Origin of the sequence: Luteibacter sp. UNC138MFCol5.1 (assembly GCF_900110505.1) — a bacterium.
Taxonomy (GTDB): Bacteria; Pseudomonadota; Gammaproteobacteria; order Xanthomonadales; family Rhodanobacteraceae; genus Luteibacter.
Map to the genome: position 1 here is coordinate 250143 of NZ_FODZ01000004.1, position 115343 is coordinate 365485.

Sequence of the window (115343 nt, forward strand, 5' to 3'; positions counted from 1 at the left end):
GGCCGGGTCCGCTCCCACCTGGCTGGCCAGGCGATGCCGCCGTGGGAGCGCACCTGGGCGCGACAGCCTTTCGCGCCGGTCCCTAATCTGGCGCGCCAGCCTGGGCACTGGGGCGAAAGGCTGTCGCGGCCGGGTCCGCTCCAACAGGTGTGGTGACGGTGTGGACTACCGCCGGCGGGAGAGGGTGGTGGTGCAGAGCGCGACGATGAGCGCCGCGAGGGTCAGGATGCCCACCCAGTAGATCGCGCCGAGCGCGGCGCCTTCGCCAATGATCGCGAGGACGAAGGAGATGGCTAGCGCGAGCCACCCGGCGGCCTTCGCGAGCCACGTCGAACGACGCGATAGCGATTTCCCCACGACATCGCGCTGGTGCCGCGCCATCCCGAGGCAGAGCGCGGCGAAACCCGCGATGGCGACGAGCGCGCACGCGGCGATCACGCGGTCGCATCCCGTGCGGTGCGCGAGGTGCGCGGAAGGGCGATCGGACGTCGATCCGCCTTCCACGCCGCGAAAGCGAACAGCGCCGCCGCGACGAGCATGCAGGCGTCGAATCCCGCGAACACGAGGTCGCCGTCACGAAGGCTGGGAACGAGGCCGCGTTGGGTGGTCACCGCGTCGACGACGGGTACGGCGAGGTAGGCCACCGCGACGAGGCCGAGCGACTCCACCCATGCGCGCCGTGGCGGACGCAGGAAGACGTAGAGGAGGAGCGCGCCCCAGCCGAGGAATAGGGCATCGCACTCCGCCGCGGCGCGCGCGACCATGCCCGACGGAAGAAGCCGGTTGGCGAGGAAGTAGACGGCGATGCCGAACGGCAGGCCCGAGATCGTCGCGATGTTCAGGCGCTCGACGAGGCGGAACCCGAAGTGCGGGCGTAACGGGTCGGGCAGGCGCTGGCGGCGCTTCGCAGTCCACAGCACGAGGCCCGTGGCGACCATCGCGCAACCGCTCAGTCCCGCGAGGAAATAGAGCCAACGAAGCGCGGCAGGCGCGAAGCGGCCCGCATGCAGTCCGACCATCACGCTCTCGGTCTGCGCGGCGGCGCCCCTGGCCGGAGGCGGCACGTGCATTTTCCCGGTCGTGCCATCGAAGGAGAGCGTCTCGCCACGCGTGCCGATCGCGGCACCGGTATCGCGCGTGATCTTCACGACCGAGTGGGCATCGCCCGGAAGCGCGATCGAGATGTACCCGGGCTCGGCGCCATGCCAGCGCTCGCGGGCTTGGCGGATCATGTCGGCGATGGGAGCGACCGGCGCGGGCCGACCCGAGCGCGTCGGTGACGTGTCCGCGCCGAACCGGTCGCGGGCGTAATCGACGGGTCGCTCGTACGCCGCCGCGACGCCCCATGGCATGTACTGGGACATGAGCGTCACGAGCCCCGTGTACGTGATCATGAAATGGAACGGCAACGCGAGCACCGCGCTGAGGTTGTGCGCGTCGAGCCACGAGCGCTGTCCCTTGCCGAAGCGCAGCGTGAAGAAGTCGGCGAAGATCTTCTTGTGCGTGATGACGCCGCTGACGATCGCCACCAGCATGAACATCGCCGCGAGGCCGACGGCCCAGCGGCCCCAGAGCACCGGCACGTAGTGCAGGTCGAAATGCAGGCGATACAGCAGCCACCCTCCCGTGGTGTCGCGCGCATCGATTTTGCGGCCCTGGCCGTCGACCATGAACGCGTGGTCGCGCCACTGACGGAAGGTTTCGCCTTTCTCCTTCCAGTAGGCCATCGCGGCGACGGAGCGATCTCCCGGCAGCTGGATCGTCCACGTTTCCGCGCCCTGCGCATGCGCCTGCAGGTAGGCCATGGCGCCTTCCGCCGAGGCGACCGGATGCCGTTCGCCCCGGATCTCCGGCTGCATCCAGCGCGTGATCTCGTCCTGGAAATACGCCGCGGTGCCCGTGACGAAGACGGCGAAGAGAAGCCAGCCCAACAGCAGGCCCACCCACGTGTGCAGCCAGGCCATCGACTGGCGGAGGCTTTCCTTCATACGGCACCGCCGTGCATCGACAGGTATAACGCGGCGGCGGGCGGAACGCAGAGGGCGGCGAGCCAGAGCCATGCCCGCGTCGCGGTCGAGACGGCGAAGGCCATGATCGCCACGCCCGCGTAGATGGCGAACGAGGCGAGCGTACCGGTCATGACCGCCTCGACACGCGGCATGGGCAGCCAGCGCGCCATCGTGGCGGCGGCGAGCGCGGCGGCGACGTACCCGCCCAGCGAGGCGACGACGGTGCGCGATGCGACGTTTGCCGCGGAGGCGATCCGCGATGGGTGCATGGTCGTCACGACGGACGGCGAAGGCGATGGAAGCGATGCATGGAATCAGCCCGGGGAGTCGACGGCGAGCGCGGCGTCCGCGCGCGAAAGGGCCGACGTGGCTTGCGAGGGGCTGGCTGGTCGAGCGGCGAAAGTCTACACGAGTTGGCGCCACGGCGTGACCGGATCCGCTGCGCATGCCCCGCGTGGTGTACGCTTCGCGCCCGGCATCCGACGCGGATCATCCACGCATGGCTCTCAAATCCACGGTGTTCAAGGTCGAACTGCAGGTCAGCGACATGGACCGCCATTACTACCAGACCCATGCCCTCACCATCGCGCGGCATCCTTCCGAGACCGACGAGCGGATGATGGCCCGGGTGCTCGCGTTCGCGCTGAATGCGGACGATGCGCTGGCGTTCGGCAAAGGCCTCAGCGCCGACGACGAGCCCGATCTGTGGAAGAAGGATCTCACCGGCGAGGTCGACCTCTGGATCGAACTTGGCCAGCCCGACGAGGCGGACATCCGCCGGGCGGCGGGTCGCGCGCGGCGCGTGATCGTCTACACGTACAGCGGCCGCGGCGCCGAGGTCTGGTGGAAGAAGCTCGGCCCGGCCGTGGCGCGGACGCGGAACGTGTCGGTGATCGACATCGACACCGCCACCGTGCAGGCGCTTGCCGCGCTCACGGAACGCACCATGCAGATGCAGTTCATCGTCCAGGATGGACACGCCCAGGCCATCGTCGGTGAATCGATGATTCCGGTGGAACTGAGCGTTCTGGCCGATTAGACGGCCAGTCGCGGTGCGACACCGCGACGAAAGGCGCGCGTTCCTGCAAGACGCTGCGTGTCGCCCGTTCCGATACTCCGCGTTGGCGCCGCCCGGCCAGGGAAGAGCGGGCACCTCGAACCAGGACTCCCGAGTGATCGAGCGACCCTCGCCACCGTGGCAGGGTCACGGAGGGGTTTTGCCATGTCTTCTGCGATGTCGATCTCGTTACGGCGCCCATGGATCACGGCGGTTCTCGCCGCTGCCGTCGCCTTCGTCCCTGGGCCCGCGGCGCATGCCGCCACGTCCACCGGTAGCCCGGCGGCGGATCCAGCCGGGAATTCCGGCGACACGTCGATCCGTCCGTTCCCCAAATACCACGCCAGCGACGAGCAGCTGGCCGACCTGAAGCGGCGCATCGCCGCCACGCGCTGGCCGTCGAAGGAACTGGTCGACGACGCGACGCAGGGCGTGCAGCTGGCGACGATGAAGAAGCTCGCCGATTACTGGCAGCACGACTACGACTGGCGGAAGGTGGAGGCGCGCCTGAACGCGCTGCCGCAGTTCGTGACCACGATCGACGGCGTCGACATCCACTTCATCCACCTGAAGTCGAAGAACAAGAACGCGCTGCCGATCATCATCACGCATGGATGGCCCGGCTCGGTCATCGAGCAGATGAAGATCGCCGAGCCGCTGGCCAATCCGACCGCCCACGGCGGCAAGGCATCCGATGCGTTCGACGTCGTCATCCCGTCGCTGCCCGGCTACGGATTCTCCGGCAAGCCCGAAGCGGTGGGCTGGGATCCGCAGCACATCGCCCGGGCCTGGACCACGCTGATGACGCGGCTGGGCTACAAGAAGTTCGTCGCGGCCGGTGGCGACTGGGGCGACGCCGTGACCGAGCAGATGGCGGTGCAGGCGCCTCCGGGACTGCTGGCGATCAACAGCAACATGTCGGCGACGATTCCCGACGACATCGCCAAGCTGCTCGCCGCGGGGGCGCCCGCGCCCGCGGGGCTCGGTCCGGAAGAGCAGCTCGCCTATGCGCAGCTGGACGACTTCTACAAACACGGCCTGGGCTACGCGCAGGAAATGACGAACCGGCCGCAGACGTTGTACGCGCTCGAGGATTCGCCGATCGGTCTGGCGGCGTGGATGCTCGACCACGACATCCGCAGCTACAAGATGATCGTGCGCGTGTTCGACGGGCAGACGGAGGGCCTGTCGCGCGACGACATCCTCGACAACGTCACGCTCTACTGGCTCACCGAAACCGCCGTATCGTCGGCGCGGTTGTATTGGGAAAACAAGCTCAACTTCTTCGAGCCGAAGCACATCACCATCCCGGTCGCGGTCAGCGTGTTCCCCGACGAGATCTACGCGGCACCCGAGAGCTGGGCGAGGAAAGCCTTCCCCAACCTGATCCACTACAACCGCCTGCCGAAAGGCGGTCATTTCGCCGCGTGGGAGCAGCCGGCGTTCTATGTGACGGAAATCCGCGACTCCTTCCGCGGAGTGCGCAAGTAGCGATCAGCGCGGGATGGGCGGCCGACCGCCACTCATCCCGCGAAACCGCCTTCGTCGAGGAACGTCTGCTCCTCGGGGGTCGTGGCTCGCCCGAGCTGGCGATTGCGGTGCGGAAAGCGGCCGAAGCGGACGATCACGTCGCGGTGCGTCCGCGCGTAGGTCAGGTACGAGCCGCCAAGTGCTTCGAACAATCGCATCGAGGTGTCCTGGTCGGCCAGGTCTTCCGAGTGCTCGAACGGCAGGTAGCAGAACGCGCGCATGTCGTGGTCGAGTTCGCGGTCGAGGCCCTTGTCGAGCATGTGCCTGGCGACGAAGCGGGCGAGGGGATCGGTCGCGTACATGTGCGCGGTGCCGCGGAACGCGTTGCGCGGAAACTGGTCGAGAAGCAGCAGCAGCGCGAGGCAGCCGTCGGCGGTGTCGAGCCACGCGTCGAGTTCCCGGCGTGCGGCCGCCAGGTGCGCGCCCATGAAGTGCTCGCGGAATGAGCGGTCGAATGTCGGATCGCTGGTGAACCAGCTGTCGTAGCCGGCGTCGCGCCAGAAGCGCACGACGCGTTCGGCGGTTTCAGGGACGCGGCGTGTCGCGGCGATGTCGTTCATCCGGGCGGCTCCAGCAAATCCCGGATGATAGCCCGCGCGCTGGTCGCCGGTCAGGCGTGAGCTACCTCAGGCGCTCATGTCCGGTGGCCCGGTCAGGTGCCATCCGGATGCGCGTCGAGCCACGACATGGCGAACACGTCGAGCGTCGTCTTCGGCGGAACGACGAGATCGTTGGCCTCGATGAAGCGCCGGGCGGCGAGTATGAACGCCTGCTTCGCGCGAGCCGATGCCTGCCTCGCCGCGGCTTGCTGTTGGCGAAGACGCACGATCTGCGCCGACGGCTGCCCGGGCTTCGCGAACTTCTGGTAGCGGCGCAGTTCGTCGGCGACGACGGCGGTATCGCGAGCCGCCTGCTCGACGGCTTCCCGGGCGAGACGCAGCGAGGCGAGGAGGGTGGTCGCCGGATCCGTCATGCCTGCGACGCGTCCTTGCCCGTGAGCCGCTTCGACCAGTCTTCGACGCTCTTCGACTCCAGGCGTCGGCGCGCGTGGCGCCGCCAGCTTTCGGCCAGCGTGGGCAGTTCGGCCATCGCGGACAGCGCGTCGTAGTCGAGGCGGTCGATGTAGAAGATCCTCCAGATACGCTCGATGGTCCACGCGGGGGTGACCCGGTCGATCCGCTCGAGGCGATCGCCCGGGGACACATCGCCTTCCTCCAGCACCCGGTAGTACCAGCCGGTGCGCCCCGACTGCTGGAGCCGCAGCGCCATGTCCCGCGTGTCGAAGCGCAGGTTGAGCTTCCAGCAGGGCTGGCGTCCCTGGCTCACCTGCAGCACGGCGGAGCCGAGACGGAAGACGTCGCCCACGGCGACACCCGTCTCGACCAAGCCCTGCGTCGACAGGTTCTCGCCGAACGCGCCCGGTTCGTCGAGCACCGGCCTTGCCGGTAACTCGGCACGCCAGGCGGCATAGTGATCGAACGGGTAGTGGTGAATCGCCTTTTCCGGTCCGCCGTGCACTTTCAGGTCGGCCTGCGCATCGGTGGCAAGGCCTGTGGTGGTGACCCGCACCACGTCGTGCACGGGACGCTTGTGCATAGCGCTGACCGCGCCGGCATCGCCCAGCGCGGCCACCGGCCCGGTCATCACGTACCCGATGGGGTAGGCGTCATTCATGCTGCTTTCCATACCACGCTATTCGTCGACGTCCATTGTGCCTTTCCGACGGTGCCCGGGCGAGGAGCGAAGCGCGTCTCGGATCGCGGCCTGGGAGCGGTTTCGCCAATCGCCTGCTCCTGCCCGCGTTCGCCGCGGCGATGACGGAAGCGCGTACCGCCGCGCCGACAAAAAGCTACCCCCCAAACGACCCATGACGTGAAGCGGCGGGCTGGGTACGGTTCCGGTCTTCCACCTCGATGATGGCCGCCGTTCCATGCAAAAGACCCTGATGCTCGGTGTCAGCCTCGCGCTGACCACCGTGGCCTGCTCGCCGACGCAGCCGCCGGCCCCGCCGCCGCTCACCGACTACACCCGCAACTCGGGAGCGGCGCGCGCACCGGAACAGCTGGCGGTGACCTTCGAGCACGCCGACCTGGGCATCCGTGTCGATCCGGTCCGTCACTGGATCGAGGGCGATGCCAGGCTGACGTTCCTCGCCACGGCGCCGCTGCGACGTGTCGTGCTGGATCTCGACCGGAACCTGCCCATCGATACCGTCGAGGTCGACGGCAAGGCGCTGCCGCGCCGGGCGTTCCGCAATCCGGAGGGCCGCCTGCAGATCGACCTGCCGTCGCCATTGGCCGCGGGAGCTCGCACGACCGTGCGCGTCGTTTACCACGGAAGCCCGCACACCGCGGTCCGTGCGCCGTGGGACGGCGGCTTCGTCTGGTCGAAGGCGCCCGACGGCAAGCCGTGGGTCGCCACGGCCGTCGAGGGCGAAGGCTGCGATCTCTTCTGGCCGTGCATCGACCATCCGATGGGACGTCCGAAGCTGGTCGACGAGCACATCACCGTGCCGGCACCGCTCGTCGCGGTGGGGAACGGCGTGGCGAGGGGCATGGACGAAGTCGACGGGTGGCGCACTTACCACTGGCAGAGCCACGACGTGAGCACCTATGGCGTCGCGCTGAACATCGGGCCTTACCGGGAACTCTCCGGCTCGTACGCGAGCCGGTTCGGCAACACGATTCCGACGCATTACTGGTATGTCGACGACGAGGCGCAGGCCAGGGCGCTCTTCGCGGAATTCCCGCCGATGCTCGATTTCCTCGAAAGGGCGGTCGGACCTTATCCGTTCGCCGGCGAGAAGATGGGTGTCGCGGAAACGCCGTTCAAAGGCATGGAGCACCAGACCATCAACGCGTATGGCAACCAGTACGCGAAGAACCCGTACGGCTACGACGACCTGCTCCAGCATGAACTGGCGCACGAGTGGTTCGGCAACCAGATGACGAACGCGAACTGGGACGACATGTGGTTGCACGAGGCGTTCGCGACCTACATGCAGCCGCTGTACGCGGAATCCATCGGCGGTCGGCAGGCGTACTTCGCCAGCCTCATGCAGTTGCGCAGCCGCGTCGCCAACAAGCACCCCATCGTCTCCGGCCAGCCGCGCCGGGAAGAGGACGTGTACGACGACGAGCGCGGCCCAGGGCAGGACATCTACGACAAGGGCGCGCTGATGCTCCACACGCTGCGTACCGTGATCGGCGACGACGCGTTCTACCGCTCGCTGCGTCTGCTGGTGTACGGAACGGAGCATCCGGAACCGGGCAACTTCTCGCCGCGCTACGGCACCACGGACGAGTTCGTCGGCATCGTCGACCGGACGAGCGGCAGGGACATGCGCTGGTTCTTCGACGTCTACTTGCGCCAGGCCGCGTTGCCCGAGCTGAAGGTCGCGCGCACCGGCCAGACGTTGCACCTGACGTGGTCGGTTCCGGGGAACGGGCCGTTCCCGATGCCGGTCGATGTGCGCGTGGGCGACCGCGTGGTGACGCTGCCGATGAACGACGGCAGCGGCGACGTCACGTTGCCCGAGGGCGCCGGTTACACGATCGACCCGGATTCGAAGCTGCTGCGTCGCGATGCTGGTATTGAAGCGTTCCGCGCGTATATCGAGAAACGGAAGCCCAGGAAAACCTGACCGATCCTGTTGGAGCGGACCCGGCCGCGACGGCTTTTCGCCCCGGTGCGACAGGTCCTGCGGCTCATCGCGAAGAGCTGTCGCGGCCGGGTCCGCTCCCACACCGCAGGCTAAAGCGTCTTCAACGGTTCGTACGTGCCGCGGTAGCTCTTGGGCGTGATGAAGGGCATCAGGATCGTGCGCAGCGCGTGGGGAAGGCGGGCGGCCTTCGACAGCTTGTCGGTCATGGCCTGCACATGAGCCACGCGCGGCTGGCGGGCCTGTTCGAAGCGCGGTCCGATCGCGTCGAGATCGTCGCACTCCGCGACGATCCCCGCGAGAACGAGCGCATCCTCCATCCCGAGAGCGGCACCTTCCGCCCACACGGGCGCGGTGGCGTGGGCGGCATCGCCGATCAGGATCACGCGCCCCTGGCTCCAGCGAGCCGCACGTACCTCTTCGATGGGTGAGTGATAGATGTTCTCGGGATTCGCGAGCGCCCATCCGAGAGCCTTCCGCACGCGCGCCGGGAAGCCGCTGAACGCCGCGGCGAGTCGATCGAGCTGGGGTTCGCCGTTACCGGCGGTGCCGAGGGAGACCCAGCCGTAAACGGTGTGGTCGTCGACGGGAAGCAGCAGGATCAGACCGTGCTTTCCGGTCCACACCGTCCAGCCGTCGACGCCGGGGTTCGGCGCCATGAAGCGCCAGCTCTCCGAGGCGAGTCGCGCGGCGGTCGCCGAAGCCGCGCCGGTGACGGCCTGGCGCACGGTGGAGCGCACGCCGTCCGCGCCCACGAGCAGGGGGGCCGAGACCTCCGAACCGTCCGCCAGCGCGACGTGCACCGTCGACGCGTCCTGGCGGACGCCGGCGATCGCGCCCACGTGGAGGTCCGACGGTTCGAGGCCGCTGGCGAGCATCGCCATGAGGTCGGCGCGGCGAACCGCGCGCGGCCGCATGGACTCGCCCCAGAACGCATCCTCGTCGATGGCGGCGAGCAGGCGGTCGTCGGACGTGCGGTATTCGCGTTTCCTCACCGGGTGGCCAAGACGTTCGATGTCGCCAGCGAGCCCAAGGCGATCGAGCGCGGCGATGGCGTTTCCGGGAAGGTTGATCGCGAGGCCGCCATCGGTGGCGCGCGCACTGCGTTCGACGACGCGCGAGGCGATGCCCCGGCGCTTCAGCGCGCGCGAGGTCGCCAGGCCGGCGATGCCGCCGCCCGCGATGAGAATGGGCTGGGAAGGCTGTGCCATAGGGGGTAGGGCTGGGGAGGGGACCCGCGATGATGCCCCACCTTGCCGACACCCTGATGCCCCGGAAGAGGGTGGACATCGCGTGCCGCGAAACCTGTCACACCTTCATCCAGCCGCCTTCGCGGCCGCGGGGCAGCCCTTGATCGCTGACACCCGCAGCGTTCGCGGCGCCGAGTCCGGCGTGGCCGGAAACTGGACGGCCATCGCCTCGCCCGGCTTGCCGCGGACGACCTCGTGCACGACCGGGTGATCCCCGAAACGCGCGGCGACGTCCACCTGGAGCAGGTCGCCGGCGGCGGGCGTCACGTGGAAGCCGAATTCCCACGCATCGCCTCCGGTTTTCGCCGCGTCGCGAATCGTCGCCGGGGTGTCCGCCTTCAGACAGACGGTCGCGTTCGCCATCGGCGCGCCGTTCCCCTCCCATCGCGTGACCAGCTGATAGATCGGCGGCTCCGGCTTCGCCGTGCCGGGCGAGGCCGCATGCGCGGCACCCGCGATGAAGGCCAGTCCGAGGGGAAGCATGGCGATGGCGAGCGCGAGACGGTGGCGGGACGGAGCGACGGCGTTGAGCATGGCGATGCGTTCCTTGATTGAGTGGCGTGATGGCCAGGTACAGCCGATCGGCATCCCTACGAATGCCTCGCGCCCGAGGGTAGCCCAGATTCGCCGACGCGAAGGTGCCTGCCCATGGGCCAGCCTGACGCTCTAGTAATACGCGAGCATCCGGCCGCAGGCGATGACGGCGACCCAAAGCGCGAGCGACAGCGACGCCTGCATCCTGGCAAGCGATGGAGCGGGGTGCGTCGTCTCCCATGCGGCGACGCTTCGGTACACGCCCACGTGGAACACCAGGGCGTTCACGCCGGCGAGCGCGATCAGGGTCAGCTTCAGCAGGAACAGTGGATTGCCCAGGAAAGCCTGCGGCTGGGTCGAAAACATCATCAGTCCGGCGGGAAGTACCAGCGCGACGCTCCCCGCCGACCACGGCAGCAGGTGCCTGCCAAGGGCCGACACCGGAAGCGCGCGCCCCCAGCCGAGCACCCGCAGATCGAACATCGCGACCGCGCCGACGAGGACGCAGAAGCCGACGATGTGGATTGTCTCCACCGCCGGGTACAGCCACGGGCTGTCACGCATGGCCCGGGCCAACGGTGTGGCCGACAGCCAGCCCGCCGGGTCGACCATCAGCGAAGTTCCGTCGTCTTCTCGCCGATCGTCACGCGCTCGGCGCGCATCTCGTCGGCCTTCGTCCGATGAGGGTAACCGTAGACCGTGGCCTTCTGGCCGGGCGCGAGCATGCTCTTGGCGAGGCCCCGGCTTTCCATGCGCGAAGGCGGCGCGAGCACCACGGTCCACATGGCATCCGCCGTCTTGAGGCGAAGCGTGCCGTGCGGCTGCTCGTAGGTTGAGGATTCGATCGTGCCGGTCAGGTTCAACGGCTTCTGGGCGTCGTACTCGCTCCAGCCGTGGTGCGCGACGGCGGTGGTGGCCGTCAGCGCGGTCAATAGCAGCAAACGTTTCATGACGATCTCCTGTTGGGCAGGGTCCGACGGCCCATCGTAGCCCGACGCACGCTGGCCGGTCAGTCCCGCGAGTGAAACGTGCAAGTCGAATCGATATATAGTTGGGTATATAGCGTATCGGGGGCGAGCGCATCGCCCGATAGACTGGGGATCCGAATGCGTCGTACGCCGTTGTTCGTGGCCATGCTGGCGTGCATGGCCGTCTTCCGTGTCGCCGCTCAGGCGTCGCCTTCGACGGGTCCGTCGGGAGAGAACGCACCGGCCACGACGCTCGGGGAGGTGACCGTGTCGGCCCGCCAGCGCGACGAGAACCTGCAGAAGGTGCCGATCGCGGTGTCGGTCGTCGACGGCGAATGGCTCGACCGCTCGTACACCGTGAACACCCAGCAGCTCAGTCAGCTCGTGCCGTCGCTGTATTACAACTCCGCGAACCCGCGCAACACGGCGTACACGATCCGCGGACTCGGCTCGAACACGCTGTCCGTCAGCGCCGCGAACGATGGCATCGAGCCCGGCGTGGGTTTCTACATCGACGGGGTGTACCACGGCAGGCCCGCGACCGCGGCGTTCGACTTCACCGACATCGAACGGATCGAGGTGCTCAGGGGCCCGCAGGGCACGCTGTTCGGAAAGAACACGACGGCCGGCGCCATCAACATCACGAGCCGCGCGCCAACGTTCCAGCCGGAAGGCAATGGCGAGATCTCGATCGGCGAGAACGGTTTCCTGCAGGCCAGGGGAACCGTATCCGGCCCGCTCAGCGAGACGGTGGCGGGGCGCCTCTCCGCGCAGTTCACGGAACGCGACGGCGTGCTGCACAACGTCCGGACCGGCAAGGACGTCAACGAACTGAACAACTACGCGCTCCGCGGCCAGCTGCTTTTCCGCCCGGACGACGACGTGAACATCCGTCTGATCGGCGACGTCTCGAACCTCGATTCGGACTGCTGCACCCAGAACTACCTGCGCGTCGGCAAGAGCCTGCGTGGCGCGGCCCGCCAGTTCGAAGGGCTCGCGGCGAACCTGCCTGCGCACGGGTTGCCGGCGTACTCGCCGGCGAGCCGCGATGTCTACGACCGCCTGACGGATATCGACGCGCCGTTGCACATCGATACGCAGGACGGCGGCGTGTCGCTCAACGCCGACTGGAACGTGGGGCCGGTGACGCTCACGTCGATCAGCGCGTGGCGCTACTGGAAATGGGATGTGGCCAACGACCGCGACTACACCGGCATTCCGATCCAGACGGTGCAGCGGATCCCCTCGCGCCAGGATCAGTACAGTCAGGAATTCCGGGTCGCGTCGAACGGCGACGGTCCTGTGGATTTCGTCGGCGGTCTGTATTTCTTCACCCAGGAGATCAACGGCAAGCCGATCAGCATCTACGGCCCGGCCGCGACTTACTGGCTGGTCAGTACCACGAGCTTTCCGGGCATGCCGGACAACCTGGCAGATGGCTACGGCCAGTTCGGCGATTCCCATTTCCGCATGAAGAGCTACGCGGCTTTCGGCGAAGTGAACTATCACGTCACCGACCGTCTGGTCGCCACGCTCGGTGCGCGTTACACCTATGAAGACAAGGACGGACGGTACGCGACGACGGTGTCCGGCGGTCTGCCGACCCGCCCGGGCACCGCGCAGGACAACGCGAAGCTTTCGCTTTTCCGTCCGCAGAGCTACCGCGCGTCCGACAGCGGCGGCAATCCCTCGGGACGCGCCAACCTCGGCTACCAGTTCACCGACGACGTGCTGGGATACGTGAGTTACGCCTACGGCTACAAGTCCGGTGGCCTCAACATGTCCGGCCTCCCGCTGGACGCCTCGAACAACCCGGCGCTCGCGACCGCCGTCATCAAGGACGAGACGAACAAGACCTGGGAGACGGGCGTCAAGACGGCCTGGTGGGACGGTCGCGCGACGCTCAACGTCGCCGCGTATCGCACCGTGGTCGACGACTATCAGGCCAACGTCACGTCGAGCACCGAAACGGCGGCGCTGCGCACCTATCCGGCCAACATCCCCGAGGTGCGCGTCAAAGGTGTCGAAGGCGATCTGGCGGCACTGCTCTTCAGGGGCTTCACGCTGCGTGCTTCGTTCGCCTACGCCAACGGGAAGTACACCGATTACCCTGCTGGCCCGTGCCCGCTCGAATGGCAGAACCCCAATGCCGCCGGCGGTTGCCAGCCGTTGAATCCGCCAGCCAGCCTGGCCATCAAGACGTCCAATCCCCGCGGCAACCCGAGGATTCCCGGTGCGTACGTCCTCACCGGTCTGCCGCTGGCCGGACTTTCGCGGTGGGCGGGTTCGCTGGGTTTCGACTACGAACTGCCGGTTGGCCACGGGGCCTTCCTCGCCCACGCCGATGTGAGCGCGCGCAGCGGGTACAACTCCGATACCACCCACTCGGTCTACACGAAGATCGCGGGTTATACGGTCACCAACGCAAGCGTCGGCTACCGTTTCAACGACAACTGGGAGGTCGATGTCTTCGCGCGCAACCTGTTCGACCGCGACTACATCACCGCGCTCACGGTCCAGACCGGAAATTCCGGACTCATCCTCGGGCAGCCAAGCGATCCGCGGATGCTCGGCGTCACGCTTCGCGCGCGGTTCTGACAGCTCGCATACCGAAACGGTTGCCCCGAGTTCTACCACCTAGTAGGTTGCCACGAGTAGGCGTCACTGAACTTCCGACCCACCCGCATGGTGACCATGAAGACGATAGGCATCCTGGGCGGCATGTCCGCCGCCTCGACACAGATCTACTACCGCGAACTTTGCCGCCTCACCGCCGAGCGCCTTGGCGGGCTGCATTCGCCCGAGCTGCTGATCCGCTCGGTGGACTTCGCGGACATCGAAGCACTGCAGGCGGCGGGGGCATGGGACAGGGCAGGGGAGCGACTGAACGAGGAGGCGAAAGCCCTCGAACGTGGCGGCGCCGATGTCCTCGTGCTCGCGACGAACACCATGCACAAGGTGGCCGCGCGGATGATGGACGGCGTGGGCATCCCGTTGCTGCACATCGCCGACGCGACCGCGTCGCGCATCGTGGCGGCGGGGTTCCGGTCGCCAGGGCTGATGGCCACCGCGTTCACGATGGAACAGACCTTCTACACCGATCGCCTCGCCGCGGCCGGCCTGGACGTGATCCTGCCCGGCGCCGACGACCGCGCCGAGACGCATCGCATCATCTATGAAGAGCTCTGCCGGCAGATCGTCAGCGACACGAGCCGCGAGGCCTATGTCGGCATCGCGCGGCGCCTGGTCGACCGTGGCGCGGACTGCCTCATCCTCGGCTGCACGGAGGTGGGCATGCTACTCGATCAGGGCAACGTATCCGTGCCGGTGTTCGACACGACGCTCGTTCACTGCGAAGCGGCGATCGCGCTGGCCCTATCCTGATTTTCGCGGCGGGGCAAGCCTTCCGGTCAGCGTCGGACGTGTTTCACCGACGCCGCATCCCATGCCGACATCGCCTGCGGGATGGCCTGTTCGATGACGGCATGGCGAACGCCGTCGCGTGCGAGGGTCGAGACACCCAGCAGGAAGGCGTCGAACACCGCCGCGAGCGCCCTGGGCTCCGTGTCGGCACGAAGTTCGCCGCTGTCCACGCCACGCTGCACGCATGCCACGAAACCCGCACGCGTCCGCGCGCGGGACTTCGCCAGCGGCTCGGTCACGGCGGCGTGCTCGTCGGAGGGTGCGCTCATCGCGCCTAGGGCGACCATGCATCCGCGCGGATGCCCTCGTTCGTACTGCATCTTCACCGAGCGCCTGAGCGCGGTTTCGATGGCGTCGCGCGGGGGTAGGGAGGTATCCCAGAGGCATTCGGTCACCTGCGCATACGTCGACAGATAACGTTGCGCGCACTCCTGGAACAGCGCTTCCTTCGATCCGAACGCGGCGTAGAAACTGGGTGCGGAGATGCCGTTGCCGATGCCCGCCTTCAGCTGGCTGAGCGATGCCGATTCGTAGCCGTGCTGCCAGAAGATGTGCATGGCTTCTTCCACGGCTTTTTCGCGATCGAATGTCCTCGGGCGTCCCATGGTCGCCATCGCCGGCTCCGGAAGGTGAACGTGACTAAGATACTAAGTGATACATAAGTTCTTGACAATCCCGAGGCCGGGGGCTCTTAATGTATCGGTTGATACATATCTGACCATTCTCTTCAGCTTCGGAGCATCCATGAAAGCGAGCGACACACCGGTCGTGGTCTATGTCACCTACCACGGCACCCCCGACGACCGCTTCGATCGCGACTATTACATCTCCGGGCATCTGCCGCTGGTGATGGAAGCGTGGGGAAAATACGGCCTGCTCAGTCTTCAGGCGTTCTTCCCGGCGGTCGACCGTGTGGGCACCGTCGCCATCTGCGAATGCGTTTTCCGTGACGAAGACGCCGTGGAAACCGCCTTCGGCTCGCCGGAGCTCGCCGGTGTGATGGATGATCTGCCGCGTTTCACGCAGCTCGCGCCATCGCGCGTGCGCGCCGTCCCCGTCTGACACGTCGTCCGCCGATCCACGGCGGACGACGTGGACCGAATCAGCCCTGCTTCGGGGTGAGCCGGTAAAGCCCGCCGGGCATGGCGTCCTCGAGCAGCCAGAGCGAACCATCGGGCGCTTCCTCGACATCGCGGATGCGCTTGCCCAGGTTCCAGCGCTGGACCGCGGTCGCGCCGCCCTTGGCGTCGACCGTCACCCGGATGAGCCCCATGCTGACGAGCCCGCTGATCAGCGCGTTGCCCTTCCATTGCGGGAACATCTTGCCCTTGTAGAACATGATGTTGCCCGGCGCGATGACCGGCACCCAGTAGATGACGGGTTTGACGAGATCCGGTCGCGAGTCGGGACTGGGAATCGCGACGCCGTTGTAGTTGACGCCGTAGGAGACCAGCGGCCACCCGTAGTTCTTGCCGCGCTCGATCAGGTTAAGTTCGTCGCCGCCGCTCGGACCGTGTTCGAGTTCCCAGAGCCGGCCGTCGGGTGCGAAGGCGAGGCCGTAAGGCGTGCGGTGCCCCGTGCTCCACGTCTCGGCGGGCGTCAGGTTCGGGCCGGGGAAGGTATAGGTGCTGACCACGGGCGCGTTCTTCGCGGCCTCGGTGTCCTTCGCCGGATCGATCAGCGGGATGCTGCGCGCGCCTTCCTTGCCGGCCCACGGATTGCCCGGCGCGGGCTTGCCGTCGAGCGTGAGGCGGAGGATCTTGCCGACGGGCTGATCGGGATCCTGGGCCGGCGTGAAGCGCTGACGATCGCCAACGGTCAGGAAGAGGTACTTGCCATCGGGCGAGAACGCGATCTGCGCGCCGGACTGGCCGCCCTTTCCAGTGGGCAGCTGTTGCCAGAGGACCTTGAAGCCCTCGAGCCGCGGCTGTCCGCCTTCGAGCACGAGCCGGCCGCGGCCCATCGCGAGGCCGCCGCCGTAGTCGCCCGGCGCCACGTAAGTGAGATACACGTTGTGGTCGGTGGCGTAGTGCGGCGAGAGAAAGACGCCGAGCATGCCGTTCTGGCCTTCGAACTGACTGGCGGGCACACCCTGGACTTCGGTCTTCGTGCCATCGGGCGTCACCAGCTGGAGGCGGCCGACCTTCTCGGTCACCAGCATGCGTCCATCCGGAAGGAACGCGATGCGCCATGGCAGGTCGAGGCTGGCGACCTTCGTCACGGTGAAGGGCAGGTCGGGGTCGTCTTTCTGGTCACCCGCGTTGGTCTGCGCCTGGGCGGCGTTCGTCAGCAGCGCCGCGAGCAGGATGCCGTTTGCCAGCTTCATCATCGTCAGGTTTCCTCGGACAGGGACGGCCATCTTACCGCCCGGCAGCGAGTGTCCGGCGTCAATGCTGCAGTGGCGGCGCGGGATGCTGCTGCTGTGGCTGCTGCGAAAGGACCGGCTGACGCTCCTGCTCTTCGGACCGGTTCGCGGCGTGGAACGTCGCGCTGCTCTGATCCAGCGGCGTCGTCACGGCCTGGCGTACGTCGACGTCGGCCACGCGCTTGAACGGCGAGTCGAGCTCGCCCTGGACGGCATACGCGCGCGCCCGATCGTCACCCATCACGACATGGTCGATGCGGGTGAGTCCCTGGGCACGTGCGGCGACGGCGAGCGATCCCGCGAAGTTGTCCGTGAGGTGATCCGGCGTGCGGCCGTGCTGCGCGTCGAGCGCGCGAACGCCCTGCAGCGCCTGGTTGTACATCGCATGCCCCGGGCTCGCGGCATCCGTCAGGCTCGGATGGCCAGGCGACGTGCGAGCGGGAGCTGCCGGCTGCGCCGCCTTGTTCAACGCCTCGAGCGTCTTCGGTCCGACGATGCCGTCTTCCTTCATCCCGTGGTCGTGCTGGAATTTCTCCACGGCGGCCTTCGTGCCCGGACCGAACTGCGCGTCGGGCGTCAGCGGACGATCGTGGCCGTCCGTATAACCGAGCTTGATGAGCTTTTCCTGGATCGCCGTGACGCTGGCACCGTGCGCTCCCTGACGCAGCGTCGAACCATGATGGGCGTGGGACCGACCACCCTGGCCGATCGCCTTGAGCGCGTCCTTGATGTCCGCGTCATTCGCCGACTGTTTCGGGTTGAAGTCGGGGCTGCCGACCTTCTCGTGTGCGCGGTCGAGCGCCGCCGCCTTCGCGGGATCCTTGTAGGCGTCCTTGTAGCGTTCCGCGATCTCGGCGGCCTTCGGACCGTCGTAGTACGGATAAGTACGCTTGATCTGTTCGGCCTTGGCCAGGACGTCGTCGTAGTCGCCGCCGTCCTTGAGCACCTTCTCGAACTTGGCGACCTGCGAGGGAATCTGGTTTTCGGTCTTCGCCAGGATGGCGATGGTCTCGAGGCGACGGTCTTCGGGAATGTTCTTGCCGAGCCGGTCGACCGTATCCATCGCGGACTGCGTCGCATTGCGGATCTGCGGGTAGTCGATGTTCTTGTGGATCCACTTCTGGCCTTCTTCCGATCCGGCCCACGCGTTGATGCCGTCGCGGGTATCGGTATCGATGAAGGAGAGGGTTGAGCGCCCGTCCTTTCCGTTGCCGTGGCTGAGCAGGTCCTTGCGCAGCTGCGCGGTGTCGCTGGTGAACTTCAGGCCATGGTCCTTCGCGTACTTCGCCGACTGATCGATGACCGCGTCGACATACGTCGTCTCGCCCGGCTTCAGCGCGGCGCCGTCGGTCGCGCCGAGGGCCCAGGTGCCCCGCTTGCCAAGGTCGACCTGGATGGTGCCGAGCGTGTAACCGCTGTCCGCCACGATCCTGCCCGGGGTGCCCCAGTGGGGATCGGACGTTCCCACCGTGACGCCCGTGATGGACAGGTGGTACGAGGATGGGCCGCCTTCCGTGCCGCGGCCCACCACGAAGTACGTGGCGCCGGCGGCGGAATCGAGATCGTGCGTATCGGGACCAGCCATGACGGGTCACTCCATGTCAGCGGGATCAGAGGTCGTTGGCGACCGCGAGGTACTTGTCGAGGGCGTTCGCACGCTCGCACAGACGGAACACTTCACTCTGCGCGACCTGCAGATCGGCGACGGTCTCGTCCGGGTAGAGCGACGCCTCGAACGTGTTGCTGGCCTTCTGCAGCGCGAGCCACGAGCGCTCCGCGGCGACGAGGTTCTCCTTCGCCTTGCCGCTGAGCTTCGCGGTCAACGCCTTGTAGCTGGCGTTGAGCCGGCCGTCCTGACGCGCCTTTTCGGCGTTGATGCAGTTGCCCAGTGCGCCCTGGTCCGAGCCCGCCTTGTCGATGCAGCCGTAGAACGACTGCGTGATGCCCTGCGGAGCCTGGCTCCGAATGACCTGACTCGTGCTCTCGGAAGCGGCCGCGGAACCGGCGGCGCCGATGAGGGCGAAGGCGAGGGCGAACGTCTTGACCGTGTGCATCCGTCACTCCTGGATTGGGAACCCCTAAACCTACACAGGATAGTGGACGGATTTCCATCGAAATGTGGTGAAGTCCACGCTTCGCGACCGCCCGGGTTCGCCCCTACCGGGCACCGATGCGTCCGGCCATGCGGGCCACCCAGCGATACATGAAGAGGACGACCAGCGCGAACGCGGTGCCGCCGATCCATTGCGCCTTTTCGGCGAAGTCGGGGCCGACCAGGGCCAGCGGCGCCTGCGGATTGCTGAAGCCCAGCTTGTCCGCGAAGGCCACGATCGCGGCGATCAGCACGCCGATGATGCTCTCGCCGACGATCAGGCCCGAGGCGAGCAGCACACCGAGCTGCTTCGTGCTTTCGGGTCGCGCCGTGCGATCGGCGCGACGATCGAAGTACCAGCCGACGACGGAACCGACCACCACCATCAGGGTGCTCACAGTCGGCAGGTAGATGCCCAGGCCGACGGCCAGCGGCGGAATGCGTACATGCCGGGTCGTGCGAGCCAGGACTTCGTCGATGACGATGAGCGCGATGCCGATGCCGACGCCGACCTCGATCAGGCTCCAGTCGATGTTCCCGGTGATCACGCCCTGGGCGAGGGCCGAAATCAGGCCGGCCTGTGGCGCCGGCAGGGCCTGCGGACCCGCGCCCGCCACGCCGACGAAACCGTACGCGGTGTTCACCAGGTCCAGCACCGGCGGAATGACCGCGGCGCCCGCGATCACGCCCACCACGAGCGCGACCTGCTGTCGCCACGGCGTGGCGTCGACCAGCTGACCGGTCTTGAGGTCCTGCAGATTGTTGTTGGCGATCGCGGCGACGGTGAAGACCACGGCCGTGATGAACAGCGCGAACGCCACCAGCGCCTTGCCTTCGGCTTCGCCGACATGCGGCTTGACGAACGCGACCAGCAACAGCGCGGCAGCGATCACCACCAGGATGCCGACGCCCGAGAGCGGGCTGTTGGACGAGCCGATGAGGCCCGCCATGTAGCCGCACACGGTCGACACGAAGAAGCCCATCAGCACGACGAAAGCCACACCGCCAATGGCCAGCACGCCGACCTGACCGCTCAGGCCGGCCGAGTTGCCGAAGTAGCCGAGCAGCCACGCGATCGGCACGAAGCAGGCCAGCGTGACCGCGCCAACGATCCCGATCGGGATGTCGCGCTCGGTCCGCGGCAGCGTGTCGGCCTTGCCGGCCTTGCGCACCCTGGACGCGGCCATCGCCGAGGTGAGGCCGGTGATGACCGGCTTCACCAGCTTGGCGAGCGTCCAGATGGCCGACACGCCGAGCGTGCCCGCGCCCACGTAGCGCACCTTCTGGCTCCAGGTGGCGTTGGCGAGATCGGCCATCGATTGGGACAGGTCGCCCAGCGCGGAGAAGTGCGGCACGCCCCAGACCCAGCCGATGATGGCGCCGATCAGCATGGCGACGCCCACCGTGATGCCCACCAGATGGCCGATCGCGAGCAGGGCGAACGACAGACCGAAATCGAAGCCGGTGACGCCGCCCCGCTCGCTGACGCGGAAGTAGCGGACGAAGTCGCTCGCGAACACCTGGGTCGCCACGATCACGGCGAACACGGCCGAGACGATCGAGCCCCACAGCACGGCCAGGAGCCCGGCGCGGCTTTCTTCCACGCTGGCGGCATCGGCGTCGTCGCCGCTGCCCACCTTGAGCACCTCGGCGCAGGCGATGCCTTCGGGGTAGGGAAGGTCCGAGTTCGTCACCAGCGCGCGGCGCAGCGGGATCGAGTACATCACGCCCAGGACGCCACCCAGCGCGCACACGGCGAACGACGTCCAGAACGGAAAATCGGCCCACCACCCGATCATGATCATGCCCGGCAGCACGAAGATGATGGAAGACAGGGTGCCCGCCGCCGAGGCGATGGTCTGCACCACGTTGTTTTCCTGGATGGTGGAATCCTTGAACCCGCGAAGCAGGGCCATGGAAATCACCGCCGCGGGAATCGAGGTCGCGAACGTGAGGCCGGCCTTGAGGCCGAAGAAGACGTTGGCGGCGGTGAACACCACCGTGATGATCACGCCGAGGACCAGGCCACGGACCGTCAGCTCCTTGCGGTCGCTGGATTGAGTAAGTTTTTCGCCCACGGCGTCGTTCCGTCCTGTGATGGTCCCTGGTTTCCGCCGTTCGACGGCGCGCTGAATCGGGCCGCCTGCGCGGCGGCCGGGCCCTAGGGTTGCCGGATTCGGCGGGAATCGCAATGGGCCCGCCACGCCGATCGCCGCGAAGGAATCAGCTGGCCGGATGGCGCTCGCGCAGGTAATCGATGAAGACCCGGAGCTTGCGCGGCATGTGCATGCGGTTCGGGTAGTACACGTGGAACGGGCTATAGGTCGGCCAGTACGCCTGCAGGACGGGGACCAGCGCGCCGGACGCCAGGTGCGGCGACGCCATGCTTTCGAAGTGGCAGCCGACGCCGACGCCCGAAAGCGCCGCGGCGAGCAGGAGGCCATCGTCGTTGCTGATCATGCTGGCGCGCGTGTCGACTTCGACCAGCCGCCCCTCCTGCATGAATTCCCATCGCATCGGGCTACGGTCGTGGTCCAGGCGCACGCCGACGCAGCGGTGGCGAAGCAGGTCCGCAGGCGTGTCGGGCACGCCATGTGCCCGCGCGTACGCCGGCGACACGAACGTCGCGATCCGCTGCGGGCCTCCGATCGGATGCGCGACCACATCCTTGCCCAGCGATTCGCCGATGCGGAAACCGGCGTCGAACCCTGTCGCCACGAGATCCACGAAACGGTTGTCGCAGTGCAACTCGACGACGACGTCGGGATACCGCGCATGGAAGTCGGGCAGGTGAGGCATCACCAGGATGTCGGCGATGGCGCGCGGCAGATTGATGCGCAGGAGTCCGGCGGGCGCGTCGCGCGTCTCGCTCACCGCGGCCATCGCCGCCGTCAATCCATGGAGCGCCGGCTGCGCCTCGTCCAGAAAGCGCTGGCCGACCTCCGTAAGGCCCACGCGGCGGGTCGAGCGATCGAGCAGCCGGACGCCCAGACGCGCCTCGAGCGTCCGCACGGTCTGCGACAACGCCGAGGTCGACACCCCGAGTTCGGCGGCCGCGCGGGTGAAGCTGGTGTGCCGGGCGACGCAGGCGAAGGCGGCGATGGCGGGGAACTGATCGGGCGTCATGGGCTGGCCGATTGTGAAGTGTGACTTCAAAGCGTATGCGCGCCGCCCCTCTTTTTCCACACGACCGGGCTACCTAGATTCCTCGTAACCCCCACTGGAACCGCCCCCATGAGCAAGCAACTCAACGACTACGTCACGCTCGGCCGCTCCGGCCTGCGCGTCAGCCCGGTATCGATCGGCACCATGACCTTCGGCAAGGACTGGGGCTGGGGCGCCACCGAGGAGGACGCCCGCCGGATGCTCGATGTCTACATGGAGCGCGGCGGCAACTTCATCGACACCGCCAACTTCTACACGGGCGGCACCTCGGAGCGCCTGCTGGGCGAGTTCCTGCGCGGACGCCGCGACCGTGCCGTGCTGGCCACCAAGTACTCGCTCAACGTCGACCCGTCCAACATCAACGCCGGCGGCAACCATCGCCGCAACATGGTGCGCGCGGTGGACGAGAGCCTGAAGCGGCTGGGCACCGACTACATCGACCTGTACTACCTGCATGTGTGGGACGGCACGACGCCGGTGGACGAAGTGATGCGCGCGTTCGACGACCTGGTGCGCGCCGGCAAGATCGTCTACGCCGGCATCTCGGATACACCGGCGTGGCAGGTAGCGCGCATGCATATGCTGGCGGATCTGCGCGGCTGGGCACCGCTGGTCGCGTTGCAGATCGAGCACAGCCTGGTGGAGCGGACGGTCGAGCACGACCTGATTCCCATGGCGCGTGAACTCGGGCTCGGCGTGGTGGCCTGGTCGCCGCTGGCCAATGGCGTCCTGTCCGGCAAGTACACCCGCGCCGACATCGAAGCGCACAAGGGTGCCGACATGTTCACCGGTGGCCGCGCGGCGGTCGCCGCGGGCGTCGGCTCGCTCAGCGAGCGGAATCTGGACATCGCGGACGTCGTCAAGGCCGTCGCGGAAGAGCTAGGGCACAGCCCGGCGCAGGTCGCACTGGGATGGCTGCTGGCCAAGACCGCGCCAGCCGTCATTCCGATCCTCGGTGCGCGTACCGCGAGCCAGTTCGAAGAGAACCTCGACGCGCTCTCGGTCACGTTGTCGCCCGCACAGGTGGCCCGCCTCGACCAGGCCAGCGAGATCGCGACACCGTTCCCGCATCGCTTCCTTCCGCTCGTGCAGGCGCAGGTGCTCGGCGAAGGACGGCTGAACGTCGCCCGCTGAAATGCGGGCGATGCCGAGGCCGCGGCGCGAAGGAAGGGCGGCTTGTTCCGTCGCGGCCTTCCTCCCGGCGTGAATCAGCTGCCCGGCTTGTTGAGGAACGAAACCAGGGCAGAGATGGTCTGCTCGGGCGCTTCTTCCATCAGCCAGTGGCCCGAGCCCTTGATGATGACACCCTCGACCTGCGTGTCGACCAGACGCCCCTGGTCGATCAGGAACTGGCCGCTGGCCTTCTCGCCTGCCAGGACGAGCATGGGAACATGCAGTGGCGTGCGGGCGAACGCGGAGAAATCCTTCGCGTCCTGCTCGAAGTTGCGGAAGTATTCGAAGCCAGCGCGCATGCCGCCGGGTTGGGCATACTGCGCGGCGTAGAACTGCCGGTCCGCCTCGGGAACCGAATGCGTGCGGTCGGCGGCGAAATCGTTCCAGAAATGCTCGAAGTAGATCCGTTCCCGGCCGTCGACCAGCTTGAGCGGCGTCTCACCGTAGAAGTGGAAATGCCACAGGTCGCGCAGCAACCAGACCTTGGTCCAGTCGCCCACGCCAGGCAGGAAGGCGTCCATCAGCACCACGCTCTCCACCTGGTCGGGGTATTGGGCCACGTAGGCGTAGGCGACCATCAGCCCGATGTCGTGACCGACGATCTTGACCTTCGGATAGCCCAGCGAGCGCACCAGCGCGTGGATGTCCTGGGCCATCGTCTTCTTGTCGTAGCCGCCTCGCGGTTTCGACGACGAGCCAGCGCCGCGCAGGTCCGGGGCAATCACGACGTGCTTATCGGCCAGCTGGCTCATCAGCGGGCGCCACATACGGCTCGTCTCCGCATAACCGTGTAGCAGCACGACCGGCGTGCCGCTGCCATGCCCCGCCTGCAGGTAATGAAGCGTGACGCCATTGACGTTGGCCGAGTGGCTTTCGATGCCTTCGCTGGCCGCTTGGCTCGAGAAAACGGCGAATAGGGCCAGCCACGCGATGGCGGCGGGGCGGAAGAAGCGAAACAGCGTTTTCATGAGAGGTCCTCGTCTGATAGGTCATGGAGGACCAGGGCCCTCCTGACGGGTTGGATGCCGTCGCCGGCGGAGAGCTGTGCCGGTCAGGGATCGCTGGTGAAGGGAATGCGCGCCAGGAACTCACGCGTCGTGAGGAGCGCGTGGGCGTACGTCGGCCCATTGACTTCGTGCGCGTAGAACATCGCGTCGTGACTCAGGGCCGCCGTGGCATCGGTCACCAGGGTCACGTGGTAGCCGAGTTCGCTGGCGTGGCGGGCGGTGGTTTCCACACAGACATTCGCCATCAGGCCGATCACCACGACGTGGCTGATGCGCTGCTGCCTGAGCAGCACATCGAGGTCCGTGCCCACGAATCCATTGGTGCCCCAGTGCTCCTTCGCCACCGTATCGCCAGGGGCCGGCACGAAGTCCGGATGCCACTGGCCACCCCAACCGTTCTTCAGGAACGCCTGGGCCTGCGAGGTCACCTGCTGGTAGGGCGTAAGGTACTGCCAGCGATCGAAGTCGTTGGGTCCGGCGCGGTGGTGAGGCACGAAGAACAACGGCCATCGTGCGCAAGCGATCGCTTGCCGGATCCGGCGTAGGTTAGGCACCAGACCCACGGCGATGGCCACGTCGGCGACGCGCGGCCACAGTTTTCCGCCCTCGGACAGGAAGTCGTTGTACGCGTCGACCAGCAGCAGAGCGGTATGGCCTGGTGGATAGACCGGCCCCAGCGAATCCATGGCGATGTCTCCGGACGCGCGCCACCGGCGCGACCACACCAGCATCGCCGGCTCGTCGATCAGCCGCATCGCGGCGATGGGTGAGGTGCCGGTCATCCATTTGGGGGATAGCCGTCGCGGTGCCGGCTTGCGGTACATTCCATGTGACGACGTCGGCGGGCGTAGCGGAGTTGCACATGGCCATCCGGATACTGACCATCGACGATCATCCATTGGTCCGGCACGGCATCGCCGCCATGCTGGAAATCGAGCCCGATCTGGTCGTGGTCGACGAGGCGGGCGACGTCGAAGGCGGCCTGGAGAAATTTCGCCGTCTGCTGCCGGATATCGTGCTCGTGGACCTGCAGATGCCCGGTTGTAACGGCATCGAGTTCATCCGCCTGTTGCGAGGGGAGTATCCCGACGCACGGGTAGCGGTGCTGACGACGTTCGGCGGCGATGGCAACGCCCGCGAGGCGATCGCCGCGGGCGCTTACGGTTACCTGCTGAAAAGTTCGCTGCGTGGCGAGCTCATCGCCGCGTTACGCGACATCGCGCAAGGGAAGCGCTGCGTATCCGTCGAGGTGTCGCAGGAGATTTCCCGGCACATCGGCGAGGAATCCTTGACAGCCCGCGAGCTGACCATCCTCACGGCGCTGGCCCGCGGCTGGGAAAACAAGCGGATCGCCAGCGAAATGGGCATCTCGGCCGAAACCGTCAAATCGCACCTGGCGAGCATTTTCGAGAAGATCGATGCCGGCAACCGGACCGAGGCCTTCCAGATCGCGCTTCGCCGCGGATTGGTCCGGCTGGACGACTGAGTGACAGGGCGTAGGCAGCGGCCCGCTCGCTGGGACATACTCCGCCACGTCCAACCGGCGGGGGAGATCGCCGGCCACTTTCTTCCGAGTGCGTCTCGCCCATGGCTCGTCCGGTCGTCGTTACGCCTCATCGCCGGTCCGGTGGCCCACGCTTCGCCGCGCAGCGCCTCCTGCAGGCATGTCTTGCTGTGCTCCTGCTCGTGTTTGCCACCGCGGCGGCTGCCGTCTCGCCTGATCGCGCCTTGTCGCAGCTGAGGCACGATCGCTGGACCGCCGACGACGGCGCTCCGACTCAGATCATGTCGATCGCGCAGACGCCCGACGGATTTCTCTGGCTCGGATCGCGGCAGGGCCTCTACCGGTTCGACGGGACGCGCTTCGAGCGGATCGGCCGGATCGCGAACCAACCGATCGTCGATGACGACATTCTCAGCGTTTTTGCCGATGATGACGGTAGCGTCTGGATAGGATACGTGAGCGGCGGCATCAGCCGGTGGGGCGGCGCCCACCCCGCGAACTACGCCTATCAACGCGACGACGTTCCTCTGGGGTCCGTGATCGGATTCGGACGGGACGCGGGCGGCCGGTTGTGGGTCGCCACGTCGGTCGCGATCGCCTATCTGGATGTCGCCTCGGATACCTGGCGAAATGGCGCGGACATGGGTTTCGATCCGGCGTGGTCGCCACAACGGCTGTACGTCGATCGCGAGAAGGGCCTCTGGGTTGCATTTTCGGATGGAGGGAAGGCCGGTATCGCGCATCTGGCACCGGGTGCGAAACGGTTCGAGCGATCCACGCAGTCCATCGATCACCCGTTCTTCGACCAGGCGGCCGATGGCACGCTCTGGGCGGCGGACGAGTGGGGCGTTCGTCCCCTTTCGCGGGCGACGCCGGTGCCGGGACACGCCGGCGCGACGGTCAGCTGGCTCGCATCGGACTTCAAGGCCGCAGGGCTTCGCTTCGACCGTGACGGCGCGATGTGGCTCGCAACGGTGGACGGGATCGCCCGCGTGCGCGATCCGGCCAGGCTGCACGCGCCCGACCCCCGGCATCCTGCCCCATCGCCCGAATACTTCGGCACCGCTCAGGGACTTTCCTCCGAGGTCGTGTGGACCCTGTTCGAGGATCGCGAAGGCGATCTGTGGGCCGGCACGGCCAACGGCCTCGATCGCTTTCGCGACAACGCGCTGGCCGCGATCCGCATGCCTCGAAGAGACCAGGCGTTTTCCGTCGAAGCCGACGCGGCGGGCCGTATCTGGGCGGCCAATCCTGACCGCGGGCCGGCCATCGTCACGCCCGATCCCGACCAGGCCGCCGGCGCGCGCGTGCAGGAAATCGACGGGGCGCAGGCGGGCGTCACTGCGATGCATCGCGATGCCACGGGCATCCTCTGGGTGGGAGACGCGGACGGCGGGCTGTGGCGTAGCGACGGCACGCGGCTGCAGCCTGTCGCGTTGCCCCCGGAGGCGGACGGTGGCGGGCGGATCGTGACGTTGGCCAGCGATCGGGAAGGCGCGCTCTGGGTGAGCAAGGTCCATGGCGGCCTGCTGCGTTATCACGCGGGAACGTGGGAGGACCAGAACACCCGCTACGGGCTGGCACAACGGAGCACGCCGCGTGCCCTGACCGAGGACGCGCAGGGCCGGATGTGGTCCGATGCGGGACAGACGATCCGGGTCTTCGACAGGGGCAAGCGTCATGACTTCGATGACGCCGGGCCGGCGGTCGGTCGCATCGCGGTGCTTCGCGCCTGGAACCGCGAGCTGTGGATCGGTGGCGTGAAGGGCGTTTCCGTTCGCGTCGACGAGCGCTTTCGGCATCTCACCGGCCGCGGTGGCGAACCCTTCGAACGCACGGCCGGTATCGTCGTCTTGCCGAGCGGGGAGGCCTGGCTCGTCGGTCGGCCCGGCGTCACTCGAATTCCCGCCGACGAGATGGCACGCTGGCGCGCGCAGCCATCCTACGAGGTCGGGTTCGACCGCTTCGGTGCGCTGGACGGTTTGCGCGGCGCGACCGAGCAGAGTGGAGCGTCGCCGGTCGCGGCGGCCGACGGGGAGGGACGTGTCTGGTTCGCGACCAGCCGCGGCGTCCACTGGATCGATCCGCGGCACCTGATGTCCACCGACGGGCCACCGCCCGCCGACCCCGTCGTGCTGGCCTTGCGCATCGACGGGAAGCCCGCGCCGCTCGCCTCGTCGCTGACCGTGCCGGCGGGTAGCCAGGACCTGCAGATCGACTACACCGCGCCGTTCCTCCGCCAACCGGAGCGCGCCCGGTTTCGCTATCGTCTGGACGGACTCGACGGCGACTGGCAGGACGCGGGCGGACGTCGTGAGGCGCTCTACAGCAGACTTTCTCCGGGCACGTATCGATTCCGGCTGATGGCAAACGACGGGACAGCATCCTGGTCGGGGCGCGAAACCGGCCTGACCCTGGAGGTTACGCCGGCTTTCTGGCAAACCTGGTGGTTCGGGCTGACCGGCCTGCTGGTGGCACTGCTGCTCGTATGGTGGCTGGTGCGTTGGCGCGTGCAGATCGCGCGTGCAGGGCTGCAGCGAACGTATCGCGCTCGTGTCGTGGAGCGCGAGCGTATCGCTCGCGACCTGCACGACACGCTGCTGCAATCCACGCAGGCGCTGCTTTACCTGGTCGACGCCGCGAAGGCGCGACTCGAAAAGGGGGAAGGTCAGGCCGCGACGGACTCGCTTTCCCGAGCGATCAGGGAGGGCAACGCCGGGCTGGCCGAAAGCAGGGACCGCATCCGGGATCTTCGACGGAATCCGGTGGAACCCGAAACGCTGGAAACCGCTCTCCGCGCTTTGCCCATGAAACTGGACATGCCTCCGGCGCTCGTCTACGAGGTCGACGTGCGTGGCGAGCCGGTGACCTGGCATGCGCCGGAGCAGGACGAGGTCTATCGGATCGCGCGCGAGGCGGTCGCCAATGCCGTCCGGCACGCCGGTGCCGGTCGCATCGGCGTTCGGGTCGCTTACGGATGGCTCAGCGTGCGGGTCGACGTCAGGGACGATGGTTGCGGCATCCCCGGCGAGCTCCTTGCGCGTGGCAGTCGCGACGGACATTGGGGACTGACCGGCATGCACGAGCGGGCCAGGGTCCTAGGGGCCGCGCTTTCCGTCACGTCCCGGCCGGGGGAAGGCACCGTCGTACGGCTTCGCCTCTGGCGCTGGCGGGCGGTGAGGCGTGACGATCGGGGAGGGCCATGACCCGCCGCGCGGGTGACGTCGTCCCTGAGTCGTCGAGTACCCCGTCTAGCCGAGCAAGGACCTTCTTTCGCAGCCAGACACCTGGGAAGCTTGCCGGTCCGACCGCGACCTCCTAGCATCCGAGGGTAGCCAGGGGGCGCGTTTATTCGGCCGCCAGTGTCTGGGCAGGGAATGATGCGATGTCGCGAACCCGAGTCATGCAAGCGCTTCTATGGGCTTCGACGCTCGCGTGGGCCGTCGGCCTCGGCGCGAAGCTCTTCGACCTTGTCGTGGTCGCCGGCGCCTGGGGGGCATCCCCGCCCGGTTCCTTCGCGTTGTTGCCCTATGGGTCGAAATACCCCGTGACGCCTGGCGGATTCTTCCAGCCCTTGTCGGCCGTCATGGCGCTCGCGATGCTCGGCGCCCTGGTCGCCGGGTGGCGGCAACCTCGTCCACTCCGCCACTGGCTCATCACGGGTGCGGTCGCGTTCGTGCTGATCTGGGCGATCACGCCAACGGTCTTCTGGCCGATGATCAACGAGCAGTACTCCATCGCGACCGGTAAGGCGTCCGTCAGCGTGCCCGAGGCGGTCCACCTGACCACCCGATGGATAGCGTGGGATTCGTTTCGCATCGCGCTCATCGCCATCGGCTTCATCGCCTCCGTACGATCGCTCACCCTGGCGACACCGGGCCTTCCACCGGATGCGACTATTTCAGGCCCTCGTAAACGATCCGCGTGAAGAAGTCCGGCGTGATGAGGAACTTTCCGTAGACCGCGTCGTAGCGTGCCGTGGGCTTCGCGGCGATGACTTCCTCGAGTGACTTGCCCTGTTTCTTCAGCGCCGCCACGTTGTCACGGATGCCGGCCAGCATGTCGCGAAAATCCCTGAACTGCTTTTTCGTTCCCACGGGGCCGTGGCCCGGCACGAGGATCACGTCGTCGTCGAGCCGCGCGAGGATCGCGTCGTCGGCCTGGATCATCCCGTCGATACCGCCGCCGTGCTCGTTGTCGATGAACGGATAGACGCCGTTCCAGAACAGGTCGCCAAGCGCGGCGACGTTGGCTTCCTTGAAGACGACGTAGAGATCGGTATCCGTATGGGATGGCTGCAACAGTCGCACCTCCACCGTCTGGCCGGCGAAGCGATACGTCTTGTCCGCCGTGAGGATCTCGGTCGGCATCCCGTCCCTGGCGATCGCCTTGAACGTGTAATCCCACATCGTCACGTGCGTGTCGACGGCTAGCCGCTTCGCCGTCTCGCGCGTGGCGACGATCGTCGCGCCTTGTTCCGCGACCCATGGATTGCCGTCGGTATGATCCCAGTGGTAGTGCGTATCGATGACGTATTTCGGCGGCGCGCCGCTGATGGCCGCCAGCGCCTTCTCGACGCGGGGGCGGGACACGGCGATACCGGCGTCGACGAGGAGTTTCCCGTCCGGCCCGTTCAGCACGGTGATGTTGCCGCCAGAGCCGGATAGCATCGTCAGGGGGCCCCTGAGCGGTGTTGCGGTGATCGGCGTGGTCTGCGCGGCTTCGTTGATCGTGACGACCGGGCTGACCTGCCGGACCGCCTGGGCATGGGCGGCCGTGGCCACTGCGATGGCGACGGCGGGCAGGGCAACTGTCAGGATCAGGGCGGGGCGCATTGGCTTGTTCATGAGGACTCCCCAGGGCGGGACGTCGGTGGCCATGGGCATTGGGCACCCCGGAAGTCCGGGCGTCTTGTCGGAACCTCGGGGTTTTCGGAGAAAACGACCCTCCCGGCGCCCTGGCAAGCAACATGGGACAGCCGTCCCGGCAGCAAACGCGGTAAAACGTCGTGGACTTCCGCAACGAGGCCCGCCGTGCCGTGACCGCTCGCCGCCTGGTTCCCATCGTTCTGTGCGCGCTCGCGACCGTCGCGCATGCGGACCAAGAGTACGTCGACCCGGTGTTCTGCTATCGCGTGGTGCTGCCCGATGCCGCGGCACGAACGGTGCGCCACGACGACGGCGCCGTGTCGTTCGACGTCGCCGGCCCTTGCCCGGGCGCCGCGTGCATCCGGCTCGACATCGCGTCCGCCTACCATGGGGCCCCGCTTCCCTCCGGTTCGCTCGCTCGCGCGACCGGCACGTGGCGGGCGGTGTCGCGATCCGTGCGCGATGTCGCCGGCCAACGTTGGGAGCTGACGCGACGGACCCTTGGCGATCGGCGAGCGCAATCGTTCGAATACACCCATGCGCTGGACGGTTCACGTCACGTCGTGACCGTGCTGTACATGGAAGCAGGCAGGGCGCAGGCCCTCGACGCCGCGCATGCCGTGCTCGCGTCGTGGCGCTGGGTCAGTGCGTGCTTGTAGGTGGCACGCGACGTCCCGCTGCGCGCACGCGCGCATGCAGCGTGGGAAGGCGCAGCGGTGCGGCGATCGACACGTCGGTTCCCCTGGGGGAGGACGCGATGTCGAAGTGGGCGCCGATGCGCGCCGCGCGTTCGCGCATCCCCGTGATACCCCAGTGGCCCGCATCTGCCGCGCATCCATCGATCACGGTGGCGGCCATGCCCTGTCCGTCGTCGCGCACATGCGCGACGATGCCGCGCTCGGACGCCGTCAGGGAGGCCTCGATGCGCGACGCCTGAGCGTGCCGCACGGCATTGATCATTGCTTCCCTGACGATGGAGAGCACTTCGTCGGCGACGGCGGGATCCATCGCATGGTCGGCCACATGCGTGGACGTGTCGATCGGAATCGGCGACGCCTGGCGCAGCACGCGCGCGACCTCGCCGATCGCATCCAGCAGTTCACCGGTGGATTCGATCCGCGCCCGCAGTTCCCGCACCCGGTCGCGACCTTCGACGACGAAATCGCTCGCCAGCCGAAGGCTGTCGTCGAGCTGCTTCCTGAGCGGGTCGTCGCCCCGCAGGCTGGCCGCGATGGACTGGAACTTAAGGATGATGCCATAGATCGCCTGCAGGAGGGTGTCGTGCAGGTCGCGCGCGATGCGCTCGCGCTCTTCGTGCCGGACGCTCGCCTGCACACGGATCTCGCGCGCCATGGCGCGCGTCCTCGACACATAGGCGAGCCCGACCAGCGCGAGCAGGAGCAGCGCCACGACGGCACGAAACCACCACGTCTGCCAGAAGTGGGGAGCGATCGACAGCGACACCGTCGCGCCTTGCTCGTTCCAGACATCCTGGTCGTTCGAACCGATCACCTCGAAGCGGTAGGTGCCCGGGCCGAGGTTCGTGTAATACGCCTTGCGCCGCGTGCCCGGATCGATCCACGCCGCATCCTCGCCGACCAGCCGGTAGCGGAAGCGAACGCGCGACGGCGACGTGAGGCTCAGCGCCGTGTAGCCGATTTCGAGCGTGCTCACGCCGGCAGGGAGGTCCACGCTCGCCGAAAGCGGAAACGCCTTTTCGTTCGCGACGATCGAGCGGATGTAGACCGGCGGCCGCAGCCGGTTGCCACCGGGCGCGGCCGGGTCGAGCCAGTAGGCGTTCTCGTTCGTGAGGAACCAGAGGCGTCCGGCATCGTCGAGCGCCATCGTGCCGACCGGCTGCCCCTGGCGCGCGCTCCCCGCGATGCCGTCGCGGAAGTCGAAGACGCGCAACGCGGGCCGGTAAGCCGCATCGTCGAACGCGCGGCCGAGTTCGCCGTCGCCGAAGCGTACGACGCCGCGCCCCGCGTTGACCCAGACCTCGCCATCGCGCGTCTGCGCGATGCCGGTGACGCCGGTGAGCGCGGCGAAGTCGCGGTCGGTCAGCGAGCGGAGCTGGCCGTTGCGCAGGGTCGCCAGCCCCGCGCTACCGCCGAAGATCACGCCGGACCGCGTCGACGCGATCGTGTTGACGGGACCGATCTCGCGACCGGCCTCGAATCGATAGACGCGCTCGGCGCCCGACGGATCGACGTGCAGCAGCGCCCCGTCGCCGAAGCCCAGCCATACCGAGCCGTCGTCGGCGACGGCGCCGGTGGTGGGGCTTGCCTCCACGTCGCCGCTGCGCGGTCGCCACGGCTTCCACGCGCCACCGACCCATCGGTGCACTCCGAGGCCTTCGATCGACGTCCAGACCGCACCGTCCGGCGCCGAGGCGATGAACTTGAGCCGTGACGCGTAGAGGTGGCCGGGCAGGGGCACCTTGATGAGCCGACTGCCGTCGTATCGGTACAGATCGTGGAAGCCGATGATCCAGAGGGTGTCGTCCCGCTGGTGGAAGACACCGAGCACCGTGTCCGGGATGCCGTCGACGATCGTGGCGAAGCGCTCGCCATCGAGGCGATAGACGCGGTCGCTGTCCGAAAGCCAGAGCCGCCCAGCCGCGTCCTTGCCGATGCCCAGGTGCGCCTTCGGCGCGAGGTGGAAGTCGCGAAGGGTTCCGACGGGTCCGCGATGGTAGCTGTCGAGGCCCAGCCCGGTGCCGACCCAGACCGTTCCTTCGCGGTCGACGGCGACGGGGATCGCGGTATTGGCCGTCAACGACAGCGGTGCCTCGAACCTGTCGCCGATCGTCGCATCGACGACGTTCTCGCCGGCGCCAGGCAGCGCCTCCCGCGCGACGCGAAACACCGCGGCGTTGTCCAGCGCCGTCGCCCAGAGGCTGCCGCCATGGTCGAACGTCATGCGGGCGGCGGCGTGCGCGGCGCTGACGGGGAGGCGATCCGGATCCGTGGCCAACGGATGCGACGCCGAGAGGCCGGGCAGGGGGCGCGTGCCATGCAGGCGGTCCGATATCCATAACGTGCCTTCGCCGTTGATGGCCATCGTTGCTCCGGGGGCCAGCGCGACGTTGGTCGACTCGAAGCGCTTCGCACCCCGCGGGAGGTAGACCAGCCGGTTGACGGCGGCGACCCAAAGCGTGCCTTCGCGGTCCACGGCCACCCAGTCCGCGCGGTCCACCGGGTAGTTCCAGTCGCGTCCGATCGTGCGCCAGTGCGTGCCGTCGAAGCGGCCCAGCCCTTGTCCCGACGCCGCCCACACCTCGCCGTCGAGCCCCTCGGCGAAACCGTAGACCCATCCCGGTGGAAAGCCGTCGCGCGTGGTCCACGAGCGGAGGGTGCCGTTCTTCAGATGGGTGGCGCCGCCGTCGTACGAGCCGATCCACAAGCCGCCGTCGCGCATGAAGGCGAGCGCGGTGAGGTTCGTGGCCACGAGGTGCTGTCCCGACGAGGGCTGGTAGCGGCTGAACTCCACGCCGTCGAATCGATACAGACCGCTACCCGTGCCCAGCCATAGGTAACCATCGGGACCCTGTTCGATCGCGCAGATCGCCGGCGGCGCGCCATCCTGGATCGTCCAGGTCTGGTGCACGTACTGCGCCGGCTGGACGATGGCGGGTGGCACGCCGGCCGCGGCGACGGCGACGGGCACCAGCCACCACGCCAGCCATGGAATAACGCTTGGAATGAGGCGTTCGATGCGCACTCGCGGCCTGGCCCATGTGTCGGGGGAGCCGTTATATACCGGAGCCGGGCCGACACGATTGCCCGTTCCCCGCCTGGCGCGTCTACCCCATCGGGTAATTGCGCACGTTCACCCGTGCGTCGCCTAATGGAGTCAGAGAATATGGCGCAGGGAGCGAAGCGTGGGCAACGCGCGACCCATCCGGGTCCTCATCGTCGACGACCACCCGATGATGCGGGACGGGCTGCGTTCGACCATCGGCCCGGAGCCCGACATGCTCGTGGTGGGCGAAGCGGCCGACGGCTCGGACGCCATCGCCATGGTGGACGCGCTGTCGCCCGACGTGACGCTGCTGGACCTGCAGATGCCGAAGGTCGACGGTCTCCAGGCGTTGACGACGATACGCCGGCGGCATCCGTCCACGGGCGTGGTCGTGTTCACCGTGTATCCGGGCGACGCGCGCGTCACCCAGGCGCTGCATCTCGGTGCGACGTCGTACCTGCTGAAGTCCGCCAGCCGGGACGACATCCTCGAGGCCATTCGCGCCTGCGCCGTGGGACGGCAGATCGTCGCTCCCGAGGTCAGCGAGGCGCTGGCGGCACACCGCGGCATGGAATGCCTGACGGTGCGCGAGCTCGCGGTCCTGCGGCTGGTCAAGGAAGGCATGACCAACCGCCTGATCGCCGATTGCCTCTACATCACCGAGGACACGGTGAAGGCGCACATGAAGAGCATCCTCGCGAAGCTCGGTGCGACGGACAGGACGCATGCGGTCACCATCGCGTCGCGACGCGGATTCATCGATTCATGAGGCCCGAGGGCCGGGAGTTCACGATGAAAGCTGTCTACCTCTTCGGACCCTATCGGCTGGATCCGGCAAGGCGGAGCCTTCTGCGCCACGGCGCCGAAGTCGTGCTGGGAAGCCGGGCGTTCGACACCCTGGTCGCCATCGTCGAGGGTCGCGGTGCGATCGTCTCGCCACGCGAGATCATGGCCAAGGCGTGGGGTGGTCTCGTGGTCGGCGATTCCAACGTGCGCGTGCAGATCGCGAACCTCCGCAAGGCACTGGGTTGCGGCAAGGACGGCGGTCGATACATCGCGAGCGTCGCGGGCCGTGGCTACTGCTTCGTCGCCGACATCGAGCAGGTCAGGGAAACGGTGCGCGTCGCGGGCGGCATGGACCTCGTTCGCGTCGCCTGACCGCCGTGGTGATCCGGCGGCGTCAACCGTCGCCGGCGACGTCGAAAGGCACCACGAGATGGGCCTGCCGCTCCGCCAGGCCCCCGACGAGGGACAGATAGTGCGCGAAATGCGCGCTCGCGCGATGGGCCGCGACGGCGTCGGCGTCGACGTAGAGCTCGTCGAGCACGAAGCGCCCCGGCTGCTCCGGATCGCGCCAGATGTCCCAGCGAAGATTGCCCGGCTCGGCGCGCGACGGGGCCACCATGCCGCGCAGGAGCTCACCGAGCGCCCCCTCGCTTCCGGGCCTGGCGGTAAGCACCGCCTGGATCTTTCGCCGCGATGTCGTCAGTGCCGTCTGGTTCATGGGAAACATTCCGGGGCAGGGAGCATGGGTTCGTCCGGTGACAGGGGAAGCGACCGGTCAGTCGACCTTCGCCAGCGCCTCGGCGATCGCCTTGCCGACGAGGGTGCCGGAGGCGGGGTTCTGCCCGGTGATCAGCCGTCCGTCGACGATATGGTACGGCTGCCAGGGCTCGACGCAGCTGTAGTCGGCACCCGTTTCCCGAAGCACACCCTCGAGATCGAAGGCGACGTCGCGCGCGGCGTAACCGTCCTCTTCGGCCTTGGAGAACGACGTCAGCTTATGGCCTTTCACGAAAGGCGTGCCGTCGTCCAGACGTGCGCCCAGGAACGCCACCGGCCCGTGGCACACCGCCGACACGATCTTGCCGCCGCCCCACGCCCGTACGACGGCGCGCTTCACGTAGCGATCCTTCGCGATGTCTTCCATGGGGCCAAGACCGCCGGGGAAGAAGATTGCGTCGTAGTCGAGCACGTCGACTTCCGACAACCTGCGGCTGCTCTGCAGACGCCGATACGCGGCGCTCTCGCGAAACTTCGCCTGCACCGGGTCCTTCGGATCGAACCCGTCTTCCGGGACGATCCCGCCGAGCGGCGAGGCGAACTCCACCGCGACGCCGGCATCTTCGAGCACGTCGAAGGGATGGGCGATCTCGGGGAAGAAGAAGCCGACGGTCCGCTCGAAAGGCCCCAGGACGGCGGTGTTCGTGGCGATGCAGAGAACGTGCTTGACGCGCATGGTGGTGGCTCCGGCGATGTCGTGGGATGGGCGGCTCGGGCGGTCTCGCGGTACGACTCTCGATGTAACACCCCGTCCCCACCGGCGCTCGTAAAGCCTGGCAAAGCGTCGTGTAGAGGCGTAAAGCCAGCGAGCCGCTCGTGCCACGCCTCGCGTCAGCGCGTGCAGCGACCCGCGAGCGGCAGGCGCCGCGCCGCTTCGACCTGGGCGAGCGAGGCTGGCGGTCGATCGTCCTCCGGCGTGAAGACGATGCGCACCTTCTGCGTCTTCCCGTCGTCTCCCCTGACGTTGCTCAGCCCCTCGAAGCCGACCAGTCGCCGGGTGTCCGCCGTATACACGAGGGTGACTTTCGGTGCGATGGCGCCCAGCCAGCCGTCCAGCGCCATGCGGAAGCGGCGCACCCGTGCCGATGGGTCGTCCGCACCGTCGGGGCGGATGTTCAGCCCCAGGTCGTCCCCGTGGCTCGGCACGACGAAGCGCGCGCTCAGCCCCTTCGGCGCGGAGATCGTGTCCCAATGCATGCGCACGAAATCGTCGAAGCCGGCGTCGACGACGGTGTCAGGGTGCACCGCCAGAGTCGCCGTGTCGGTGTTGTCGGAGCGGCCGTCGACGACCGTCGTCGACAGCTGGCGGCCGTCAACCCTGACGCGTTCGCGATAACCGGTTCGCCCGTCTTCGTAGTCGACGTCGGGCAACCACGGTGTGTTCGCATAGCGCAGGTACTTCCGCGCGAAGGGACGCCCGTCCGTGCAGCGGTAGAGGACCAGCCGCTCGCGCGAGGCGCCCTCGTCGACGATCCAGTGTTCCTCGCTGTAGAGGATCGCGCCCGAACCGGGCGCGTAGGCCGTCCCGGTGTAGTGGGACGTGGTCGTCCCCGAGGCTCCCGCCGGAGCGGCCGCCATCAGGAAGGCCACGCCGAGCCAGGACGTGCCCCTCGACCCATGCCTCATGCTCAGACCCCTCACGCGACCACCGTTGGAAGGTCATACGCGGGGCCGGCGGTTTTGGATGCATAGGCATCGGGTTGCGACCACCCGGCACGGCGGGTGCATACTGGGCGCATGCCCCGCGCTTCCCGCAGCACCAACGACTGGTTCCACCTCCGTCGCGACGCCGAGACCGGCATCGAGAGCGTGCAGGCGCACTTCGAGGGCCATGCCTATGATGCGCACGCGCATGACGAGATCCTGATCGGCGTGACGCAGCAAGGCGTGCAGCGCTTCCGTTGCCAGCGCACCACGCTGACGAGCACGCGGGGCAGGGTGATCCTCATCGAGCCCGGCGCCGTGCACGACGGGGATGCGATCGACGAGGGTGGCTTCACCTACGCCATGCTCTACGTGCCCCAGGCGTGGCTACGTACGACGCTGGAGGAGCGCGGGTCGGCCGCCGCGTCGGCGTTCGCCGGCCGCTTCCGCGCGACGCTGTGCGACGACGAGCGCCTGCGCGACGCCATCGTCCGCGCCTTCGCCGCCATCGCCGGAGCGGAAGGCCGCCTGGTGCGCGATCTGAGCCTGCACCGCATGGTGGACCACCTGTCGGGACACTGGGATCATCGAGCGTCGCGATCCGCGCCGGAAGGCGGCGCGGCGTTGCGTGCGCGCGATTACCTGCATGCGCACATGGCCAGTGACGTCGGTCTGGACGAGCTTGCCACCGAGGCCGGCCTGGACCGCTTCCGGCTGCATCGGCAGTTCACGGCCGCCATCGGGCAGTCGCCACACGCGTACCTGGTCAGTCTGCGTCTGCGCGCCGCGCGCGATCGCCTGGCGCGCGGAGAAGCCCCGGCGGACGTCGCTTCGGCCGTGGGATTCGCCGACCAGAGCCATCTCGGCCGCTGGTTCCGCCGCGCCTTCGGCAGCACGCCCGGCGATTACCAGCGGGCCTGCACAAACGTTCTATAGGCCCGTCGCCGACGCACCGATGCTCGGGGACAACGAAGCCGACGAGACCGTTCGATGTTCGATACCAAGGTGGCACTGGTCGTGCGCGACGACCTGATGACATGGCAGAAACTCAACGTGGTGGCGTTCCTCGCGACGGGCGTCGCGGCCGGGGCGCCGGATGCGCTCGGCGACCCGTACGTCGACGCCGCCGGCACGACGTACGGCCGCATGCTGATCCAGCCGATGATGATCTACGCCGCCGATGTCGACGCGCTGCGCAAGGTGCATCGCAAGGCGCTGGAGCGCGAACTGGCGATCGTGCCGTACGTGGCGGCGATGTTCCGTACCGGCCACGACGCGGACAACCGCCGCGCGTTCCGGGAGGAAAACATCGACGCCATGGACTTCGTGGGCCTCGCGGTTCGCGGGCCGAAGAACGCCGTGGACAAGACCGTCAAGGGCCTGTCGCTGCACGCGTGACGCCGTCGGCGGGCGGGACCGGCGATCTCGGATCCGGAGACGCTCATGTCGCCGGACATTCCGGGAAACGCCGCGACCTAGAACACCACCTGGGCGCGCATGGACAGCGTATTGCCGGCGTCCGGGCCCTGGAAGCCGCCCACCTTGTTGTCGGTGTTCCAGTGAACGTAGTTGAGCATGAGCCGCGACCAGTCGTTGAGGTACCAGTTCAGGCCCAGCGTATAGCTCTTGCCCGTGCCGCCGCGTGGCGCGTCGGCGTAATCGTAGTGGTCCACGCGGCCCGCCAGTTCGAAGGCGCCCCATCCACCCGAAGTCACAGGGTCGTTCACCTTGACGGCCTTCCAGCTTCCCGAGCGCTGCGAGAACCCGGGCGCCTCGCCGGTGATCATCCAGCCCGCCGCGAACGACGAGCCGTGGCGACTCACCGAATCGGCGGTCCTGGAATCGATGGTGCGCTTGCCGTACTCGTTCATCATCCAGAAGTTTCGATAGACGCCGCCCAGTTCGAAGCCCTTGCCGTGGTCCTGCGTCGGGTTGGCGATCGAACTGGCCGAGACCGCGAGGTTGTCGTTGTAGTCGGCGGCGATGGCCGGCGTGTTGTTGATGCTGGTGACGCCGTCGCTGATCTTCTCGTAGTAGTACCAGCTACCCACGTGGAGGAAGCCGTCGGCACCCTTGACGGGATTCCAGTGCGCGCGCGTGAGGTACGTGGTGCTGTCGGTGTTCGACCCCGATGTCGAACTGTTCGGCGAATTACCGCTGATGGAGAGGCTGGCATGCCAGCCGTCGCCCCACATGCGCATCTGGGCGCCCAGGCCGAAGTAGCTGACCACCGGCTGGCCCACGGCCGTCGCCGCGTTGCGCAGCATGAAGGGCACGCGCGCGGATTCGGACGAACCTTCGGTGCCGAGGTCCTTCAGGAAATTGCCGAGGTAGAACCGCGTACGCTGACCGAAGACCTGCGTCGTGTAAGTGAGATAGGTCTGCCGTAGCGCCACCTCGTTGTCCGCGAAATCGGCTTCCACGTGGTAGCCGAGTGCACCGATGGTGCCTTCGCCGCCGAGGCGTGCGCTGGTGACCTGCGAACCGGTGATGTTGCGCGATTCGAAGTTCGAGCCCGAGGTGCGGCTCACATCGAACAGCAGGCGGCCGTCGGGCTTGAAGGTGAAGAAGCCATCGTCGCTGCGGAACGTGGGGCCTGCTTCGCCACCGCGGCCCCAACGCACGCCGGAGCCGCCACCCGCCGACCCACCACCGTTGCCCCGCGCCAAGGCCACGGCCATCTCGCTTTCGCGCGTGTCCGCGATGGCGTTGCCGACCTGGGCGTCGCGACGACTCGATTCATCGCCTGCCGCGACAGCGGTGGTCCCGGTGTGCTCCGCCGCGATTGCGCCCTGCGTGTTATGGCCCTCCACCGCGGAGAGCCGCTGCTTCAGCTCCTTGATCTCGGCGGCCTGCGCCTTGATCAGCCTGAGCAGTTCGGCGTTGCTGACTTCCTGCGCGGCCAGGGCAGGCATGGCGGCACCGGCGAACAACACCGCGGCCAGCGCCGGGTAGAGACGGGACGTGATTGTCATGATCGTTTCCCCGCTCAGTTGTTGTCGTCGTCGTTGCCAGCGTCGTCGGGCGACGCGGCAGGCGCGGATCCGATGGGCGTCGACGCGGCGGGATTCGCGAACGGGCTGGCGTCGACGGCGCTGAAGAAGCCGTGGCGGCGCGCCCACGCGGCGAACAGACGCGGCCATGCCGATGGCGCGCTGCCTGGATCGCCCAGACCCCACCCGTGGCCACCCTTGTCGAAGACGTGCAGTTCGGCGTCGACGTCGTTCTTGCGCAAGGCGTCGAACATCACGAGGCTGTTCCCGACATTGGCGATGGGGTCGTCCGCCGCCTGGGCGAGGAACGTCGGCGGCGTGTCGTGGGTGACGTGCAGCTCGACCGAATACGCCTGCACGGCGTCGCCCTGCGTCGACAGCTCGCGGAACGATCGCGTCGTGTCGAAAGGCGTCCGCAGCGAGACGACGGGGTAGATGAGTCCGGCGAAGTCAGGGCGCGCCGAAAGCGTGTCGCTGGCGTCCACCGCGGGGTAGAACGCAGCGGCGAAGCGCGTCTCCGCGATGCCGGCGAGATTGCCGCCCGCGGAGAATCCGAGCACGCCCACGCGCTTCGGATCGATGCCCAGCTCCTGCGCATGCGCCCGGACGAGGCGGATGGCCCGCTGCGCGTCCTGGAACGGCGCGACGGCCGGCCAGCGGTCGGCGGGCAGGCGGTAATAGAGCACGACCGGGGTGACGCCGAGCGCGGCGAGCCAGCGTGCCGTCGGCATCACTTCGTGACCGATGCCGATACGGAAGTACCCACCTCCACCGACGATCACGACGGCGGCGCCATTCGGGCTGGCCGGCTTGTACACCTCGATACGCGGCTTACTCACGTTGGACACCGCGCCCACGCCGGTGCCGGTCTGGCCGACGCGTTCGGGACCGCTTGGGCCACCACCGCCCGGCGGCGGGCCCGGCCACAGGTCGTACGAGACGGGCTTGCCGGGTTGCACGGTGGAATCCGCGACCGCGGTACCGGTGCAGGCGAGGGCGACGACGGCTGCGAGCAGCGCGGCGCGAACGAGGGTCATGGCTGTTTCCCCTGGGTGGCGATGATCGACGGCGTGCCGCTCTCCCCGGCACGATTGGCAAGGGCATCGCCGAGAGCGGCGCGGTCGAGCGCGCCCTCCCAGCGCGCGACCACGATGGTGGCCACGGCATTGCCCACGAAGTTGGTGAGCGAGCGGCACTCGCTCATGAAGCGGTCGACGCCGAGGATCAGCGCCATGCCTGCCACCGGCAGCGACGGCACCACGGAAAGCGTCGCTGCGAGCGTGACGAAGCCGGCGCCGGTCACGCCGGCCGCGCCCTTCGAACTCACCATGGCCACCAGCAGCAGGGCCACCTGTTCACCCAGCGTCAGCGGCGTGTTGGTCGCTTGCGCGATGAACAGCGCGGCGAGCGTCATGTAGATGTTGGTGCCGTCGAGGTTGAACGAATAGCCGGTGGGCACCACGAGGCCCACCACCGACTTCTCGCACCCCGCGCGTTCCATCTTTTCCATCAGGGAGGGAAGGGCGGCCTCCGATGACGACGTGCCGAGCACGAGCAGCAACTCGTCCTTCAGGTAACGCAGCAGCTGGAAGATCGAGAAGCCCGTGGCGCGTGCGACGCCGCCGAGGACGACGAGCACGAACAGGAGCGCGGTCGCGTAGAAGGTGGCGACCAGGTACATCAGGTTAGACAGCGATCCGATGCCGTAGCGGCCGATCGTGAAGGCGATGGCGCCGAACGCACCGATGGGAGCGGCCTTCATCAGCAGGTGCACCAGTTTGAACACCGGCGCCGTCAACGCGTCGAAAAAGACCACCACCGGCCTGGCCCGCTCGCCGGCCAGCGTCAACGAGACGCCGAACAAAACCGCGAACAGGAGCACCTGTAGGATGTTGCCCGACGTGAACGCGCCCACCACCGTGTCGGGGATGATGTCGAGCAGGAAGTGCGTGAGCGTCATGTCGTGCGCTTTCGACGCGTACGCGGCGATCTCGCGGGTGGACAGCGAAGCCGGGTCGATGTTCAGGCCGCGGCCCGGCTGCACCACGTTCGCCACGACCATGCCGACGATGAGCGCCAGCGTCGAGAACACGAGAAAATAGACCATGGCCTTGAGCACCACCCGGCCCACGGCGTTGAGGTGCGGCATGCCCGCGATGCCGGTGACCACGGTGAGGAAGATCACCGGGGCGATCACCATCTTCACCAGCTTGATGAAGGCGTCGCCAAGCGGCTTCAGCTGCTCGGCGACGGCGGGCGCGAAGTGGCCGAGCAGGGCGCCGGCGGCGATCGCCACCAGCACCTGTACATAGGTCTGACGGTAGAAGGGGACCGGCGCGGCCGGGGTGGTGTCCTGCACGTGCATGGCGGGTTCGGCTGGGGGCAAGGGTATGCTTTGTAGCCCGCCACGGCCCCCAACCCCATAGCACATTCCGGCTAGTCGCCCTCCGGCCGTGCGACGATGCCCGTCCACCTATGGCCCAGATCCGCTCATCCCGCGCCCTGCGAATCCTCGTGCTCCTGCTGCTCGTGGCGGGCAGCGCGGCACTGGGCGGGTGGTACGCGTGGCAGCGGACGCTGCTGACCATCGACGCGCAGGCCGGCGACCGCCTCCGCCTCCATGCCCTGGCGGTGCAGCGCCTGATCGACCGGTACCGCGTGCTGCCTCGGGTGCTCGCGCTCGATCCGGAGCTGCGGACGGCCCTCGAAGGGCCGCCCGATGCGGTCGACGGCGCCGCCCTCAATGCGAAGCTCGACCAGGCGAACGGCGCGGTCCGCGCCTCGACGCTGACCCTGCTCGATCGCCACGGCCGCGCCCTGGCCGCGAACAACTGGAACACCCCGGAGAGCAACGTCGGGCTGGACTATGCGTTCCGGCCGTATTTCCGCGACGCGATGCGCGACGGCCATGCCATGTTCTACGCGCTGGGCGTTTCCACCAACGTGCCGGGCTACTTCATCGCGGAGGCGGTAGAGGACGCGACGGGCCACCGCATCGGCGTGGTCGTGCTCAAGATCTCGCTGGATGCCTTGCAGGAGGACTGGGCACGCGGGGACGACGTCGTGTTCCTCTCGGATGCGCACGGTGTCGTCTTCCTCGCGAATCGGCCGGCGTGGGTGTACCGCGCGCTGCATCTCCTCTCGACGGCCGATGCCACCGCCATCGCGGGCACGCGCCAATACGGCATGCGGCCATTGCAACGAGTGGAATGGAAGGTGCTGGAACCATCGGCGCGCGGGATCCTCCGGGTCAGGGTGACCTCGCCCGGGCTCGACGAGGACACGATCTGGCGCTCGCTGACCATGCCGCAGCAAGCGTGGACCCTGCACCTGCTCGCCGACGCCGGCCCCGCGACCGTCGCGGCGCGCCATGCGGTGTTCGCCGTCATCGCGGCGTGGCTGGCCGTGCTGCTGCTGGGCCTGTTCCTGCAGCAGCGCCTGCGGCTGAGCCGCTTGCGGCAGCGCAGCCGCGAAGAACTGGAACGGATGGTCGCGCACCACGCATCCGCGCTTCGCTCCGCCCAGGACAGCATCGTGGCCGCGGCCCATGAGGCCGCGGGAGGCGGTCGCGGCAATCTCGAGCACCTTCCCCAGGGCGTCAGCGTGGTCGACGCGGGGCTGCGCCTCGTCGCGTGGAACTCGCGATATCAGGCGATCTTCGGTTTTCCGGACGAGTACATGCGCGTCGGGCGTCCCATCGAAGACCTTTTCCGTTTCAACGCGCGCCGCGGACTGCTCGGTCCCGGCGACACGGAAGAGGCGATCGAGCGCCGCCTGCAGTATCTGCGTGCCGGCAGCCCGCACATGTACGAGCGCGAGCGTCCGGACGGCACCACGCTCGAGATCCGCGGCAATCCCCTTCCGGACGGCGGCTTCGTGACCAGCTATGCGGATATCACGGCCTACAAGGCCACGGCACGCGAACTGCGCAGCCTGGCCTCGTCGCTGGAGCGCCGCGTCGAGGAGCGCACGCGCGACCTGATCGAAGCCAAGGCCGAGGCCGACAAGGCCAATCGCTCGAGAACGCGCTTCGTGGCGGCGGCGGTGCACGACCTGCTCCAGCCGTTGAACGCCGCGCGCATGTTCATCGGCAGCCTCGCGTCCAGCGGACTCGATACCGAACGCCGCGAACTCGCCGAGCGCGTGCGCAGCGCGCTCGACACGCAGGACGAGCTGCTGGCCAGCCTGCTCGACATGTCGCGACTCGAAGGCGGCGCCGTGGCGCCGCGATTCACCAGCGTGCCGCTGGATGCCCTGCTGCGCGACGTGGCGCGACAATCGGCCGTGCTCGCATCCACACGGGGCCTGTCGCTCGCCTACGTGGGCACGTCGCTCACCGTGCGCAGCGATGCGCTGCTGCTTCGCCGGGTGCTGCAGAACTTCCTCAGCAACGCCATCCATTACACGCCGCGCGGGCGCGTCGTGCTCGGCGTGCGCCGTGCCGCGGGGCAGGCGCGCATCGAGGTATGGGATACGGGTGTCGGCATTCCGGAGCCGAAGACCCGGGCGATCTTCGAGGAGTTCCTCCGCCTGGACAACGGCGTGGATCGCGACCGGCGCAGCGCGGGTCTGGGCCTGTCGATCGTCGACCGCATCGCGAGGCTGCTCGGCGCGACAGTGGCCGTGCGCTCATGGGAGGGGAAGGGCAGTGTGTTCTCGATCACGCTGCCCCTGGCCGATGCCGACGCGTCGTCGCCCGTGCACACGGTGACGAACGATGACGATTCACCCTTCGCGGGCAAGCGCGTCCTCGTCATCGACAACGATCCCCTCACGCGTCGCCAGGCCATGGACCTGCTCGCAGGCTGGGGTTGCGACGTGCAGGGCGTCGACAGCGAGCCCGGCGCCTTGCGCTTCGCAGAGACGGACCACGCGCCGGCACTGATCCTCATGGACGATCCGCTCGACGGTCGCGAAGGCGACGCCTTGCGTGAAGCCATGGCGGCGCGCTGGGGGGCCTTGCCGCCCACCGTGCTGATGGCGGCATCCCCGCGGCAGGCCGACGTCGAGCGCGCATCGGCGCACGGACTGCGCTACCTCGTGAAACCGCTGGCCCCAGCGCGCCTGCGCGCCGTGATGACGCGATTGCTGATGGTAACCGGCTAGCCTGGGTGCGAGCGTTCCACGCCGTCGTCGAGGTCCAGTGACTTCACCAGCACCGCGGCCTGCGTGCGCGAGCGGCATTCGAGCTTCGACAGCACGGCGGTGACATGGATCTTCACCGTGTTCTCCGCCAGCCCCAGCTCCGCGGCGATCTGCTTGTTGAGCAACCCCTCGGCCAGGAGCATGAGCACGCGGAACTGTTGGGGCGTGAGGCTCGCCAGGCGTGCCGCGAGCCTGGCGTCATCCTCGCTGCGTTCCGACCGGGCGCCGATGAAGGCGGTTCCGCCTTGCATCACCGTGAGCACCGCTTCGCGCAGCACATCCGCAGGCGCCGATTTCGACACGAAACCGGCCGCGCCGAATTGCTCCGCGCGGCGCACATTGCGTGGATGATCGTTGGACGACACCACCAGCACGGGAATGTCGGGGTGTTCGCCGCGCAGCCACAGCAGCGACGAGAATCCCATGGCGCCGGGCATGGTCAGGTCCAGCAGCACGAGGTCGACAGGCTCACCCCTCGCGAGCACGGCCTCCATGCCGCTATGGCTGCCGGCCTCCAGCGCCCTGCCATCCGCCAGCAACGTGGCCAGTGCATGGAGCATCGCCCCGCGAAACATCGGATGGTCGTCGGCAATCAGAAGAGTCAGTGGCATGGGCACGTTCTGGGTGTGATGTCGGTGTGACGGATCTCTGAAGCAAATGAACTTTACCTATACGTCGCGGCCCTCATCGTAGCGGTTCACCGAGTGGGGAGCAGCCATGGCAACGAAGAGCAAGAAGGTAACGCCTGCGACGACGACCGACGTTCGCGGCGAAGGTGACGAACTCCATCAGCAGGCCGGTGGCACGCACCCTGCGATGACGACCAACCAGGGTCTGACGGTTGGCGACGATCAGAACTCCCTGAAGATCGGGCCGCGTGGCCCCGTGCTCCTCGAGGATTTCATCCTCCGGGAGAAGATCACGCACTTCGATCACGAACGCATTCCCGAAAGGATCGTGCACGCCCGCGGTTCGGCGGCCCACGGCTTCTTCGAGCTGACGGAGTCGCTCGAGGCGTACACCACCGCGCGCGTGCTGACGGAGGTCGGCGAGCGCACGCCCGTCTTCACCCGCTTCTCGACCGTCGCGGGCGGCGCCGGTTCGGTCGACACACCGCGCGACGTGCGCGGGTTCGCCGTGAAGCTCTACACCAAGGAGGGCAACTGGGATCTGGTCGGCAACAACATCCCCGTGTTCTTCATCCAGGACGCCATCAAGTTTCCCGACCTCATCCACGCCGTGAAGATGGAACCCGACCGCGGATTCCCTCAGGCGGCGAGTGCGCACGACACGTTCTGGGACTTTATCTCGCTGACGCCCGAGGCGTTCCACATGATCATGTGGGCCATGTCGGACCGGGCCATTCCGCGTTCGTTGCGCATGATCGAAGGCTTCGGCGTTCATTCGTTCCGGCTGGTTAACGGCAGCGGCGACAGCACCTTCGTGAAGTTCCACTGGCGGCCGAAGCTGGGGCTGCAGTCCACCGTGTGGGACGAGGCGGTGAAGCTCGCTGGCGCCGATCCGGACTTCCATCGCCGCGACCTGTTCGAGTCGATCCAGGCCGGCAACTTCCCGGAGTGGGAACTGGGCGTCCAACTGTTCACGGAAGAGGAGGCGGCGGCGTTCCCGTTCGACCACCTCGACGCCACCAAGCTCATCCCCGAGGAACTGGTGCCGCTGAAGATCATCGGTCGCATGGTGCTCGATCGCTGGCCGGACAACTTCTTCGCCGAAACCGAGCAGGTGGCGTTCTGTCCCTCGCACCTGGTGCCCGGACTGGATTTCAGCAACGACCCGCTGCTTCACGGCCGCCTGTTCTCGTATCTGGACACGCAGCTGTCGCGACTGGGCTCGCCCAATTTCCACCAGCTACCGATCAATGCGCCGAAATGCCCGTTCGCGAACCACCAGCGCGATGGGCACATGCAACACCAGGTGCCGAAGGGGCGTGTGGCGTACGGGCCGAGTTCCCTTGAACCTGATGCGCCTCGGGAAGATGCGAAGCACGGTTTCCGCTCGTACGACGGCGAGGAGGCTGGCAAGCGGGGCAGGGTGCGTGCGGAGACGTTCGCGGATCACTACAGCCAGGCTCGCCTCTTCTACACGAGTCAGACCGCCTACGAGCAGGCACACATCGCGTCGGCCCTCGTCTTCGAACTGTCCAAGGTGGACACGCAACACGTTCGTGAGCGGGTCGTGGGCCATCTTCGTCACATCGACGACGACCTGGCCAAGCGGGTCGCGGGCGGTCTCGCCATGGACGATCTGCCGCCGGTACCGCCGGCGAAGGTCGCCCCGATCGACATGCCACCGTCGCCAGCGCTACAGATCATCGGCAAGATGAAGAAGACGCTGGAAGGCCGCGTGGTCGGCATCCTGATCAACGATGGCTCGGATGCGAAGGTCGTCTCGGCGCTCACGAAGGCGGTGGAAAGCGCGGGAGCCACGCCCAAGGTTGTGGCCCCCAAAGTCGGTGGCGCGACGCTGTCGGACGGCAAGAAGCTGGCAGCGGACGGACAGCTGGCCGGCACGCCGTCGATCAACTTCGACGCCGTGGCCGTCTTGCTGAGCAAGGAGGGCGCAGATCAGCTCGTCCGTGAGGCGGCCGCGGTGGACTTCGTGCGCGACGCCTTCGGCCACCTGAAGGCCATCGCGCTCGACGAGGGCGGCCGGACGTTGTTCGATGCGTCAGGGCTCGACGCCGACGAAGGCGTGATCCCCGCGACCGACGTCAAGGCCTTCATCGACGGCGCGATGGGCCGCTATTTCGCACGCGAGGCCAAGGTCCGGATGCTGCCCTGAGCGGGAGTGCGAAGAATCAGGTGGTGCGTCGGCAGCCTTCTTCTGGCCACGGCGCACACGCCTGCCGAGTTTGCGTATGGATGATGCCCCGCGCGGAGGAGGGGCATGCTACGGTCCCAAGGCCGCATCCGGCGGCGTATGACCTCAGGAGCGTTCCATGGAAAAGCGCGATCAGGTGATGCACGACGTGAACCCCTTCGGCGTCCAGATGGAAGGGCCGATGCAGCCGACCATGACCGTGGGTAAGTGGGCCCCGAAGATCGACGACGTCGGCGACATCGGCCGCATCGGCTCCACCCATAGCGGCGGCGACTGGGGCTGAGTCTCCCGGACCATCGTCTGCAGGACGCACGTCGAGGCCGCCTTCGGAAGAGGGCGGCTTTCTTTGTGTTTCAGGGAGCCCCGCCATTGATCAAGGCCGAGATCGCGCTGTCCGACCTCTCGTTCGATCCCATGCCCCGTGCCGATGCGATCGTGCTGGGCGGAAGCAGGATCATTCCTTGCCGTCATCCGATGCTCGAGACGTTGTGCATTCGCGCACCGGGGCAATGGTTCCTCGTGACGCGCGAGCGCATGGCTTCCGATGCACCGCATGACGACTCGCGTGCCATCGCCGTCGAGGATGTCGACGAGGCGCGGTTCCATGCGCTGTACCAGGCCAGCCTGCTCTGGCCGCTCGACTACGTGATGATCGAGGTCGCCCAGGCCGGCCATCGCTTGCGCGTCCGCGCAGGCGTCCTCGGCGTGCTACCGATATATGCGCGCGTGCTGGACGACCGTGTCTCGCTGTCGTGGAACTCCGCCGACCTCGCCGCCGGGCCCGCGTTGCTCGATCTCGAGGTCGCAAGCCATCAGCTGGCCCTGCGCACGCTCTACGCGGCGCGTCAGCTCTACACGGGCGTGGTGATGCTCACGGAACGCGCCTCGCTGCACGTGGAACCGGGGAGGGCGCGCTTCCGCTACCCGGAACCCGTGCCGGCGGCGGTGCCTTCGGCCGACGACGGCGAAGACACGCTTCCTGCGTTCGCCGAGGCCCTGCAACGCGCGCTGCATCTTCGCCCATGGAGAGACGGCAGCGCGTCGCTCGAACTCAGCGGCGGCATGGACTCCGCGACCGTCGCGACAGCCTTGACGAGACACCACGCCGGCATCGACAGCAAGGGCATCCTGCTCGACGGGCAAGTGCGCGCTCCGCAGGTGCACCGCCGCCGGATGATTGCCGAGCGGCTTAACCTGTCCGACCGCACCGTCGACATCGCCGACTGGCCGCCGGACGTCGGCCTCGCACAGCCGACGCGGCCCTACGGCTTCTGTCGCGACTTCTACCTCGAAGCGTGCGAAGCCCTGTGGACGTCCGCGCGCGAGCGAGGTCGCGACGTCCTGTTCACCGGTATCGGCGGCGACGAACTCTTTCCCGCGTACCTTGGCGAAGTGTCGACCGGCGCGGTCACGGGTCCCGAGTGGTCGAAAGACGCGCGCGGCCACGCCGAAGCGATCATGACGCCCCGCGCGCGAGCGGCGGCACGCAGCCGCCCGATGTTCGACGCGCCGGATAGCCCGGTCCCCGTGACGTCGCTTCTGGCACAGGCCTGCCGCGCGCCCGACCTGTTCGCGCACGGCCAGTGGCCCGTCAACCCCCTGAGCGATCCTCACCTGGCCGCGTTCTGCCATCGGTTGCCGAGAAGCAGTCGCGAGGGCAGGGAGGTGATGCGCCGCTACCTGGAAAGCCATCTGGGTAACGACGTCTTCCCCAAGGGTTACATGAAGGAGACCTTCGCCGACGTGCTCCCGCCGCTCATCGCACGCCAAGCGGCGTCGCTGGCGACGCAGCTGCGGGAATGCGCACTGGCCGACATGGGGCTCGTAGACCGGGACGCGGTACTCGACCTGCTGGAGACGATCGTACGGACGAGATCGCATCCTGCGACGTCCGCGTTCGCTTCGTTTCTGTGGTTGGAGCGGCTGGCGAGGCAGGGGGCAAACTGCAGCACGAACACCTCGCCCGGACGAGCGCGCCCGACCGCTGACGAGCTTCTGTGACGATGGTCTGGCGATTTTGTCCGGGGACTTCCTCGTCGAGCTAGCAGTTCGAATCCTCGCCGCGCCGAAGGCGCTCTCAGGACGCAACCACATGACATCGCGCGCAACGGCATGCAATCAAGCCTTTGTTGTTCGATACAACATCTTCACGGGGCCGAACCAATTGCGAGCCTCTACGCTCAATCCACTGAGGATGTAACCATGTCTAGCCGATCCATGAGCCTTCTTGTTGCCGGCGCCATCGCAACCGTCGCTGGCAGCTTCGCCTCCGCAAACGCCGCTGCGGAGGACTTCACGCCCGCTCAAAAGCAGATCCAGGCGGAACATACGAAGCTGGTCAAGTCTGGAAAGGTGGAGCCGTGCTTCGGCACTGCACTGAAGGGGCAGAACGACTGTTACGCCGGTGCGGGCACCACCTGCGCCGGCACGAGCACGCAGGACTATCAGGGCAATGCCTTCAAGCTCGTTCCGAAGGGCACCTGCACTGCGGTGAGCACGCCGAACGGTCCGGGAAGTCTCTCCCCGAAGGTCTGATGTTCAAGCTCGTCCGGCGGTCCGCGCCGGGCGGGCCTCCCACGAATTCGAGGCGATCCTGTGTCGACTGTCCGGTCGGTTGCCCCACTTATGCATGCGCCGCCGCGTCCCACGCCAGTCGAGGGCTGGTGCGGGGTGGGGCTGAAGCCTGAGCATTACCGTGCCATCCTCGAGAACGCGCCCGCCATACCGTTCTTCGAAGTGCATGCCGAGAACTACATGGGCGCGGGTGGACCTCCCCACCGGTACCTCACCGCCATTCGCGAACGCTATGCCATCTCGGTGCACGGCGTCGGCCTATCGCTTGGCGGGCAGCTTCCCCTGGATCGCCAGCACCTGGACCGCCTGAAAGCCCTTGTGGATCGATACCAGCCTGCGTTGTTCTCCGAGCACCTCGCCTGGTCCACCCATGCGAGGGGCTTTCTGAATGACCTCCTGCCGTTGCCGTATACGTCGGATACGTTGCGACGTGTCTGCGAACATGTCGACGAACTCCAGAGCCATCTCGGACGCGAGATGTTGCTCGAAAACCCCGCGACTTACGTCCGTTTTGACGAAAGTGCGTACGACGAAACAGATTTCATCAACGAAGTAGCCCGCCGGACGGGATGCGGTATCCTGCTGGACATCAACAATGTCGTCGTGTCCTGTGCGAATCACAAAACGGACCCGTTCGCATATGTCGGCCGGATCAATTCGAGGGTGGTTGGGGAGTTCCATCTCGCCGGCCATCAGCGGGAGCACGAGGGGACCGACGATGCAGTGCTCATCGACACGCATGATCGCAGCGTAGCGCCGTCGGTATGGGCATTGTACGAGGCAGCACTCCAACTCATCGGTGCCCGTCCATCGATGATCGAATGGGATGCGAACGTTCCCCCGCTGGACGTGCTGGTGGCCGAAGCCGTGCATGCAGACGCCATCGCGGCGGTCGCGATGGCGGGCTGGGCTCGTTCGGGCATCCCTGGGGGCAGTCGTGCCTGACCGCCGCGCGTGCCTTTATTTTTCCTGGAGCCGTCCAGTTGAAAAGGACGCGCCCCTGGGGGACATCAACAACCGCTTCCCAGCGCTGTTCGAGGCGCGCCGTATCCACTATCCGCGGTTCGAGCATCTCTCGCCCTCACGTGATATCGATCAGGGCATAAACGGTTTTCTCGATCACATCCAGTTGCCTAACTTCCATGCCTTCCTGCAGCTCGCCACAGATATCTGCCGCCAAGAAGCCTTAATGCTTGAACGGGTCAGCGAAGACTTCGGGACGACCGAACTGACGGATTCGCTCCTGCGCGAAGTCGATACCCTGATAATCATCAGCTTCGACGCCATTCGAACGCTGCAGAGCCCCTCGCAGGCTGAGCTGAACGCTCTCCGCGGCTTCCTACAGACGCCGGGCAACATGCTCTTCGTGTGCCCTCATCACGACATAGGGGACACCACCAGCGTTTCTCCGAATCTGCATGACCGGCGCCAGCAAGCGGAGTTTTACCATCACGGTGATCGCTCGATTCCGCCCCAACAACGCTTCGGCGGCTTCGGGCGAGATGTACTTGCCGGCTTGGGCGTACCGGTTGAGAACCGATTCGGCCTGCGTCCGCGGCTCGATGACCACGGGACAGCCTGGCCGTTCCGCGCCGAGCGGGCATTGGACCGGTGGGGGCTGTTAAAGGATGTCGAGAGCTTCAACACGCATCCGCACCTCCCACATCTCGAGCGCATAGGCGGGGCGAGAGACAGGCTCGATGTGCTCGTCCAGCAGCAGATCGAGCCGACGGCACATCCGAACCCGTTCTGTGACGAAGGCAGGCGTGACTTCGACGCCATGCTCCAGTCGCGGACTGGCGTATTCGATGGGACCTTGCTCGTCTGCGACTCGACTCTATGGAGTTCCACAGCGGGAGGCATCGCACAACTCCAGACATTCTGGTCGAACGTCATGCAACGATCCAAGGCAGCAACCGCCCCTTGGCCACGGACGGATGCGTGGCCATGATTGCCCGCTTGGAGAATAGCTGGCAATCACGTTTCGGCGACGCCGTGCTCGATCCCTCGCTTCCCGTGCCAGCAGGGGTCACCGCTGGTCCACGCGCAAATGCGGCTCGGCGCTTCGGCGTTTATCGGAACAACGCGGTAATGGGGCAGGTGATAACGCTCGAGGACGCATATCCCGTGACAACCAGACTCGTCGGCACCGAGTTCTTCCGCGCCATGGCGGCGGCTTATTGCACCGGTGAGGTTCCTCGTTCACCCATGATGGCCGAGTATGGCGCTTCTTTGCCGGCCTTCGTGGACGACTTCCCACCTGCGAAATCGCTTCCGTACCTCGGCGATGTCGCGCGGCTGGAGCGGGCCTGGGTCGAGGCTTATCACGCGGAAGAGTCAGCGATTCTCGAGCCATTCGTGCTCATGACAGCCATCGCTGGGGACGCGCTCGCGCGCTTTGTAATGCACCCATCCGTAAAGATCGTACGCTCATCTTATCCGGTGGTATCGATCTGGGAGACGAACATCCATTTATCGTCAGCGAGACGAGTGGATCTGGACGAAGGGCCGGAGAGCTGCGTGATCGTGCGGCCGGAATACGATGTCGAGGTCCACCGGCTTCGACGTGGAGGCGCCACGTTTCTCACCGCCTTGATGCGTGGCGAAGACCTGACCAGTGCCGCGGCGCTTGCGGTCGCGGAAGCCGATGACTTCGACCTCGTCTTCCATCTACGCCTGCTGGTCGACGCTCGCATGGTCATCGCGTCACATGCAGGCGTCCGTAACGCGGAGACTCCCGGTGACTGATCAACTCATTCGACGCTCGCGCTTGGGATGGCTGGCACGCGGGAATGCGGCACTTGCTGATATCGGTTCTGCTCTTGCGCCGATCGCCGTGCGAGTCGCACTAGCCTTGCCCTTCCTGCGTTCCGGCTTGACCCGATGGGATGGTTGGTTCAACCTGGCGCCAGCGACCACTTACCTCTTCGAAGAGCAGTTCCGACTCCACTTGTTCGGTGCGCAGGTCGCCATTCCGTGGCCGGATCAGGTCGCCTGGCTGGTCGCCTGTGCAGAGATCGCACTGCCATTGCTGTTGCTTGCCGGACTGGCCACGCGAGTCGCGGCTCTTGGATTGCTCAGCATGACGGTCGTGATCCAGCTTGTCTTCCCGGACGGTTGGGCGAACTTTCATTTGTACTGGGCTGCTCTCGCCTTGGCAGCGATGGCGATCGGTGCCGGCCCCGTGTCGCTTGATCGGCTCCTGTCGACGTGGGAACGCGGTGGCGCGCGATCAGGCGGCGTTTAACGCGAGGAGCGGGGCGGCGTTGCGCTTTTGCTAAGAATGCGCCTGCTCCGCAGGCGCCGCGAAGTTGCCGTCAAGCACGCTCGACATATGCCTTGAGGTGTGCATGTACCCGTTTGATCTCCCTGGAAAAGGCCCAGCCGACGGCGTGACCGGCGAATCGCACGGGGCCACTAGGAACTAGCCGAAGCCTACGGGAGAGCTCGGTGGAATCGTCCAGGTCGGTCAGAGTATCCGTGACCTCGATGTCCAGTCGTCCCAGCCAAGCGGGCTGGAGCGACATCGGCTGATGGTAAGCGATGCACAATGGACGACGCAGTCTTACGATCATGCCTTCACGCGTGCCGAACAGGCTGCGTTCGGTGTACCGCGTTCCTTCCGCTATGGGCCCTTCGGAGATCGCACGCGTGCCCTTGAATACGGCTGAGTGAGGAAGCCAGTTCCCGTAATGACGCAGATCCATCAATACATCGAAGATGGCGTCGGGTCGTGCGCCGATCCTGGTGGTAAACAGATACTCCGGCATATCGACGCTCCTTACCGTAGGTTATCGTTTTCGCGAAAGCAGCGCCTTCAACCGCTCGTTCTCGAGCGCAAGTTCCGCATACATGCGTTTCAGGGCACCTAGCTCTGTCTCCGTATCCCGCAGCCGCCGTACGGTGGAAAGTGCGGCGCCCGCGTAACGGCTTCGCCATGCATCCAATATTTCACGGGTTATCTGCAAGTCAGCGCAAACGACCTCGGGGTCGCGCCCGCTCGCCAGCTCGGCAAGCGCGTCGGCGATCTGCTGCTCGGAGAACCGCTTCGTACGCACGCGCTTCCCTCCCATGGATCCCGTATGGTAGTCGGTGCCCGCGTTTCGGGCTGGGTCGGTCTTGCGCGATATGGCTGCTGGTTGCGCTCAGGATGCCCGCGCCCCACGCGAGCGGCGGGCACCGTACTCGCGTGCGAAGGCTCCCGGCGTCGTCCCGACATGGAAGGTAAAGCGTCGCGTAAAATGGCTCTGGTCGGAGAATCCCACGAGGAGGGCGATATCGGCTAGCGACAACGCGGTCTCGACTACGAGCTGGCGGGCGCGACGGATGCGGCACTCTTCGACGAAGGCAAATGCGGTAACGCCCATCGTCTGCTTGAACAAGCGGCAGAAGTGGAAGCGACTGACGCCGACGATCGCCGCAAGCTCTGCCAGCCCGATCGATCGGTGCAGATTGTCTTCGACGTATTCTGTCAGGCGGCCCACCTCGACTCGGCCTAGTCCACGAGTTCGCTGTCGCTCGACTGGCTGGAAGACGTTATATCGCCGGAGGAGATGCGCTGCCAGTGCGCTCGAGATAGCGTCGACGATGAGACGCTGGCAGGGATGAGGCGCGAGGTCGAGCTCGGCGACAAATGCCTGCGCCAGGCGCGCGATGGTGGGATCGAATGTATCGAACACATTGACCACCTCCATGCGGACCGGTCCTGCGTCGCCGAGCTCGTCGGCCGCGTGCGTCACGAGGGAAGTAGGGACACGAAGTCGCGCCGAGGGCGCAGCATCGCCGTCCCAGGACGACGAATAACCCGCCGGCATGATGAGCGTGTGGCCGGCCCGAACGACCCGGGTGTCGACCGCACCCGCCCGGATCTGGGTCAGTCTTGCCGCGCCCGACGTGCAGAGGTGCACCATGTGGTGGTCGAGCGGGGCGTACGATTCGGTCACCTTCAAATAGCTGCGGTGCACATCCAGGGTCACACCGGACCAGCCCCGGCCCCGGCTCGTAGCGACGGGAAGTTGGGGTCGGGCATGCAGGATCGCGTCGATGGAAAGCGCGGCCGGGGTCTGTGGCGGATTCGGGGTTGGCTGCGACATCGTGCAGTGTCCGGTGGATGGCGTGATTGTGCCTGCGCCTGCAGGGGCACGTTCTTGCGTGGCATTGCTGCAAATGGGAGGACGTTGCTTCTCGCTCCGCCATATGGGGCGCAGTAGAGGGCTCGGCACGCCGCCGGAAACATCATACCATAAGTTTACATAATATACATTATGCGTAGTACATGTAGTGTCGTAGGGGTCGCCGCAAGCCTGTCGCGACCCGCTTAATTCTGTCCTCAGTGACTTAATTTTGACCACCTGCGTTATCGCGTCCCCGCTGGGTGCGTTCAACAGAGGTAGGCCGTATCGGCCGTAGTTCTAGGCCAACTGCGCCTAGTTCCCTATGCCAGTTTTGACCTGCGCCAAAGTTTTTATGCCAGTCATCCTAGAGCGCCCAAATAAGCGAGCCAATCTGCGCGCGTTTGCCCGGCCTGATCATTTGAACGACAACTATGTACACGGTCTGCGTCCAACGCGTCACGACGAAATGGAAATGGGCGCGCGCTTGAGGTAGTACAGGTGATGACTCGAGTAGACGACTTCGCCCGCAGCCACCGCGGCACGAAACGAATTCCCAAGGTGCTCGACGGTCATGAACCCGATTGAGCGCGGATTCTCCGTCAGAAATATCCTCAATCGCCACTCGTCGAAAGCATCGATCTGACCGTTCTCGCCGAAGTCAAAATCGACAGACCGGTCACTCCCTTGGACGTCGCAGCCATAGCCGTGCTTCTGGTAACGAACGCCACCGCCAAGTTCACCTCGTGGGCCTATTGGCGTCGCTGCCCAGTCGTCATTGCTTGTCGGAAGCGAGATGCCCGAGGCTTCTAGTAAAGCTGTTGCATGCGCCACGGCATCAATATAGTTACGTATGAGGGTGAAAAGTTGCCTATCCATCGACGCCGCTCCCTTCGCTGAGGCAGGTGTAAAACGGCGTGGCACAGGTAATCACGGCAAGCCAAGTAGGCTCTTGAACCCGCTCACCGCGACTTCCTTACCCAGCGCGCGGACGACCTTACCAGCGAGGACGAGCGCCTCCGACTGGTCGTCCTCCCATTCCATATAAGCGTACGCCCCGGTCTTGAAGGCGAAATGGTCGCACATCCGCCGGAATTCCCGGCGCCGGGCCTTCTCCGGCATACCAAAGCCGAGCAGGTCCACGTACTGCTTCAGAGCCTCGGTCGCCAGCATGCGCCCTTCCACCATCCAGGTCTCGCTCGAGCCAGGATGGCGCAATTGAATGAGTCCGCGCTCTTCGTCCGCGGCGCTTTCGTCGACGACATCCAGGGTAACGCCCGTCGCCAGTTGACGTGCGCGGCACGCGTCGACCCCGTACTCCATGTCGTATAGCGGCAGCAGGCTGCCAATGAAGCGCACCATGCGTTCGCTTTGACTGCGTTCCATCTGTGGTCCTCAAGATCAGTGGGTAGCGTGTTTGATCGGTTTAATCCACGAGTACTATGGTGTCATAAAGTGCTGAATTAGAGCCATAAATGACGAATATAATGATAGCGAATAATGGCAGTTATTCGCTATTATGTGGTCAGATGATAGATTACAGGGGCAAATGACGCATGCCGAAGCCGACGCACCCTTCCCTACCCATCGTGCAGACGCTTGACGCACTGTCCTCGGTGCCAGGTGTGGCTGCGGCTGTCCGTGAATCCCGCGCTGCCCTTGCCACGTCCGTTGACGAGGTCATCGCACGCCTGGCGAGCTGGTCAGCTGACTTCGCCGCCGGCAGCGCCTCGGCGACGGTGAAGGCCGTCCGCTCGGACTGGACCCAGTACCTGGCCTGGTGCGACACGGCCGGACATTCGCCACTTCCCGCGTCCGTCCTGCAATTGGAAGCCTTTCTGGTCGACGCCATCGACCGCGGCCGTAAACGCGCCACGGTGGATCGCTACCTTTATACCGTGGGCCTGGTCCACATTGCGGCCGGCCTGCCGAGCCCCTCGAAGGACCCTGACTGGGCGGTGAAATGGAAGAAGCTGACCCGCCGCCTGAAGACCACTGGTGGGCATGTACGCAAGCAGGCCGCCGAACTCGACATGGCCGGCGTCACCGCGATCCTTGCGACGCTGGGCGACAGCCCGCGCGACCTGCGTGACGCCGCCCTGCTCTCGATAGCCTCCGATACGCTCTGCCGCGAATCTGAACTGGTGGCGATCGAGATGGCTCACCTGCACCTGAATCGGCGACGCAATACCTGGGCGCTGCACGTACCCTTTTCCAGAACCAACCAGGACGGCGAGTCCCCCGACTACCGCTTCGTGAGCCACGAAACCCTTGCCCGCGTCCGTGCCTGGCAAGGTGTCGCCGGCATCACGGAAGGTCCCCTCTTCCGGCCCATCGGTGGTCGCCCCAAACTGACAGGAGATGCCTTCCCTGCCCTCCTGCCGCAGGAGGTTGCCCGCATTTTTCGACGGCGCGCGCGGGCAGCCGGTCTGGAGGGAGCCGCAGCGATTAGCGGCCATTCGGCGCGCATTGGATCCGCCAACGACCTCGCCGAGCACGGTGCGACGAGCACGCAGATTCAGCAAGCTGGAGGCTGGAAGACCGAGCGAATGGTGTCCTATTACACGCGACGGTCATGCGCTGGCGAAAATGCGATGGCGTATCTCAGGCGTGCAAAAGATCTCAAGCCGACAGACAGATCGCAGAGCGACGTGGAGCCAATTGACCGCTGACGCGATACGTGTAGAAATGCTTCACGATGTCGACGTACAACTGGAGGCTTGGTGCCGGCTCGCGACACTGCCTCAAAACGGAACTGAATTAGATCAATATAGGGAGGAGGCTGCGCATGTGGGTTACTACCGGCTTGAGCAATGAAAGCGACGTTGAGCAGAAATTTATTTACCCCCTCCTCGTTACTCCCTCTCCAGCAGGCATGGGGCTTCCGCCTTCGGTAATTCAGACGAAAGCGAATATTCGTAGGCTTTCCATTGGAAAAGGGGCCGAGAAAAAGCTCTACTATCCCGACTATCTCATTGTGACTTCAGGAATTCCTGTTGTCGTTGTCGAGGCGAAACATCCATCCGAGGACCTTGCTGATGGGTATCGCGAGGCGCGTCTCTACGCTTCCGAGTTGAACGCCCTCTATCCTCATGATGAAAATCCGACACGCTATGTAGTCGCCTCAAACGGTGTCGAACTATGGTTCGGATTCACCGACTCCACGGAGCCTCTCGAAAAATCCGTATGTGCGGAGCTAGGCGTCTACTCGCCAGCGATAGCTCGTCTCACGGAAGAGTTAGGGTGGCACAACATCTCAAAGTATGCCGACAAACTCGCCCGAGCCTCTCGCGCCGCTGCCTACTTCAAGCCGCGGAAGCTTCTCGGAGGCGTCGCGCTTCAGAATGAAGAGGTTGGGCAGAACTCGTTCGGGACCACGGTCACCTCAGCGATCGCGAGTGTCTTCAATCCAGAAAGCCGCGAAGATCGCGCTCACATTGCGAAGCATGGCTACGTTCCATCGCAACGCCGTGAGCGCTATATCGAACCCATCGACAAGGTAATTCGTGCTGCCCGGCCGCCTAGCGAAACACATGCGACGATGTTGGAAGATACGTCGAAACCCGAAGAAGTTATTCAAAAACTCAGGCAGCCAAAGATTTTGGAGCACAAGGTGCTGCTACTGATCGGCAGTGTTGGATCGGGAAAATCGACATTCATAGACTACCTCCAGGAGGTTGCTCTACCGTCAGAACTCCGTTCGGCAATAGTGTGGTGTCGCCTAAATATGAATGTAGCTCCGGTTTCCGCGAATGAAATTTATACGTGGTTGCGGGAGGAAATCATTATGGCAACTCGTGCATCCCTCCCTGATACGGACTTCGACGACCTAGAGGTTATGCGAAGACTGTACGGCACAGAACTATCGCGGTTCTCAAAAGGCGTAGGAAAGCTCTACGCCGGGGACACTGCGGTGTACGACATCAAATTGGCCGAAGAGCTGCAGCGACTCACGGCCGATCGGCACCTTACCGCGAATTGTCACGTTCGTTTCACCTGCGGTGAACGGCAAAAACTATGCATGATGGTGCTCGACAACTGCGACAAGAAAACGCGTGACGAGCAACTTCTAATGTTCGAGGCCGCTCAGTGGCTACAGAAGGAGTTCCGTTGCTTGGTCATCTTGCCATTGCGCGACGAGACGTACGACAACCATAAGGACCAACCACCACTCGACACCGCGTTAAAGGACTTAGTGTTTAGAATCGAACCTCCACTCTTTCAACAGGTACTAGTAAAGCGTGTCCAGCTCGCCGTTCTTGAGCTTAGCTCGGATGCTGCAGAGAAGCTGCACTATTCATTACCGAATGGGTTTACCGTCGAGTATCCGAAGTCAGAGCAGGCGTTCTACTTATTGTCCATTCTTAAATCGCTCTTCGAACATGACCGCTTCGCGCGACGCCTGATCGTCGGCTTAGCAGGAAGGAACATGCGTCTTGCGCTTGAGATCTTTCTTGATTTCTGCAAAAGCGGTTACATCGGTGATGATCAGATATTCAAGATAAGGCAATCTGAAGGCACCCATGTACTTCCATTTCACCAGGTCGCCACCGTCATTCTCAGAATGAACCGTCGCTTCTACGACAGCGACCACTCGTACATTAAGAATCTTTTCGCTGCTAACGACAAGGATCCATCGCCAGCGTTCTTCTGCCGATATCTGATCATGCGCTGGTTAGCGGATCGCGTGAAAACTGCTGGTCCGTCAGGTCTCGAGGGATATTTCCGCAAGGCCGACGTAAAGATAGCGGTATTGCCATACGGTCTAAGCCCGGATGCGGTAGACCGTGAAATTAACTACCTACTAGCTGCGCAGTGCGTCATCGCCGAACACTTGAGAACCGATAGTGTGGTTGATGAAGACTTAGTACGACTCGGTCCCGCAGGCTATGTGCACCTTGATCTTGTTGGTAACGTCAATTACCTCGCGGCGATCGCTGAGGATACGTTCTTCGATGATCGGATTCAGGCCGAGCGCGTGGTCAAGAGGATCAAAGATATGGGGTCGCATCTCCACTTGAAAACGGCTGTAGAGAATGCGACTGAAGTGGTCGACTATTTGGACGCGGTTCTAACGCGCGCAAACAAACCCCACGAGAGCATCATGCGTGACAGTCTCCTGTCGGATTTGACCGGCTTTGCTTCTGCAAGAGAGGCGCTTCAGAGAGTTGTAAAAACGCAAGCCAGCGATCCTTGGTTCCGTGCGGATAAGGATCTCCCGCGAGGCTCGTTGCACAATGTCACGGTAGTTAACAAGACACAGCACGGTCACTTCGTAGAATTCCAGACCGGGCTGGTCGGCTTGGTTCACAAGTCGAATGAGAATGGAATCGCTGCGTTTCCCGGCGACCGGGTCTGCGTTGAAGTTATTTGGGTTGACGTGATCCAACGAAAGATGTCACTAAAGTTGATGGCCCTTGTCGCCGAGGATGCCGGCGACGTGGTCGAAGGAGCTTACAGCCTGCCGCTATTCGAAGGGAATGATCAGTCGTAGGACTGCCTGGTAACCGTACGATGTGCGCAAGTACATTTCCCTCGGTCAGCGAGGTTCATGCCCTCACGCTGAATTTGGCGACGATATGCATGCCATGCAAAATGGACGGTCACATCCGCTCCCACGCGACAAGATCCGGCGGGGGACGTCCCTCTCGCTTATCACGATCGTCCCAGGCTCGTTTCGATGCTTGAAAGGTCTTCCACTCCTTGGCACGTAAGGCCTTGGCGCGATCATTGTCGGCTTGTCGGTGGCCGTATTCGTTGAGCGCCATACCGCGGCCATCATCGAACCGGGCGACGACGCCCGTAGTAAAGGGGACTAGGCGTGGATCAGGCATCAGGAAAGTGCGACCTCCAATGCTCGGCCACGGCGTTGTGCCGACGGTATTTTCGGGATAAAGCCAAGCCACATTGCTCGAGGCAATATACCGCTGCGCCATCACCTTTAGGACATAGTTTACCGATTGCACGTACGCTCCATCGACTTGACGGCCGCGTTGTATCTTTCGTAAATCGAAGAGTGAATCCTCGTACACTCGTGGATTCTCAATGCGGCGGACGGGTGACCCCTTGGGATTTCTCACGTACTGCAAGTGAGTCATGACAAGACAACGGGTTGGCGAGAGGGGAAAGAACGTTTGGGTCCCGACGCGCACCGGCGACGGCGTACCTAAATTCGCGACTTCACGCGATCCCGGGTAGATCTCGCGATTATACGCGGTCACCGGGCAGTCGCTCACAATGAATTTCTCTTCGCACTCGTCTGCGCAGATGATTTCCCATACGGAAGCCAGCCACATGGTCTCCAACTGACGATATAACTGGGGGAGTCTCTGTAGCGCTTGCTGATGGGTAGTTGTGCGGGTAACGACTCTAAGGAAATGCAGCCCCTTCAGCGTGCGAAAGAACTGCGCGGCAAGGTACTTTGAGAAGGCGCCTAGTGCCTCGTTCACGCCGTCTTTGATTTGATAGTCGTCAAAAAACGCGATTGCGCGGCTCCCGTGAAAATCGATGTCTGCGAAAAATTGGCTCTCGATGATGTCGGTGTACGCCTCTCCCTGGAACAGCGTGTACAGATGATCCAGGCAAAATGTCGAAGCCGGGCCCGCTCGGCGAACGGCGTTATGATGCTTTACACCTGACGGGGTGTGAATTGGGTCCGGATGCTTGTCCAGCACATGGAATTTCGATTGACCCGCTGCCAAGAAGCGACGCTGGTACCACACGGGCACGTAATGATGATTCGTCCTGAATTCCATAATGGCCTCACGGCGTCAGCCAACCCTGGGAGTGGATCGTACCCGGCTATCGTAGCGAACGGATCCCATGGGCGCCCAGGAGCCCGTACGAGAGCAACGCGCCAGGTCATGATTTGATAACGGGGCGAGATCGCGTCTGGATTGAGGCGGAGCAGCCGAAGCCGATACCTGAATCATCGGTGGAGAAGCGCGATCTCTTCCTGATAAACGGTTGCGGCGACCTCGCTAGCTGTGATCGCTTCGACGGATTTTCGGGCCGCATGCTGAACCTTGTAGAGCAGTCTCGCCCCCGGGAGCGGCGGCGGTAGCAGGGGCTTCCTTGCCCTTGGGTAAGGAAATGATCGCGCGAGCGCCTGCTGGCGTGTTCGTTGCCCAGCCGGAAGCCGTCATAGTTTGCGGTCTTGCCGAAGGGCGGCGCGACCGCAATTTGGCTTGGCGACCCGTAGCCCTCTGTTGGAACATCGCGGTGCTTGGTCGCCCTCCCTAATACATATGCGGGTGTTACCTAGTTAGCGATCAGTGACACGCTACCGCTACGGATGCGTAGACCAATGGGGGGGCTTCCTGTGCGCCTTGAAGTCGGCGAGCAACCGATCAACCGCACGTTCGTCAAAAGACAGTCGCACGACATGCGAGCTAGATGCTTCGACGTCGATTACGTCGAGCTGCAGCGGGTTTCGATCCAGGCCGATCGACTTACCGCTCTGGATGGCCAGGCGCGCAATCCGCTCGGTTTCTACTTCGTCCAGTACGCTTTGGCCGGCGCAATCTTTCGCGATCGCTTTCGTGGCAAGCTCGCGACACTGTGCATCGAGGATCCTTGTCCACATTGGTTTTAGATCGTCTTTGGTTTCAAGGTTCAGCTGCACAGCCGTGCGCAGTGCGATGTGCAACGCAGCGTTAATCATCGTGGTGTGCTCGTTGTCGATCCCATTGCTTACGCGCAAAAACGAGATCGCCGTACCTACGAGCCGTCCCGTTCCCGGTTGCAGCATATCGCCTGCACGTTCAATTAGCTGGGGAGAGCTGAGGCACCAAGTTCCAGTCATGGCCGGCCCACGGTCTTCAGTGAAAAGGTCAGGCACATAAATAAGCTTCGCCTTCCCCGCGCACTCAAGCGCTTGCAATCGCGGCTTGTAGTTGGCCCCCAATTTTGCTCCATTGCAGTCCACGAGAAGCACCAGGAAGAAGTCCTCCATGCCGTGCCTCTCGAAGGCGTTCGCGATTTCACAGACCGCCCGACCGGACACGACAGTGTCGACAAAGACGAACTTTGGGGTGGCTGGATGGAGGGGGCTTCCCAAGCCGCGGTTGAAGCCGAACAGGTGCTCGAGGGTAAACTGGTAGTAGCGAAGCTCGCTGGACGAGGCGTCCTGCGTAAGCATGGCGCGCAAAACGCGGACCCAAAAGTCGCGAATATCGCCGGAATCATTCGACCGGTGTTCGGGCGGATCTGCCGTAAACGGCAGCTCGATCGTCCGTGAAGCAAACGGCTCGTTCAAGCGATGTCGAATTTGGTCTTCAAGCCGGTCGTGTCTGTCATAGAACGGCGAATGGTGAATGTCGTGCAACAAATGCTTAAAAGGGCTCGTGCCCCGGCTGGGGAAAACCAGCGTGGTATAGCCTTCCCTCTCGCGCTCGAGCAGGGCGTCATATAGATCTATCGCCGCGTGCGCGTAGGCGCGGAGGTTGTCCGGGGAGAAGATGCGGAACCAGCTGCTTTGCTCGAGCGCCAGCGAATAAAGCGGATTCATGGGGCGTCCCTGGTGGTGGCGCGACGTCGTCCGTCACGGCGGCGGCGGGTGTATGGCTGTCAATCATCATGCATTCGCTAGCGGCGCGGTAGCCTTGGCCTCGGTAGGCATCGGCTTGACGTGTTCGTGCTGGTCCTGAAGTTGGCAATATGGCGTCAGCATGTAACGCACCGGCCCGATCCGGGTTCTAGCGCAGGCGCCCTTCCGTGGGCGCCCGCCTCTTCGTTAGCTCGCGTCAGTGCTCGGCGCCACTGCCGCACGCAGCCGCTCGCATTCCGCTGTGACGGCGCGCAGCTGACCAGTCAGCTGCGCCGCCAATGTGCCCTGGGTCCAGGCCGTGGCTTCCAGTCCGGCAAGTCGGTCGTTCTCCGTGCGCAGCACGGCAAGTTCCTGTTCTGCACTCCCAAGGCGCTCGCGCAACCCGGCCACCTCGCTCGTTCGCTGATCGCGCAACGCGCGCGCATCCGCGAGGTCCACTTCTCGCTGCTGAGCTGTGGCGGCCGTCGTTGTGCGTTCCGCGTCGAGCCGCTCTCGCTCATTGGCAAGCTCAGCCTGCAGCAGAGCGACGCGCTCGTGTGTAGCCGCGAGGGTTGCCTGGGCCTGACCGAGCTCGTCGCGCATTTTGGCGTGGGTCTCCGTCAGCTGGTCCAGGGCCCCCTGGGGGCCGTCGGCGACGGCTCGCCATCGGGCCAGTTCCGCATCGTCCGCCGCCACCCGCTGCCTAGTCGCCTCGAGCGTCGCGGTCAGGCCCTGATTGGCGAAGTCGGCGCTTCGCACCTGCTCGGTGAGATGATCGATCAGACGCTGACGCTGAAGTTCCTCCCGAGCCAAGATCTCACGCTCCTTGGCCAGTGCGGCGCGGTCGGCGCCCAGGGCCTCCATGCGCGCGACCAACGCCCGCTGGCCAATCACCAGTTCGTCCTGCTGCGGCGCCCTGCACCTTCAGGCATTAGATCATCGCGTCCGTGGCATGCCCATCGCATGCCCCTTGGGACACTGCATCTCAGCTCGACGTGTGCCTTTCCCGTGCTCAGCCATCTCGGGTCGCCACGACCGGCGGTACGGCAGCAGCACGAAGCGCGGGCCCCAACACCGCGAGCTGGCCGATTAACCAGAGTGCGATCGCGCCGACGGGGAGATAGGTCGACGGCAGCCGCGGCAGTTCGTAATGCTGCATGAGGAGCAGGTTCATGCCATAGGCCAACCCCATCCCCAGTGCGATGCCGATGGTCGCCAGCAGGAAATTCTCGGTCTGGAAATATCGAAGGATGTCGCCACGCGTAGCCCCGAGGGCGCGGCGCACGCCGATGGTTCGGCGGCGTTGTGACACCCAGAAGCTGGCGAGCCCCGCGATTCCCAAAGCGGTGATGGCGAGCATTGCCGCGATGACTCCTGCGAGCATGCCCGTCATGGCACGGTCCCGCTCGAAGAAGCTTTGGCGTACATCGTCGTAAGTGCGCTTCTCGAGCACGATGCGATTCGGGTCGAGACCCTCGAGGGCCGTCAATGCGGATATCAGCACCTGCTCGCGGTCTCGCGATGCGGTACGGATCAGATAGCTGCCGCCCTCCGTCGCTGTCAGGCGTATCGGGTAAACGATGCTGTATTGGGGGCCGTTCTGCAGATCGTCAGGGCGCGCCAACGGACCACTCACGCCGATCACCTGCAATGGGATGTCGTCGCCGACGTAGATCGTCTTGCCCAGTGCGCTCTGACCAGGCCACAAGCGTGCAGCGACGGCTTGGGACACGATCACCGCGTGCGGCAGACGCGTCATGTCGCTTGCATGCAGTGCGGGCAAGACGGACTTGAGATCGAGCAGCTCGTCGGATCGGAAGTCGCGTCCCGACTGCAGTCGAACCCCCAACGTAGCCAACAGGTTCTGTCCGTAGTAGCTGGCCACCTCCAGCGAGTCGTGCTGCTGATTGGGGCGCAGCTTGATGCCACTATTGGACATGGCGTAGCCACTGAGAGGCAGCTGGTTTGCCAGCGCCACGGCCTGCACCCCGGCGATCTGCCGCAACGTGGCCAGATCGGCTTGTGCCTGCGCGTAGGCATCCGGGCGATCGCCCACGTAAGCAAACTGGATCTGCAGGAGTTGGTGCTCGGCGATGCCGCTGGGGATATCCATGCGCTGCAGACGCTGGCGGATCAGGAATACCGCGTTACAAACGATCGCGCAGGTCAGCGCAATCTGAACGATCAGCAGTAGTGCCGTGATCTTGTGCCGCAGCAGCGTGGAGAGAATCGGGCGGATTTCCATGTCAATGCCCCTTCAATTGCAGGCCGGGACTGACGCGAGAGGCACGCCATGCGGGCAGCACACCGGCCAGGAGACTGGCGCCGACCGCCAACAGAAATGTCAGGAGTAGCATCGCGCCATCCAGGTGTGCGAGCGGTGCGTAATCCGCCGGCTGCCGGCGCACCATCCACAGGCCAAGGCAGGCCAGCAGCAGGCCGCCCAGGCCACCGGCCAGGCCGACCACGCCGGATTCCACCAGCAATTGGACAAATAGCGCCTGCCGCGATGCGCCCAGGGCACGCCGCACCCCCAGTTCGGGTGCGCGACGCAGGAACTTGGCAAGCATCAGCCCCACCGTGTTGACCAGGCAAACGAGCAGGAAACCCAGCGCCAGCCAGGTTTGCAGCTGGACATCACCCGGCACGACCTGCCGGTAATCCAGCCACTGCATCAGGTCGCGCAATCGTGTATTGGGTGGGCGCTGGAAACGGCCGAGCGACCGCTGCTCCTCCGAGTAATGGACGAGGAACTGCCGGTAAGCGGCCACCTGCCCTTGCGTGTGCAGCTGCACCCAGAACTGCAGCCACACGCAAGGCGCCGCCGGGGTGGCATCGGCCCCGCCGTTGCCCCAGCAATCGGCGCCGCCGAGGTGCGCGAGGTGCAGATCCTGCGAGGTGGACAGCGGCAGGTAGACACCCTCATGGCTGCCGTAGTTCGTGACGTTGAGATCATAGAAGTGCGGGTTCGGACGCCAGTCTCCCAGCACGCCGATGATGCGAAGCGGATGCCCATAAAGGCGGATCATGCGACCGCGGCTGTCCCTACCCCCGAACAACCTGTCGTTGAGTCTGCTGCTGATCACGGCGACCGCCGCGCTGGCTGCATCCTCGGATGCACCCCACGCTTGTCCATACCTGAACGGCACGCGGAACATGGAGAAGAAGTCGGCAGTCGTGTACCGAGCAGGCTCGTAGAACGGGTGGAGTGCCGACTGCGCGGGCTGGATGGCTACCGATCCGCCCGTCATCAAGGCCTGTTGATCCGCCCGCTTCGCCTGCAACAGATTCATGCCATCGATCCAGGTGACCTGGCCCGGCGGCTCGGCCTGGGGTTGGTACCCTTGCATATCGCGCGGGTCGAGTTGCGGCGCGTACAGCGTGCTGCTCGCGCCCGGCAAAGGGTCGCCTGAAAGCACGTGCAATACCGTCAACGTGGTCATGCTGGCGCCTATGCCCAGCGCAATCGCCGCCACCATCAATGCGGTAAGCGCTCTGTTTCGCCCGAGGCTGTGCAGCGCGAGATCGAGGTAGTAGCCGAACATCTCTTTTTCTCTCCCGGACCTTCCGTGATTGGGCGAGATTGAGCTTTCGCCGCCAAGCACGCGACGGAACGGGGGCGAAAGGAGACGCAGGCGTGGCAAGGTGGACGTTACCGCCCCAAGCGGGCGAACAAGGCTTCGCGATATCGACGGCTGAGACGGAGGACGCGACCGTTGTGCAGGTGAATCTCGTGGTCACCCTTGAAGAGCGGCGTGAGCGAGACGATCGAGCCGAGGTTGACGGCTGTCGACTTGTGTATCCGCACAAAGCGCTGTCCACCCAATTGGGACAGCAGGTCCTGCAGTGTCCTTCTGATCAGGTAGGTACGCACCGCCGTGTGCACGTGAACGTAGTTGTCGTCGGCCTGCAGCCATTCGACCGAGGCCGCATCGATCAGCTCCAGTCGTTCACCATCCGGCACCAGCAGGCGATCGCAGGCCGGAGAGCGCTCACGTCCGATCGCCACCGCAGCAGCGCCGGACTGATGCGTCCGGATCCTTTCCCTCACGCGCTGCAGCGTCCGTGCGAGGCGCTCCCGGTCGTAGGGCTTCAGCAGGTAGTCGACGGCATTGAGGTCGAATGCCTTCACCGCATGCTCGTCGAACGCCGTCACGAAGACGACGAGCGGCGCGCTCGACGGCTCGAGCTGTGCGGCGACCTGGAGCCCTGACAGGGTCGGCATCTGGATATCGAGAAAGGCCACGTCCGGCTGGCAGCGATCGATGCACTGCGACGCAGAAAAGCCGTCTTCTGCCGATCCCACCACGGTCATGTCCCCCTGCTCGGAGAGCCAGTGCCGGAGCTTCTCGCGGGCAGGTGCCTCGTCGTCGGCGATTACCACGCGGATCACGGCGCGGCGTCCCCCATCGGTATCGCGATGCGTGCAGCCACACCGTCGTCATCGTTGTCGACCCGCAGGGATGCCGCGCTGCCATAGATGATGCTCAACCGCTCGCGGCAGTTGCGCAGGCCGACGCCATCGCGCTGCTGCGGCGCCAATCTGGAACCCGAGTTGCGGATGACGACCTGCAGCGAGCTGGCCTCATGCCTGACGCTGACCACGATGCGCACATGGTCCACCCTGGGCTCGACCCCGTGCTTGAATGCGTTCTCCAGCAGGGGCTGCAACAGCAGCGAAGGAACTGGCGTCTCGAGCAGGGTTCGGTCGACCCGCCACTCCAGCATCACACGATCCCGGAACCGCTCGAGCATGATGCCCGCATAGAGCTCGAGCATGCGCAGTTCGTCTGCAAGCGGAGTCATCTCATGCTCGTTGGACCGGAGACTGATGCGCAGCAGGTCACCGAGCCCGGCGACCAGCCGGTCGGCACGCTCCACGTCGGTATGCATCAAGGCGGAAACAGTGTTGAGCGCATTGAACAGGAAGTGCGGCCGAATCTGCCCCTGTAGGCGGGCAAGCTGTGATTCCGCCAACGCCCGCTGCGTCTGCAACAAGTGGCGCCACTGGATCTGCCATTGCCCGAAAGACTCGATTCCAAACAGCACGCCGAGCCAAAGCCCGGAGAAGTACGTCAGCTTGAGGCTCTCGTAGACAATGACGAAGCCCCAGCCCGGGTGGTCATAGCTACGGTCCGCCATGGCGTAGACACCAAGCCGGATCGCGTATACCAAGGCGATCCAGCTGATGAAGACCAGCGGCAACCATCGCAAGTAACACCCGAACCATGTCAGGGGTCGCCCCAGGTGCTGCGCATAGCGGCCTCGTTCCCGCACGGCAAGCAACGTCCACCCTGTCGAGACCAACGCGGAACTCCCCTCCCAAAGGACCGGCTCCCACCACCGGGTGAGCGGGTCGTGCAGCTCGTTTCCGATGGACACGCTGATCATGAGCAGCCAGAACCCGCCCCACAGCGCCCAGAACGTGGGGATGGTCTTGGGAGAGAGCGTCACCCCGTGGCCGGAGTGGACGCCTACCGCTGGCTGGCTGGGGCGCATGGTCATCGGGGAGAGTGTAGCCGCGCCCACGGCGTCGCTGGTTCTTTGCGTGGCAAGCGGGACATGCGAGGGGCGAAACGGACATCTGTCTCGCCCTACCCCCGATGCCGATCAAGTGCTTGCATCCGCTACCGGAGCGAGCGAAGGCTCAACATTGCGGACCAGTGGAAGCCGCGACCTGCGTGGCGAGCAGCACCGCGAGCGCAGCGGACGCGACGCGAGCCGCGGCACCGTCAGAGCGGCTGGTGAGCGCGATGGGAACCGCTCCCCCAATGACAACGCCGGCCGCGATGCCATCGGCCAGGAGCACAAGCTCCTTCGCCAGCAGGTTGCCTGCCTCGAGGTCCGGCACGATCAGAACATTGGCCCGGCCGGCAACCGTTGGGGCTAGCCGTTTCTTCTCGGCTGCCGCTGGGCTGATGGCCGCATCCAATGCTAACGGGCCATCGACTGCCGCACCGCTGATCTGGCCGCGCTCGGCCATCTTGCCCAGCGCGGCAGCCTCCACCGTCGCCGGCATCGAAGCGTGCACTGTTTCAACGGCGGCAAGGATGGCGACCCTGGGGTGGTGAATGCCAATGGCAACAGCCAGCTCAATCGCGTTCTGGCAGATGGCGCGCTTCTCTTCCAGGCTGGGCCGCACGCTCAGCGCACCGTCACTGATGATCAGTGGATGGGCGTATCCGGGGACGTCGATGGCAAACGCATGCGACATCCGCTTTCCGGTCCGCATATGGGCTGGCCGGCTGAGCAATAAGTGCATCATCTCAGCCGTATGCAGATCGCCTTTCATCAGCGCTCGTACCTTCCCGTTGGCCGCCGCGCTGGCGGCATCCATGACGGCGCTGGCGGCGGTCGGTGAGGGATGGATGGCGATGCCTTCAAGTGACCGCCCGAGTTCGGCCGCCACCTCGTTAAGGCGGTCCGCAGGTCCGAACAAGGTGGGATCGATCAGTCCGAGGGCCGCCGCCTCGAGCGCCCCATGTAGCGATGGTCGGTCGCACGGGTAGATGATTCCCATAGATACCGCAGGGCGAGACTGGCAATCGCCCAGGAGTTGCCGAAAGCGGTGATGGGTGGAGCGCTCACGGAACACATTTGTGCTATCAGTAACCATGGCTGCACCCTCCCATGGCGCGGATGTTACGGCGCCGCGGCGCGAGCGATTTGATATGAATCACGCCCATTGGTCAGGAGAGGCATGCGGTCTGTCGGCTGTCGGTTGGTTGACCCTCGGCACAGTGACGCAGGGGTGGCCAAGTGTCGGTACACGGTTCGTCCCATGGCTTCGATGCAGGCTACGCACTGGCCGTCCTGGAAGGTGTCTCGCCGCCAGCGGGCAGTTCGGCCTTTACAAGGCAGGCACGGCGTAAATCATGACCCGGTGGCATGTGGCGCGGCAGTTGGCATGCTTCAATGCTGCCAGCTGATCAAGGGCAATTCGGCAGGGAGGAAGGCATCCTCATGCCATGGCCGTGCGCGCACGGTGTAGTGTTCAGCGGGACGGATGGCCTGGAGCACGGCCGTGAATTCGTAACCGCCATTCGCGCCACCGATCGGACCGCCGCCCTGCATGGGGACGCACTGTCGTGGGAAGCCGTCGTGTTCATCCGCATACAACTCCACCCTGGCCCAACGCATCTCGATATCTCCGAGGTATACCTGAGCGCGGAACCGCCACGACTCATCCTCTAGAACGACCTCGACATCCCCCATGCGCACCTCGTGCCAGTGCTCACTCACGTGGCGCGCCCATTCGGCCAGGTCGTTCGGCGGCACGCGTCGTCGCAAGGCGTGCGCCGCGGGCACGTAGAAATACTTAAGGTAGTCACGCAGCATGCGGTTGCTGCTGAACCGTGACGTCAGCCGCGACATGCTGCTTCGCATGCGTCGTACCCAATCGGAAGGCACGCCATGCGAGTCACGCTCATAGAAGCACGGTACGATCTCCTCCTCGAGCAACGTGTACAGGCACGCCGCATCCTCTGCATCACCTGCCCCGCTTTCAATGGCCCAGCCACAAGTGGGGTCATACGCCTCGGCCCACCATCCATCCAGGGTCGATACGTTCAAGCCACCGTTCACGAGTACCTTCATTCCGCTAGTCCCGCACGCCTCGCACCGCACACGCGGGGTGTTCACCCACGCATCCACGCCCTGCACGATGCGCTGCGCCAGCGCCAGGTCGTAGTCCTCGAGGAAGACGGCGCGGCCGAGCACATCGGGGCGCCGAGTGAACTCCGCCCAGGCCCGTACCTGACGCTTGCCGGCGGCATCATCCGGGTGTGCTTTTCCGGCGATAATCAGCTGTACTGGATGCGTTGGGTGGGTCAGCAGTGCGACCAGGCGCGCTGGATCATGAAGCAACAGGTCCATGCGCTTGTAGCTCGCGAAGCGCCGGGCGATACCCACTGTCAGCACGTCGGGATCCAGGCACGGTCGCGCCAGTCGTTCGCGCGCGAAGCGGACGAGATCAGCCCGCTGCACCGCCGCAAGTTTCCACAGTGTCATATCGTCGCATGCCGCCAAGGCCGCTTCGAGGCAGCTAAGGTCGCCACGCCACGGGCCTTTCCCGCAGGTTGCCGTCCACAACGCATCGGCTGGAGCCGAATCCCAGGAAGGCACATGCACCCCATTGGTGACGTGACGCACGGGCACATCGGCGAGCGGCCAGCGGGGGTAGAGTCCTGAAAAGAGCCGGCGGCTCACCTCGCCGTGCAGCCGGCTGACCGCGGTGGCCTGCGCACAGCCGCGCAAGGCGAGGTAGGTCATGTTGAAAGGCTCTTCGTCGGCTAGTGCATCAAGCCGCCCCAGTGCAAGCAGGCTGTCCAGGGAAAGGCCGCAGTCAGCGAGCAGACCCTGTGCGTACTTCCGTACGAGCGATGCAGGGAACGCATCGAAACCCGCGGCTACCGGCGTGTGCGTAGTGAATACGTTGCCTGCCCGGGTGGCCCACAGCGCTTCCATGAACGATACGTTTCGCTCATGCATGTAATGGCGTGCGCGCTCGAGCACGACCAGCGCCGCGTGACCCTCGTTGAGGTGAGCCACGGCGTTTTGCTTCCCCAGCACGGCTAAGAGGCGCCAGCCACCGATGCCCAGGACGATTTCCTGCAGGAGACGCGTCTCCACACCACCGCCGTACAGCTTGGCAGTGATGCCCCGGTCGACGGCTTCGTTGAGTATATGGTTGCTATCGAGCAGGTACAGGAGGGTGCGACCCACGCGCGCTTCCCACACACGCAACCGCAGCAGCCGGCCGGGAAGCGGCACCGATATTTCGCGCCAGGCGCCGTCGGGCCCAGCCGAAGGCTGTATGGGAAGGCCGATCGGGTCGTTATATGGGTAGGCTTCGCGTTGGTCACCCAATGCATCAAGCGTCTGCCGGAAGTAGCCCTCCTGGTAGAGCAAGCCGACACCCACCGCCGGCACGCCGAGATCACTCGCCGTTTTCAGGTAATCGCCAGCGAGGACGCCTAGTCCACCCGCATAAAGCGGCAGCGCTTCGCTCAACCCGAATTCCATGCTGAAGAAGGCGACCCCGGCATCCATGTCGCGAGGCCAGTCCCGCTCGCACAAGCCGTGCCTCGCCAGGTAGTCGGCACGTTCGCGCGTGGCCGTCCGCAGCCGTTCAAGGAATGCGCCATCGTCGCGCAAGGCATCCAGGCGTGCCTGCGTAACGTTCTGCAACACCACCCAGGGATTGTGAGTGGCATCCCACAATTCCGGATCAAGCTGCCGCCAGAGACCGTCCACTGCGTGGTTCCACGTCCAGCGAAGGTCGAGCGCCAGGTCGGTCAAGCCCGTGAGCTCGTTAGGGAGCGCGCGTGGAAGGACACGGTGCATGGGACGACGCTCCCGACCAAGGGCGGCAATCGCCACGATGTACCACCCCGCGGCACGCGCGTTGACCAGGATCAAGCACGCTGCTCCCACGTGCTGGTCTCATGCCGTCTCACTCCCCGCGATGGCACGGCTTGCGTGGCAGCCTTCGTTCTTACCGCCGGCACACCGCAACCCTTGGGCACCACCTGGGATGGCGACGGCGTGAACCTGTCCGTGTACTCACGCAATGCGGAACGGGTGGAGTGGTGCCTGTTCGATGAAGGGGGCACGGTGGAGATCGCACGCCTGCCCCTGCCGGCGCGCGATGGCGATATCTGGCACGGCTACCTGCCGGGCGCGCAGCCCGGGCTGCTCTATGGCCTGCGTGTCCATGGCCCGTATGCGCCCGAGCACGGCCATCGTTTCAACCCCTCTAAGTTGCTCATCGATCCCTACGCCAAGGCATTATATGGGACTTACCGGTGGGACGATGCAGTCTTCGGGTACGCGCATGGGCCGCACGGCATCGGGGAGGGAGCGGACGACCGCGATAGCGCACCCTTCGTGCCACGCAGCGTAGTGACCGCACCGCTGCCAGGGCCACGACTGCGCCCTGCCCGGCCGCGCACGCCGTGGATCGACACCGTGCTTTACGAGATGCACGTGAAGGGCTACACCATGCGCCATCCCGGTATTCCCGAGGCACTACGCGGCACGGTAGCCGCCCTCTCTGACGAAAACCTCATCGCGTACTGGCAGGCGCTGGGCGTGACGACACTGGAATGGATGCCAATGGCCGCATTCCTGGACGAGCAGGAAGTGGCCGGGCGCGGCTTGACGGACTACTGGGGCTACAACCCGATTGCGCCGTTGGCCATCCACGCGCCTTATCTGGCCACGGGGGACGCGCGCGAGATGGTCGAAACGATTGACCGCCTTCACGCGGCCGGCCTCGAAGTCGTCATCGACGTGGTACTCAACCATACGGCCGAGGCCGGCGCCGAGGGCCCGACGCTCAGCTTGCGCGGCCTGGACAATGCTTCCTATTACCGCCTCCAGCAGGGCTGCCCGGCGCGCTATGTCAATGAATCGGGATGCGGAAATACACTCGACCCCAGCCAGCCGGCGGTCATTGGGCTCTTCCATGCGGCGCTGAGGTACTGGGCGTGTGACATCGGCGTCGACGGCTTTCGCTTCGACCTTGCCACGCTACTCGGCCGCTGGGATACCGGGCAGTTCGATGCAAGCGCGCCGCTTTGGCGGACGATCGCCGCTGACCCGGATCTTCGCGATCTGAAGCTGGTGGCCGAACCGTGGGATGCCTCCGCGCACGGTAATGCGCTAGGTGCCTTTCCTTCACCGATCCGTGAGTGGAATGGCCGGTACCGTGACGATGTACGCCGCTTCTGGCGGGGTGATGGGCATAGCCGTGCCGCCATGGCGACGCGGCTAGCCGGGTCGGCCGACATCTTCAGCCGCCGTGGCCGGTGCCCGGGCATGGGCATCAACTTCATCACCTGCCACGATGGCTTCACGCTCGCCGATCTCACGGCCTATGCCGGCAAGCACAACGAAGCCAATGGGTTCGATGGACTGGATGGCAACAATGACCCGGGCATGGAGATCGACGGAAGAGAGGGCGAAACGCAGAATGCGGATCTGCTGGCGGCCCGGCGGTGCCGGCGTCGCGCGATGCTGGGTACATTGGCTCTTTCGCGCGGCGTACCCATGCTGCTGGCAGGCGACGAGTTATCGCGCACGCAGCTAGGTAACAACAACGCCTTTTGCCAGGACAACGCTATAAGCTGGCTGGACTGGAGCGCCCTGGGCGACCCGACGCGCGACCTTTCCGACTGGGTTGCCGCCGCGCTGCGCCTGAGGCGCATGTTCACGTTCCCACGCGTCGACGCGTTCTACACCGGCACATCGATCACCGGTGAGATCGACGACAGGGATATCCGCTGGTTCGAACCCGATGGCGGGGAACTGGATGCGCAAGCGTGGGAAAACGGAGCGCAGTGCGGGCTTGGCATGCTGGTGAGTGGTACCGTATCTGCCAATGGCCCACGCGAACGCGTGTTCCTCGCACTAAATCCCGGGAAGACTTCGCGGGCATTCCATCTGCCTGCACCCGCCGGGGCCACCACGTGGCGCATCGTGCTCGATAGCGATAAGGGGGCATGTACCGCCGCGAACGCGGTGGTCGCCTATGGCAGCGGGGTCCAGCTCGCCGCCCACAGCATGCTTGTCCTCGTCGCCGTGCCTGACGGCGGGTACGTGACTCAGCCGATCGCCCACGCGCGGTCCAGCACGATGTAGCCGCTGGCCGCCAGCATCGCGATCACGCCCAGCGCCACGTCGACGCGGGCGCGCAGTTGATCCAGATCAACCGCGATGGCAACGCACAGGCCAAGAATGCCATGCCAGTTGGCGGTAGTGAGCGGTGGGTGCCACTACCCGCGAACTCTTCTTCGAAACCAGCCTTCCCCACCGTCTTCTCCCACTGACACATTCGGGTATGCCGCGATGTCCCATGTCTGGATACTGGTCTGCGATGCCGCCCGGGCGCGCCTGTTCGAAGCCCAGGACAGAACGCATGCGTGGAACGAGCTCGCTGGCTTTGCCAACCCCGTGCTGCGCATGCCTCCGGCCGCGCGGGGCTCCGGGCGGAGCATTCCGCGCGTGCATGACAGCAGGGGCGCGGCCAGGCATATCGTTACACCCCGTGTATCGATCAAAGACCACAGCGCAAGGCTTTTCGCTCATGACCTGGCAGTGACGTTACGGGACGCCTGTTCGCATCGCCGTTATGCGCGGCTGCTGCTGGTCGCGCCACCCCGTTTTCTGGGGACCCTGTCCGCCGAGATGGGCGGCCTGTCGAGCGCGCGGGTCGCCGGCACCCTCGGCAAAGACCTGGTCGGCATGACCGCGGATGTGCTGGAGCAGCATGTCCGCATGGCGTTCCCACGCGAATTTGCCGACGTATCGAAGCGCGCGATCGCCGCGGGCTAGCCGAGGCACTGCGCAGGATCATTACAGGCATAGCGAGAAACAACGCTCCCTTCCAAGGCGCACATGCGCACGCATCAATCCAGCGGGTCGAGCGCGTGCGTTTCATCCAGATGGAATAACGCATCGAATTGCCTTGCCACCCTTACCCGGAGATAGTGGCTCTGCAGCTCCGTTTCAGGCAGGTAGAGAACGCCGATAGCGCGTTGCAGCATGGGTTCGTCCAATCCGGCGGGTGGGTCCGGCGTGAGCGGCATGTAGAAGACCTCGAGCCCGCTGCGGTAGAAGAGGTGCTCGCAGCTTCCCTCCACCGCCCTCGTGACGATCCTGCTATCTCCTTCACCGCCCCATTCCCGCGCCGCCCTCACCGTGCCGGTATAGGTGGTGAAGCCGACAAGAAAGGCCGGGCCAAGCGCCGTAGCCATGCGTGACAGCTGACCGAGGTTATATTCGCCCGCCAGGGACATGTCCGTGGCACGGGCGTCGCCGATGTGCGAGTTGTGCGCCCACACCACGATGCGCCCGGCCCGCCCCTGACTACGCAGATACGCCTGCAAGGCGGCAAGCGTCTGCGCCATGTGCGCATCGCGCATGTTCCAGCTGAGCGCGCGTGGACCAAACATCGCCCGGTAATACGATTCGGCGTTTGCCACGACATGTGCACCACGAAGGCGAGCACCGCCGTATTGCGCCACATCCAGCGAGGAAACCGCTCGAACTCGCCCAGACTGGCAGCGGCACTATCGCCGCCCCCTGACCCGCGGACAAACCGGTTAACCCGGTAACAATCGGGCCAATCGCCTTCCACCGCCACACCGTCGAAGTGCCGCTCTTCAATTAACCGCTGGGTGATGGCGGCACGCATCCGGTAGAACTCGTCGGTACCGTGCGTGGCCTCGCCTATGAGTACAAGGCGAGCGCTGCCCGCCCGCTCCAGGACATCGTCGTAATCCGCCGACGCGCCTTCGAGCACCGTGGCGGTCGAACGAATGCTGTCGATCTGCGAACGCTCTGTCACGGGGAGGCCTGCGTGCGAATCAATAGGGCCGCGATGCCTTCCTGATCGCGCTGGGGAGGCCAGCACCTCAGCTCAGCTCACTTCCGGCTTCCGTGCCCTTCCTCGAGAAGGTAGGCCACGGCACGCATGGCGCGTTGATCGTGATCAATCCCGCGTCAACCAGCGCGCAAACCAATCACCCGCAAGGGAAGCCACATGTTCAAGCGCGCCGGGCTCCTCAAAAAGGTGGGTCGCATGTGGAACGAGCACCATTTCCGCCACGCCCGATAGCGATGCCAACGCACCACGGTTAAGTGGGATCACGGCCGTATCGGCGCCGCCCACGATGAGCAGCGTAGGCGCTGTGACATGGGCAAGAGCGTCCGCTCCAGCCAGATCGGGACGCCCGCCGCGAGAGACCACGGCACCGATATCATCGCGCTGCGAGGCCGTGACGAGCGCAGCGGCCGCGCCGGTGCTCGCGCCGAACAGACCGAGTTGCATGGACGCCACCGGCGATGCACCGCGTAGCTGCGTGAGTACGGCATCGAGCCGCCGCGCAAGCTTGGCAATATCGAAGCGCTCGGCCGATGCCATGTCCTCGTCGGCGCTCAGCAGGTCGAACAGCAGGGTTGCAAAACCCCTCGCCTCAAGCACGCGAGCCACGTGCTGGTTGCGGGCGCTGTGTCGGCTGCTGCCACTGCCATGGACAAAGACGATGCAAGCGTTCGCACCCGGCGGCACGCGATATTCGCCCTCGAGCACCGCCCGATCCACCGTGAAGCGCATAGGGCCCGGGTGAACCGCCGGGGAGGGGCTGCCGTCGCCACTCAGCAGCCGGATCACTTCCGCATCCTCGACCGCAGGGAAGCACACGTAGTGCTCACCCACGGAGCGGAAATCGGTGGGGACCGAAAGGCACACCACCTCGTCGGCCAGCCGCCTGATGGATGGCAGGCGATCGGCCGAGCCGACGGGTACGGCAGCGACCAGGCGTCCTGGTGCCTGGCGGCGAATGGCGTCTAGCGCAGCACGCATGGTGGATCCCGTGGCCAGTCCATCGTCCACCACGATGACCGTTCGTCCCCGCGGATCCTGCGGGCTACGGTGGGGGCTATAAAGCCGACGCCGTTGCGCGATACGCTCAAATTGCCTTGCCGCCTCGCGTTCAAGGTAAGCAGGGCTCAGGCCGAGGCGATCGGCATCACCGCTGACCTGGACATGTCCGGTCTCATCGACCGCGCCTATCGCGAACTCTTCGTTGCCGGGCGCCCCCATCTTGCGGACCAGCACGACATCGAGGTCACCCCCCAGGAGGTCCGCGACCGCACGTCCGATGACCACGCCGCCACGCGGTATGCCTAAGACCAGAGGATGAGAACCGCGCAGGTGGGCCAGCGCGGCCGCGAGACGCTCACCGGCCTCCTCCCTGTCGAAAAACGGCTCTTGCGGCGCGACGTACATGAACCCTCCGGACCAGCCGGAATCAGTGGCAGAACGGAGCGGACACTGGGATCGCCCTCGTTCGCCGTGACATCCACGGTGGCACCCTGCGACAGGTGGGCGACCGTTGTAGCGGGAAACGCACGCCTCTTGCTTGATGCCGATCAATTCACCGACGAAGGGCCCGGACCTGGTGGTATCGCCGGGATGCTGCGCCCTCTAAGTGACCGCCGGATCGGGGCAATGAATCACGAGAGCGCCGCGGCATGCACGTGCCGCGCCCGCGCCACGATCCACGCGAGCGCGGCGAGCGCCAGCGCGACGATGACCGCGCCGTATACGTTCGCCGCGGCGAGCAGGCCCTGATGCTGCGCCAGGTAGCCCACGGCGATGGTCGGCACGCTGAAACTCAGGTAGCTCTGGATGTAGAACGCGGCCATGAGCGCGCTGCGCTCGTGCGGCTCGGCGAGCGGTACGATGCTGCGCACGGCACCGAGGAACGAGGCGCCGAAGCCGGCACCCGCGACGATCGATGCGATCAGCAGGAACGCGCCCGAGCCGACGTTCGCGCCGACCAGTACGAGCACGAGGCCGCCCGCCAGCGCGATCGCGCCCTGCTTGAGCGACCGTAGCGCCGAATGATTGAGACCCTGCAGCACCGCGAACGCGCCGCTCACCATCAGGGCGGTCACGACGAGTCCGCCGATCCACGGTGACGTCGCGTGGGTGGTCTTCGCCACCAGCGAAGGCATCAGGGAAAGATAAAAGCCGCCCAGCATCCAGGCCGCGCCGTTGAGCGGCGTCACGGCGCTGAACGCGGCCGATGCCCTTGCCGGCACACGGACGTGCGGACGCAGGCTCGACCACGCGCCGGGCTTCATCGCCGCGGTTTCGGGTGTGACGCGCGTCAGCAGCGCGGCGATGACGAGCAGCACGATCAGCACGACGAACACCGTGCGCAGCGGCGCCGGGGCGAGCACGACGAGCGCGGTACTACCGAGGGCGCCCGCGCCCAGACCGAGCATCGGAGCGAGGCTGTTCACCGTCGCGCCGCGCTGCCGGTCCAGGTCGAGGATGGCGGCCGCGAGCGTCGACATGCCGATGCCCGTCGCGACGCCCTGCAGCACGCGCGCCGCGACGAGCCAACCGGGGCTGCTGGCCTCGAGGAAGACGAGCATCGCGACGATATCCAGGCCTATCGCGCCGCCGATCACCGACTTGCGGCCCAGATGGTCGGACAGTCGCCCGGCGAAGAGCAGCGCCATCAGCAGCGCGAACGCATACACCGCGAAGATCACGCTCAGCAGCGTCGGCGTGAACTGCCACGTCGCCTGATAGATCCGGTAAAGCGGCGTCGGCGCGGTCGAGGCCGCGATGAAGACGATCAACGAGGCGGTATGCACCGCCATCGGCCAGCGGGTGTGCGACGCGTTCATGGGACTGCCTAAAGCAAAGAATGCGCTTTAGTCTACGCCTCCTCGGGCTTAAAGCAATGGATTTGCGTTAGTGATACACTTCGATGCATGAACGAAACGTCCTCCGCTACCCCGCGAGCCCCCGGCGTCCGCCCGGGCGGTCGAAGTGCCCGGGTTCAGGCGGCCGTGCATCAGGCGGTGAACGAACTGCAGGCCTCCGACCGCGACGGCGTGACGGTGCCCGCCATCGCCGCCCGCGCGGGCGTCACGCCGTCGACGATCTATCGCCGTTGGGGCGATCTTGCGCAGCTGCTGGCCGACGTCGCGGTCTCGCGGATGCAGCCGGACACCCCGCCCGCTGACACAGGGGCTTACCGGAGCGATCTGCTCACGTGGCTCGAGCAGTATCGCGACGAGATGTCGTCGGACCCCGGCCGATCCCTGTTGCGTGACATCCTCAGCGCCCAGGGTCGCGACAACCCGGGGCGTTGCGCGAGTTTCTGCGCGCAACAACTCGAAGCCATCGCGGAGCGTGCGTCGGGGCGCGGCGAGCATCCCGCGCCGACCGACGCATTGCTCGACGGCGTCGTCGCGCCGTTGATCTACCGGATCCTGTTCTCCGCGGACACGCCGTCTACCGACGACGTCACGCGTTGGGTCGACGCGGTACTCGAAAGGCCGGGCGCGGGCGTCGCCTGAATCGGCCGCCCGCGGCGAGCGCGATGCATCAGCCTTCGGCGGCGATCTTCCGGAGCTGGCGTTCGAATTCTTCCGGCGGCTGGCCGCCGGAGATCAGATAGCGGTCGTTGACGATGACGGCTGGCACGCCGGTAATGCCGCGGCCCTGCCAGAGGGCCTCGCTGCGACGTACGTCGTCGCCGTATCGATCGGACGCGAGGACGGCGCGGGCTTCGACCGGGTCGAGCCCGGCCTTCTCCGCCGCGGCGACGAGCGCGTCGTGATCGCCAGGATCCGTCTGGTCGGTGAAGTTCAGGATGAACAGCTGGCGTTTCAGCGCCTGCTGCCTGCCCGTGCCCGCCGCCCATGCGATGAGTCGATGCGCGTCGAACGTGTTGTAGATGCGCGTGTCGTCCGAGGTATTGAACGTGAAACCGACGGTGGCGGCGCGCTCCTTGATGCGCTCGCGGTTCATGCGGGCTTGGTCCGCTGGAATGCCGTACTTCGCGACGATGTGCTCCACCGTGTTCTCGCCACCGACGCGCATCGACGGATTGAGTTCGAACGGGTGGAACGCGATGTCGGCCTCGACGACGCCGTCGAGGCGCTCCAGCGCACGTTCCAGCCCGCCCAACCCGATGGCGCACCAGGGACACGCGATATCGGAGACGAAATCGATCTTCAGTTTCTTGGACATGACACCAGCCTCGACAGGAATGGCGCCATGTTACGCCGGCCCCGCCTTCGTCGGATGTAAACCGCGAGGTGAGTCACACATGGTATTGACGCTGCATCCAAACCGGCGCCTTTTCACGTAACACTCCCGACCACCACCGGAAGTGACGATGCGCACGCCTGCCCTGCCCGATGTCCACACCCTTGCGACACGCCGACCGTTGCCGGGCCACGCGCGATGACGATCGACGGGTCCGCCCTGGCGAAGTGGTTCAACGCGATCGGCTATCAGGCCGTGTGGTTCGCGCTGGTCGTCGGCGCGGCGCGCGGCGACACCGGCTGGGCCTTGCTGGCCGCTGCCGTGTTCGTGGCGATACAGGTGGCGCTGGGCGGGCGCTTCGTCGCCGAATTGAAAGTCCTCGGGCTCGCGCTGCTGTGCGGTCTGATCGTCGACGGCGTGCCTTCCCTGGCCGGCTGGTGGAGGTATGCGTCGCCGACGCCCTCGCTCCCACCGGGCGGCGCGCCCATCTGGATCCTCGTGCTCTGGCTGTGTTTCGCCACCACGCTCAGCCGGTCGTTGTCGTTCCTGCGGCGGCGGCGTGGCGTCGCCGCCGTGCTGGGCGCGATCGGCGGTCCGATGGCCTATCTGGCGGCCGCGCGTGGCTGGAATGCCGTGGTGCTACCGGAGCATCCCTATTCCGCCGTGGCCTGGCTGACGGTGACCTGGGCGATCGCCCTTCCCGTGCTGTCGCACGTCGCCACCGCGACGGCGACTAACCTTCCCACGGCACGATCCGATCGGACCTGAAGGCGCGACGCCGTTCGTCAGAATCCCTTCTGGATCTGCACCCACGCACGCCAGTCGTGCGTCTCGCCCACGATCTCGGGCCGCGCGCCGATCGGATGCGCGACATCGGCCGCGATCGACCACTGATCGTCGCCCTGCCAGCGCAAGCCCACGCCCGCGTCCTGCATGTGCGCGCGATTGGTGCCCGGGGCGAAGCGGTCCTTGTAGATGGTGGCGCGGCCGGCGTCGGCGAACGCGGTCGCCACCCAGGTGCCGGTCATGCCGAAGTTCAGCGTGCGGCGGAACTCGAGGTTGAGCATCTGCCCCTGCGTGCCCGAGAGTGCACCGGTGTCGTAGCCGCGGACATTGTTGGCGCCGCCCAGGTAGAACTGCTCGGACGTGTCGATGTTGCGGTTCGCCCACTGGCCCTGGAAGCCGATGTAGATGGCGTTGTTCTCCGACAGCTTCTGCAGGCGAGCCACCGAGAGCGTGTACTTGAGGTAACGCCCCTTCGTGCGCGCGCTGATCAGGTCGACGAATTCCGCGAAGTCGTCGTCGAACCCGAGGCGGCCGTAGGTGGCCGTGACGTTGAAATTGGTCACGCCGTTCGCGTCCCGGCGATCGCCGGCCACCGTCGCCGTCCATGCATACGTGTGACGTCGCGTGCGGATGCCCACCACGTCGATATCGTCGTCGAGGCGACGACGATCGAAGCCGAGCTGGCCGTACAGGTTGCCGTCGGTCGTGCGCACGAACGGGTGGCTGATCCAGGCGCTGGCGACGTTCGCCGTGCCGTGCGCGTCGAGCGCGCGCAGGTCGCCCTTGAGCTTGTAGTCGAGGTTGGAAAGCGCGGCGCCAACCACCGTGCCCTGCCCGTTCAGCAGATAGCGGTAGGCAAGGCGTCCATAGTTCATGTTCTCGCCGGCGGTCACGGCCGTCGCGTCCAGCGCATCGCCCTGATGGGCGAGGCCGTTTACGCTGAAGGTGCCGGTGGCGCGAGCGCGGCCCGTGTAGCGATTGCCGTAATCGTCCAGCGCGACGATGCCCGTATAACGCTGGCGGTCGTCGGTGCGCACGGCCAGGTCGGACGTGCCCGGTTCCTCGCCCGGTCGGAGCACGGACGTTTCGGTCACGCCTGGCACGTCGCCGAGCAGCAGCAGGCTGCGATCCAGTCCGTGCTCGGTGATCGGCGCGCCGCCGCGCAACGGATCGAGCGTGCGATCCAGCACGCGATCGCTGGTGGACGAATGGTTCTCGAGCACCACCTTGCCGAGACGGGCTTCCTGCACGGCGATGCGCACCGTGCCGCCGGACAGCACCTGCTGCGGCACGTACGCCATGCTGAGCGGGTAGCCCTTGGCGCGGTACGCCTCGGTGATGCGCGCGGCGAGCGCGTTGAGCTGGCCGAGCGTGAGGTCCTGGTTCTCGCCCGAGGCGACCAGCGCGTGCAGCTCGTCCGCCGGAATGAGCGTCGCGCCCGTGACCTCGATGCGGCCGACGTGGAACGGCGCGCTGTCCGCGGTCGAGACGGGCGCGGCCGGCGGAAGGCGCAGGCCGGTATCGTCGGCCTTCTGCGGCGGCGGAGGCGGCGGCAGCTGGTTGAGCAGGTCGCCCGCCTGCGGCGTGCGCACCTGGGCCTGCGCCGTGGAAGCCAGGGCGAGCAGGATGCAGGCGGCGAGGCGGCGGGTGTGGCGGCGGTGGAGCGGAACCATGGTCATCGTCGAACCGTTACTGGAAAAGGAGTGGATACCCGCGATGCGATGCGTCACTGCATCGCATCCGCGGGAGCACGGACGCCGCCGTCGACCAGCCGAAGCGACAGGCCGGACGTGAAATCGTCTCGCGAGACGTTCTTCTCGACGGCCTTGCGGGTCTTCTTGTGGTTGCCCGAGTACTGGCCGACCGACAGGTTCTGCGCGACACCGTACGGGGTGGCGATCGACTCCGGCGCGAGCACGGCGTCCATCTGCGCCACCGCCGTCGACGACGCGCCCTGCGAGGGGTTCTGCAGGATGTCGGCTGAGGTGACCGCCACCGTGTTGTACGCGTAGTTCTGCGCGTCGGCGCCGCTGGCCTGGATGCCACTGGCCGTGACGGTCTTGCCGAGGCCGATCGCCGAATCCGAGAACAGCGTGCTGGAGGCGGCGAACGTCACCACGTCACCGGACAGCACGCCGCTCACCGACAGCGGCGCCACGTCGTTCGCGTTGCCATCGAAGAACTTGTTGGTGCCGGTGGCGCTGATGGTGACCGCACGCTTCGTGATCGAGGCGAGCGTCGTCGCTGCGACGTCGAGGCGGTAGTTGCCGGCGTCCACGCCATCGATGCGACCGTCGACGGCCACCGTCTTGCCCTGCCCCGCGTTCTTGTCGAGGAAGCGGCCGCTCGTCGTCAGGCGGACGTCGTCGCCCGCGAGCACGCCGGACAGCGCGCCGTGCGTCGTGGCCGAGGTGTTGCCGTCGTAGACCTTGTCGTCGGCGGAGACGCCGGCCCGGACGAGCAGCGGCGTCACGGTCGCGACGTGCGTGCCGCCGAGCAGGGTGTAGTTGTCCGCGAGCGCAGCGCCGTTGTCGTTGAGCGCGAGGGTACCGAGGCCGGCCACCGTCTCGCGCGTGGCGACGTTGCGGCTGGCGAGCGCACCTGTGCCGGACAGGCGCAACGTCTCGCCGGCGATGCCGGCTACGAGGCCGTCGTGCCCGAACATCGCGGCGGCCGCGGCCGCCGTGCCGTCGTAGACGCGCGTGCCGTCGAGCGAAATCACCACGCGCCCGATGTCGGCGAGCGTGGTCGCGTTCGTCGAGAGCGTGTAGTTGTCCGCGTCGCCCCCGCCCAGCGTGCCGCCGACGTTCACCGTCTTGCCCGTGCCGGCGTTCCGGTCGACGAACACGCCCTGCGTGCCGATCGACACGTCGTCGCCGGCCACGACACCCGCGAGGGTGCCGTGCGTGGTCGTGGCGGTCGTCCCGTCGTAGGTCTTGCCGTCGGCCACGATGCTGCCGACGATCGCCTTCGGCGTGATGTCGCCGAGGGTCTGCGCGGTCGTGTTCCACGTGTAGTTGCCGACATCGCCACCGGCGCCCGTGATGCCCTGGACGACGATCGTCTTGCCGATGCCCGCGTTACGGTCGCTGTAGTTCGCCTGCGAGCCGGTGAACGTCACCTGATCGTTGCCCACGATCCCGGCCGAGCCGAGGCTCGCCTGGGCCAGCGTGTTGCCGTCGTACACCTTGTTCGAACCGGTCGCGTCGACCACGATCGCCTTCGGCGTGATGGTGGCCCAATGGTCGCCGCCGACGAAGGTGTAGTTCGACGCGAGCGCGCCACCCTGATCCACCAGGTTCATGCCGCTGACGTCGGTCGCGGGTTTGCGGGTGCCCACGTTCTTGTCGGCGACCTGCATGGTGCCGGTCAGGCCCAGCACCTGGCCGCCGATGCCGGCGATGCTGCCGCCGAGCACGCTCGCCGCGATCACGTTGCTGCCGTCGTAGACGCGCGTGCCCTGCAGGTCGAGCACGTAGGGCGTGATGTCGGCGAGGGTCGTCGCGGTCGTGTTAGCCGTGTAGTTGGCGGCATCCGCTCCGCCAAGGGCGATGCCGGTGGTCGTCACGGTCTTGCCGGTGGAGGCGTTCGCATCGGCGAACGTCGAGCCCGTGGCACCCAGCACGACGTCGTCGCCGGCGATCACGCCCGTCTGCGACAGGCTGGTGGTCGCCGCGTTCGTGGTGTCGTAGATCTTGTTCGTCGACGTGTTGGCGACGGTGATCGCCTTCGTCGCGATCGACGCTAGCGTGGTCGCATTGGAGGTGACGAGGTAATTGTCCTTGTCCGCACCGCCGACCACACCAGTCACGACCACCGTCTTGCCGTAACCGGCGTTCTTGTCGAGGAACTGGCCGCTCGTGGAGGTATAACGCACGTCGTCGGCGCCGATCACGCCGGAAAGCGCGCCATGCGTGGTCGCGCTCGTCGTGCGATCGTAGACGCGGTCGTCGGCGAGGATGGTGCCGGTGATCGCCTTCGGCGTGACGTTGGCCAGCGTCGTGGCGTTGCTCGTGACGATGTAGTTCGCCGCGTCCGCGCCGTCCACGTGGCCCGAAACGGTCACCGTCTTGCCGTTGCCGGCATTCTTCGTATCGAAGTTGCCCAGGGTCCAGGCGTAGCCGACGTCGTCGTTCGCCAGCACGCCGGAGAGCACGCCGTAGGCGATGGTCGTGGTGTTGCCGTCGTACACCTTGTCGCCGGCGGTGATGGATCCCGTGATGTTGCGCGGCGTGATCGTCACCCAGTGCGTGCCACCCTGCAGGCTGTAGTTGCCCGTCAGGCCATTGCCGATGTCGACGAGCGACATGCCGCTGATGTCGGTCGGGGTCTTCTGCGCGCCGACGTTCTTGTCCGCCAGCGCGACGCTCCCGCTGAGACCGAGCACCTCGCCGTTGACGCCGTTCACGCTGCCGCCGAAGACGTTCGCGGCCGCGAGCGCCGTGGCGTCGTAGACGCGGGTGCCCTGCAGGCTGAGCACGTACGGCGTGATGTTGGCCGTCGTGCTCGCCTGCGTGTTCAGCAGCGTGTAGTTGCCTGCGCCAGTACCCGTGAGACCGATACCGCCGACCAGGACGCCGATGCCGTTGGCCACGTTCTTGTCGGCGAACAGGTTGCTGGTCCAGGTGTAGGACACCTGGTCGCTGCTGTCGACGTCGGCGCTGCCCAGCGTCGCCGTCGAAGCAGTGGTGCCGTCGTACACCTTGTTCACGCCCGTGGCGACGACCGTGATACCCTTGGCCGTGATGTCCGCGCGGACGTTACCCGGCTGCGTCAAGGCATAGTTACCCGCGTCGTTGCCCAGCAGCGTGAACCCGGTCGTGACCGTCTTGCCCTGACCCACGTTCTTGTCGCTGAACCTGCCGATGGCGGTGTTGCCCAGGCTGATGTCGTCGCCGCCGTAGCCTCCCACGAGGACGGAACCGCTAAGCGATGCGGCGGTATTGCCGTCATAGATCTTGTTGGCGGCGACCGTGCCGCTGACGGTAAGCGGCGCGCGCGTGACGTTATACGTATCCGTACCGCCGACGAGCGTGTAATTGCTCGCCTTGCCGCCGTTTCCGCCGTCGCCGAGGGCAAGCGTGCCCAGCGCGAACGCCAGCGCCCCCGTCTTGCTGGACGCGTACGCACCCACGTTCTTGCCGCCCAGCGCGCCGGCGCCGCTCAGCACCAGCGTCTCGCCGCCGACGAGGTTGGACATGGCGAGCGTGCCGGCCGCGGCGGCCTGCGTCTGGTCGTAGATGCGACCACCCGTGAGGTTGATCACGCGCGCGGTGATGTTGCCGGTGGTGGACGTCGTGGCGTTGTCGAGCGCGTAATTGCCAGCGTCGGCACCGCTGAGGCCGATCTGGCTGACGCTGATGGTCTTGCCGGTGCCGACGTCCTTCGTGTCGAACGTCTTGGTGCCGCCCGCCGTCACGGCGTCGTTGCCGACCTTGCCATCGACGCTCAGCTGCGTCGCCGACGCGCCGGTGGTTCCGTCGTACACGCGCGTGATGCCGGTGGCGCTGACCGTGACGTGCTTCTGCGTGATGCTGGCGGTGACGTCGGTCGGCTGGCGAAGAACGTAGTTCGTCGCGTCCGTACCGTCGATCGTCATCGCGGTGGACACGGCCTTGCCGGTGCCGACGTTCTTGGAGTCGAACGTGCCGGTCGCCGTCCCGTTGAGGTTGACCGTGTCGGCGCCGAGCATGCCGTTGAGCACGGAGCCGTGGAGGGCGGCCGTGCGATTGCCGTCGTACACCTTGTCGTCGGCGAACGTGCCGCTGACCGTGAGCGTGGCGGGCGTGATCGTCACCCAGTCGATGCCGCCGGCCAGCGTGTAGTTCTGCGCGGAGGCATTGCCGTAGTTGCCGAGCGCCAGCGTGCCGAAGTCCTGGAAGGCGCGCTGCGAGCCGACGTTCTTCGTCACCAGGGTGCCGGTGCCGGTCAGCGACACGCGCTCACCGTTCACACCGAGCACGGTGCCATTGCCGTCCGTGAACAGCGAGGCCGCCGCGTTGGTCGTCGCGTCGTAGACGCGCGTGGAGGTCAGGTTGATGATGAACGGCGTGATGGTGCCGAGCGTGCCCGAGGCCGCCGTCGGCAGCGCGTAGTTGGCGAGGTTCGTGCCGGAGTTGGCGACGAAGTCGGACACCGAGAGCGTCGACGCGAGGCCGACGTTGCTACCGGCGTTCACGCCGAGGTAGCGCGAGGTCGACGACTGCGGAATGGTGGCGCCCTGCCCGTTCACGAAGCCGGTGAGCGTGTAATCGCCGGCCAGCAGCGTCACCGAGTTCGAGCCGTCGTACGGCTTGGTCGGATTGCCCGTGATCGTGGCGACGATCGGCGCCTTGTTGATGTTCGCCGTAAGGCCCGTGACGGCGTTGACGCGGTAGTTCGACGCGCGGCTGCCGGTGAGCCCGAAACCGGTCGTGGTGACGTCGAGGCCGTTGGCGGCGTTCGGCGACCGTACGGAACCGGTGGCCGAGGAAGCGTCGAGCACGACGTTGCCGGCGTCGGAATCGAAGACGCCACTGAGGCTCGCGCCGGACGTGTTCAGGGCGATGGCCGTGTTGCCGTTGTAGTACCGGCTCACGGCGGCGACGTTGAGGATATTGAGCGCCGCCGGACTGATGGTCGCCGACAGGCCGGTCAGCGGATCCAGCGTGTAGTTGCCCGCTTCGCTGCCCGAGATGCCGAAACCGATCGCCGTCACGCCACGCGTGCCGGCGTCGGCGCTGTCGAACGTGCCGGTGGTGCCGCGGGTCAGCGTCACGTTCGACACGTCGGCGCCGACGAGACCGATCAGGCGCGCGCCGGCGCTGTTGAGCGTCGCGGCGGTGGTGGTGTCGTAGACCTTGCCGTTCGCGCTCACGCCCACGATGTGCAGGGGGGCGGCGGTGATGGAGCCGGTGCCGGTCGCGTCGAAGTCGAGCTGGTAGTTCGACAGGTCGGTACCCGAGCGCGCCAGGTACGAGGTAACGGCCATGTCGGCCGTGATCGTCTTGTTGGTGCCGACGTTCTTCGTGTCGTAATGCACCGACTTCGACGGGACGATGTCGGCGCCTTCGCCGGACGCGAAGCCCGAGACGTCGTAGTTCGAAACGTCCAGCGTCTGATAGGTCGTGCCGTCGTAGACCTTCGACGGGTTGCCGACGATCGACGCCGTGAGGATCGCCCGGGTGATCTCGCCCGTACCGTAGGCCTCGGTGGGCAGCGGCTTGTAGTTGTCGGGGTTGGTGTTGCCCACCGGCTGGTAGTCGCCCTGGGCGAGCGTGACCATCACCGGCTGCTTGCCCACGTTCTTGCTCGCGTAGGTGCCCTGGGTCTTGGTGATGACGAAGCCTTCGCCGCTCGGGAAGTTGCCGGTCACCTGGTAGTCGCTGCTGAGCAGCGTGGCGAGCGTCGTGCCGTCGTAGGCGCGCGTGGGCACGCCGATGATGCGGACGAACACGCCGCCCGTATCGGCCTTCTCGATGTACCCGTAGCCGGTGATGCTGGTGGGCAGGACGTAATTGGCGAGGTTGGTCCCCGCGATGGGCGCGAAGTCGCCGGCGCCGACGTTGGCGGTCACCAGGCGGATACCCGCGTCGGCCGTCGCATAGTCGCCACGCGTCTGGGTCAGCGACGCGCCTTCGCCGACGATGAACCCGTAGACGTCGTAGTTCGCGCTGGTCAGCGTGGCGTTGGTCGTCCCGTCGTACTGCTTCGACGGATTGCCCACGATCTTCCACTGCAGTGGCGCCTTGGCGATCGTGCCCAGACCGGTGATGCTCGACGCGAACGTGTAGTTCGATAGCGACGTGCCCGATCCGATGTTGAAGTCCGATGCCTCGATGGCGGCCGTGACGGTGCGCGTACCGGCGTCCTTGCTGTCGTACGACGCACCGGCGCTCTGCACGACGCTGCCCGAGTCGCCGCCCTGCCAGCCCTGGATCGTGACGTCGCCGGCGCGGAGGTTTGCGTTGACGGTGCCGTTGTAGGTACGCGTCGGATTGCCGGTGATGGTCAGCGTCAGCGGCGCCGGCGTGATGTTGGCCGACAGGCCGGTCGGCTGCGCGAGACGGTAATTGCTTGCGCCGTTGCCCGAGAGCGCGAAGCCCGTGGCGGTCACGGTGAGCCCGTTGCCGACGTTCTTCGTGGCGAAACTGGCCGAAGCGCCGGATGAAAGCAGGGCCACGGCATCGCCGCCGACGACGCCCTGCAGGCCGTACGTGCCCGGGTCGAACGCGAGCAGCGCGCCGGTGGTGGCGTCGTAGACCTTGTTCAGGGCGCTGACGCCGCCGATGGTCAGGGTCTTTGGGGTGATCGACGCCGTGATATCGGACTGCGTCACCAGCTCATAGTTCGACGCCTTGTTGCCCACCAGCTGGAAGCCGGTGGCCGTGACGCCCTTGCCGTTGCCCACGTTCGCATCGGCGAACAGGCCCGCGCCGGCGCTGGCGTCGAGGGTCGCGTCGTTCACATCGGCGGCGATCACGCCGAAGATCGATGCGCGGCTCTTGTCCAGCGAGTCGTTGGCCGTGCCGTCGTAGACCTTGTCGTTGCCGATCAGGCCCGAGAGCTGGACCTTCGCCTTGTTGATCGTGCCCGCGCCGGTGGCCACGGTCGGCAGCACGTAGTTCGAGACCTTGGTGTTGTTCGCGGCCACGAAGTTGGAAGGCACGAACGTCGCCGTGACGGTACGCGCGCCGGCATCGGCCGAATCGTACGCCACGGCATTCGGTTGGCTGAACGTGATGCTTTCACCGGCCACCAGGCCGGACATCAGGTAGTTCGATCCCGTGAGGGTCGCGGTGGTGGTGCCGTTGTACGTCTTGGTCGGGTTGTTGACGATCGCGATGCCGAGCTGCTTCGGGTCGATCACGCCGATGTTGGCGGATGCGCCGCCGCCCGAAACGCCGTATCCGTACACAGGCGTCATGCCATCGGCCGCCGTGAACGTATAGGCGCTGGCGGCGGTGGCCGTGGTGACCTGCAGGCCGCTCGCCGCGTCCTTGCTCGCGTACGTGCCGCTGCCCGTGGCGATGCGGTCGCCGTTGACGAGACCGCTGGCGTTGAAGTTGGCGCCGGTCAGCGCGGCGGCGGTGCCGCCGTCGTAGTCCTTGCGGACCGTGCCCACCGGTGCGCCGAGCGCGACGGTCGGCGCCAGCGCGTAGAGGAATCCGTTACCGCCCACCAGCGGCGCGGTGCCGGCCGGCGCGTTGTACTGGAGGAAGCCGGGCACGAGGCCGCCCGTCGTGTCGCCCACCGGCGACGAGGTATAGACGAGCCAGCGGCCGTTGGCGGCGGCGAGCGCGCCCGCACCCGCCTGGTTCGTGAAGTGGCCGGCCGCCGTCAGGGTGACGCCGGCATCGCCGCGGATCGCCGCGCCGAGCACGATGTCGCCCGTGCCGCCGCTGCCGGCCTTCAGCGTCACGCGGCCCGGACCGCCGATCGGCGCGTTCACGTTGATCGACCGGTACGCGTCGAGCGTCAGCGTCGCCGCCGCGTTGGTCCACGTGATCGGGGCGGCGACGGTGATGTCGCCGGACCCGTTGGCGTTGATCACGCCAGCGCCCAGGGTGCCGCCGGCGGTCGTCTGTTCGGTGACGTTGGTGCCGCCGTTGAGCGTGTTCGAGATCGTGGTCGCTGCGGTCTGGTCGATCGTGAGGTCGTACGGATCGATCAGCCAGGTGCCGGCCGCGCCACGCGGGGCGGCTGCCGTGACGTGTGCCGCGCCCAGGTTCGCGAACGCGGCCGACGTCTCGATGTGGCCGCCGTTGCCGCCGTTCGGCGCGCTGGCGTCGAGCGTCCCCTCCACGTTGACGTGGCCGGCCGTCATGCCGCCGAGCAGCACGATCTGGCCGTCGCGGTTCTCGACCGTCTGCGCCCGGACCACGCCGGTGTTGTTCACCGCGCTGGCCAGCAGCGAATCGCGCGCGCCCGCCGTCATGACCACGCGGCCGCCGTCGGCCTGGACCAGCTGGCGGTTCTCGACGAGGTTGTCGAGCGTGCTGCGATCGACCTGCACGTTGACGAGCTGGCTGCCTTCGAAGTTCAGCGTCACCGCGCTGCCGCCGGCCATCGCCACGGTGCCCAGCCGGGCGGTCACCACACCCTGATTCGAGACCTGATTGCCCAGCAGCGCCACGTAGCCACCGTCGGCGGCGTGGATCGAACCCTTGTTGATCACCGAGCCCTTGCCGTCGCCGCTGAAGGTCCGGCTGCGGGCGTCGACGGAATCGTCGCCTGTGTCGAGGGTCGACGCCACGAGGCCGCCGACATTGACCTGTGCCCGCTCGCCGAATACCACGCCGTTCGGGTTGATCAGCCAGACCTGCCCGTTGGCGTCGAGGTGGCCCTGGATGTCGGAGGCCTTGTTGCCGAGGATCCGGTTCACCGCGATCGCGTCGCGACCCGGCTGAACGAACTTCACGGTCTCGTTGGCACCGATGTCGAACGTCTGCCAGTTCAGCGACAGGCGCTGGCTGTCCTGGCGGATCGTCGTGACCGCGCCGCCCTGCTGGATGCTGCCGTTACCGCCGACGATCTGGCCGCCCGTCTGTCCCGCATGTGCGAGTCCGGGCGCGCCGAGCGCCAGCGAGATCGCCACCGCCACCGAGGCGGCGCGCGGTGCGCGCGCTCGCGCTGCCGTCGAGGGAACCGGGCGGCTGCTCCGCGCGAGTTCGCTGGCGGCAACCCACTGCGACGTCGCCGCGTTCCAGCAAAGGCGGTAAATGCGATTCATGAAGACCCCTGTTTCTTCAGGACGAGCGAAAGCGCGCGGACGATGTCCACGAAGCGGAAAACGGTGATGTCCGGCGAAGGCCGGTCGGGAGCGCGCGAGGACTGCCCAGCCATCCCCCTGTGGATGGCCGGCGATGATCGCCGAAAAATGAGACTGGCGTCACAACGGCGCGGGCGATTCTATGCCCTGGACGAGACTAAGAGAAGTCCGCAGTTGTGAAGACGACGGCCCCACCGTGGTTCGGGGCCGTCGCCGATGCCTGTGTCGCGGCCGGTCAGCTGACCCCGGTGGGTCCGTCGAGCACGAACCGGATCTTCCGCAGCAGGTCGAGCCGGGAATAAGGCTTGTTGAGCACGTCGAAGGCGATGCCGCCCGCGTCCGTCCGCTGCACGGACTGCGACGCGTACCCCGTGGTCAACAGGACCTTGAGGCCGGGGTTGATCGACCGTGCCCGCCGGGCGAGCGCGACGCCGTTGAGGCTCCCCGGCATCACGATGTCGGTGAACAGGATATCGAAGGCCGGCCCCTGCTCGATCCGGTGCAAGGCCTCCTGGGGATCGGTGAACGCCACGACATCGTAGCCGTGGGATTCGAGGATGCTCTGGGCCAGTGTGGCTAGATCCGGGCGGTCGTCGACCACGAGCACGCGCTCGTGCCCCGACCGGTCCGCGGCGCGATCGATGCGCCGGACCGGCTCAGGCCCCCGACCGTCCTCCTGCTCGATGGCGACCGGGAAATACATGGTCAGGGTCGTGCCCTCCCCCACCGCCGAGTCGATGGCGACGGCACCGCCCGACTGCTTCGCGAACCCGTAGACCATCGAGAGGCCGAGGCCGGTGCCCTTGCCTTCTTCCTTCGTGGTGAAGAACGGGTCCATCACCCGCGTGACGACGTCGGGCGCCATGCCGCTGCCGTTGTCGATGACGTCGATCGCGACGAACGACCCGCCACGCGTGGCCAGCTCGCCCTGATCGTTGATTTCCAGCGGCGTGGCATTGCGCGAGCGGATCAGGAGCCGCTTGTCGGGGCGGCCGTCCATCGCGTCGCGGGCGTTGATGGCGACGTTGAGGAGCGCCACCTCCGCCTGGGTCGGATCGAGGCGCGCGTTCCGCGTGTCGGCGGCGAGATCGAGCTCGAGGACGATGTCGTCGCCGAGCGAACGGGCGAGCATGTCCTGCATGTCCGCGACGATCTGGTTCGGGTTGACGACCCTGCCCTGCAAGGTCTGTTTGCGCGAGAAGGCCAGCAGTTGGGACGTGAGGGTCGAGGCCCGCTGGATGCCCGCCCGGGCACCGCCGATGAAGCGCAGCAGCTTGTCCCTGTCGATCTCCGGATGCGTCAGCCCCACCTCCACCGACTCCACGTAACCGATCATCAGCTGCAGGAGGTTGTTGAAGTCGTGCGCGATGCCGCCGGTCAGCTGGCCGAGGGCCTCCATCTTCTGCGCCTGGCGCAGCGCGTCCTCGGCATCACGCCGACGGCTCACGTCCAGCTGCGAGGCGAAGAAGTACACGACCTCGCCGTTCGCGTCGTAGACGGGCGAGATGAACAGCGCGTTCCAGAACGTCGAGCCGTCCTTCCGGTAATTGAGGATCTCGGTCGCGATTTCCTGGTTGGCCGCGACCGCGTCGCGGATGGCCGAGATCGTCACGCGATCGGTGCCCGGCCCCTGGAGGAGCCGGCAATTCCTTCCCAGCAACTCTTCGGTCGTGTAGCCGGTCATCCGCAGGAAGGCCGGGTTGGCGAAGATGATGGGGTTGTCTGGCGTCCGCGGGTCCGTGACGATCATCGGCATCCGCGTGGTGGACACCGCGGCGAAGAAGATATCGCTTCCGGGGTGGTCGACCCCTTCGTAGACGACCCGGGTTTTCTGCCGGCCGTGGTTGGTGTGTTCAGTCATCGTCGATCCTATGCTTCGCCCGACATTTTCGCGCGCCCGTGCCGCATGGGCTACCCGTGCGAATGCCCGGCCTCCGGCCAGTGGATGTCGGGCAATCCGCCCGTGAGCGGTCTTGCGAAGAAAAAGCCCTGCTGCAGGCGGATTCCCAGGTCGAGCAGCGCCCTGCATTCGCCCTCGGTCTCCACGCCCTCCGCGATCACCTGCACACCGAGCTCGCCGCACAGGGCGGCCATGTGGCGCACGATCATCTGCCGGGGGCGGCTGCCGTCGATACGGCGGACGAGGCCGATGTCGAGCTTGACGAGATCGGGCTGGAAATCGGCCAGCAGGTTCATCCCCGCGAAGCCGGCGCCGAAATCGTCGATCGCCGTGAGGAAGCCATGCGCCTTATAGGCTGCGAGGACGCGGACGAGGTGGTCGTGGTCGACGACCTCCTCGTGCTCGGTCACTTCGAAGATCACGCGCTCCAGCGGCCAATCCGCTTCCCGGGCGGCGGCGAACGTCGCCTGCAGGCAGTGCTCGGGGTTGTACACCGCGTTGGGCATGAAATTGATCGAGAGCAACGCCGGCGGGCCAACCCGGGCCGCCGTGCGGATCGCGACCATGCGACAGGCCTGGTCGAACGCGTAACGGTTGTCCTGCCCGACATGTTCGATCACCTGGGCCGCGGTTTCGCCGCTTAGCCCGCGGACCAGCGCCTCGTGAGCGAACACGGCATGTGCCGGGACGTCGACGATCGGGTGGAAGGCCATGGTGATGCCGCGCGCGACCTCGTCGGCGTTTCCGCAACCCTTGCAGCCGAGGCCAGTCATCCGCCGTGCGCCCGGCGGCCGATCGGCGCCGCGCGCATCAAGGCATGCCGCCGTTCAGCGCCATCTCGCCGGAAGGAGTGGGTTGGTAGGCGAGAACGCCTGCCGGCACGGACGCGGCCAGCGACTCGACCGTGCCCTTGGCGGCGTCGAGCGCGCACGCCATCGCTTCGGAATAGGCGGAGAAGCGCCGGGCCAGGCGGCGCTTACGAAGAACGTTCCCGTCCGGATCGACGATCAGATACGTCGCGACATAACCGCGACCTGGGACGGACTGGACATCGACGTCGATATTGAAAGGGCTGGAATTCACGCAGGTTACCGAACAGGGGTCCGGCGATATCGTGATGGATAAAATGTGAGGCCACGGTGCAGACGCCGGGACAATCCGAGCGGCCTGCGGCCGCGGCAGGGGCCGGCCGGGTACCATGCCGGCATCCTCCCAGGGAAGCTCGAATGACCTCGCATCGTGTACTGCGCCACTCCGCCCTCGTCCTCGGCCTGGCCACGTGCCTGATGGCTTCGGCCCGTGACGGCGGGCCAGCCGTCCCGCCGGTCGACGCCGTGCCGGCGAACGGCCTCGCCCGGACTCCCCCCATGGGCTGGAACAGCTGGAACCATTTCGCCGGGCGCATCACCGCGGAAGACGTTCGCGGCATGGCCGACGCCATGGTGGCCAATGGCATGCGCGATGCGGGCTACGTGTACGTGAACATCGACGACACGTGGGAAGGTGTCCGCGACGCCTCCGGAGCCATACGCCCGAACGACAAGTTCGGCGACATGAAGGCGCTGGCGGATTACGTGCATGCCCGGGGACTGAAGCTGGGCATCTACTCGTCGCCGGGTGCGAAGACGTGCGCCGGATTCGAAGGCAGCTTCGGCCACGAGGAACAGGACGCACGCACCTATGCGGCCTGGGGCGTGGATTTCCTCAAATACGATTACTGCGGCGCCCGTGACCAGTATCCGGTCACCCTGGAGAACCAGCAGGCCCTGTTCCGCCGCATGGGCCAGGCGCTGCGCAGGACGGGCCGGCCGATCGTCTACAGCCTCTCGCAGTCCGGTCAGTTCGACATCTGGAAATGGGGTCCGCGGACGGGCGCCAACCTCTGGCGCACCACGCCCGACATCAGCGACGACTGGTCATCGATGTCCGAACGCGGTTTCCGCCAGCTCGATCTGGCCGCATGGTCGGGCCCCGGCCACTGGAACGACCCGGACATGCTGGAGATCGGCAACGGCGGCATGACGATGGACGAATACCGCACCCAGATGAGCCTGTGGTCGCTGCTCCCCGCCCCGCTCCTCGCCGGCAACGACCTACGTGGCATGGACGCCGAAACCAAGGCCATCCTGCTCAACCGAGAAGTGATCGCCATCGATCAGGATCCCGCCGCCCTGCCCGCGCGTCGGCTGGAGACGCAAGGCGATGTGGAGGTGCTCGTCCGGGACATGAGCGACGGCTCGCGGGTGGTGGGCTTCTTCAACCGGGGCGAGGCGCCCGCGCGGGTCACCTTCCCGTGGAGTCGCCTTGGACAGCGGTTCGCGAAGCCGAGGAATGTGCGCGACCTCTGGAACCATCGCTCGCTCCCGACAAACGAGGGCTACGACGAAGCCCTGCCGCGGCACGGTTCCGTCCTGCTTCGCGTCGGCGCCGCTTCGGGAACCTGAGACTCACGCCATCTGTTCGGCGATCGGGCGCGTACGGTCGGACCCGGCCGTAACGCCATCATCGTGGACAGCCGCATAATGTCGCGATGACGGTGCCGGACGGCCCGACGCATAGACGATGCAAGACCGAATGACCCGCCGCATGGGAACACATCAGGACGCCCTCTCCGCGACGGTGCCTATTTCCATTGTCAACGGCTTCCTGTCGGGGGCCGATCGCGCCGCCGTGTCGCGTCTCGCCGAGCGATCCGGCATTCCGCCGGGACTGCTTCGCAAACCCGGCGCGCGCGTCACGCAGGAGCAGTTCTCGCAGCTGTACCGTCTGCTGGCCGCCGAATTCGACGACGAGATGCCGGGTATCTTCAGTCGGCCGCTGCGTGGCGGGTCGCTGAAGTTCCTTTGCCTGAGCCTGCTCGATGCGCCGCGCCTCGAGGTGGCCCTGCACCGCTACTGCCAGTTCTTCCATCTGATCCTCGACGACTTCCAGCTCACGCTGCACAGCGAGGACGGCGTCGGGGCGCTGGAGCTGACGACCCCGGCGGAGGGTCCGGGCGTCACGCCGCTGGGCAAGATGCTCATGCTCAAGCTCGCCCACGGCGTCGCCTCGTGGCTGGTGCGGCAGAACATCCCGCTCGACGACGCGCTGTTCGACTTCCCCGCCCCGTCGCTGGCCAGCGATTATCTGTACCTGTTTCCGGGTCCGGTGCATTTCAGGCAGCGCTCCACGCGCATCGCGTTTCCCGCGAGCTTCCTCGATCTGCCGGTGCGGCAGCGCAAGGCGGACCTGCGCCGTTTCCTCGATCGCGCACCCGAAGACTGGATCTTCGTCTCGCTGGCCACGCAGATGACCTGCCACCGGGTGCGGCAGCGCATCGTCGCGCTGCTGCCGGACATGCCGACCACCGGCGACGTCGCGGAAAGCCTGTTCTGTTCGGAGCGCACGCTGTGCCGCAAGCTCGCCGTCGAAGGCACCACCTTCCAGGCGATCAAGGACGAAGTGCGTCGCGATATCGCCATCCGGACGCTGACGCATACGAACGCCTCCATCGCGGAAGTCGCGGGCGCCGTGGGTTTCGACAACCCGACCGCGTTCCACCGCGCGTTCCGCCGCTGGACGGGCAGCACCCCGGGCGCGTACCGCAGCCCGGACTGACGCTCCGGCCAGGGTGGCGGATTTTGTCAGTACCTCGGCGGGATTCGGTAACCCGCCGCCATGCCGGATGCCTACGATGGCGGGTGACGCATTCCGCCATCGACTGGATACCCGCATGACATACGCCGCCCCCGTGAAGGACATGACCTTCGTGCTCGAGCACCTCGTCGGCATGGACCGCATCGCCGGTCTTCCCGGCATGAGCGAGGCCACGCTCGACCTCGCGCGCGCCGTGCTGGAGGAAGCCGCGAACCTGAGCGGCGAGGTCCTCGCCCCGCTGAACGCCGCGGGCGACCGCCAGCCCAGCCACTGGGACGACGGCAAGGTCACCTCGTCGCCGGGCTTCCGCGACGCGTACAAGCACTACGTCGACGGCGGCTGGCAGGGCATCTCGCATCCGGGCGAATACGGTGGCCAGGGCCTGCCCAAGGTGATCTCGGCACCGTGCGCGGAGATGCTGCAGGCGGCGAACCTGTCGTTCGGCCTGTGCCCGCTGCTCACCGATGGCGCGATCGAGGCGCTGCTCACCGCCGCGTCCGACGAGCTGAAGGAGCGCTATCTTCCGAAGCTGATCGCCGGCGAATGGACCGGCACCATGAACCTCACGGAGCCGCAGGCCGGATCGGATCTGGCGCTCCTGCGCGCGCGCGCCGAACCGCAGGCCGATGGCTCGCACCGGATCCACGGCACGAAGATCTTCATCACCTGGGGTGAGCACGACCTCACCGACAACATCGTGCACCTCGTGCTGGCCCGCGTGCCGGACGCACCGGAAGGCATCAAGGGCATCTCGCTCTTCGCGGTGCCGAAGTTCCTCGTCGGCGACGACGGCGCGCCCGGCGAACGAAACGCGGTGGAATGCGTGTCGATCGAGCACAAGCTCGGCATCAAGGCGAGCCCCACGGCCGTGCTGCAGTACGACGGCGCGGTCGGTCATCTGGTCGGCGAGGTCAATCGCGGCCTCGAGTACATGTTCGTGATGATGAACGCCGCGCGGTACGCCGTCGGCCTGCAAGGCGTCGCGGTCGCCGAGGCGGCCTATCAGAAAGCCGTCGGCTATGCGCGCGACCGCGTGCAGAGCCGCCCCGTCGACGGCTCGGCGAAGGGCGCCGTGGCGATCATCCGGCACCCCGATGTCCGGCGCATGCTCATGGAGATGCGCGCCCTGACCGAAGGTGCGCGTGCCCTCGCCTATGTCGCGGCGGGCTACTCGGATGTGGCGCACCATGTCGCCGACACCGACGAGCAGGCGCTGCATCGCGCCGCCTACGAATTCCTCGTGCCGATCGTGAAGGGCTGGAGCACCGAACGTTCGATCGACGTCGCCAGCCTCGGCATCCAGATCCACGGCGGCATGGGCTTCGTCGAGGAAACCGGTGCGGCGCAGTTCCTGCGCGATGCCCGCATCCTGACGATCTACGAAGGCACGACGGCGATCCAGGCGAACGATCTGGTGGGCCGCAAGACCCTGCGTGACCGCGGCGCGACGGCAGGCTGGTTCCTGCAGAAGATCGACGGCACGCTGGCCGAACTCGACGCCCACGCCGACGCGGCGACGCCGGCTTTCGAGACGATGCGCCGGAACCTGCGGGCCGGCCGCGACCTCATGGCCGATGCCATCGCGTTCCTGCTCCAGAACGCCGCGGAGCGCCCGAACGCCGTTTACGGCGCCGGCGTGCCCTACCTCGAACTGTGCGGCGTGGTGCTGTGCGGATGGCAGATGGCGCGCGCCCTGCTGCTTTCGACCGCCAGGCGCCACGAGGATCCGGACTTCCACGCGACGAAGATCGCGACGGCGCACTTCTACGCCGCGCACGTGCTGCCGCGCGCCAGCAGCCATGCCGCCACGATCCGTTCGCCCGACGCGATCGAGGACGCGCTGGCGCTCGATCCCGCGCAGTTCTGACCGGAACGCATCATGACGCCAGAAGCACTCCTCGCCGCCCACGGCCCACGCGAATCCATGGACTACGACGTCGTGGTCGTGGGTGCCGGTCCCGGCGGCCTCGCCACCGCCATCCGCCTGAAGCAGCTCGCCGCGGCCGCGGGGCGCGAACTGTCGGTCTGCGTTCTCGAAAAGGGCTCCGAACCGGGGGCGCACATCCTTTCCGGCGCGATCATGGACCCGAGGGCCCTCACCGAACTCTTCCCCGACTGGAAAGAGCGCGGCGCGCCCCTGACCCAGCCGGTCACCCGGGACGAGTTCCTGTTCCTCGGCGAAAGCGGCGCCCGCGCCACGCCGGAGTGGCTGCTGCCGGCGTGCTTCCACAACCGAGGCAACTACATCGTCAGCCTGGGCGCCGTCGTGCGCTGGCTGGCGACGCAGGCCGAAGCGCTGGGCGTGGAGATCTTCCCCGGCTTTCCCGCGGCGGAAGTCCTGTACGACGACGCGGGTGCGGTCAAGGGCGTGGCGACCGGTGACATGGGTATCGGCAAGGATGGCCAGCCGACCGACCAGTTCCAGCTCGGCATGGCGTTGCACGCCCGCTACACGATCTTCGCCGAAGGAGCGCGCGGTCAGCTCGGCCGCGAACTCATCGACCGATTCCGCCTCGACGACGGGCGCGATCCGCAGAGCTACGGTATCGGCATCAAGGAGCTGTGGCAGGCCGATCCCGCGCGACACCAGCCGGGGCTCGTGGTGCACACCGCCGGATGGCCGCTGGAGGACGACACGTACGGCGGCTCGTTCCTCTATCACGCGGAGGACGGCAAGATCGCCGTGGGCTTCGTCGTCGGTCTGGATTACGGCAACCCCTGGCTCTCACCCTTCGACGAGTTCCAGCGCTTCAAGACGCATCCGTCGATCCGCAAACACCTCGAAGGCGGCACGCGGATCGGATACGGCGCGCGAGCCATCACCGCGGGCGGTCTGCTCTCGCTGCCGAAGACCGTCTTCCCCGGCGGCGCGCTCGTGGGTTGCGAAGCCGGTTTCCTCAATGCGAGCCGCATCAAGGGCAGCCATGCGGCGATCAAGACCGGCATGCTCGCCGCCGAGGCGGCGTTCGTCGCCATCGCCGAGGGTCGCGCGCACGACGAGCTGAGCGCGTATCCGGCGGAGTTCGAGCGGAGCTGGCTGCATGCCGAACTGCGCCAGGCGAAGAACTTCAAGCAATGGTTCAAGAAGGGCCGCGCCGTCGCGACGGCGATGACCGGTATCGAACAATGGCTGCTGCCGAAGCTCGGCTTCCGCGAGCCGCCCTGGACGCTTCATCACCATACGCCCGACCACGCCAACCTGCGCCCGGCCGCGACGAGTCCGCGGATCGTCTACCCGAAACCCGACGGCGTGCTCACCTTCGATCGCCTGAGTTCGGTGTTCCTCTCCAGCACCCACCACGACGAAGACCAGCCGGCGCATCTCACGCTGAAGGACCGCTCGCTGCCCGTGCGCGTGAACCTAACGCAGTACGCCGGCCCGGAGGCCAGGTACTGCCCCGCGGGCGTCTACGAGTACATCGGCGTCGACGAAGGTGCGCCCAGGCTGCAGATCAACGCGCAGAACTGCGTGCACTGCAAGACCTGCGACATCAAGGATCCGATGCAGAACATCGTCTGGGTCGCGCCACAGGGTGGTGGCGGACCGAACTACGCGGGCATGTGACCGTCACGGGGCGACACGCGTCGCCCCCTGCCCCGCTACGTCCGCGAACGCTTGCTTCGCGTGGCGGCGTTTCCCACCAGCGACGGGTCGTGGATGATGTGGCCCGCGCTCAGCGTGTCGATCGCGTCGCCCGGCACTTCCATCAGGATGCGGCTGTACCGTGGCGTGAGGTGCGCGGTGACGTACATCACCGGACGTCCGGTGTGATCGTGCATCACGCGCGACATGCGGATCAGCGCGGTGCTGAGGTCGCATTCGAGCAGCTTCGCGCGATACGGATCCGCCGACTCGGCGCTGATCTCCTGCACCACGCGTCCGAAGCGCACGCCCATCGCGTTGAGCAGCGCGTACATCGGACTGCGCTTCAGCGCCGCCGTCGTGATGTCCTTGCCGATGTCCGCCGGCACCCAGGCTTCGGTGATCATCAACGGCGTGTCGCTGGCGACGCGCACGCGCACCGCGTGCACGACGCGGCCCGGACGCGGAATCCGCAGGAACGCGTTGATGCCAGGAGGCGGCGCGATCGTTTCGAGCGTCACGACGCGCACATCCGTCGACTGCGCGGTGTGTTTCAGTTCGTCGATGAAGCTCAGCGCCGATAGATTCGCACCGGTGGTGAGGTTGTCGGTGACGTAGGTGCCGCTGCCGTGACGGCGCTGCACGAGTCCTTCCGCTTCGAGATCGGCGAGCGCTCTGCGCACCGTCGCACGCGCCACGCCGAAGAGCTGCACGAGCGCCTCTTCCTTCGGCAGCGCCGTGCCCGGTGCGTAGGTCCCTTGCGCGATGCCGTCCTTGAGCACGAGGAAAATCTGCCTGTGCAAGGCCGTCCCTTTTGTGCGCGTAAGTCCTTCATTTTTCATGCAGTGCAGCATAACAGACGCTTGACGCCCCATGTCTAGTTGTTCAACACTCTAGACAACTTTGGTGGGTACGGAACGGGTGTCGGTGTATGTCTGAATCCTCGGGACTCGGTGCGTTGCTCGCGGCGCCCGGCATGACGATCGTGCCGGGTGCGTACGACGCGATCGGTGCGCGGCTGATCGAAGAGGCCGGCTTCGCCGCCGCGTACATGACCGGCGCGGGCACCGCCCTCGCACGCGGCTACCCCGACCTCGGCCTGATCACCATGACGGAGATGGTCGAGAACGCCGGCACGATGGCGCGCGCGATCGGTATCCCCCTGATCGCCGACGCGGACACCGGCTTCGGTAATGAACTGAATGTCACCCGCTGCGTCCGCGAGTACGAAGCGCGCGGCGTCGCGGCGATCCACATCGAGGATCAGGTGATGCCCAAGCGCTGCGGCCACCTCGACGGCAAGGAAGTCGTGTCGCGTCAGGAATTCCTGGCCAAGGTCCGCGCCGCCGTGGCGGCGCGCCGCCATCCCGGCTTCGGCATCATCGCGCGCACCGACGCCCGCGCCGTGCTCGGTTTCGACGAGGCCGTCTGGCGCGCCAACGCGGCGCTCGACGCGGGCGCCGACATGGCGTTCGTCGAAGCCACGCAGACGCTCGACGAAGCGGCGTCGGTACCACGACTCGTCGCCGGTCCCTGCGTCCTCAACGTCGTGCCCGGCGGTCGCACGCCTCTGTCGGATCTCGGCGAGGCGGAGTCGATGGGCTACCGGATGGCGATCCTCCCGGCACTGGTCTTCATGGCCACGATCGACGCCGCCGACGCCGTGCTGGCGACGCTTCGCCGCACGCGGGTATCGCCGCCGCGCGAGCAGAACATCACGCAGATGTTCCGCCGGTTCGATGCCGATCGCTGGGACGCGCTGCGTTCGCGTTTCCTCGGCGAGGACGTGACGACGCCATGACCGCCCGTACTCTCTTCGACAAACTGTGGGACGCGCACGTGGTGCGCGACCTCGGCGACGGCTGGGCCCTGCTCCACATCGATCGCCACCTGCTGCACGACCTCTCCGGGCCGCCGGCACTCGCGGAAGTCGCCGAACGTGGCCTCGGTCTCCACGACGCCCGCCTCGTGTTCGCGACGCCGGACCACGCCGTGTCGAGCCAGCCGGGACGTGTCGCCACCACGTTTCCACAAGGCGGAAAGTTGCATGCGGCCCTGAAGAGCCGCAGCGCGGCGATGAACGTGCGCCTGTTCGACCTCGGCGAGCCGGGCCAGGGCATCGTCCACGTGATGGGCCCGGAACTCGGCATCGTGCTCCCGGGCTTGACGGTCATCTGCGGCGACAGCCATACGTGCACGAACGGCGGCCTCGGCGCGCTCGCGTTCGGCGTCGGCTCGTCGGAGAGCACGCATGCGCTCGCCACGCAGACCTTGCGGATGCGCAAACCCAGGGAGCTGCGCATCCGTTGCGAAGGACGCCTTGGCGCCGGCGTGACGGCGAAGGACCTCGCGCTGCACATCATCGGGAAGCTGGGCGCTTCCGCCGGCGTCGAGAGCGTCATCGAATACACCGGCCCCGCCATCGAGGCCCTGGGCGTCGAAGGGCGACTCACGCTGTGCAACCTGTCGGTGGAGCTCGGCGCGCGGGCTGGCATCGTCGCGCCGGACCAGCGCACCTTCGATTACCTGCGCGGCCGTCCCTTCGCGCCCACCGGCGAGGACTTCGATCGGGCCGTGGCTCACTGGCGCACCCTCGCCAGCGATCCGGATTCGCAGCCGGACCGCGAGGAAATCATCGACGCCTCGGCGGTACGCGCCACCGTGACCTGGGGCACCAGTCCCGAACATGCCCTGGCGATCGACGCCAACGTCCCGGATCCGATGGACGTGCGCGAGGCGACGCAGCGCGAGGCGCTGCGTGCCGCGCTGGACTACATGGGCCTGACCGCCGGGCAGCCGATCGCGGGGACGCCCGTGGACTGGGTATTCATCGGCTCCTGCGCCAACGCGCGCCTGAGCGACCTGCGCGCCGCGGCCGAGGTCGCGCGCGACCGGCACGTCGCGCCGGGCGTCACGGCGTGGGTGGTGCCGGGATCCGAATCCGTCAAGCGCGCCGCCGAAGCCGAAGGGCTGCACGATGTCTTCCTCGCCGCCGGGTTCCAGTGGCGCGAGCCGGGCTGCAGCATGTGCGTGGCGGCCAACGGCGAACGCGTGCCGCCGGGCCAGCGCTCGGTATCCACGTCGAACCGCAACTTCGTCGGGCGCCAGGGACCCGGTGCGCGCACGCACCTGGCGAGTCCGCCGATGGCGGCCGCCGCCGCGATCGCGGGCGCGATCGTCGACGTGGCGCAGGTGACGGGAGCATGACCGTGAAACGCGAGCCGTTCACCACCGTATCGGGGCCGGCCGCCTGGCTCCCGAAGCCGAACATCGATACCGACGTCATCATCCGCATCGAGCGTCTCACCACGCTCCCGCGTGGCGAGCTCGGCCCCTACGGCTTCGAATCGCTGCGTTATCGCCCCGACGGCAGCGAAGACCCGGACTTCGTGATGAACCAGCCCCGGTTCCGTCGCGCGCCGTTCCTTCTCGCCGGCGAGAACTTCGGCTGCGGTTCGTCGCGCGAGGGCGCCGTGTGGGCATTGCGCGAGATGGGCGTCCGTTGCGTCATCGCGCCCAGCTTCGGCGACATCTTCTACAGCAACTGCTTTCAGAACGGCGTGCTTCCCATCCGCCTGCCGGCCGACGAGGTCGAGGCCATCGGCAGCCTCTGCCGCACGGGCGCGCCGCTGAAAGTCGATCTCGAACGGCTCCGCCTGGAGCCGCCCGGACAGCCCCCGCTGTCGTTCACCGTCGATGCCCAGCGCCGGGAGGCGTTGCTCACCGGCCTGGACGACATCGACCGGACCCTCAAGGACGACGACGCCATCCGCGCATGGCAAAACGCAGACCGCGCGGCACGGCCGTGGGTCTGGTCGATCTGAACCCACCCTCGAATCGTCGATGACCTCGGCGCCCGGGACACGCGAAGCGTGACATCGGAGACAAACGTGAAAAGCGAGACCTTCCAGATCGTCGACGGCACGGGAACACCCGCGCCGCCGGATCGCGCCACCGCCGCGCAGCGGCTCGACCGCCTGCCCACGGCGTCCTTCCATCGCCGCATGGCGATGATGATCGGTCTCGGCCTGTTCTTCGACGGCTTCGACCTCTACATGGCGAGCGGCATCATGCCCGCACTCGCGGCGTCCGGCTGGGCCGATATCCACGCGAACGCGCTGTTCGCCTCGGCCGGCGCGCTGGGCGCGCTGATCGGCGCGTTCTTCGCGGGGTGGCTGGGCGACCGGCGCGGTCGCAAGTTCACCTTCCAGTTCAATCTCGGCCTGTTCGGCTCGATGTCGGTCGCCGCGGCGTTCGCGCCGAACATGGAGTGGCTGATCGCGCTGCGCTTCCTCATGAGCATCGGGCTGGGCGCGGAGATCGTCGTCGGCTACGCGACCATCTCGGAGTTCGTGCCGCCCGCCACCCGCGGGCGCTGGAGCGCCGTGCTGCTGTTCGTCGCCACCGCGTCGCTGCTGGCGTCGAACCTGGTGGGCTATCTCGTCATCCCGACGTTCGGCTGGCGCTGGATGTTCGTCATCGCCGGCGCGGGTGGGCTGGTGGTGTGGGCCATGCGCAAGAGCATGCCGGAATCGCCGCGCTGGCTGGAACTGGTCGGACGCTGGCGGGAGGCCGACGCGATCCTGGATCGCATCGAGGCGGAGGTGTCCACGCAGACGGGCAAGCCGTTCCCGCCGCTCGCGAACGCGCGCGTCGTCGCCGCATCCACGTTCACGACGCGGGACCTCTTCCGCTCGCCGATCCTCCGCTCGACCGTCATCGGCGTCACGCTGAACGTCGTCGCCCTGAGCGCGCTCTACGGCTTCATCATCTGGTTGCCCACGTTCCTCGTGAAGCAGGGTCTCGCGGTGCAGGCCTCGCTCGGACACACGGCGCTCATTTCGACCGGCAGCCTCGCCGGCGTCTTCCTCGCCGGCCTGCTCATCGATCGCTGGAGCCGGAAGCACTGGATCGTCCTGGCCTCGGTGATCTCCGCCGTGCTCGGCTACGCCTACGCCAACGCGGGCAGCCTCGAGGCCACGACGGCCGTCGGCATCGCGCTGATCGCCTCGCTGTACCTCGGCACGACGATGGGCTGGACGACCTACGTCCCCGAACTGTTTCCCACGGAGCTGCGCCTCCGCGGCGCCGGCATCTCGAGCGTGGCCGGCCGCGCGGTCGCCATCGTCGCGCCGCAGGCCGTGGCGCAGCTCTACGCTATCAATGGCGTCAACGCCGTCGTCTACAGCCTCATCGGCCTGCTCGTCGCCCAGGCGGTGATCGTCGGGCTGTTCGGCATACAGACGAACCGGCGCTCGCTCGACATGCAGTTCGTGGGCAACCACTGATACGGATCAACGAAGAAGGCACACGTATGACCAGACTGAACATCAAAGACGACGCGCAGCGCATTTTCGACGCGCTCGCACTCGGCGGCATCGCGATCATTCCCAACGACGCGGGGTACGCGATGATGGGTGGCTCGGCGGAGGCGATCCGCCGCATCTTCGTGGCGAAGGGCCGCGGCGAGCACAAGCGCAACGCGATGATGTGCTCGATGGAGATGCAGCGGGAGCTCCACGTGCTCGACGCGCGCTGCCAGGACATGATCGAGATCATCACGCAGGACTACAACCTCACGCTTGGCGCCGTGGCGGCATTCCGCCCCGAGCACCCGATGCTGGCGAAGCTCGATCCCGTCACGCTCGCGGCGAGCACCGGCAAGGGCACGCTGGGCATGCTGCTAAACGCCGGGAAGCTCTTCGACGAAGTCTGCCGCCTCTCCCGCGAGGCGGGCCTGCCGATCTTCGGCTCGTCGGCCAATCTCACGGGCACGGGCCCGCGCTTCCGCGTCGAGGACATTCCGCAGGAACTGATCGACATCGCGGACGTGGTGATCGATTACGGCCTGCGCAAATACCACACCTACCAGCGCTCCGCGACGATCCTGCGCTTCGGCAACGGCAACGTGGAGGCCGTGCGCATCGGCTCGTGCTACGAGCTGATCTGCGACGTGCTGAAGCGACACTTCGACGTCGAACTCCCCGCCGATCCGGGCCGCGCGGCCAACGCGTCGGGCCATCTCGAAGAATTCGCCTTCAGGACGGCCTGAAGGCCGCGAGGTACATCGTCATGCTTGGCCTGATGCAAGACCAACCCCTCCTGATCTCGTCGCTGATCGAGTTCGCCAGCCGCCAGCACGGCGACACCGAAATCGTTTCGCGGCGGGTGGAAGGCGACATCCACCGGACCACCTGGCGCGCGGTCGCGTCGCGCTCGCGGCAGGTCGCCAATGCGATCGAAGCGGACTACCTCGCCTTCAGCGAGCGCGTCGCCACCCTGGCCTGGAACGGCTACCGACACCTCGAGCTCTACTACGGCGTCAGCGGTTCCGGCCGCGTGCTGCACACGATCAACCCGCGCCTGCACCCCGACCAGATCGCGTGGATCGTCAACCATGCGGAAGACCGGATCCTCTGCTTCGACCTCACGTTCCTGCCGATCGTCCAGGCCATGCACGCGCAATGCCCCACCGTCGGACGTTGGGTGGCGCTGTGCGACGCCGACGCCCTGCCCGCCGGCACGGGTATCCCGGACCTGGTGAGCTACGAGGCGTGGATCGCGGAACATGGGGCCACCTACGACTGGCCGGAGTTCGACGAGAACACGGCGTCGAGCCTGTGCTACACGAGCGGCACGACGGGCAACCCGAAGGGCGTGGTCTACAGCCATCGCTCGACGCTGTTGCATGCGTACGCCGTGAGCCTGCCGGACGCCATGTGCCTCTCGGCGCGCGACACGGTGCTTCCGGTGGTGCCGATGTTCCACGTCAACGCCTGGGGCCTGCCGTACTCGTGCGCGCTCGCCGGCGCGAAGCTCGTGCTTCCCGGACCCGCGCTCGACGGCGCGTCGATCTACGAACTGATCGAGTCGGAACAGGTCACGTTCGCCGGTGGCGTCCCGACGATCTGGCAAACGCTGCTCGACCACCTGCACGGCCACTGGCTGAAGTTCTCCTCGCTCCGTCGCACGGTCATCGGCGGCTCGGCCTGCCCGCCGGCGATGATCGACGCCTTCCAGACCGAATTCGATGTCGAGGTGTTGCACGCGTGGGGCATGACGGAGCTGTCGCCGCTCGGCACGATCTGCACGCTGAAGAGCCACCAGCTCGACCTGCCGGCGCACGAACAGGCCACGCTTCGGGCGAAACAGGGCCGAGCCATCTTCGGTATCGACATGGGCATCCTCGACGAGGAGGGCCGCGCTCTACCGTGGGACGGGAAGACCGGCGGCGAGCTGGTGGTCCGCGGCCCGTGGGTCGCGAAGGACTATTTCGACAGCGAGGCCGGGTCGCCGCTCGTGCGCGACGCGCAAGGCCGCGAGTGGTTCCCCACGGGCGACGTGGCGACGATCGACGCCGACGGCTTCATGCAGATCACCGACCGCAGCAAGGACCTCGTGAAGTCCGGCGGCGAGTGGATCAGCTCGATCGACATCGAAAACATCGCGGTCGCGCATCCGGACATCTCCCTGGCCGCCTGCATCGGCATACCGCATCCGAAGTGGGACGAACGTCCCATCGTCGTCGCGGTCAGGCGCCCCGGCAGCGTGGTGTCTCGGGAAGACCTGCTGGCCTTCTACGCCGGCAAGACGGCGAAGTGGCAGATCCCCGACGACGTCGTCTTCCTCGACACGATCCCGCTCGGCGCCACCGGAAAGGTGATGAAGGGCAAGCTGCGTGAGCAGCTGAAGGACTACCGCCTGCCGTAACACCGGTTCGCCATGGGGAGGTGGCGAGCCGCATCCCAAACCGTCGTGAGTACACATCCGAATCGTCCCAGGGCCAGCAAGGGAAATCGCTGGAGGGGCGGGTCATGCCCGCCGCGGGCGATTCCGGGCACGACGCGCCTGCCGATCGCGAACTCCTCCCGTATCCATCCATCGCAGAGATAGGGGTGTCATGAACAACCGCACTTGGGCCGTCGCGGCCGCACTGGCCGGCAGCGCCGCATCGGGGCATGCCGCCGAATTCAGGCTGACCGATGGCGTCACGGCGAGCGTTCGCACGGTCGCCACGCTCGGGACGATCGTCCGCACGTCCGATCCGGCTCCGTCGACCTACGCCCTGATTCCATCGACCGCGGTGCCCGGCGCGCGGCCGGGCCAGCTCGTCGGCCAGACCGGCGGCTCCGACCTGAACTTCAGGAAGGGACACGCCGTGAGCACGCTGCTCAAGGCGATGGTCGACATCGACGTCCATGGAAAGACCTCGGGCGTCTTCGTCCGGCTCGACGGCTGGCACGACTTCACGCTCGGTCACACCGACGCGCGCTACGGCAACAATCCGAATGGCTTCACGCCGGACCGGCCGCTGTCGGATCGCGGCTTCGCACCCGACGCGAAGTTCAGCAACGTGCGGGCCCGCGACGCCTACGCGTACTGGCGCTTCGACGGCGCCGGCGACACGCGCGGCGATCTTCGCATCGGCCGGCAGGTGCTCGGGTGGGGCGCGTCGCAGTTCTTCACCGGCGGCATCGGTGCCGTGACCAACCCGTACGACACCGCGGCCCAGGTACGGCCAGGCGCCCTGCCCCAGGAAGCCAGGGTACCTATCGGCATGGTCAGCCTGAGCCTCGCCTTCGGCAAGGACTGGGGCGTGGACGCCTACGTGCCCTACGAATTCCGGCCCGCGAACATTCCCGGATGCGGCACCTTCTTCGACGCCGCGTCGGTGATCCCGCAGGGTTGCAACATCGTCGGTCCCTTCGGCGCACCGCTGCCCGGTACGCCACTGGCGACGCCGGACACGCTGACCGAGCGCGCGCTGCTCGCCAACGGCTACTACCTGCATCGCGACGACCAGCGCCAACCGAACGGATCGGGGCAATACGGTGTGTCGGTCCGCTACACCGTCGCCGACTGGGCCACCGATTTCCGCGCCTACGCCGCGCGTTCCGACAACACCTTGCGCAACGTGTACAGCCTGACGATCGAGAACGTGAACGGCGCGACGCTGCCCGCAGGCATCCCCGGCGCCCTGGCCCGGCTCACCGATCCGAACGGCCTCAAGTACGGTCTCGTCTACCCCAAGGGCGTGCACGTCTACGGGGTGAGCTTCGATACGAAGTTCGCACCGACGGCGAAACTCTATGGCGAGGTCGCGTATCGCAAGGACCAGCCGATCGGCTACAGCCCGATCGATCTCCTGCTCGCCGGCTTGCTGCGCTCGCCGACGTCGATCCTCGAAGAGCAGCGCAAGATCCTTTCGGTGCCTGCGGGACAGACCTTCGAAGGTTACGACCGGCATCCGGTGCTCACCGCGAACCTCGGCGGCAGCAAGCTGTTTCCGAAGGTGCTCGGCGCGGACAGCGTCGGCCTCGCGGCCGAGATCGGCTACAGCCACGTCAGCACGCTCCCCGACCCCGCGGTATTCCGCTACGGCCGCGGACTCGCCTACGGTGGCGCGCCGTACTACGTCGGCGACAAGCTCACCGCATGCACCGAAACCCTTCCCGGCGTCAACGGCGTGACGGGCAAGACGTGCAGGTACGAAGGCTACGTGTCGACGAACGCGTGGGGCCTGCGTGGAAGGGCGTCGGCCACCTACGGCAACGCCGTCCTCGGTGGCGATCTCACACTCTCGCTGACGCTCGCCAAGGACATCAGGGGCTACTCGTACGACAGCACCTTCGTCGAAGGCCGCATGCTCGCGCGCACCGGCCTCCGGATCGACTGGGGCAAACGCTACTTCGTCGAAACGGCGTTCTCGCGCCTGTTCGGTGGCAGGTACAACCTGCTGGCGGATCGCAGCAACGTGTCCTTCGTCGGCGGGCTCAGTTTCTGACGGCCCGCGGACCGAGCCGTCGCAAGGCGGCCCTCACCGCCGCGGAGCGACGTCGTAGCATGGCGGTCAGCCCGTGCAGCGCGGGCTTGGGATCGTCCATGCGGAAGACGTGGAAGTCGGCCGACAGCCATTGCAGCGCGATGTGCGCGAGCGAATCGGCGCGCTGGCCTCGCGCACGCCGGACAGAGGCCAGGTCGTGGTGCAGGTCGACGCAGAGTTTCCCTTCGGCATAGTCACGGGAGGCCTTCGCCACCGGCAGGCCTTGCGCGTCGTGCCAGGCCATGTCGCACACGTTCACGCCCCGGCGCGCGGCGAACTCCACGTACGTCCATGCCCGCGTGTTCACCTCGAGGATGCGGAACGCGCCGTCGCGCGGGTCGCGCTTGAATTCGGCGCTGAAGATGCCGCGATAATCCAGTCCGTCGAGCAGACGGCGCACATGCCGCACCGCGTCGCCCACCTCGACGAGCGGCACCGACGCCGAGCACGAGCTGTTGCCGAAATCCGGGGGCGACATGCGCCGGCGGCGCCGCGCGAAGAGGCCCGCATAGCGCCCATGCGCGTCGCGGAAGCCGTCCACGAAGAAGTGTTCCGTCGCGGGGCCGGGCACGTACTCCTGCGCCATCACGGAGAAGCCCTGCGCGTGGAAACGCGCCCAGGCCTCCGCCATCGCGACACGACTGTCGACCCAGACGCCCTTCACACCGGTCACGTCGCTGAACTTCTGCGAGTTAACGGGCTTGATGAAGACCCGGTCCAGCCGCTCGAACGGAACGGCCTCGACATCGTCCAGCGAGGACAGGCGATAGGTGCGCGGGTGCGGCACGCGGATCGCGGCCAGGTAACCGGCGAACACGGACTTGTCCTGCAGCAGCTCCTGCGTGGCGCGGGTCGAGGTGGACACGAGGAATCGGGAACCGAGGTCGGTCGATGGCAGGTCGGCCAGCCACATGGCGGCATCGTCGGCGCCGGGAATGATCACGGCGCGCTCGAGCGGCATCGCCCGCAGCGCGTCGAGCGCCTGCGGCCCGGGACGCCCGTCCCACGGCATGCCCGGCGTCGGCCGGTACCAGCGCGAATGGACCACCAGGTCGTCGGGCGGGCACGCCACATACGCCGGAATTCCTGCGAGCGCGACGCTTCGCAGGATGCCCAGCGCGGTCGGGCCGCGCCCCATCACGATAGCCGGTACCCTGCCGGTTCCGACGTTGTCCATCGCCTGCCTCCGATGGGACGGCGACGATCGGCCGTCCTCGCGGCCAGTAGAGCCCATCGCCCACGCGCGTGCCATTCGGTCGAACGGTCTATGCGGTTCGCGCGCCGTCGTCGACCGCCCTCCCGCATGGACCGAGGACGTGGACCCCGGCGTGCGCCGGGGTGACGGGTTCACGCAGGCGCTCACACCCCCTCACGTCGCACCGGCGCACGCCGGTGCCCACGGCGAGGCGATCGGTCGTCGCGACACCGCACACGCACGAACACGTGCCAGCGGGCCGCGGAAGGCATCGCATTTATGCAATAGAACCGGGGCGACAAGCGCTAAGTTGGCGGCATTCCCTGGAGATGCCCATGTTCGTCATCCGTCACGCCGCCGACCGCGGCCATGCCAACCATGGCTGGCTCGATTCCCATCACAGCTTCTCGTTCGCAGATTACCGCGACGAGGACCACGTCCATTTCGGCCCGCTGCGTGTCATCAACGAGGACCGCGTGGCGCCTGGCGCGGGCTTCGGCACGCACTCGCACCGCGACATGGAAATCATCAGCTACGTGCTCGAGGGCGAGCTGGCCCATACCGACTCGATGGGCAACAAGGTCGTTATCCGGCCCGGCGAGGTGCAGATCATGTCCGCGGGAACCGGCGTGACGCACTCCGAGGAGAACCACGCCAGCACCGTGACGCACTTTCTGCAGATCTGGATCATCCCGAACCGGTTGCACCTGAAGCCGGGCTACCAGCAGACCTTCTTCCCGGACGCCGAGAAGCGCGGCAAGCTGCGCCTCGTCGCGAGCGAGCGCGGCGAGCACGGTTCGGTGACGGTCAACCAGGACGTGCGCCTGTACGCCGGGCTGTTCGGCCCCGACGAGTCGGCGCACCACACGATCGATTTCGAGCGCATCGTCTACGTGCACGTGGTCCGTGGCACGGTGCACGTGAACGGCCATCCGCTCAACGCGGGCGACGCGGCGAAGATCACCGGCGAGAACCGCGTCGAGTTGAGCGACGGCGTCGACGGCGAAGTGCTTCTCTTCGACATGGCGCCACTGGACTGACCGTACGGTGACATGCCTCAGGGTGCGGCGGCCGACACCCGCCAGACCGTGTTGCCCACATCGTCGGCGACCAGGAGCGCGCCGTCCTTGTCCAGCACCACGCCGACCGGTGCGCCGTAGAGTTCGGACTCGTCGCTCGAATGGAAGCCGGTCACCACCGTTTGCGGCTTCCCTGCGGGCTTGCCGTCACGGAACGGGACGAACACGACTTCGTATCCGCTGAGCGGCGAGCGGTTCCAGCTGCCGTGCTCGCTGACGAACGCACCTTCCTGAAACTGCGCCGGCAGCGCGTTCTGCCGGG

95 protein-coding genes and 1 pseudogene (1 of these 96 only partly in view) are annotated in these 115343 nt (G+C 66.4%); 42 read left to right on the forward strand and 54 right to left on the reverse strand.

What is annotated here, in order from left to right; genetic code table 11:
* Nucleotides 1-165: 165 nt before the first annotated feature.
* The 3 genes from BMY69_RS13325 to BMY69_RS13335 are packed head-to-tail and all read right to left on the reverse strand — an operon-like array spanning nucleotide 166 to nucleotide 2278.
* A complete protein-coding gene (locus BMY69_RS13325) occupies nucleotides 166-438 on the reverse strand; it encodes a DUF3325 domain-containing protein (RefSeq protein WP_090179010.1) in 273 nt (90 codons plus the stop codon).
* Nucleotides 435-1988: a PepSY-associated TM helix domain-containing protein gene (locus BMY69_RS13330; protein WP_090179013.1), complete on the reverse strand. Its 1554-nt coding sequence runs from the start codon at nucleotides 1986-1988 to the stop codon at nucleotides 435-437. Before BMY69_RS13330 ends, BMY69_RS13325 begins: the two co-directional genes overlap by 4 nt.
* Nucleotides 1985-2278 (reverse strand): hypothetical protein, encoded by a 294-nt coding sequence (locus tag BMY69_RS13335; protein ID WP_090179014.1) that lies wholly within the window; start codon nucleotides 2276-2278, stop codon nucleotides 1985-1987. Before BMY69_RS13335 ends, BMY69_RS13330 begins: the two co-directional genes overlap by 4 nt.
* A gap of 230 nt (nucleotides 2279-2508) precedes the next feature.
* Between BMY69_RS13335 and BMY69_RS13340 the strand changes: the two genes are divergently transcribed.
* Both BMY69_RS13340 and BMY69_RS13345 read left to right on the forward strand, forming a co-directional pair.
* Complete coding sequence (locus tag BMY69_RS13340) at nucleotides 2509-3048, forward strand: YaeQ family protein (RefSeq protein ID WP_090055706.1); 540 nt, start codon at nucleotides 2509-2511, stop codon at nucleotides 3046-3048.
* Between the two features lie 183 nt (nucleotides 3049-3231).
* Nucleotides 3232-4557: an epoxide hydrolase family protein gene (locus BMY69_RS13345; protein WP_090179018.1), complete on the forward strand. Its 1326-nt coding sequence runs from the start codon at nucleotides 3232-3234 to the stop codon at nucleotides 4555-4557.
* A 32-nt stretch (nucleotides 4558-4589) separates the two neighbouring features.
* Here BMY69_RS13345 and BMY69_RS13350 read toward each other — a convergent pair whose 3' ends face one another.
* The 3 genes from BMY69_RS13350 to BMY69_RS13360 all read right to left on the reverse strand — a co-directional run bounded on the left by BMY69_RS13350 (nucleotide 4590) and on the right by BMY69_RS13360 (nucleotide 6270).
* Nucleotides 4590-5156, reverse strand: a complete 567-nt coding sequence (locus tag BMY69_RS13350; protein WP_090179023.1) for a DUF924 family protein — start codon at nucleotides 5154-5156, stop codon at nucleotides 4590-4592.
* 92 nt (nucleotides 5157-5248) lie between these two features.
* The gene (locus BMY69_RS13355; RefSeq protein ID WP_090179026.1) at nucleotides 5249-5569 is read right to left on the reverse strand and encodes a hypothetical protein; all 321 of its coding nucleotides are present in this window, start codon (nucleotides 5567-5569) and stop codon (nucleotides 5249-5251) included.
* Entirely contained in the window at nucleotides 5566-6270 is a 705-nt protein-coding gene (locus BMY69_RS13360) for an MOSC domain-containing protein (RefSeq protein ID WP_090179433.1), read from the reverse strand. Before BMY69_RS13360 ends, BMY69_RS13355 begins: the two co-directional genes overlap by 4 nt.
* Nucleotides 6271-6526: 256 nt before the next feature.
* Here BMY69_RS13360 and BMY69_RS13365 point away from each other — a divergent pair, with 256 nt between their 5' ends.
* Nucleotides 6527-8239: a M1 family metallopeptidase gene (locus tag BMY69_RS13365; RefSeq protein ID WP_090179028.1), complete on the forward strand. Its 1713-nt coding sequence runs from the start codon at nucleotides 6527-6529 to the stop codon at nucleotides 8237-8239.
* Nucleotides 8240-8349: 110 nt separating this feature from the next.
* Here BMY69_RS13365 and BMY69_RS13370 read toward each other — a convergent pair whose 3' ends face one another.
* From BMY69_RS13370 to BMY69_RS13385, 4 genes are all read right to left on the reverse strand, one after another.
* On the reverse strand, nucleotides 8350-9468 hold the full coding sequence (locus tag BMY69_RS13370; protein ID WP_090179030.1) for an FAD-dependent monooxygenase: 1119 nt from the start codon (nucleotides 9466-9468) through the stop codon (nucleotides 8350-8352).
* Between the two features lie 105 nt (nucleotides 9469-9573).
* Nucleotides 9574-10041, reverse strand: coding sequence for a hypothetical protein (locus BMY69_RS13375; RefSeq protein ID WP_090179033.1), 468 nt, complete (start codon nucleotides 10039-10041; stop codon nucleotides 9574-9576).
* 132 nt (nucleotides 10042-10173) lie between these two features.
* Nucleotides 10174-10653 carry a hypothetical protein gene (locus BMY69_RS13380; RefSeq protein WP_090179036.1) on the reverse strand — a complete coding sequence of 160 codons (480 nt, stop codon included), beginning with the start codon at nucleotides 10651-10653 and terminating at the stop codon, nucleotides 10174-10176.
* The gene (locus BMY69_RS13385; RefSeq protein ID WP_090179039.1) at nucleotides 10653-10991 is read right to left on the reverse strand and encodes a DUF6152 family protein; all 339 of its coding nucleotides are present in this window, start codon (nucleotides 10989-10991) and stop codon (nucleotides 10653-10655) included. Before BMY69_RS13385 ends, BMY69_RS13380 begins: the two co-directional genes overlap by 1 nt.
* A 156-nt stretch (nucleotides 10992-11147) precedes the next feature.
* Here BMY69_RS13385 and BMY69_RS13390 point away from each other — a divergent pair, with 156 nt between their 5' ends.
* Together BMY69_RS13390 and BMY69_RS13395 are read left to right on the forward strand one after the other, a co-directional pair.
* Nucleotides 11148-13607, forward strand: coding sequence for a TonB-dependent receptor (locus BMY69_RS13390; RefSeq protein WP_218143175.1), 2460 nt, complete (start codon nucleotides 11148-11150; stop codon nucleotides 13605-13607).
* A 96-nt stretch (nucleotides 13608-13703) separates the two neighbouring features.
* Nucleotides 13704-14393: an aspartate/glutamate racemase family protein gene (locus BMY69_RS13395; protein WP_090179438.1), complete on the forward strand. Its 690-nt coding sequence runs from the start codon at nucleotides 13704-13706 to the stop codon at nucleotides 14391-14393.
* Nucleotides 14394-14419: 26 nt separating this feature from the next.
* Here the strand turns inward: BMY69_RS13395 and BMY69_RS13400 are convergent, their stop codons facing one another.
* Entirely contained in the window at nucleotides 14420-14989 is a 570-nt protein-coding gene (locus tag BMY69_RS13400) for a TetR/AcrR family transcriptional regulator (protein ID WP_255364551.1), read from the reverse strand.
* Between the two features lie 187 nt (nucleotides 14990-15176).
* On the opposite strand from BMY69_RS13400, the gene BMY69_RS13405 reads away from it, so the two are divergent.
* A complete protein-coding gene (locus BMY69_RS13405; RefSeq protein ID WP_090179044.1) occupies nucleotides 15177-15494 on the forward strand; it encodes an EthD family reductase in 318 nt (105 codons plus the stop codon).
* A gap of 40 nt (nucleotides 15495-15534) precedes the next feature.
* On the opposite strand, the gene BMY69_RS13410 is transcribed toward BMY69_RS13405, so the two are convergent.
* The 5 genes from BMY69_RS13410 to BMY69_RS13430 all read right to left on the reverse strand — a co-directional run bounded on the left by BMY69_RS13410 (nucleotide 15535) and on the right by BMY69_RS13430 (nucleotide 22015).
* Complete coding sequence (locus tag BMY69_RS13410) at nucleotides 15535-16761, reverse strand: PQQ-dependent sugar dehydrogenase (RefSeq protein WP_090179046.1); 1227 nt, start codon at nucleotides 16759-16761, stop codon at nucleotides 15535-15537.
* 58 nt (nucleotides 16762-16819) lie between these two features.
* On the reverse strand, nucleotides 16820-18382 hold the full coding sequence (locus BMY69_RS13415; protein ID WP_090179049.1) for an XVIPCD domain-containing protein: 1563 nt from the start codon (nucleotides 18380-18382) through the stop codon (nucleotides 16820-16822).
* Between the two features lie 25 nt (nucleotides 18383-18407).
* A complete protein-coding gene (locus BMY69_RS13420; protein WP_090179052.1) occupies nucleotides 18408-18851 on the reverse strand; it encodes a lysozyme inhibitor LprI family protein in 444 nt (147 codons plus the stop codon).
* 103 nt (nucleotides 18852-18954) lie between these two features.
* On the reverse strand, nucleotides 18955-20967 hold the full coding sequence (locus BMY69_RS13425) for an OPT family oligopeptide transporter (RefSeq protein WP_090179055.1): 2013 nt from the start codon (nucleotides 20965-20967) through the stop codon (nucleotides 18955-18957).
* Nucleotides 20968-21112: 145 nt separating this feature from the next.
* Nucleotides 21113-22015, reverse strand: coding sequence for a LysR family transcriptional regulator (locus BMY69_RS13430; RefSeq protein WP_090179057.1), 903 nt, complete (start codon nucleotides 22013-22015; stop codon nucleotides 21113-21115).
* Nucleotides 22016-22123: 108 nt separating this feature from the next.
* Here BMY69_RS13430 and BMY69_RS13435 point away from each other — a divergent pair, with 108 nt between their 5' ends.
* A complete protein-coding gene (locus tag BMY69_RS13435; RefSeq protein WP_090179060.1) occupies nucleotides 22124-23188 on the forward strand; it encodes an aldo/keto reductase in 1065 nt (354 codons plus the stop codon).
* Between the two features lie 74 nt (nucleotides 23189-23262).
* On the opposite strand, the gene BMY69_RS13440 is transcribed toward BMY69_RS13435, so the two are convergent.
* Nucleotides 23263-24195 (reverse strand): alpha/beta fold hydrolase, encoded by a 933-nt coding sequence (locus BMY69_RS13440; protein ID WP_090179063.1) that lies wholly within the window; start codon nucleotides 24193-24195, stop codon nucleotides 23263-23265.
* An 83-nt stretch (nucleotides 24196-24278) separates the two neighbouring features.
* Nucleotides 24279-25016 carry a cysteine hydrolase family protein gene (locus BMY69_RS13445; RefSeq protein ID WP_218143176.1) on the reverse strand — a complete coding sequence of 246 codons (738 nt, stop codon included), beginning with the start codon at nucleotides 25014-25016 and terminating at the stop codon, nucleotides 24279-24281.
* Here BMY69_RS13445 and BMY69_RS13450 point away from each other — a divergent pair.
* From BMY69_RS13450 to BMY69_RS13460, 3 genes are all read left to right on the forward strand, one after another.
* Nucleotides 25001-25720 carry a response regulator gene (locus tag BMY69_RS13450; RefSeq protein WP_143070472.1) on the forward strand — a complete coding sequence of 240 codons (720 nt, stop codon included), beginning with the start codon at nucleotides 25001-25003 and terminating at the stop codon, nucleotides 25718-25720. The genes BMY69_RS13445 and BMY69_RS13450 overlap by 16 nt on opposite strands.
* Before the next feature lie 188 nt (nucleotides 25721-25908).
* Complete coding sequence (locus BMY69_RS13455; RefSeq protein WP_177191173.1) at nucleotides 25909-28944, forward strand: sensor histidine kinase; 3036 nt, start codon at nucleotides 25909-25911, stop codon at nucleotides 28942-28944.
* 197 nt (nucleotides 28945-29141) lie between these two features.
* Entirely contained in the window at nucleotides 29142-29666 is a 525-nt protein-coding gene (locus BMY69_RS13460; RefSeq protein ID WP_090179443.1) for an anthrone oxygenase family protein, read from the forward strand.
* On the opposite strand, the gene BMY69_RS13465 is transcribed toward BMY69_RS13460, so the two are convergent.
* Nucleotides 29635-30585 (reverse strand): MBL fold metallo-hydrolase, encoded by a 951-nt coding sequence (locus tag BMY69_RS13465; RefSeq protein WP_218143177.1) that lies wholly within the window; start codon nucleotides 30583-30585, stop codon nucleotides 29635-29637. The two genes, BMY69_RS13460 and BMY69_RS13465, sit on opposite strands and share 32 nt — an antisense overlap.
* 161 nt (nucleotides 30586-30746) lie before the next feature.
* On the opposite strand from BMY69_RS13465, the gene BMY69_RS13470 reads away from it, so the two are divergent.
* Nucleotides 30747-31265: a hypothetical protein gene (locus tag BMY69_RS13470; RefSeq protein ID WP_090179071.1), complete on the forward strand. Its 519-nt coding sequence runs from the start codon at nucleotides 30747-30749 to the stop codon at nucleotides 31263-31265.
* Here BMY69_RS13470 and BMY69_RS13475 read toward each other — a convergent pair.
* Nucleotides 31249-34329, reverse strand: coding sequence for a sensor histidine kinase (locus BMY69_RS13475; protein ID WP_090179074.1), 3081 nt, complete (start codon nucleotides 34327-34329; stop codon nucleotides 31249-31251). The two genes, BMY69_RS13470 and BMY69_RS13475, sit on opposite strands and share 17 nt — an antisense overlap.
* 160 nt (nucleotides 34330-34489) lie before the next feature.
* Between BMY69_RS13475 and BMY69_RS13480 the strand changes: the two genes are divergently transcribed.
* Together BMY69_RS13480 and BMY69_RS13485 are read left to right on the forward strand one after the other, a co-directional pair.
* The gene (locus tag BMY69_RS13480) at nucleotides 34490-35119 is read left to right on the forward strand and encodes a response regulator (protein ID WP_090179076.1); all 630 of its coding nucleotides are present in this window, start codon (nucleotides 34490-34492) and stop codon (nucleotides 35117-35119) included.
* Between the two features lie 23 nt (nucleotides 35120-35142).
* Nucleotides 35143-35508, forward strand: a complete 366-nt coding sequence (locus BMY69_RS13485) for a winged helix-turn-helix domain-containing protein (protein WP_090179079.1) — start codon at nucleotides 35143-35145, stop codon at nucleotides 35506-35508.
* 22 nt (nucleotides 35509-35530) lie between these two features.
* On the opposite strand, the gene BMY69_RS13490 is transcribed toward BMY69_RS13485, so the two are convergent.
* The 3 genes from BMY69_RS13490 to BMY69_RS13500 form a co-directional block, all read right to left on the reverse strand.
* The gene (locus BMY69_RS13490; RefSeq protein WP_090179082.1) at nucleotides 35531-35854 is read right to left on the reverse strand and encodes a putative quinol monooxygenase; all 324 of its coding nucleotides are present in this window, start codon (nucleotides 35852-35854) and stop codon (nucleotides 35531-35533) included.
* 57 nt (nucleotides 35855-35911) lie between these two features.
* Nucleotides 35912-36589, reverse strand: coding sequence for a type 1 glutamine amidotransferase domain-containing protein (locus BMY69_RS13495; RefSeq protein WP_090053448.1), 678 nt, complete (start codon nucleotides 36587-36589; stop codon nucleotides 35912-35914).
* 155 nt (nucleotides 36590-36744) lie between these two features.
* Nucleotides 36745-37539: a hypothetical protein gene (locus BMY69_RS13500; RefSeq protein WP_143070474.1), complete on the reverse strand. Its 795-nt coding sequence runs from the start codon at nucleotides 37537-37539 to the stop codon at nucleotides 36745-36747.
* Nucleotides 37540-37650: 111 nt separating this feature from the next.
* On the opposite strand from BMY69_RS13500, the gene BMY69_RS13505 reads away from it, so the two are divergent.
* Both BMY69_RS13505 and BMY69_RS13510 read left to right on the forward strand, forming a co-directional pair.
* On the forward strand, nucleotides 37651-38493 hold the full coding sequence (locus BMY69_RS13505) for an AraC family transcriptional regulator (RefSeq protein WP_090179087.1): 843 nt from the start codon (nucleotides 37651-37653) through the stop codon (nucleotides 38491-38493).
* 54 nt (nucleotides 38494-38547) lie between these two features.
* The gene (locus BMY69_RS13510; RefSeq protein ID WP_090179090.1) at nucleotides 38548-38955 is read left to right on the forward strand and encodes a DUF2000 family protein; all 408 of its coding nucleotides are present in this window, start codon (nucleotides 38548-38550) and stop codon (nucleotides 38953-38955) included.
* 77 nt (nucleotides 38956-39032) lie between these two features.
* Here BMY69_RS13510 and BMY69_RS13515 read toward each other — a convergent pair whose 3' ends face one another.
* Genes BMY69_RS13515 through BMY69_RS13525 form a run of 3 tightly spaced genes read right to left on the reverse strand, consistent with a single transcriptional unit; the run spans nucleotide 39033 to nucleotide 42981 of the window.
* Nucleotides 39033-40532 carry an OprO/OprP family phosphate-selective porin gene (locus BMY69_RS13515; RefSeq protein ID WP_218143178.1) on the reverse strand — a complete coding sequence of 500 codons (1500 nt, stop codon included), beginning with the start codon at nucleotides 40530-40532 and terminating at the stop codon, nucleotides 39033-39035.
* 14 nt (nucleotides 40533-40546) lie between these two features.
* Nucleotides 40547-41587 (reverse strand): alpha/beta hydrolase, encoded by a 1041-nt coding sequence (locus tag BMY69_RS13520; RefSeq protein ID WP_090179093.1) that lies wholly within the window; start codon nucleotides 41585-41587, stop codon nucleotides 40547-40549.
* Entirely contained in the window at nucleotides 41584-42981 is a 1398-nt protein-coding gene (locus tag BMY69_RS13525) for a dicarboxylate/amino acid:cation symporter (protein ID WP_343124101.1), read from the reverse strand. The genes BMY69_RS13520 and BMY69_RS13525 overlap by 4 nt, the downstream gene beginning before the upstream one ends.
* A 53-nt stretch (nucleotides 42982-43034) precedes the next feature.
* Here BMY69_RS13525 and BMY69_RS13530 point away from each other — a divergent pair, with 53 nt between their 5' ends.
* On the forward strand, nucleotides 43035-45656 hold the full coding sequence (locus tag BMY69_RS13530) for a hybrid sensor histidine kinase/response regulator (protein WP_090179447.1): 2622 nt from the start codon (nucleotides 43035-43037) through the stop codon (nucleotides 45654-45656).
* On the opposite strand, the gene BMY69_RS13535 is transcribed toward BMY69_RS13530, so the two are convergent.
* Nucleotides 45653-46306: a LuxR C-terminal-related transcriptional regulator gene (locus tag BMY69_RS13535; RefSeq protein WP_090179099.1), complete on the reverse strand. Its 654-nt coding sequence runs from the start codon at nucleotides 46304-46306 to the stop codon at nucleotides 45653-45655. The genes BMY69_RS13530 and BMY69_RS13535 overlap by 4 nt on opposite strands.
* Before the next feature lie 106 nt (nucleotides 46307-46412).
* Between BMY69_RS13535 and BMY69_RS13540 the strand changes: the two genes are divergently transcribed.
* The 8 genes from BMY69_RS13540 (at nucleotide 46413) to BMY69_RS13570 (ending at nucleotide 54357) form a co-directional block, all read left to right on the forward strand.
* Nucleotides 46413-48497, forward strand: a complete 2085-nt coding sequence (locus tag BMY69_RS13540; protein ID WP_090179102.1) for a catalase — start codon at nucleotides 46413-46415, stop codon at nucleotides 48495-48497.
* 157 nt (nucleotides 48498-48654) lie between these two features.
* The gene (locus BMY69_RS19685; protein WP_175472767.1) at nucleotides 48655-48819 is read left to right on the forward strand and encodes a hypothetical protein; all 165 of its coding nucleotides are present in this window, start codon (nucleotides 48655-48657) and stop codon (nucleotides 48817-48819) included.
* Nucleotides 48820-48905: 86 nt separating this feature from the next.
* The gene (locus BMY69_RS13545) at nucleotides 48906-50537 is read left to right on the forward strand and encodes an asparagine synthase-related protein (protein ID WP_090179105.1); all 1632 of its coding nucleotides are present in this window, start codon (nucleotides 48906-48908) and stop codon (nucleotides 50535-50537) included.
* 201 nt (nucleotides 50538-50738) lie between these two features.
* Nucleotides 50739-51071 (forward strand): BufA1 family periplasmic bufferin-type metallophore, encoded by a 333-nt coding sequence (locus BMY69_RS13550; protein WP_090179107.1) that lies wholly within the window; start codon nucleotides 50739-50741, stop codon nucleotides 51069-51071.
* A gap of 135 nt (nucleotides 51072-51206) precedes the next feature.
* Nucleotides 51207-52055 (forward strand): MNIO family bufferin maturase, encoded by an 849-nt coding sequence (locus BMY69_RS13555; protein ID WP_218143179.1) that lies wholly within the window; start codon nucleotides 51207-51209, stop codon nucleotides 52053-52055.
* Complete coding sequence (locus tag BMY69_RS13560) at nucleotides 52048-53061, forward strand: hypothetical protein (protein WP_090179113.1); 1014 nt, start codon at nucleotides 52048-52050, stop codon at nucleotides 53059-53061. The genes BMY69_RS13555 and BMY69_RS13560 overlap by 8 nt, the downstream gene beginning before the upstream one ends.
* Complete coding sequence (locus tag BMY69_RS13565) at nucleotides 53058-53858, forward strand: HvfC/BufC N-terminal domain-containing protein (RefSeq protein ID WP_177191174.1); 801 nt, start codon at nucleotides 53058-53060, stop codon at nucleotides 53856-53858. The genes BMY69_RS13560 and BMY69_RS13565 overlap by 4 nt, the downstream gene beginning before the upstream one ends.
* Complete coding sequence (locus BMY69_RS13570; RefSeq protein WP_218143180.1) at nucleotides 53851-54357, forward strand: DoxX family protein; 507 nt, start codon at nucleotides 53851-53853, stop codon at nucleotides 54355-54357. Before BMY69_RS13565 ends, BMY69_RS13570 begins: the two co-directional genes overlap by 8 nt.
* 70 nt (nucleotides 54358-54427) lie before the next feature.
* Here BMY69_RS13570 and BMY69_RS13575 read toward each other — a convergent pair whose 3' ends face one another.
* The 5 genes from BMY69_RS13575 to BMY69_RS13595 all read right to left on the reverse strand — a co-directional run bounded on the left by BMY69_RS13575 (nucleotide 54428) and on the right by BMY69_RS13595 (nucleotide 57607).
* Nucleotides 54428-54880 carry an SRPBCC family protein gene (locus BMY69_RS13575; RefSeq protein ID WP_090179120.1) on the reverse strand — a complete coding sequence of 151 codons (453 nt, stop codon included), beginning with the start codon at nucleotides 54878-54880 and terminating at the stop codon, nucleotides 54428-54430.
* A 21-nt stretch (nucleotides 54881-54901) separates the two neighbouring features.
* Entirely contained in the window at nucleotides 54902-55168 is a 267-nt protein-coding gene (locus BMY69_RS13580; protein ID WP_177191175.1) for a transposase, read from the reverse strand.
* Between the two features lie 87 nt (nucleotides 55169-55255).
* Nucleotides 55256-56203 carry a helix-turn-helix domain-containing protein gene (locus tag BMY69_RS13585; protein WP_090179124.1) on the reverse strand — a complete coding sequence of 316 codons (948 nt, stop codon included), beginning with the start codon at nucleotides 56201-56203 and terminating at the stop codon, nucleotides 55256-55258.
* A 477-nt stretch (nucleotides 56204-56680) separates the two neighbouring features.
* Nucleotides 56681-57100, reverse strand: a complete 420-nt coding sequence (locus tag BMY69_RS13590; protein ID WP_090179126.1) for a DUF6896 domain-containing protein — start codon at nucleotides 57098-57100, stop codon at nucleotides 56681-56683.
* Between the two features lie 51 nt (nucleotides 57101-57151).
* The gene (locus tag BMY69_RS13595) at nucleotides 57152-57607 is read right to left on the reverse strand and encodes a hypothetical protein (RefSeq protein WP_143070475.1); all 456 of its coding nucleotides are present in this window, start codon (nucleotides 57605-57607) and stop codon (nucleotides 57152-57154) included.
* Nucleotides 57608-57777: 170 nt separating this feature from the next.
* Here BMY69_RS13595 and BMY69_RS13600 point away from each other — a divergent pair, with 170 nt between their 5' ends.
* On the forward strand, nucleotides 57778-58893 hold the full coding sequence (locus tag BMY69_RS13600; RefSeq protein WP_090179131.1) for a tyrosine-type recombinase/integrase: 1116 nt from the start codon (nucleotides 57778-57780) through the stop codon (nucleotides 58891-58893).
* Between the two features lie 116 nt (nucleotides 58894-59009).
* Entirely contained in the window at nucleotides 59010-61715 is a 2706-nt protein-coding gene (locus BMY69_RS13605) for a type I restriction endonuclease (protein ID WP_090179134.1), read from the forward strand.
* 109 nt (nucleotides 61716-61824) lie between these two features.
* On the opposite strand, the gene BMY69_RS13610 is transcribed toward BMY69_RS13605, so the two are convergent.
* The 9 genes from BMY69_RS13610 to glgP all read right to left on the reverse strand — a co-directional run bounded on the left by BMY69_RS13610 (nucleotide 61825) and on the right by glgP (nucleotide 74093).
* Nucleotides 61825-62976 (reverse strand): DUF4238 domain-containing protein, encoded by a 1152-nt coding sequence (locus tag BMY69_RS13610; protein ID WP_090179137.1) that lies wholly within the window; start codon nucleotides 62974-62976, stop codon nucleotides 61825-61827.
* A gap of 533 nt (nucleotides 62977-63509) precedes the next feature.
* On the reverse strand, nucleotides 63510-64730 hold the full coding sequence (locus tag BMY69_RS13615) for a hypothetical protein (protein WP_090179140.1): 1221 nt from the start codon (nucleotides 64728-64730) through the stop codon (nucleotides 63510-63512).
* A gap of 225 nt (nucleotides 64731-64955) precedes the next feature.
* The gene (locus BMY69_RS13620) at nucleotides 64956-65642 is read right to left on the reverse strand and encodes a hypothetical protein (RefSeq protein WP_090179143.1); all 687 of its coding nucleotides are present in this window, start codon (nucleotides 65640-65642) and stop codon (nucleotides 64956-64958) included.
* 118 nt (nucleotides 65643-65760) lie between these two features.
* The gene (locus BMY69_RS13625) at nucleotides 65761-66993 is read right to left on the reverse strand and encodes an ABC transporter permease (protein WP_090179145.1); all 1233 of its coding nucleotides are present in this window, start codon (nucleotides 66991-66993) and stop codon (nucleotides 65761-65763) included.
* A gap of 1 nt (nucleotide 66994) precedes the next feature.
* The gene (locus BMY69_RS13630) at nucleotides 66995-68293 is read right to left on the reverse strand and encodes an ABC transporter permease (RefSeq protein WP_090179148.1); all 1299 of its coding nucleotides are present in this window, start codon (nucleotides 68291-68293) and stop codon (nucleotides 66995-66997) included.
* A 107-nt stretch (nucleotides 68294-68400) separates the two neighbouring features.
* The gene (locus tag BMY69_RS13635) at nucleotides 68401-69141 is read right to left on the reverse strand and encodes a LytR/AlgR family response regulator transcription factor (protein ID WP_090179151.1); all 741 of its coding nucleotides are present in this window, start codon (nucleotides 69139-69141) and stop codon (nucleotides 68401-68403) included.
* On the reverse strand, nucleotides 69138-70247 hold the full coding sequence (locus tag BMY69_RS13640; RefSeq protein ID WP_177191176.1) for a sensor histidine kinase: 1110 nt from the start codon (nucleotides 70245-70247) through the stop codon (nucleotides 69138-69140). The genes BMY69_RS13635 and BMY69_RS13640 overlap by 4 nt, the downstream gene beginning before the upstream one ends.
* Nucleotides 70248-70395: 148 nt before the next feature.
* A complete protein-coding gene (locus BMY69_RS13645; RefSeq protein WP_090179157.1) occupies nucleotides 70396-71364 on the reverse strand; it encodes a bifunctional enoyl-CoA hydratase/phosphate acetyltransferase in 969 nt (322 codons plus the stop codon).
* A gap of 296 nt (nucleotides 71365-71660) precedes the next feature.
* Complete coding sequence (gene glgP / locus BMY69_RS13650) at nucleotides 71661-74093, reverse strand: alpha-glucan family phosphorylase (protein ID WP_090179159.1); 2433 nt, start codon at nucleotides 74091-74093, stop codon at nucleotides 71661-71663.
* A 135-nt stretch (nucleotides 74094-74228) separates the two neighbouring features.
* On the opposite strand from glgP, the gene glgX reads away from it, so the two are divergent.
* Together glgX and BMY69_RS13660 are read left to right on the forward strand one after the other, a co-directional pair.
* Complete coding sequence (glgX, locus tag BMY69_RS13655; protein WP_177191177.1) at nucleotides 74229-76391, forward strand: glycogen debranching protein GlgX; 2163 nt, start codon at nucleotides 74229-74231, stop codon at nucleotides 76389-76391.
* A 207-nt stretch (nucleotides 76392-76598) separates the two neighbouring features.
* Nucleotides 76599-77084, forward strand: a complete 486-nt coding sequence (locus BMY69_RS13660) for a host attachment protein (RefSeq protein ID WP_177191178.1) — start codon at nucleotides 76599-76601, stop codon at nucleotides 77082-77084.
* 74 nt (nucleotides 77085-77158) lie between these two features.
* Here BMY69_RS13660 and BMY69_RS19935 read toward each other — a convergent pair whose 3' ends face one another.
* From BMY69_RS19935 to BMY69_RS13675, 4 genes and pseudogenes are all read right to left on the reverse strand, one after another.
* Nucleotides 77159-77734 (reverse strand): erythromycin esterase family protein, encoded by a 576-nt coding sequence (locus BMY69_RS19935; protein ID WP_255364552.1) that lies wholly within the window; start codon nucleotides 77732-77734, stop codon nucleotides 77159-77161.
* Nucleotides 77735-77796: 62 nt separating this feature from the next.
* Nucleotides 77797-77946: pseudogene (locus BMY69_RS19940) on the reverse strand (erythromycin esterase family protein); the annotation flags it as partial.
* A 297-nt stretch (nucleotides 77947-78243) separates the two neighbouring features.
* Nucleotides 78244-79542 carry a phosphoribosyltransferase family protein gene (locus tag BMY69_RS13670; RefSeq protein ID WP_090179166.1) on the reverse strand — a complete coding sequence of 433 codons (1299 nt, stop codon included), beginning with the start codon at nucleotides 79540-79542 and terminating at the stop codon, nucleotides 78244-78246.
* A gap of 227 nt (nucleotides 79543-79769) precedes the next feature.
* Nucleotides 79770-80957 carry an MFS transporter gene (locus tag BMY69_RS13675; RefSeq protein ID WP_090179170.1) on the reverse strand — a complete coding sequence of 396 codons (1188 nt, stop codon included), beginning with the start codon at nucleotides 80955-80957 and terminating at the stop codon, nucleotides 79770-79772.
* A gap of 177 nt (nucleotides 80958-81134) precedes the next feature.
* On the opposite strand from BMY69_RS13675, the gene BMY69_RS13680 reads away from it, so the two are divergent.
* Nucleotides 81135-81635 (forward strand): TetR/AcrR family transcriptional regulator, encoded by a 501-nt coding sequence (locus tag BMY69_RS13680; protein WP_255364553.1) that lies wholly within the window; start codon nucleotides 81135-81137, stop codon nucleotides 81633-81635.
* Nucleotides 81636-81663: 28 nt separating this feature from the next.
* On the opposite strand, the gene BMY69_RS13685 is transcribed toward BMY69_RS13680, so the two are convergent.
* The gene (locus BMY69_RS13685) at nucleotides 81664-82311 is read right to left on the reverse strand and encodes a DsbA family oxidoreductase (RefSeq protein WP_090179175.1); all 648 of its coding nucleotides are present in this window, start codon (nucleotides 82309-82311) and stop codon (nucleotides 81664-81666) included.
* A gap of 216 nt (nucleotides 82312-82527) precedes the next feature.
* Here BMY69_RS13685 and BMY69_RS13690 point away from each other — a divergent pair, with 216 nt between their 5' ends.
* A complete protein-coding gene (locus BMY69_RS13690) occupies nucleotides 82528-83097 on the forward strand; it encodes a DUF2878 domain-containing protein (RefSeq protein WP_090179178.1) in 570 nt (189 codons plus the stop codon).
* A gap of 17 nt (nucleotides 83098-83114) precedes the next feature.
* Here BMY69_RS13690 and BMY69_RS13695 read toward each other — a convergent pair whose 3' ends face one another.
* The 5 genes from BMY69_RS13695 to BMY69_RS13715 form a co-directional block, all read right to left on the reverse strand.
* Nucleotides 83115-84794: a ShlB/FhaC/HecB family hemolysin secretion/activation protein gene (locus BMY69_RS13695; RefSeq protein WP_143070477.1), complete on the reverse strand. Its 1680-nt coding sequence runs from the start codon at nucleotides 84792-84794 to the stop codon at nucleotides 83115-83117.
* Between the two features lie 47 nt (nucleotides 84795-84841).
* Complete coding sequence (locus BMY69_RS13700) at nucleotides 84842-93826, reverse strand: YDG domain-containing protein (protein ID WP_090179184.1); 8985 nt, start codon at nucleotides 93824-93826, stop codon at nucleotides 84842-84844.
* Between the two features lie 274 nt (nucleotides 93827-94100).
* The gene (locus tag BMY69_RS13705; RefSeq protein ID WP_090179186.1) at nucleotides 94101-95726 is read right to left on the reverse strand and encodes a histidine kinase famiy protein; all 1626 of its coding nucleotides are present in this window, start codon (nucleotides 95724-95726) and stop codon (nucleotides 94101-94103) included.
* A 50-nt stretch (nucleotides 95727-95776) separates the two neighbouring features.
* A complete protein-coding gene (locus BMY69_RS13710; protein ID WP_090179189.1) occupies nucleotides 95777-96538 on the reverse strand; it encodes an EAL domain-containing protein in 762 nt (253 codons plus the stop codon).
* A gap of 37 nt (nucleotides 96539-96575) precedes the next feature.
* Nucleotides 96576-96848, reverse strand: a complete 273-nt coding sequence (locus tag BMY69_RS13715) for a hypothetical protein (RefSeq protein WP_090179191.1) — start codon at nucleotides 96846-96848, stop codon at nucleotides 96576-96578.
* Between the two features lie 143 nt (nucleotides 96849-96991).
* Here BMY69_RS13715 and BMY69_RS13720 point away from each other — a divergent pair, with 143 nt between their 5' ends.
* From BMY69_RS13720 to BMY69_RS13735, 4 genes are all read left to right on the forward strand, one after another.
* Nucleotides 96992-98209 (forward strand): glycoside hydrolase family 27 protein, encoded by a 1218-nt coding sequence (locus BMY69_RS13720; protein WP_090179193.1) that lies wholly within the window; start codon nucleotides 96992-96994, stop codon nucleotides 98207-98209.
* 142 nt (nucleotides 98210-98351) lie between these two features.
* Entirely contained in the window at nucleotides 98352-99362 is a 1011-nt protein-coding gene (locus BMY69_RS13725; RefSeq protein WP_090179452.1) for an AraC family transcriptional regulator, read from the forward strand.
* Nucleotides 99363-99477: 115 nt separating this feature from the next.
* Nucleotides 99478-101268: an acyl-CoA dehydrogenase gene (locus tag BMY69_RS13730; protein WP_090179195.1), complete on the forward strand. Its 1791-nt coding sequence runs from the start codon at nucleotides 99478-99480 to the stop codon at nucleotides 101266-101268.
* 12 nt (nucleotides 101269-101280) lie between these two features.
* On the forward strand, nucleotides 101281-102966 hold the full coding sequence (locus tag BMY69_RS13735; RefSeq protein ID WP_090179198.1) for an electron transfer flavoprotein-ubiquinone oxidoreductase: 1686 nt from the start codon (nucleotides 101281-101283) through the stop codon (nucleotides 102964-102966).
* Nucleotides 102967-103001: 35 nt separating this feature from the next.
* On the opposite strand, the gene BMY69_RS13740 is transcribed toward BMY69_RS13735, so the two are convergent.
* Entirely contained in the window at nucleotides 103002-103787 is a 786-nt protein-coding gene (locus BMY69_RS13740) for a GntR family transcriptional regulator (RefSeq protein WP_218143183.1), read from the reverse strand.
* A gap of 128 nt (nucleotides 103788-103915) precedes the next feature.
* Here BMY69_RS13740 and BMY69_RS13745 point away from each other — a divergent pair, with 128 nt between their 5' ends.
* From BMY69_RS13745 to BMY69_RS13775, 7 genes are all read left to right on the forward strand, one after another.
* Nucleotides 103916-104785, forward strand: a complete 870-nt coding sequence (locus BMY69_RS13745; protein WP_090179202.1) for an isocitrate lyase/PEP mutase family protein — start codon at nucleotides 103916-103918, stop codon at nucleotides 104783-104785.
* Nucleotides 104782-106191, forward strand: a complete 1410-nt coding sequence (leuC, locus tag BMY69_RS13750) for a 3-isopropylmalate dehydratase large subunit (protein ID WP_090179204.1) — start codon at nucleotides 104782-104784, stop codon at nucleotides 106189-106191. Before BMY69_RS13745 ends, leuC begins: the two co-directional genes overlap by 4 nt.
* Complete coding sequence (gene leuD, locus BMY69_RS13755) at nucleotides 106188-106808, forward strand: 3-isopropylmalate dehydratase small subunit (RefSeq protein WP_090179207.1); 621 nt, start codon at nucleotides 106188-106190, stop codon at nucleotides 106806-106808. Before leuC ends, leuD begins: the two co-directional genes overlap by 4 nt.
* Before the next feature lie 66 nt (nucleotides 106809-106874).
* Entirely contained in the window at nucleotides 106875-108272 is a 1398-nt protein-coding gene (locus BMY69_RS13760; protein ID WP_090179208.1) for an MFS transporter, read from the forward strand.
* 26 nt (nucleotides 108273-108298) lie between these two features.
* Nucleotides 108299-109036 carry a Sua5/YciO/YrdC/YwlC family protein gene (locus BMY69_RS13765; RefSeq protein WP_090179210.1) on the forward strand — a complete coding sequence of 246 codons (738 nt, stop codon included), beginning with the start codon at nucleotides 108299-108301 and terminating at the stop codon, nucleotides 109034-109036.
* Nucleotides 109037-109056: 20 nt separating this feature from the next.
* Nucleotides 109057-110694 carry a 3-(methylthio)propionyl-CoA ligase gene (locus BMY69_RS13770; protein ID WP_090179213.1) on the forward strand — a complete coding sequence of 546 codons (1638 nt, stop codon included), beginning with the start codon at nucleotides 109057-109059 and terminating at the stop codon, nucleotides 110692-110694.
* Between the two features lie 190 nt (nucleotides 110695-110884).
* Nucleotides 110885-112768, forward strand: coding sequence for a DUF1302 domain-containing protein (locus tag BMY69_RS13775; protein WP_090179216.1), 1884 nt, complete (start codon nucleotides 110885-110887; stop codon nucleotides 112766-112768).
* Here the strand turns inward: BMY69_RS13775 and BMY69_RS13780 are convergent.
* Nucleotides 112758-113984, reverse strand: a complete 1227-nt coding sequence (locus BMY69_RS13780; RefSeq protein ID WP_090179219.1) for a carboxylate--amine ligase — start codon at nucleotides 113982-113984, stop codon at nucleotides 112758-112760. The two genes, BMY69_RS13775 and BMY69_RS13780, sit on opposite strands and share 11 nt — an antisense overlap.
* A gap of 353 nt (nucleotides 113985-114337) precedes the next feature.
* Between BMY69_RS13780 and BMY69_RS13785 the strand changes: the two genes are divergently transcribed.
* The gene (locus BMY69_RS13785; protein WP_090179222.1) at nucleotides 114338-115042 is read left to right on the forward strand and encodes a pirin family protein; all 705 of its coding nucleotides are present in this window, start codon (nucleotides 114338-114340) and stop codon (nucleotides 115040-115042) included.
* 17 nt (nucleotides 115043-115059) lie between these two features.
* Here BMY69_RS13785 and BMY69_RS13790 read toward each other — a convergent pair whose 3' ends face one another.
* Nucleotides 115060-115343 carry the final stretch of a PQQ-dependent sugar dehydrogenase gene (locus BMY69_RS13790; protein ID WP_177191179.1) on the reverse strand. Its footprint extends 1021 nt past the window's final position, so only the last 284 of its 1305 coding nucleotides appear in the window; the start codon falls outside the window, past its right edge; the stop codon is at nucleotides 115060-115062.

Coding starts and splice junctions, on each gene's coding strand:
- BMY69_RS13435 (WP_090179060.1), top strand. CDS start 22,124: ATGAGCAAGCAACTCAACGACTACGTCACGCTCGGCCGCTCCGGCCTG.
- leuD (WP_090179207.1), top strand. CDS start 106,188: ATGACCGTGAAACGCGAGCCGTTCACCACCGTATCGGGGCCGGCCGCC.
- BMY69_RS13585 (WP_090179124.1), bottom strand. CDS start 56,203: ATGTCGCAGCCAACCCCGAATCCGCCACAGACCCCGGCCGCGCTTTCC.
- BMY69_RS13395 (WP_090179438.1), top strand. CDS start 13,704: ATGAAGACGATAGGCATCCTGGGCGGCATGTCCGCCGCCTCGACACAG.
- BMY69_RS13440 (WP_090179063.1), bottom strand. CDS start 24,195: ATGAAAACGCTGTTTCGCTTCTTCCGCCCCGCCGCCATCGCGTGGCTG.
- BMY69_RS13575 (WP_090179120.1), bottom strand. CDS start 54,880: ATGCCGGAGTATCTGTTTACCACCAGGATCGGCGCACGACCCGACGCC.
- BMY69_RS13485 (WP_090179079.1), top strand. CDS start 35,143: ATGAAAGCTGTCTACCTCTTCGGACCCTATCGGCTGGATCCGGCAAGG.
- BMY69_RS13330 (WP_090179013.1), bottom strand. CDS start 1,988: ATGAAGGAAAGCCTCCGCCAGTCGATGGCCTGGCTGCACACGTGGGTG.
- BMY69_RS13565 (WP_177191174.1), top strand. CDS start 53,058: ATGATTGCCCGCTTGGAGAATAGCTGGCAATCACGTTTCGGCGACGCC.
- BMY69_RS13430 (WP_090179057.1), bottom strand. CDS start 22,015: ATGACGCCCGATCAGTTCCCCGCCATCGCCGCCTTCGCCTGCGTCGCC.
- BMY69_RS13775 (WP_090179216.1), top strand. CDS start 110,885: ATGAACAACCGCACTTGGGCCGTCGCGGCCGCACTGGCCGGCAGCGCC.
- BMY69_RS13465 (WP_218143177.1), bottom strand. CDS start 30,585: ATGAACAAGCCAATGCGCCCCGCCCTGATCCTGACAGTTGCCCTGCCC.
- BMY69_RS13600 (WP_090179131.1), top strand. CDS start 57,778: ATGCCGAAGCCGACGCACCCTTCCCTACCCATCGTGCAGACGCTTGAC.
- BMY69_RS13615 (WP_090179140.1), bottom strand. CDS start 64,730: ATGAATCCGCTTTATTCGCTGGCGCTCGAGCAAAGCAGCTGGTTCCGC.
- BMY69_RS13420 (WP_090179052.1), bottom strand. CDS start 18,851: ATGCACACGGTCAAGACGTTCGCCCTCGCCTTCGCCCTCATCGGCGCC.
- BMY69_RS13700 (WP_090179184.1), bottom strand. CDS start 93,826: ATGAATCGCATTTACCGCCTTTGCTGGAACGCGGCGACGTCGCAGTGG.
- BMY69_RS13415 (WP_090179049.1), bottom strand. CDS start 18,382: ATGGCTGGTCCCGATACGCACGATCTCGATTCCGCCGCCGGCGCCACG.
- BMY69_RS13720 (WP_090179193.1), top strand. CDS start 96,992: ATGACCTCGCATCGTGTACTGCGCCACTCCGCCCTCGTCCTCGGCCTG.
- BMY69_RS13510 (WP_090179090.1), top strand. CDS start 38,548: ATGTTCGATACCAAGGTGGCACTGGTCGTGCGCGACGACCTGATGACA.
- BMY69_RS13495 (WP_090053448.1), bottom strand. CDS start 36,589: ATGCGCGTCAAGCACGTTCTCTGCATCGCCACGAACACCGCCGTCCTG.
- BMY69_RS13785 (WP_090179222.1), top strand. CDS start 114,338: ATGTTCGTCATCCGTCACGCCGCCGACCGCGGCCATGCCAACCATGGC.
- BMY69_RS13610 (WP_090179137.1), bottom strand. CDS start 62,976: ATGGAATTCAGGACGAATCATCATTACGTGCCCGTGTGGTACCAGCGT.
- BMY69_RS13445 (WP_218143176.1), bottom strand. CDS start 25,016: ATGACCGGCACCTCACCCATCGCCGCGATGCGGCTGATCGACGAGCCG.
- BMY69_RS13550 (WP_090179107.1), top strand. CDS start 50,739: ATGTCTAGCCGATCCATGAGCCTTCTTGTTGCCGGCGCCATCGCAACC.
- BMY69_RS13595 (WP_143070475.1), bottom strand. CDS start 57,607: ATGGAACGCAGTCAAAGCGAACGCATGGTGCGCTTCATTGGCAGCCTG.
- leuC (WP_090179204.1), top strand. CDS start 104,782: ATGACCGCCCGTACTCTCTTCGACAAACTGTGGGACGCGCACGTGGTG.
- BMY69_RS19685 (WP_175472767.1), top strand. CDS start 48,655: ATGGAAAAGCGCGATCAGGTGATGCACGACGTGAACCCCTTCGGCGTC.
- BMY69_RS13660 (WP_177191178.1), top strand. CDS start 76,599: ATGTCCCATGTCTGGATACTGGTCTGCGATGCCGCCCGGGCGCGCCTG.
- BMY69_RS13380 (WP_090179036.1), bottom strand. CDS start 10,653: ATGGTCGACCCGGCGGGCTGGCTGTCGGCCACACCGTTGGCCCGGGCC.
- BMY69_RS13410 (WP_090179046.1), bottom strand. CDS start 16,761: ATGATGAAGCTGGCAAACGGCATCCTGCTCGCGGCGCTGCTGACGAAC.
- BMY69_RS13360 (WP_090179433.1), bottom strand. CDS start 6,270: ATGAATGACGCCTACCCCATCGGGTACGTGATGACCGGGCCGGTGGCC.
- BMY69_RS13505 (WP_090179087.1), top strand. CDS start 37,651: ATGCCCCGCGCTTCCCGCAGCACCAACGACTGGTTCCACCTCCGTCGC.
- BMY69_RS13675 (WP_090179170.1), bottom strand. CDS start 80,957: ATGAACGCGTCGCACACCCGCTGGCCGATGGCGGTGCATACCGCCTCG.
- BMY69_RS13625 (WP_090179145.1), bottom strand. CDS start 66,993: ATGGAAATCCGCCCGATTCTCTCCACGCTGCTGCGGCACAAGATCACG.
- BMY69_RS13770 (WP_090179213.1), top strand. CDS start 109,057: ATGCTTGGCCTGATGCAAGACCAACCCCTCCTGATCTCGTCGCTGATC.
- BMY69_RS13645 (WP_090179157.1), bottom strand. CDS start 71,364: ATGGTTACTGATAGCACAAATGTGTTCCGTGAGCGCTCCACCCATCAC.
- BMY69_RS13725 (WP_090179452.1), top strand. CDS start 98,352: ATGGGAACACATCAGGACGCCCTCTCCGCGACGGTGCCTATTTCCATT.
- BMY69_RS13630 (WP_090179148.1), bottom strand. CDS start 68,293: ATGTTCGGCTACTACCTCGATCTCGCGCTGCACAGCCTCGGGCGAAAC.
- BMY69_RS13370 (WP_090179030.1), bottom strand. CDS start 9,468: ATGGCACAGCCTTCCCAGCCCATTCTCATCGCGGGCGGCGGCATCGCC.
- BMY69_RS13390 (WP_218143175.1), top strand. CDS start 11,148: ATGCGTCGTACGCCGTTGTTCGTGGCCATGCTGGCGTGCATGGCCGTC.
- BMY69_RS13535 (WP_090179099.1), bottom strand. CDS start 46,306: ATGCCACTGACTCTTCTGATTGCCGACGACCATCCGATGTTTCGCGGG.
- BMY69_RS13405 (WP_090179044.1), top strand. CDS start 15,177: ATGAAAGCGAGCGACACACCGGTCGTGGTCTATGTCACCTACCACGGC.
- BMY69_RS13695 (WP_143070477.1), bottom strand. CDS start 84,794: ATGACCATGGTTCCGCTCCACCGCCGCCACACCCGCCGCCTCGCCGCC.
- BMY69_RS13340 (WP_090055706.1), top strand. CDS start 2,509: ATGGCTCTCAAATCCACGGTGTTCAAGGTCGAACTGCAGGTCAGCGAC.
- BMY69_RS13710 (WP_090179189.1), bottom strand. CDS start 96,538: ATGACTGGCCTCGGCTGCAAGGGTTGCGGAAACGCCGACGAGGTCGCG.
- BMY69_RS13520 (WP_090179093.1), bottom strand. CDS start 41,587: ATGACCCTCGTTCGCGCCGCGCTGCTCGCAGCCGTCGTCGCCCTCGCC.
- BMY69_RS13500 (WP_143070474.1), bottom strand. CDS start 37,539: ATGAGGCATGGGTCGAGGGGCACGTCCTGGCTCGGCGTGGCCTTCCTG.
- BMY69_RS13375 (WP_090179033.1), bottom strand. CDS start 10,041: ATGCTCAACGCCGTCGCTCCGTCCCGCCACCGTCTCGCGCTCGCCATC.
- BMY69_RS13765 (WP_090179210.1), top strand. CDS start 108,299: ATGACCAGACTGAACATCAAAGACGACGCGCAGCGCATTTTCGACGCG.
- BMY69_RS13590 (WP_090179126.1), bottom strand. CDS start 57,100: ATGGATAGGCAACTTTTCACCCTCATACGTAACTATATTGATGCCGTG.
- BMY69_RS13730 (WP_090179195.1), top strand. CDS start 99,478: ATGACATACGCCGCCCCCGTGAAGGACATGACCTTCGTGCTCGAGCAC.
- BMY69_RS13385 (WP_090179039.1), bottom strand. CDS start 10,991: ATGAAACGTTTGCTGCTATTGACCGCGCTGACGGCCACCACCGCCGTC.
- BMY69_RS13640 (WP_177191176.1), bottom strand. CDS start 70,247: ATGCGCCCCAGCCAGCCAGCGGTAGGCGTCCACTCCGGCCACGGGGTG.
- BMY69_RS13685 (WP_090179175.1), bottom strand. CDS start 82,311: ATGTCCAAGAAACTGAAGATCGATTTCGTCTCCGATATCGCGTGTCCC.
- BMY69_RS13515 (WP_218143178.1), bottom strand. CDS start 40,532: ATGACAATCACGTCCCGTCTCTACCCGGCGCTGGCCGCGGTGTTGTTC.
- BMY69_RS13540 (WP_090179102.1), top strand. CDS start 46,413: ATGGCAACGAAGAGCAAGAAGGTAACGCCTGCGACGACGACCGACGTT.
- BMY69_RS13780 (WP_090179219.1), bottom strand. CDS start 113,984: ATGGACAACGTCGGAACCGGCAGGGTACCGGCTATCGTGATGGGGCGC.
- BMY69_RS13355 (WP_090179026.1), bottom strand. CDS start 5,569: ATGACGGATCCGGCGACCACCCTCCTCGCCTCGCTGCGTCTCGCCCGG.
- glgP (WP_090179159.1), bottom strand. CDS start 74,093: ATGCACCGTGTCCTTCCACGCGCGCTCCCTAACGAGCTCACGGGCTTG.
- BMY69_RS13460 (WP_090179443.1), top strand. CDS start 29,142: ATGCAAGCGCTTCTATGGGCTTCGACGCTCGCGTGGGCCGTCGGCCTC.
- BMY69_RS13345 (WP_090179018.1), top strand. CDS start 3,232: ATGTCTTCTGCGATGTCGATCTCGTTACGGCGCCCATGGATCACGGCG.
- BMY69_RS13705 (WP_090179186.1), bottom strand. CDS start 95,726: ATGACTGAACACACCAACCACGGCCGGCAGAAAACCCGGGTCGTCTAC.
- BMY69_RS13350 (WP_090179023.1), bottom strand. CDS start 5,156: ATGAACGACATCGCCGCGACACGCCGCGTCCCTGAAACCGCCGAACGC.
- BMY69_RS13335 (WP_090179014.1), bottom strand. CDS start 2,278: ATGCACCCATCGCGGATCGCCTCCGCGGCAAACGTCGCATCGCGCACC.
- BMY69_RS13490 (WP_090179082.1), bottom strand. CDS start 35,854: ATGAACCAGACGGCACTGACGACATCGCGGCGAAAGATCCAGGCGGTG.
- BMY69_RS13365 (WP_090179028.1), top strand. CDS start 6,527: ATGCAAAAGACCCTGATGCTCGGTGTCAGCCTCGCGCTGACCACCGTG.
- BMY69_RS13400 (WP_255364551.1), bottom strand. CDS start 14,989: ATGCACATCTTCTGGCAGCACGGCTACGAATCGGCATCGCTCAGCCAG.
- BMY69_RS13605 (WP_090179134.1), top strand. CDS start 59,010: ATGTGGGTTACTACCGGCTTGAGCAATGAAAGCGACGTTGAGCAGAAA.
- BMY69_RS13670 (WP_090179166.1), bottom strand. CDS start 79,542: ATGTACGTCGCGCCGCAAGAGCCGTTTTTCGACAGGGAGGAGGCCGGT.
- BMY69_RS13690 (WP_090179178.1), top strand. CDS start 82,528: ATGACGATCGACGGGTCCGCCCTGGCGAAGTGGTTCAACGCGATCGGC.
- BMY69_RS13525 (WP_343124101.1), bottom strand. CDS start 42,981: ATGTGCTATGGGGTTGGGGGCCGTGGCGGGCTACAAAGCATACCCTTG.
- BMY69_RS13745 (WP_090179202.1), top strand. CDS start 103,916: ATGTCTGAATCCTCGGGACTCGGTGCGTTGCTCGCGGCGCCCGGCATG.
- BMY69_RS13735 (WP_090179198.1), top strand. CDS start 101,281: ATGACGCCAGAAGCACTCCTCGCCGCCCACGGCCCACGCGAATCCATG.